Source organism: Arthrobacter sp. Y3223166, from assembly GCF_059090935.1.
Map to the genome: position 1 here is coordinate 1 of NZ_JBNHGE010000004.1, position 115,343 is coordinate 115,343.

General features: G+C 64.4%; 90 protein-coding genes, 1 tRNA gene and 1 pseudogene (1 of these 92 running past the window's edge). 54 read left to right on the forward strand and 38 right to left on the reverse strand.

All coding sequences use genetic code 11. The features are described 5' to 3' along the window. The 3 genes from AC5RUH_RS03730 to AC5RUH_RS03740 all read right to left on the reverse strand — a co-directional run. The coding region (locus AC5RUH_RS03730; protein WP_494127917.1) for a transglutaminase TgpA family protein at nucleotides 1–1,975 on the reverse strand (1,975 nt) is incomplete at its 3' end. After that, nucleotides 1,972–3,345 carry a DUF58 domain-containing protein gene (locus AC5RUH_RS03735; RefSeq protein ID WP_494127918.1) on the reverse strand — a complete coding sequence of 458 codons (1,374 nt, stop codon included), beginning with the start codon at nucleotides 3,343–3,345 and terminating at the stop codon, nucleotides 1,972–1,974. The genes AC5RUH_RS03735 and AC5RUH_RS03730, both read right to left, overlap by 4 nt. A 5-nt stretch (nucleotides 3,346–3,350) precedes the next feature. Beyond that, entirely contained in the window at nucleotides 3,351–4,388 is a 1,038-nt protein-coding gene (locus tag AC5RUH_RS03740) for an AAA family ATPase (protein WP_494014345.1), read from the reverse strand. Between the two features lie 148 nt (nucleotides 4,389–4,536). Here AC5RUH_RS03740 and AC5RUH_RS03745 point away from each other — a divergent pair, with 148 nt between their 5' ends. The 5 genes from AC5RUH_RS03745 to AC5RUH_RS03765 all read left to right on the forward strand — a co-directional run bounded on the left by AC5RUH_RS03745 (nucleotide 4,537) and on the right by AC5RUH_RS03765 (nucleotide 10,824). Further along, nucleotides 4,537–5,490 (forward strand): TatD family hydrolase, encoded by a 954-nt coding sequence (locus AC5RUH_RS03745; protein WP_494076237.1) that lies wholly within the window; start codon nucleotides 4,537–4,539, stop codon nucleotides 5,488–5,490. Between the two features lie 329 nt (nucleotides 5,491–5,819). Beyond that, nucleotides 5,820–6,935 (forward strand): resuscitation-promoting factor, encoded by a 1,116-nt coding sequence (locus AC5RUH_RS03750; protein ID WP_494023670.1) that lies wholly within the window; start codon nucleotides 5,820–5,822, stop codon nucleotides 6,933–6,935. Nucleotides 6,936–7,042: 107 nt separating this feature from the next. Continuing rightward, nucleotides 7,043–7,963, forward strand: coding sequence for a 16S rRNA (adenine(1518)-N(6)/adenine(1519)-N(6))-dimethyltransferase RsmA (gene rsmA / locus AC5RUH_RS03755; RefSeq protein WP_494073599.1), 921 nt, complete (start codon nucleotides 7,043–7,045; stop codon nucleotides 7,961–7,963). An 18-nt stretch (nucleotides 7,964–7,981) separates the two neighbouring features. Then, entirely contained in the window at nucleotides 7,982–8,917 is a 936-nt protein-coding gene (locus AC5RUH_RS03760) for a 4-(cytidine 5'-diphospho)-2-C-methyl-D-erythritol kinase (protein WP_494073600.1), read from the forward strand. A gap of 71 nt (nucleotides 8,918–8,988) precedes the next feature. Then, the gene (locus AC5RUH_RS03765; protein ID WP_494076236.1) at nucleotides 8,989–10,824 is read left to right on the forward strand and encodes an ABC-F family ATP-binding cassette domain-containing protein; all 1,836 of its coding nucleotides are present in this window, start codon (nucleotides 8,989–8,991) and stop codon (nucleotides 10,822–10,824) included. A gap of 9 nt (nucleotides 10,825–10,833) precedes the next feature. Here the strand turns inward: AC5RUH_RS03765 and AC5RUH_RS03770 are convergent, their stop codons facing one another. Further along, nucleotides 10,834–11,334: a MarR family winged helix-turn-helix transcriptional regulator gene (locus AC5RUH_RS03770; protein WP_494001422.1), complete on the reverse strand. Its 501-nt coding sequence runs from the start codon at nucleotides 11,332–11,334 to the stop codon at nucleotides 10,834–10,836. Nucleotides 11,335–11,449: 115 nt separating this feature from the next. On the opposite strand from AC5RUH_RS03770, the gene AC5RUH_RS03775 reads away from it, so the two are divergent. Both AC5RUH_RS03775 and zapE read left to right on the forward strand, forming a co-directional pair. Beyond that, the gene (locus AC5RUH_RS03775; RefSeq protein ID WP_494001421.1) at nucleotides 11,450–12,025 is read left to right on the forward strand and encodes an NADPH-dependent FMN reductase; all 576 of its coding nucleotides are present in this window, start codon (nucleotides 11,450–11,452) and stop codon (nucleotides 12,023–12,025) included. A 167-nt stretch (nucleotides 12,026–12,192) separates the two neighbouring features. After that, complete coding sequence (zapE, locus tag AC5RUH_RS03780) at nucleotides 12,193–13,341, forward strand: cell division protein ZapE (protein ID WP_494127919.1); 1,149 nt, start codon at nucleotides 12,193–12,195, stop codon at nucleotides 13,339–13,341. Here the strand turns inward: zapE and AC5RUH_RS03785 are convergent. Beyond that, nucleotides 13,261–14,235: a DMT family transporter gene (locus tag AC5RUH_RS03785; RefSeq protein WP_494001419.1), complete on the reverse strand. Its 975-nt coding sequence runs from the start codon at nucleotides 14,233–14,235 to the stop codon at nucleotides 13,261–13,263. The two genes, zapE and AC5RUH_RS03785, sit on opposite strands and share 81 nt — an antisense overlap. Before the next feature lie 224 nt (nucleotides 14,236–14,459). Here AC5RUH_RS03785 and AC5RUH_RS03790 point away from each other — a divergent pair, with 224 nt between their 5' ends. Then, a complete protein-coding gene (locus AC5RUH_RS03790) occupies nucleotides 14,460–16,181 on the forward strand; it encodes an ATP-binding response regulator (protein ID WP_494076234.1) in 1,722 nt (573 codons plus the stop codon). A gap of 80 nt (nucleotides 16,182–16,261) precedes the next feature. On the opposite strand, the gene AC5RUH_RS03795 is transcribed toward AC5RUH_RS03790, so the two are convergent. Further along, nucleotides 16,262–16,417: a hypothetical protein gene (locus AC5RUH_RS03795; protein ID WP_494076233.1), complete on the reverse strand. Its 156-nt coding sequence runs from the start codon at nucleotides 16,415–16,417 to the stop codon at nucleotides 16,262–16,264. Nucleotides 16,418–16,623: 206 nt separating this feature from the next. Here AC5RUH_RS03795 and AC5RUH_RS03800 point away from each other — a divergent pair, with 206 nt between their 5' ends. The 15 genes from AC5RUH_RS03800 (at nucleotide 16,624) to pth (ending at nucleotide 40,999) form a co-directional block, all read left to right on the forward strand. Further along, a complete protein-coding gene (locus AC5RUH_RS03800) occupies nucleotides 16,624–17,661 on the forward strand; it encodes a hypothetical protein (protein ID WP_494076232.1) in 1,038 nt (345 codons plus the stop codon). 205 nt (nucleotides 17,662–17,866) lie between these two features. After that, nucleotides 17,867–18,253 (forward strand): SpoIIAA family protein, encoded by a 387-nt coding sequence (locus AC5RUH_RS03805; protein ID WP_494076231.1) that lies wholly within the window; start codon nucleotides 17,867–17,869, stop codon nucleotides 18,251–18,253. Further along, nucleotides 18,243–19,826 (forward strand): putative bifunctional diguanylate cyclase/phosphodiesterase, encoded by a 1,584-nt coding sequence (locus AC5RUH_RS03810; protein WP_494001414.1) that lies wholly within the window; start codon nucleotides 18,243–18,245, stop codon nucleotides 19,824–19,826. The genes AC5RUH_RS03805 and AC5RUH_RS03810 overlap by 11 nt, the downstream gene beginning before the upstream one ends. Nucleotides 19,827–19,936: 110 nt before the next feature. After that, nucleotides 19,937–20,008, forward strand: a tRNA-Gln gene (locus tag AC5RUH_RS03815). Between the two features lie 56 nt (nucleotides 20,009–20,064). Beyond that, complete coding sequence (gene glmU / locus AC5RUH_RS03820; RefSeq protein ID WP_494076230.1) at nucleotides 20,065–21,603, forward strand: bifunctional UDP-N-acetylglucosamine diphosphorylase/glucosamine-1-phosphate N-acetyltransferase GlmU; 1,539 nt, start codon at nucleotides 20,065–20,067, stop codon at nucleotides 21,601–21,603. Beyond that, nucleotides 21,600–22,580: a ribose-phosphate diphosphokinase gene (locus AC5RUH_RS03825; protein WP_494001412.1), complete on the forward strand. Its 981-nt coding sequence runs from the start codon at nucleotides 21,600–21,602 to the stop codon at nucleotides 22,578–22,580. The genes glmU and AC5RUH_RS03825 overlap by 4 nt, the downstream gene beginning before the upstream one ends. A gap of 153 nt (nucleotides 22,581–22,733) precedes the next feature. Then, nucleotides 22,734–25,136: a helix-turn-helix transcriptional regulator gene (locus AC5RUH_RS03830; protein WP_494127979.1), complete on the forward strand. Its 2,403-nt coding sequence runs from the start codon at nucleotides 22,734–22,736 to the stop codon at nucleotides 25,134–25,136. Continuing rightward, nucleotides 25,133–27,832: a helix-turn-helix transcriptional regulator gene (locus tag AC5RUH_RS03835; protein ID WP_494127920.1), complete on the forward strand. Its 2,700-nt coding sequence runs from the start codon at nucleotides 25,133–25,135 to the stop codon at nucleotides 27,830–27,832. Before AC5RUH_RS03830 ends, AC5RUH_RS03835 begins: the two co-directional genes overlap by 4 nt. A 598-nt stretch (nucleotides 27,833–28,430) precedes the next feature. Continuing rightward, a complete protein-coding gene (gene ectB / locus AC5RUH_RS03840) occupies nucleotides 28,431–29,789 on the forward strand; it encodes a diaminobutyrate--2-oxoglutarate transaminase (protein WP_494127980.1) in 1,359 nt (452 codons plus the stop codon). A gap of 152 nt (nucleotides 29,790–29,941) precedes the next feature. Continuing rightward, nucleotides 29,942–31,411 (forward strand): aspartate kinase, encoded by a 1,470-nt coding sequence (locus AC5RUH_RS03845; protein WP_494001865.1) that lies wholly within the window; start codon nucleotides 29,942–29,944, stop codon nucleotides 31,409–31,411. A gap of 365 nt (nucleotides 31,412–31,776) precedes the next feature. Further along, the gene (locus tag AC5RUH_RS03850; RefSeq protein WP_494127921.1) at nucleotides 31,777–37,008 is read left to right on the forward strand and encodes a Pls/PosA family non-ribosomal peptide synthetase; all 5,232 of its coding nucleotides are present in this window, start codon (nucleotides 31,777–31,779) and stop codon (nucleotides 37,006–37,008) included. 97 nt (nucleotides 37,009–37,105) lie between these two features. Then, entirely contained in the window at nucleotides 37,106–38,281 is a 1,176-nt protein-coding gene (locus AC5RUH_RS03855; protein WP_494014851.1) for a heparan-alpha-glucosaminide N-acetyltransferase domain-containing protein, read from the forward strand. A 203-nt stretch (nucleotides 38,282–38,484) separates the two neighbouring features. Beyond that, a complete protein-coding gene (locus tag AC5RUH_RS03860) occupies nucleotides 38,485–39,504 on the forward strand; it encodes a M28 family peptidase (RefSeq protein WP_494127922.1) in 1,020 nt (339 codons plus the stop codon). A 187-nt stretch (nucleotides 39,505–39,691) separates the two neighbouring features. Next, entirely contained in the window at nucleotides 39,692–40,291 is a 600-nt protein-coding gene (locus AC5RUH_RS03865; RefSeq protein ID WP_494001406.1) for a 50S ribosomal protein L25/general stress protein Ctc, read from the forward strand. Between the two features lie 114 nt (nucleotides 40,292–40,405). Then, nucleotides 40,406–40,999, forward strand: a complete 594-nt coding sequence (pth, locus tag AC5RUH_RS03870) for an aminoacyl-tRNA hydrolase (protein ID WP_494127923.1) — start codon at nucleotides 40,406–40,408, stop codon at nucleotides 40,997–40,999. A 704-nt stretch (nucleotides 41,000–41,703) separates the two neighbouring features. Here pth and AC5RUH_RS03875 read toward each other — a convergent pair. Further along, nucleotides 41,704–42,330 (reverse strand): glycosyltransferase, encoded by a 627-nt coding sequence (locus AC5RUH_RS03875; RefSeq protein ID WP_494127924.1) that lies wholly within the window; start codon nucleotides 42,328–42,330, stop codon nucleotides 41,704–41,706. Continuing rightward, entirely contained in the window at nucleotides 42,327–42,776 is a 450-nt protein-coding gene (pssD, locus tag AC5RUH_RS03880) for a PssD/Cps14F family polysaccharide biosynthesis glycosyltransferase (protein ID WP_494127925.1), read from the reverse strand. The genes AC5RUH_RS03875 and pssD overlap by 4 nt, the downstream gene beginning before the upstream one ends. Before the next feature lie 459 nt (nucleotides 42,777–43,235). Here pssD and AC5RUH_RS03885 point away from each other — a divergent pair, with 459 nt between their 5' ends. The 7 genes from AC5RUH_RS03885 (at nucleotide 43,236) to cysN (ending at nucleotide 54,511) form a co-directional block, all read left to right on the forward strand. Beyond that, nucleotides 43,236–45,953 carry a helix-turn-helix transcriptional regulator gene (locus AC5RUH_RS03885; protein ID WP_494127926.1) on the forward strand — a complete coding sequence of 906 codons (2,718 nt, stop codon included), beginning with the start codon at nucleotides 43,236–43,238 and terminating at the stop codon, nucleotides 45,951–45,953. Beyond that, entirely contained in the window at nucleotides 45,950–48,577 is a 2,628-nt protein-coding gene (locus AC5RUH_RS03890; protein ID WP_494127927.1) for a LuxR C-terminal-related transcriptional regulator, read from the forward strand. The genes AC5RUH_RS03885 and AC5RUH_RS03890 overlap by 4 nt, the downstream gene beginning before the upstream one ends. 364 nt (nucleotides 48,578–48,941) lie before the next feature. After that, nucleotides 48,942–49,727, forward strand: a complete 786-nt coding sequence (locus tag AC5RUH_RS03895) for a PglD-related sugar-binding protein (protein ID WP_494127928.1) — start codon at nucleotides 48,942–48,944, stop codon at nucleotides 49,725–49,727. 124 nt (nucleotides 49,728–49,851) lie between these two features. Further along, entirely contained in the window at nucleotides 49,852–51,414 is a 1,563-nt protein-coding gene (locus AC5RUH_RS03900) for a sugar transferase (RefSeq protein ID WP_494127929.1), read from the forward strand. Between the two features lie 73 nt (nucleotides 51,415–51,487). Continuing rightward, nucleotides 51,488–52,297 (forward strand): 3'(2'),5'-bisphosphate nucleotidase CysQ, encoded by an 810-nt coding sequence (locus AC5RUH_RS03905; RefSeq protein WP_494127930.1) that lies wholly within the window; start codon nucleotides 51,488–51,490, stop codon nucleotides 52,295–52,297. A 43-nt stretch (nucleotides 52,298–52,340) separates the two neighbouring features. Beyond that, nucleotides 52,341–53,261, forward strand: a complete 921-nt coding sequence (cysD, locus tag AC5RUH_RS03910) for a sulfate adenylyltransferase subunit CysD (protein WP_494001397.1) — start codon at nucleotides 52,341–52,343, stop codon at nucleotides 53,259–53,261. Then, nucleotides 53,261–54,511, forward strand: coding sequence for a sulfate adenylyltransferase subunit CysN (gene cysN / locus AC5RUH_RS03915; protein ID WP_494001396.1), 1,251 nt, complete (start codon nucleotides 53,261–53,263; stop codon nucleotides 54,509–54,511). Before cysD ends, cysN begins: the two co-directional genes overlap by 1 nt. Before the next feature lie 102 nt (nucleotides 54,512–54,613). Here cysN and cysC read toward each other — a convergent pair whose 3' ends face one another. From cysC to AC5RUH_RS03940, 5 genes are all read right to left on the reverse strand, one after another. Beyond that, a complete protein-coding gene (gene cysC / locus AC5RUH_RS03920; protein WP_494127931.1) occupies nucleotides 54,614–55,900 on the reverse strand; it encodes an adenylyl-sulfate kinase in 1,287 nt (428 codons plus the stop codon). Nucleotides 55,901–55,929: 29 nt separating this feature from the next. After that, nucleotides 55,930–56,892 (reverse strand): sulfite exporter TauE/SafE family protein, encoded by a 963-nt coding sequence (locus AC5RUH_RS03925; protein WP_494014317.1) that lies wholly within the window; start codon nucleotides 56,890–56,892, stop codon nucleotides 55,930–55,932. 151 nt (nucleotides 56,893–57,043) lie between these two features. Continuing rightward, on the reverse strand, nucleotides 57,044–57,955 hold the full coding sequence (locus AC5RUH_RS03930; RefSeq protein ID WP_494127932.1) for a glycoside hydrolase family 26 protein: 912 nt from the start codon (nucleotides 57,953–57,955) through the stop codon (nucleotides 57,044–57,046). A 145-nt stretch (nucleotides 57,956–58,100) separates the two neighbouring features. Next, complete coding sequence (locus AC5RUH_RS03935) at nucleotides 58,101–59,744, reverse strand: lipopolysaccharide biosynthesis protein (RefSeq protein ID WP_494127933.1); 1,644 nt, start codon at nucleotides 59,742–59,744, stop codon at nucleotides 58,101–58,103. A 15-nt stretch (nucleotides 59,745–59,759) separates the two neighbouring features. Beyond that, nucleotides 59,760–61,418 (reverse strand): P-loop NTPase family protein, encoded by a 1,659-nt coding sequence (locus AC5RUH_RS03940; RefSeq protein WP_494127934.1) that lies wholly within the window; start codon nucleotides 61,416–61,418, stop codon nucleotides 59,760–59,762. A 380-nt stretch (nucleotides 61,419–61,798) separates the two neighbouring features. Between AC5RUH_RS03940 and AC5RUH_RS03945 the strand changes: the two genes are divergently transcribed. After that, nucleotides 61,799–62,809, forward strand: coding sequence for a sulfotransferase domain-containing protein (locus AC5RUH_RS03945; protein ID WP_494127935.1), 1,011 nt, complete (start codon nucleotides 61,799–61,801; stop codon nucleotides 62,807–62,809). On the opposite strand, the gene AC5RUH_RS03950 is transcribed toward AC5RUH_RS03945, so the two are convergent. The 6 genes from AC5RUH_RS03950 to AC5RUH_RS03975 form a co-directional block, all read right to left on the reverse strand. After that, the gene (locus tag AC5RUH_RS03950) at nucleotides 62,784–63,719 is read right to left on the reverse strand and encodes a glycosyltransferase family 2 protein (protein ID WP_494127936.1); all 936 of its coding nucleotides are present in this window, start codon (nucleotides 63,717–63,719) and stop codon (nucleotides 62,784–62,786) included. The genes AC5RUH_RS03945 and AC5RUH_RS03950 overlap by 26 nt on opposite strands. Further along, nucleotides 63,716–64,459 carry a hypothetical protein gene (locus AC5RUH_RS03955; protein WP_494127937.1) on the reverse strand — a complete coding sequence of 248 codons (744 nt, stop codon included), beginning with the start codon at nucleotides 64,457–64,459 and terminating at the stop codon, nucleotides 63,716–63,718. The genes AC5RUH_RS03950 and AC5RUH_RS03955 overlap by 4 nt, the downstream gene beginning before the upstream one ends. A gap of 95 nt (nucleotides 64,460–64,554) precedes the next feature. Continuing rightward, nucleotides 64,555–65,406 carry a sulfotransferase gene (locus tag AC5RUH_RS03960; protein ID WP_494127938.1) on the reverse strand — a complete coding sequence of 284 codons (852 nt, stop codon included), beginning with the start codon at nucleotides 65,404–65,406 and terminating at the stop codon, nucleotides 64,555–64,557. A 7-nt stretch (nucleotides 65,407–65,413) separates the two neighbouring features. After that, a complete protein-coding gene (locus tag AC5RUH_RS03965; RefSeq protein ID WP_494127939.1) occupies nucleotides 65,414–66,652 on the reverse strand; it encodes a hypothetical protein in 1,239 nt (412 codons plus the stop codon). Continuing rightward, nucleotides 66,649–68,001 (reverse strand): O-antigen ligase family protein, encoded by a 1,353-nt coding sequence (locus AC5RUH_RS03970; protein WP_494127940.1) that lies wholly within the window; start codon nucleotides 67,999–68,001, stop codon nucleotides 66,649–66,651. Before AC5RUH_RS03970 ends, AC5RUH_RS03965 begins: the two co-directional genes overlap by 4 nt. Before the next feature lie 44 nt (nucleotides 68,002–68,045). Then, a complete protein-coding gene (locus AC5RUH_RS03975; RefSeq protein WP_494100710.1) occupies nucleotides 68,046–68,918 on the reverse strand; it encodes a hypothetical protein in 873 nt (290 codons plus the stop codon). Nucleotides 68,919–69,163: 245 nt separating this feature from the next. Between AC5RUH_RS03975 and AC5RUH_RS03980 the strand changes: the two genes are divergently transcribed. After that, a complete protein-coding gene (locus tag AC5RUH_RS03980) occupies nucleotides 69,164–72,073 on the forward strand; it encodes a PKD domain-containing protein (RefSeq protein WP_494100709.1) in 2,910 nt (969 codons plus the stop codon). 52 nt (nucleotides 72,074–72,125) lie between these two features. Here AC5RUH_RS03980 and AC5RUH_RS03985 read toward each other — a convergent pair whose 3' ends face one another. Then, the gene (locus AC5RUH_RS03985) at nucleotides 72,126–73,769 is read right to left on the reverse strand and encodes a RecQ family ATP-dependent DNA helicase (protein ID WP_494100708.1); all 1,644 of its coding nucleotides are present in this window, start codon (nucleotides 73,767–73,769) and stop codon (nucleotides 72,126–72,128) included. Nucleotides 73,770–74,017: 248 nt separating this feature from the next. Between AC5RUH_RS03985 and AC5RUH_RS03990 the strand changes: the two genes are divergently transcribed. Together AC5RUH_RS03990 and AC5RUH_RS03995 are read left to right on the forward strand one after the other, a co-directional pair. Beyond that, nucleotides 74,018–74,611, forward strand: coding sequence for an arsenate reductase/protein-tyrosine-phosphatase family protein (locus tag AC5RUH_RS03990; protein ID WP_494100707.1), 594 nt, complete (start codon nucleotides 74,018–74,020; stop codon nucleotides 74,609–74,611). Between the two features lie 207 nt (nucleotides 74,612–74,818). Continuing rightward, complete coding sequence (locus AC5RUH_RS03995; RefSeq protein ID WP_494100706.1) at nucleotides 74,819–76,204, forward strand: sugar transferase; 1,386 nt, start codon at nucleotides 74,819–74,821, stop codon at nucleotides 76,202–76,204. Between the two features lie 54 nt (nucleotides 76,205–76,258). Here the strand turns inward: AC5RUH_RS03995 and AC5RUH_RS04000 are convergent, their stop codons facing one another. Further along, nucleotides 76,259–77,818, reverse strand: coding sequence for a tyrosine-protein kinase domain-containing protein (locus AC5RUH_RS04000; RefSeq protein WP_494100705.1), 1,560 nt, complete (start codon nucleotides 77,816–77,818; stop codon nucleotides 76,259–76,261). 321 nt (nucleotides 77,819–78,139) lie between these two features. On the opposite strand from AC5RUH_RS04000, the gene AC5RUH_RS04005 reads away from it, so the two are divergent. Together AC5RUH_RS04005 and sufU are read left to right on the forward strand one after the other, a co-directional pair. After that, entirely contained in the window at nucleotides 78,140–79,456 is a 1,317-nt protein-coding gene (locus AC5RUH_RS04005) for a cysteine desulfurase (protein ID WP_494127941.1), read from the forward strand. Between the two features lies 1 nt (nucleotide 79,457). After that, on the forward strand, nucleotides 79,458–79,919 hold the full coding sequence (sufU, locus tag AC5RUH_RS04010) for a Fe-S cluster assembly sulfur transfer protein SufU (RefSeq protein ID WP_494127942.1): 462 nt from the start codon (nucleotides 79,458–79,460) through the stop codon (nucleotides 79,917–79,919). 55 nt (nucleotides 79,920–79,974) lie between these two features. Here the strand turns inward: sufU and AC5RUH_RS04015 are convergent, their stop codons facing one another. The 3 genes from AC5RUH_RS04015 to AC5RUH_RS04025 all read right to left on the reverse strand — a co-directional run bounded on the left by AC5RUH_RS04015 (nucleotide 79,975) and on the right by AC5RUH_RS04025 (nucleotide 82,528). Next, entirely contained in the window at nucleotides 79,975–80,913 is a 939-nt protein-coding gene (locus AC5RUH_RS04015; protein WP_494127943.1) for a hypothetical protein, read from the reverse strand. A gap of 876 nt (nucleotides 80,914–81,789) precedes the next feature. After that, on the reverse strand, nucleotides 81,790–82,011 hold the full coding sequence (locus AC5RUH_RS04020; RefSeq protein WP_494001375.1) for an SCO4848 family membrane protein: 222 nt from the start codon (nucleotides 82,009–82,011) through the stop codon (nucleotides 81,790–81,792). Nucleotides 82,012–82,027: 16 nt separating this feature from the next. Further along, nucleotides 82,028–82,528, reverse strand: coding sequence for a DUF2505 domain-containing protein (locus AC5RUH_RS04025; protein WP_494127944.1), 501 nt, complete (start codon nucleotides 82,526–82,528; stop codon nucleotides 82,028–82,030). 435 nt (nucleotides 82,529–82,963) lie between these two features. Between AC5RUH_RS04025 and mfd the strand changes: the two genes are divergently transcribed. Next, nucleotides 82,964–86,578: a transcription-repair coupling factor gene (mfd, locus tag AC5RUH_RS04030; protein WP_494127945.1), complete on the forward strand. Its 3,615-nt coding sequence runs from the start codon at nucleotides 82,964–82,966 to the stop codon at nucleotides 86,576–86,578. 342 nt (nucleotides 86,579–86,920) lie between these two features. Here the strand turns inward: mfd and AC5RUH_RS04035 are convergent, their stop codons facing one another. Further along, nucleotides 86,921–87,091, reverse strand: a complete 171-nt coding sequence (locus AC5RUH_RS04035; RefSeq protein ID WP_494127946.1) for a hypothetical protein — start codon at nucleotides 87,089–87,091, stop codon at nucleotides 86,921–86,923. A 388-nt stretch (nucleotides 87,092–87,479) separates the two neighbouring features. Here AC5RUH_RS04035 and AC5RUH_RS04040 point away from each other — a divergent pair, with 388 nt between their 5' ends. The 4 genes from AC5RUH_RS04040 to AC5RUH_RS04055 all read left to right on the forward strand — a co-directional run bounded on the left by AC5RUH_RS04040 (nucleotide 87,480) and on the right by AC5RUH_RS04055 (nucleotide 92,650). Continuing rightward, nucleotides 87,480–88,619: a DUF1972 domain-containing protein gene (locus tag AC5RUH_RS04040; protein WP_494127947.1), complete on the forward strand. Its 1,140-nt coding sequence runs from the start codon at nucleotides 87,480–87,482 to the stop codon at nucleotides 88,617–88,619. A gap of 65 nt (nucleotides 88,620–88,684) precedes the next feature. Then, nucleotides 88,685–89,782 (forward strand): glycosyltransferase, encoded by a 1,098-nt coding sequence (locus tag AC5RUH_RS04045; RefSeq protein WP_494127948.1) that lies wholly within the window; start codon nucleotides 88,685–88,687, stop codon nucleotides 89,780–89,782. Between the two features lie 32 nt (nucleotides 89,783–89,814). Further along, on the forward strand, nucleotides 89,815–91,701 hold the full coding sequence (locus AC5RUH_RS04050) for a glycosyltransferase (RefSeq protein ID WP_494127949.1): 1,887 nt from the start codon (nucleotides 89,815–89,817) through the stop codon (nucleotides 91,699–91,701). Nucleotides 91,702–92,011: 310 nt separating this feature from the next. Beyond that, nucleotides 92,012–92,650: a hypothetical protein gene (locus tag AC5RUH_RS04055; RefSeq protein WP_494127950.1), complete on the forward strand. Its 639-nt coding sequence runs from the start codon at nucleotides 92,012–92,014 to the stop codon at nucleotides 92,648–92,650. A 95-nt stretch (nucleotides 92,651–92,745) separates the two neighbouring features. Here the strand turns inward: AC5RUH_RS04055 and AC5RUH_RS04060 are convergent. Next, nucleotides 92,746–93,103, reverse strand: a pseudogene (locus AC5RUH_RS04060) (transposase); the annotation flags it as partial. A gap of 765 nt (nucleotides 93,104–93,868) precedes the next feature. Here AC5RUH_RS04060 and AC5RUH_RS04065 point away from each other — a divergent pair. Both AC5RUH_RS04065 and AC5RUH_RS04070 read left to right on the forward strand, forming a co-directional pair. Next, a complete protein-coding gene (locus AC5RUH_RS04065; RefSeq protein WP_494127951.1) occupies nucleotides 93,869–94,744 on the forward strand; it encodes a hypothetical protein in 876 nt (291 codons plus the stop codon). 350 nt (nucleotides 94,745–95,094) lie between these two features. Beyond that, nucleotides 95,095–96,138, forward strand: a complete 1,044-nt coding sequence (locus AC5RUH_RS04070) for an acyltransferase family protein (RefSeq protein WP_494127952.1) — start codon at nucleotides 95,095–95,097, stop codon at nucleotides 96,136–96,138. A gap of 530 nt (nucleotides 96,139–96,668) precedes the next feature. Here AC5RUH_RS04070 and AC5RUH_RS04075 read toward each other — a convergent pair. Continuing rightward, on the reverse strand, nucleotides 96,669–96,839 hold the full coding sequence (locus AC5RUH_RS04075; protein ID WP_494127953.1) for a hypothetical protein: 171 nt from the start codon (nucleotides 96,837–96,839) through the stop codon (nucleotides 96,669–96,671). A gap of 207 nt (nucleotides 96,840–97,046) precedes the next feature. Next, nucleotides 97,047–97,493, reverse strand: coding sequence for a hypothetical protein (locus AC5RUH_RS04080; protein WP_494127954.1), 447 nt, complete (start codon nucleotides 97,491–97,493; stop codon nucleotides 97,047–97,049). 172 nt (nucleotides 97,494–97,665) lie between these two features. Between AC5RUH_RS04080 and AC5RUH_RS04085 the strand changes: the two genes are divergently transcribed. Then, entirely contained in the window at nucleotides 97,666–98,313 is a 648-nt protein-coding gene (locus tag AC5RUH_RS04085; RefSeq protein ID WP_494127955.1) for a CatB-related O-acetyltransferase, read from the forward strand. Between the two features lie 42 nt (nucleotides 98,314–98,355). On the opposite strand, the gene AC5RUH_RS04090 is transcribed toward AC5RUH_RS04085, so the two are convergent. After that, entirely contained in the window at nucleotides 98,356–99,624 is a 1,269-nt protein-coding gene (locus AC5RUH_RS04090; RefSeq protein WP_494127956.1) for an O-antigen ligase family protein, read from the reverse strand. A gap of 52 nt (nucleotides 99,625–99,676) precedes the next feature. Between AC5RUH_RS04090 and AC5RUH_RS04095 the strand changes: the two genes are divergently transcribed. Together AC5RUH_RS04095 and AC5RUH_RS04100 are read left to right on the forward strand one after the other, a co-directional pair. Then, a complete protein-coding gene (locus AC5RUH_RS04095; RefSeq protein WP_494127957.1) occupies nucleotides 99,677–99,856 on the forward strand; it encodes a hypothetical protein in 180 nt (59 codons plus the stop codon). A 167-nt stretch (nucleotides 99,857–100,023) separates the two neighbouring features. Beyond that, complete coding sequence (locus tag AC5RUH_RS04100) at nucleotides 100,024–100,158, forward strand: hypothetical protein (protein WP_494127958.1); 135 nt, start codon at nucleotides 100,024–100,026, stop codon at nucleotides 100,156–100,158. Between the two features lie 347 nt (nucleotides 100,159–100,505). Here the strand turns inward: AC5RUH_RS04100 and AC5RUH_RS04105 are convergent, their stop codons facing one another. Together AC5RUH_RS04105 and AC5RUH_RS04110 are read right to left on the reverse strand one after the other, a co-directional pair. Beyond that, the gene (locus AC5RUH_RS04105; protein ID WP_494127959.1) at nucleotides 100,506–100,994 is read right to left on the reverse strand and encodes a hypothetical protein; all 489 of its coding nucleotides are present in this window, start codon (nucleotides 100,992–100,994) and stop codon (nucleotides 100,506–100,508) included. Nucleotides 100,995–101,063: 69 nt separating this feature from the next. Continuing rightward, on the reverse strand, nucleotides 101,064–101,474 hold the full coding sequence (locus AC5RUH_RS04110; protein ID WP_494127960.1) for a hypothetical protein: 411 nt from the start codon (nucleotides 101,472–101,474) through the stop codon (nucleotides 101,064–101,066). A 345-nt stretch (nucleotides 101,475–101,819) separates the two neighbouring features. Between AC5RUH_RS04110 and rfbA the strand changes: the two genes are divergently transcribed. Further along, the gene (gene rfbA / locus AC5RUH_RS04115; RefSeq protein ID WP_494127961.1) at nucleotides 101,820–102,698 is read left to right on the forward strand and encodes a glucose-1-phosphate thymidylyltransferase RfbA; all 879 of its coding nucleotides are present in this window, start codon (nucleotides 101,820–101,822) and stop codon (nucleotides 102,696–102,698) included. Here rfbA and AC5RUH_RS04120 read toward each other — a convergent pair whose 3' ends face one another. From AC5RUH_RS04120 to AC5RUH_RS04135, 4 genes are all read right to left on the reverse strand, one after another. Next, nucleotides 102,699–104,108: a sugar nucleotide-binding protein gene (locus AC5RUH_RS04120; protein ID WP_494127962.1), complete on the reverse strand. Its 1,410-nt coding sequence runs from the start codon at nucleotides 104,106–104,108 to the stop codon at nucleotides 102,699–102,701. It lies immediately after the preceding gene. Nucleotides 104,109–104,110: 2 nt separating this feature from the next. Beyond that, a complete protein-coding gene (rfbB, locus tag AC5RUH_RS04125; protein ID WP_494127963.1) occupies nucleotides 104,111–105,109 on the reverse strand; it encodes a dTDP-glucose 4,6-dehydratase in 999 nt (332 codons plus the stop codon). 776 nt (nucleotides 105,110–105,885) lie between these two features. Then, nucleotides 105,886–106,896, reverse strand: a complete 1,011-nt coding sequence (locus tag AC5RUH_RS04130) for an LCP family protein (RefSeq protein WP_494127964.1) — start codon at nucleotides 106,894–106,896, stop codon at nucleotides 105,886–105,888. 55 nt (nucleotides 106,897–106,951) lie between these two features. Then, entirely contained in the window at nucleotides 106,952–108,796 is a 1,845-nt protein-coding gene (locus AC5RUH_RS04135) for an ABC transporter ATP-binding protein (protein WP_494127965.1), read from the reverse strand. 127 nt (nucleotides 108,797–108,923) lie between these two features. On the opposite strand from AC5RUH_RS04135, the gene AC5RUH_RS04140 reads away from it, so the two are divergent. Beyond that, nucleotides 108,924–109,268 carry a MarR family winged helix-turn-helix transcriptional regulator gene (locus tag AC5RUH_RS04140; RefSeq protein ID WP_494100689.1) on the forward strand — a complete coding sequence of 115 codons (345 nt, stop codon included), beginning with the start codon at nucleotides 108,924–108,926 and terminating at the stop codon, nucleotides 109,266–109,268. Nucleotides 109,269–109,275: 7 nt separating this feature from the next. Here AC5RUH_RS04140 and AC5RUH_RS04145 read toward each other — a convergent pair whose 3' ends face one another. Beyond that, nucleotides 109,276–109,542 carry a hypothetical protein gene (locus tag AC5RUH_RS04145; protein ID WP_494100688.1) on the reverse strand — a complete coding sequence of 89 codons (267 nt, stop codon included), beginning with the start codon at nucleotides 109,540–109,542 and terminating at the stop codon, nucleotides 109,276–109,278. Between the two features lie 316 nt (nucleotides 109,543–109,858). Between AC5RUH_RS04145 and AC5RUH_RS04150 the strand changes: the two genes are divergently transcribed. After that, the gene (locus AC5RUH_RS04150) at nucleotides 109,859–110,323 is read left to right on the forward strand and encodes a hypothetical protein (protein WP_494100687.1); all 465 of its coding nucleotides are present in this window, start codon (nucleotides 109,859–109,861) and stop codon (nucleotides 110,321–110,323) included. Here the strand turns inward: AC5RUH_RS04150 and AC5RUH_RS04155 are convergent. Beyond that, the gene (locus tag AC5RUH_RS04155) at nucleotides 110,290–111,174 is read right to left on the reverse strand and encodes a response regulator transcription factor (RefSeq protein WP_494127966.1); all 885 of its coding nucleotides are present in this window, start codon (nucleotides 111,172–111,174) and stop codon (nucleotides 110,290–110,292) included. The two genes, AC5RUH_RS04150 and AC5RUH_RS04155, sit on opposite strands and share 34 nt — an antisense overlap. Nucleotides 111,175–111,549: 375 nt before the next feature. On the opposite strand from AC5RUH_RS04155, the gene AC5RUH_RS04160 reads away from it, so the two are divergent. From AC5RUH_RS04160 to AC5RUH_RS04180, 5 genes are all read left to right on the forward strand, one after another. After that, entirely contained in the window at nucleotides 111,550–112,095 is a 546-nt protein-coding gene (locus AC5RUH_RS04160) for an alternate-type signal peptide domain-containing protein (protein ID WP_494127967.1), read from the forward strand. A 77-nt stretch (nucleotides 112,096–112,172) separates the two neighbouring features. Beyond that, nucleotides 112,173–112,754: a hypothetical protein gene (locus AC5RUH_RS04165; protein WP_494127968.1), complete on the forward strand. Its 582-nt coding sequence runs from the start codon at nucleotides 112,173–112,175 to the stop codon at nucleotides 112,752–112,754. 11 nt (nucleotides 112,755–112,765) lie between these two features. After that, entirely contained in the window at nucleotides 112,766–113,365 is a 600-nt protein-coding gene (locus tag AC5RUH_RS04170; protein WP_494127969.1) for a signal peptidase I, read from the forward strand. Nucleotides 113,366–113,429: 64 nt separating this feature from the next. Then, nucleotides 113,430–114,179, forward strand: a complete 750-nt coding sequence (locus AC5RUH_RS04175; protein WP_494127970.1) for a hypothetical protein — start codon at nucleotides 113,430–113,432, stop codon at nucleotides 114,177–114,179. 158 nt (nucleotides 114,180–114,337) lie between these two features. After that, the gene (locus tag AC5RUH_RS04180) at nucleotides 114,338–115,144 is read left to right on the forward strand and encodes a hypothetical protein (protein WP_494127971.1); all 807 of its coding nucleotides are present in this window, start codon (nucleotides 114,338–114,340) and stop codon (nucleotides 115,142–115,144) included. 96 nt (nucleotides 115,145–115,240) lie between these two features. Here the strand turns inward: AC5RUH_RS04180 and AC5RUH_RS04185 are convergent, their stop codons facing one another. Continuing rightward, nucleotides 115,241–115,343 carry the end of an acyltransferase family protein gene (locus tag AC5RUH_RS04185; protein ID WP_494127972.1) on the reverse strand. 2,066 nt of this gene lie beyond the right edge of the window, so 103 of the gene's 2,169 nt are visible here — the last part of the coding sequence; its start codon lies off the right edge, out of view; it ends in the stop codon at nucleotides 115,241–115,243.

Below are 115,343 nucleotides of genomic sequence, written 5' to 3' on the forward strand. Positions count from 1 at the left end.
GCCAGCCGGTCCGGCGCCGGCGCAGCACCAGCGGCAACAGGAGGACGGCCAGCACCAGGGCCGCGGCCGCCGCCGACCACAGCCGTTGCGAGAGCATGTCTTCCTCCGCCAGGCCGGAGGAGCCGGAGGCAGTGGAATCCCGGGGAGTGTCGGTGGCGGCCGGCGGCGGCCCCGCGGGCCTGAGCGGGTCGTCGTTGGGAAGCACCGGGCCGCCGGCGGGTCCGGTCTGGGCGTAGGCCGGCAACACTCCCCGCGACGGCGTGGGCTCGAAGGCGACCCAGCCGATTCCATTGAAAAAGAGTTCCGGCCAGGAATGCGCGTCCCGGGAATCGATCTCGAACTCCTCCAGTGCCCTGCCGGTATCGTCTTCAAGGACCGCACCGGTGGGACGCCCGGGCGCATAGCCGACCGCCATCCGGCTGGGAATGCCCGCGATCCGGGCCATGATCGCCATCGTGGCGGCGTAGTGAATGCAGTAGCCGGACTTTTCCTCCAGGAATGAGGCCACGACCTCGAAACCGCTCTGGTCGTAGCCGCCGTCGACCGGAGCCTGTTCCGAGTACACGAATCCGGACGTCCGCAGATACGTCTGGATGGCCATGGCCTGTTCGTACGGATTCTCCAAACCCGCCAGCACGGTCGCCGTGGTGTCTGCAATGATGCCCGGCATGTTCTCCGGAAGCTCGGAGAAGACAGGATCGACGACGGGGTTGTTCGACGGTTCCGATGCCCGCAGCGCTTCCCTGGTCAGCGCCGGCCTGACGCTGCGCACCTCGTACTCCTGGTTGGCGGTGGTGGTGCCGGACTCGCCGCGGATGTTGAGGGTGCGGGGATCCCAGCTCCACGTGCCGCGGACGCCCGTGACCCGCGCCGGAGCGTAGGGGGCCAGCAGCCAGGGGCTGGTGAAGGATGCCGTACTGATCCTCGTGGTGGTCACCTCGCCGTCTGCCAGCAGGTTCCGCACGCTGGGCACCTCGAGTTCATCGATGCCGGTGCGGCGGTGGCCGTCGAAGTCGCTCGGGCTCCAGCGGGCGCCGGTCAGGTTTTCCAGCGTGACCGAGCGCAGATAGAGCGGTTCCCCGGCATCCGTGGCGTAGGTCATCCTCCCGAAGGCCCCGGGCCGCCGGAGGTTGTCGCCCAGGCTCACCACCGGGTTGAGGCCCGTCGGCGCGCCCCAATTGAGCCTCGAGCCCTCCGGGAACAATCCGGACGTGAAGCCCGGGATGGCCAGCGGGAGCACCAGCGAAACCGCGAGACCGGCCGCCGCTATGCTCACGGCGCGGCGGATCTGCTCAACGGAGGCCAGTCGACCCCTGCCGCTGCCGCCGGCGGCAAGCCACTGCGCGCAGCCCAGCACCAGCAGGTAACCCGCCGCGGCGGCCAGGAAACCCGCCGCTCCGATACTGTTCGGCTTGATGATGGCTGGAACGATGGCCAGGCCCAGCAGGCCCAGGCCGCTGATGGCCGGCATCTGCAGCGGAACGGCCAGCGTATCCACGAGCAGGGCGATCAGCCCCACACCAACGCAGGCCGCCAGCGCGATGCCGTCGTTGACCAGCACCGGAGCGACCTGCGACACAACGGTGTCCCGGGCTTCCTCCAACATGGGATCAAGGGCAGCGAACGTGCCGGGCCCGGGGATCACGCCCAGGAGACCGGTCGGCGCCAGGAACATCGCCGTGACCGACATGACCAGGCCTGCCAGTCCCAGCAGCGCCCCGGCCAGCGGCGACCAGTCCAGCCGGCGGGCCAGCCCCGTGCCCGCCTCGGTGCAACAGACAGTCACGGCGGCTTGGAACAGCCAACTCCAGCCCTCCAGGACCCCGTGCAGGCTGGCGGCCGTGAGCAGGACGGCGAGTGCGACGGCGGCGCTCATCAACCATGGCGCGACGCCGGGGGAGGGCGGCCGCCCGCCGCTCCGGCCGGGTGTGTCCGGGCCGCGGAGTTCCGCCTGCTTGTCGACCGTGAGGGTCACGTGACCGCTCCTGTTCCCACCGGATCGATCCGGCCGACCAGGTCGAAGTGCGCCCAGGCCGCCGGCAGCGAGGCCTTGGGGCTGACCGCCACAGTCCGCCAGCCGCCCGCACGCAACACGTCCATCGTCGCCCGGGCCTGTTGCGGCCGGTCGGTGACGATCAGGGCGAAGGCGTGGGAGCCGAATTCGGCGGCCGGGGCCAGCAGGCGCGCTTCGCCGGCGCTGATCTGGCCCAGGACCGCGACCAACGGCCCCTTGTACTTATGTGCCGCAAGTTTGTCCATCAGCCGGTCCCCGAACGCCGGTTCTCCCGGATGCCGGTCGGACTTCCGGTGGTCTTCGGCCAGCCCCAGCGCGGCCAGCCCCTCGGCGAGGTCCTGGTAGCCCGCGGGCCCGTCGAATTGCTCTTGGCCGGGCGACGGGGCCGAGGGGGACTCCAGGACTGCCGCCCGGGCATGGACGTCCAGGAACCGGACGGTGTAGTTGCGCTGCAGGAAGTCGTTGGCGGCCGAGGCCACGGCAGCCACGGCCCACTCGAAGGAGGGCGAGGTGTGCAGCAGGTCCCCGTGCGGGTCGGTGCCATCGCCGAAGGAGGGCAGCAGTCCCGTGCCGTAGGCCGCGGCCCGGCGGTCCAGCACGATGGTCGCCTGCGGCGTGGTCACCGATTCCTCCTGGCGGACCATGAGCTCGCCGTGACGGGCCGTCGCCGCCCAGTGGACCCGGCGCATCGGATCGCCGTAGCGGTATTCGCGGGTCATCACGTCGTCGTCGCTGGGATTGGCCTGCCGCCGGGTGCTCGCCGTGCCGTCCGAACCCCGGGCGCCGGTCAGCGAGGTGGCCGGCAGTTCCACGGGGGACGGGGTCACCACCAACGCGCTGGTTTCGCCCAACTGGTGCCGGTGGTTGGCCAGCCCGAACGGGTCGGAAAAATCCGCGGTCACCGGCCCGATGGCGAACATCCCGCGCTTGCTGGATCGAAGCTTGTACTCATACACGCTCGCCCCGGAGCGGGACGGGTGCCGCGCCGGGAACCGGAAGGACGGGGCCTTGCCGAAGCGCAGCGGCAGCTGCTCTTCCATGTACACCAGCCCCGTCAGGCCCCCGTTGCGGCGCACCGACAACCGGACCTGGACCACGAGGCCGGTTTCGACGGCCGCGGGCCGGAACTTCCGCTCCACCGTGAATTGCGGCTTGAGGAGCACCATCGCCGCCGCGGCCAGCAGCGGCAGGCCAATCAGGAACACCGCCAGGGTCAGCAGGTCCCGGCGGCCCAGGATCTGCGCCAGCAGCAGCGCCAGCACGCCGGCCGCCAGCACGCCCCACCCGCGCAGGGTGACATACCTGGTGGGGAGCCAGCCGAACGCGTCCATGGCCGTCAGGAAGAGGCGCGGCGGGATTCGCCGCCCACGGGAACCTTGGCCAGCACGGACGCCACCACGCTGGAGGCGTCTTCGCCGGCCGTCATCGCCTTGCGGTCAAGGATCAAACGATGCGCCAGCACGGCCTCGGCAACGGAGGCCACATCGTCGGGCAGGACGAAGTCGCGGCCGTCCAGGGCCGCCGTCGCCTTCGCCGCGCGCAGCAGCTGGAGCATGGCCCGCGGGCTGGCTCCCAGCCGCAGGTGCGGGTGTTCGCGGGTGCCCCGCCCGATGTTGACCGTGTATTCCTTCACCGCCGGCGAAACGTAGACATCACGGACCATGGCCATCATGCTGCGTACCTCGCCCACCGTGACGACCGGGCGGACGCCCTCCAGCGGCGAGACGGACTGGTGGGTCTCCAGCATTTCCATCTCGGCGCGGGGATCCGGGTAGCCCATCGAGATCCGGGCCATGAAACGGTCGCGCTGGGCCTCCGGCAGCGGGTAGGTGCCCTCCATCTCGATCGGATTCTGGGTGGCGATCACCATGAAAGGCGTATCCAGCGGATAGGTGTTCCCGTCCACCGTGACCTGGTGTTCCTCCATGCACTCGAGCAACGCCGACTGGGTCTTGGCCGAGGCACGGTTGATCTCGTCGCCGATGACGATGTTCGCGAACACCGGTCCGGGGCGGAATTCGAACCGGTGCATGTCTTGGTTGTAGATCGAAACACCGGTGACGTCGGAGGGCAACAGGTCCGGCGTGAATTGGATCCGGTGCACGCTGCAGTCGATGGTCTTGGCCAGCGTCTTCGCCAGCATGGTCTTGCCGACGCCGGGCACATCCTCCAGCAGCAGGTGCCCCTGGGCCAACAGCACCGTCAGCGCCAGCCGTGCCGCCTCCGACTTGCCGTCGATGACGGTCTCGATCACGGCCCTGATCCGGCCGCAGGCGTCGTGGAACTCGGTCAGCGCGAGGCCCTCACCCGGCCCCGAACCCGTTGGATCGGAGTGGACGGTCCCGGCCTCTGCCATGTGCTGCTGCGTGTCCATGAAGTACCTTCCGGTGTGCCTTCCCCGAGGGCCGGTTGATCCAACCCTACTTGCTGGCTGTGTGATGCGGTAGACACGCGGACCCCGCCTGGCGGGCCCGCCTCCCTTCACGGCGGAACCGGACCCGGCGCTTCAGTAGGCTGGAAACATGTCCCATCCTGTAGCCGCCGTTGCCGGCGAAACTCCTCCCGCCTACACCGCTGACAGCACCGCAGCCCGGACGACGGCGGTGCGGAGCCCCACCGAGGGGGACGGTCGGCGTCGTAATCTCAGCTATCCGCCGGCACCCGAGCCGCTGCCCGTGCCGGTGATGGACAACCACACGCACCTGGACTTCCGCGACGGACCGGTGGCGGTCACGGTCCGGCAGGCGATGGACGCCGCCGAGGCGGTCGGCGTTGCCGGTGCCGTCCAGGTGGGCTGCGACCTGGAATCGGCCCGCTTCACGCTGCAGGCCGTCGAGGCCGAGCCGAGGCTGCTGGGAGCGGTGGCCATCCACCCCAACGACGCACCCCCGCTGGCGGACGCGGGGACGCTGGAGGAGGCCCTGGCGGAGATCGAGGCGATAGCCGCGCACCCGAGGATCCGGGCGATCGGGGAGACCGGACTGGACTACTACCGGACCGGCGGCGGAGGCCGGGGCGCCCAGCAGGAATCGTTCCGCCGCCACATCGACATCGCCAAGCGGTTGGGCCTCGCCCTGCAGATCCATGACCGGGACGCACACGACGACGTGGTCCGCGTCCTGCTCGAGGAGGGAGCCCCCGAAAAAGTTGTCTTCCACTGCTTTTCCGGGGACGCGGCGCTGGCCGGTACCTGCAACGACAACGGCTGGCACATGTCCTTCGCCGGAACCGTCACCTTCAGGACCGCCGACGGCCTGCGTGAGGCCCTGGCGGTTGCGGAACCGGCCCTGGTGCTGGCCGAGACCGACGCGCCCTTCCTGACCCCGCATCCCTACCGGGGCCGGCCGAACGCCAGCTACCTGGTGCCCTACACCATGCGCGCGATGGCCGAGGTCCTCGGGAAGGACCTGGCGGAGTTATGCACGGAGGTGGCGGAAAACACGGAGCGCGTTTACGGCTCCTGGCAGCAGGAATAACACGCGCGTAACTTCCCCCGGCCGGACCGAAAACGAGCATGCAGGGCTGCCCGAACGGGGAAGCGACGCGCAGTGCCCGGTGCCGCCTGCAGCAGGCGCCGCTTGTCGGCATGTCACGTTTCGATTACGGTAGGTAGCTAATGGCCGGGGTCGGGGAAGGCAACCGGACATTGTGACACCTGTGGCGGTAGCCGTTGGACGTTCCGTTCGTACGCCCAAACAGCCGCCGCGGGTGCAGCCTGCACTCGCACCGTGCCGTGAAAACCGGCACGTCCCACGCGCGTGTCTTAATGTCCCCGTGCCCGGAAACTGCAACAGATTCGGGAACCGTGACAAACGCGCTGAAGAACCGCTGGGTGAAGATCGCCGGCCAGGTCGTCGTCATGACCGCCTTGGTCCTCGGGCTGGTGGCTTTTGTGGGCAACAACAAGTCGGTCACGCTGACCGTGGACGGGCAGGCCAGCACCGTCACCACGTTCGGTTCCACCGTTGCAGACGTTCTGGCCGAATCCGAGGTGCAGGTCGGCGAGCTCGACGACGTCACTCCTGCGGTGGGCGAAGAGATCGCCGACGGTGCCAGCATCGAAGTGGTCACCGCCAAACCCGTAGACGTGAACGTGGACGGCAAGGCCTCCACCGTGCACACCACCGCCGCCACCGTCGAGGAACTGCTGGACGAACTGGAAGTCAACGAAAAGTCGGCCCTGTCCGCCCCGTTGACTGCCGAGCTGGCCTCGGTGGGCGGCGCGGTGACGATCTCGACGCCGAAGAACGTCACCATCGCTGTCGACGGCAAGACCCGCAAGGAAGTCACCACCGCGACCACCATCGGCGACCTGCTCCAGGAACAGAAGATCAAGCTGGGCAAGGAAGACAAGCTCTCCGTTGCCGAGGCCGAGCCGGTGACCGAAGGCACCAAGGTCAAAGTGACCCGGATCGACCGCGAACGCGTGGAGGAGGCCGAGTCCGTCCCGTTCGAGACGGCCACCACGACCAACTCCGCCATGTACGAGGACGAAGAGAAGGTCACCCGGGCCGGGGAGCCCGGCGAACGCGTCAAGGTCTACGAGGTCGTCCTCACCGACGGCAAGGAAACCGACCGGAAACTCGTCAGCGAAAAGGTCACCCGCGAACCGGTCAGCCAGAAGATCACCGTGGGCACCAAGAAGCGTCCGGCCAAGGTCAACAACGCCAACGTCGGCGGGACCTGGCAGGCGCTCGCCGAATGCGAGTCCGGCGGCAACTGGTCCATCAACACCGGCAACGGCTACTCCGGCGGACTGCAGTTCAGCGCTAGCTCCTGGCTCGGCGCCGGCGGCGGCAAGTACGCGCCCTACGCCTACATGGCCACGCCCAGCGAGCAGATCGCTACCGCCGAAGTGCTGCGCAGCAACGGCGGCTGGGGCCACTGGCCGGCCTGTGCCGCCAAGCTGGGACTGCTGTAAGGCTTCCGCTTCCTGCCACCGGGCCCGGGCTTCGCTGCCCGGGCCCGGTGTGCGTTAACCGGGCGGCGCCGCCACGGCCGCCGCCGGCGGCCCGATACGATGGCACAGTGACAGAACCCCAATCCGCCTCCGGTACCGACTCACGGCACGACGCCGGGGGAGCCGCGCCCGCCCCCACCCGGCCCCTGCTCGGAGCGGCCGACGTCCGCCGGCTCGCAGCCGAACTGGACGTGCGTCCCACCAAGACCCTCGGGCAAAACTTCGTGATCGACGGCAACACCATCCGTCGGATCGTGGCTGCCGCCCATGTTGTCCCCGGCGAGACAGTCTTGGAGGTCGGGCCCGGCCTGGGGTCGCTCACGCTCGGGCTGCTGGACGTGGCCGGGCACGTGGTCGCCGTCGAAATCGATCCCAAACTCGCCGCCCGCTTGGAACGCACAGCGGCCGAATGGCGTCCCGATGCCGCCGGGCACCTGGACGTGGTGCTGGCGGACGCGCTGCGGGTCAGGGAACTGCCCAAGGCCCCGGATGCGCTGGTCGCCAACCTGCCCTATAACGTGGCGGTGCCGGTGGTGCTGCACCTGCTGGAGCACTTCCCGTCGCTGCGGCACGGACTCGTCATGGTGCAGGACGAGGTGGCCGACCGGCTCGCGGCCAAGCCCGGCTCCAAGATCTACGGTGTGCCCAGCGTCAAGGCCGCGTGGTACGGCACCATGCGCAAGGCAGGGGTGATCGGCATGAACGTGTTCTGGCCCGCACCCAAGATCGCTTCCGGGCTGGTGGAGTTCACCCGCGGGCAGCCGCCCGTGACCCGGGCCCCGCGCCATGAAGTGTTTGCCGTCATCGACGCGGCGTTCGCGCAACGCCGCAAGACGCTGCGCGCCGCGCTGGCCGGCTGGGCCGGCAGCGCCGCCCGGGCCGAGGAAGCGCTGCGGCTGGCAAACGTGGACCCCGGCGCCCGCGGAGAGGTGCTGGACATTGCCGCCTTTGCCCGCATCGCCGAGTTCAACCATCCGCTTGTCGGCTAGGAAGGTGGCGGCATCGATATGACCAGAACACGTCCCGTCCGCGTCATGGCGCCCGGAAAGATCAACGTCTCCTTCCGCGTCGGCGGCCCGCGACCGGATGGCTACCACTCGGTGGCCAGCGTCTATCTGGCGCTCTCGTTGTATGAGGAGGTCACCGCCACCGCGCGTGAGGACGATGCCATCACGGTCAGCGTGCGCAATGGGCCCGGGCTGGACTTCGATCTGGACGGCATCCCGCTGGATGCTTCCAACCTGGCGGTGCAGGCCGCCGACCTGATCCGCGAAACCTCCGGACACGCGCAGGGCGTGCACCTGGACATCACCAAGCGGGTGCCGATTGCCGGCGGCATGGGCGGCGGCTCCGCCGACGCGGCCGCCGCCCTGGTTGCGTGCAGTGCGCTTTGGAACACCGGCTACTCCCGCGACGAGCTGATCGGCCTGGCCGCCGGGCTCGGCGCAGACGTGCCGTTTGCGCTGCACGGCGGAGTGGCCGTCGGCCTGGGCGTCGGCGACCGGCTGACGCCGGCGCTGGCGCGCAGCGAAATGCACTGGGTCCTGGTGCCCGCCTCGTTCGGTTTGTCCACGCCCAAGGTCTACGCGGTGGCCGACGACCTGCGCGCCCGCCGCGGCCACGTCCCGGTCGAACCCGAGCAGGTGGACCCGGCGATCCTGCAGGCAATGCAGTCCGGCGACGTCCACCAGTTGGCCGGCTGCCTGCATAACGACCTGCAGGAGGCCGCCATCGAGCTGGCCCCCGAACTGGCCGATATCCTTGAACTGGGCGAGGCCGAAGGCGCGCTGGCGGGCTTGGTATCCGGGTCCGGGCCGACGGTAGCTTTCCTGACCGCCGGACGGCGCGAGGCGGCCGAGCTGGGGCAGCGGCTCGCGGATGTCGCCGGCGTGGTTGCCCTGCCGGTCCGCGGACCGGTGCACGGCGCCCGCATCATGGCCTGACCGCCCGGCCCCGCCCCTGGAACGCGGCGGCGGCGCGTCCGCCTCCACCAACGCAACAGAAAGCAGCATCCTTGGTCCACCTGCTCGGCGCAGAAAACGTCAGCGTCTCCTTTGCCACCCGCACCATCCTGGACTCGGTGTCCCTCGGCCTGAACGAAGGGGACCGGATCGGCATGGTGGGGCGCAATGGCGACGGCAAGTCCACCCTGATGCGGCTGCTGGCGCACCGCGCCACGCCCGACGACGGCCGGGTCACCAAGCGCGGCGACGTCAACGTGGGCTACCTGGACCAGCAGGACGTGCTGGACGGAGACCTGCCGGTCGGCGTGGCGATCGTCGGCGAAGCGGCCGAGTACGAGTGGGCCTCCAACCCGCAGATCCGCGAAATCATGAACGGCCTCGTCGGCGACGTCGACTGGCACGCGACGGTGTCGTCCTTGTCCGGCGGGCAGCGCCGCCGGGTCGCCCTCGCCAAGCTGCTGATCGAGCCCCATGACGTGATCATGCTCGACGAGCCGACCAACCACCTCGACGTCGAGGGGGTCGCCTGGCTGGCCCGCCACCTGCAGACGCGGTGGCGCCCCACCGAGGGGGCCTTCCTGGTGGTCACCCACGACCGCTGGTTCCTGGACGAAGTGTGTACCCGGACCTGGGAGGTCCACGACGGCACCGTCGACCCGTTCGACGGCGGGTACGCCGCCTACGTGCTGGCCCGTGCGGAACGCGACCGGACGGCTGCCGTCGTCGAAGGCAAGCGGCAGCAGCTGGTGAAAAAGGAGCTTGCCTGGCTGCGCCGCGGTGCTCCCGCCAGGACCGCGAAGCCGAAGTTCCGGATTGAAGCGGCCAACGAGCTGATCGCCGACGTGCCCGAGCCCCGGGACGCGGTGGCCCTGAACAAGATGGCCACCGCCCGGCTCGGCAAGGACGTGCTGGACCTGGAGCAGGTTTCCTACACCCCGCCGGCCCGGCCCACGGACGGCGACGGCGGGCCCGCCGCGCTGTTCGACAACATCACGCTGCGGCTGGCACCGGGGGAACGGCTCGGCCTGGTCGGCGTCAACGGGGCGGGCAAGACCACCCTGCTGCGGTTGCTGAACGGCGAGATCCAGCCCACGGCCGGCAAGGTCAAGCGCGGCAAGACGGTGCAGACGGCCATGCTCACGCAGGAAGTCCGCGAACTCGACGATGTCATGGACCTCCGAGTGGTGGAGGTGATTCAGCGCGAACGCCAGGTCTTCAACATCGGCGGACGCGAGGTTTCCGCCAGCCAGCTGGTGGAACAGCTCGGCTTTTCCAAGGAGAAGCAGTGGACGCCGGTGCGCGACCTGTCCGGCGGGGAGCGGCGGCGGCTGCAGCTGCTGCGGCTGCTGGTCGGGGAACCGAACGTGCTGATGCTGGACGAGCCCACCAACGACCTGGATACGGACACGCTGGCGGCCGTGGAGGATGTGCTCGACGGCTGGCCGGGCACGCTCGTGGTCGTCTCGCACGACCGCTACCTACTGGAACGGGTGACCGACCATCAGGTGGCGCTGCTGGGCGACGGCAAGCTCCGCGGGCTGCCCGGGGGAGTGGACCAGTACCTTGAGCTCCGCGAAGCGGCGCTCGCCGGCCGGCCCGCGCCGTCCCCGGCCGGCGCAAGCGCCAGCGCCGCACCATCCTCCGGCGCCGTGCACAGCGAAGCGGACAAGCGCCAGGCTAAGAAGGACCTCAACCGGATCGAGCGCCAACTGGGCAAACTGGGCCAGCAGGAGGACAAGCTCAAGGAGCAGATGCACGCGGCAGGTGCCAAGTCCGACGTCGACTTCGCCGGGCTGGCGGAGATGAACCGCAAGCTGCAGGAAATCGCCGAGGAGAAGGAAGGCCTGGAGATGGAGTGGCTGGAGGTCTCCGAAATCCTGGAGTGATCCCTCGGCTCAGGACGACCTGCCGCTGTTCCCCCAGAGGCCCGCGTCGCGGATGGACCGCTGGATCTTGGCGGTTGCCGAGAGCAGCGCCTCGCGCTCCGCGGCCGAGAGCGGATCGAAGACGTTCTCGCGGACGAAGCTGACGTGGCCGGGGGCGGCCTGCCGGATGGCATCCCAGCCGGCGTCGGTCATCGAGATGTTGAAACCCCGCGCATCCGTGGCACACGCCACCCGCTCCACCAGCCCGCGGGCTTCCATCCGCTTGAGCAGGTGGGACAGCCGGCTGCGCTCCCAGTCCAGCTGCTGCGCGATGTCCCGGGCCCGCATGACGCCCTCGTCCGCCTCCGACAGGGACGCCAGGACCGAATACTCCACGCCGGACAGGTCGGAGTCGCGCAGCAGCTGGCGGTCCATGGCGGACTCGAAGCCCCACAGCAATTCCCGGAAGGCGCGCCAGATCTCTTGCTCGTGATCGTCCAGCCAGCGGGTGTCGGAGTTCACGACTGTCACTTCCTCGCCTTTGGTTGACAATTCAAGTTTCCGCCCTGCATAATTGACGTGTCAACAAAACCATGACGCGTCGACAATGTTGGCACGTCGGGACCAGACCTCGAAGGGGTTATTTATGACCAAGATCGCTATCGTTACCGGCAGCACCCGTCCGGGTCGTGTCAACAAGCAGGTTGCCGATTGGGTTCTCGCCCAGGCCGCCGGCCGCACCGACGCCGAGTTCGAGGTCGTCGACATCGCCGACTTCAACCTGCCCCTGCTGGACGAAGCTTACCCGGCCATGTACCAGAACTACCAGAACGACCACACCAAGGCGTTCTCGGCCAAGATCAGCGAGTTCGACGGCTTCATCTTCGTCACCGGCGAGTACAACCACACCGTCACGCCTGCCCTGACCAACGCCCTGTCCTACCTGAACGTCGAGTTCAACAACAAGGCCGCCGGCATCGTTTCCTACGGTTCCATGGGTGGCGCCCGTGCCGCTGAGCACCTGCGCAACATCCTGTCTGAACTGCAGATCGCCCACGTGCGCAACCAGGTCATGTTCTCGCTGTTCACCGATTTCGAGAACTTCGCCGACTTCAAGCCGACCGAGCAGAACGCCGGCACCCTGGCTCCGATGATCGACCAGCTCATCCCGTGGACCAAGGCCATGGAGTCCGTCCGGGCCGCAGCTGTCGCCGCCAACTAACCTGCGGCCCCCGGCGGCTTCGCGCCGCTTAACGCTCCGCATCGCAGGGCGCTCCGTACCTCCCGTCAGGGAAGCCGGGGCGCCCCGCGCCGTTAAGGCGGGGACGGCCGGAACGATGGCACCGGCGGGTCGGGTTTCGTTGGTACCGGGAGAAGGAGGGACGCGTCGTGGACGCAGGAAACGCTGCGGCCGGCCTGCGGGAGCGGACCCCCAGCCGCCGCCGGATGCTCGACCATCTTGAGCAGGCCGCCTCGGCAGCTGGCTTCCGCCTCGACGAAGACCAGCACAGGGCCGCCCGCCTGCTCGCCGAAGCCGCCGCGCCGCTCCGCGCCGGACTGCCCGCTTTGCCGGGGATGCGCCGCGGGCTGTATCTTTGGGGTCCCGTCGGACGGGGCAAAAGCTGGCTGGCCCGGGCATTCTTCGATGCCGTCGACGTGCCGGACAAACAGCGCTGGCACTTCCACGACCTGTTCCGACAACTGCACGCCCTCCGCCGCGACGCGCAGGACCCGGAGGCCCGGCCGCCGGGTACCAGCGCCATCGACGTGGCCATCGACGGCTTGCTGCGCGGCTGCGCCCTGCTGGTCCTGGATGAATTCCACGTCCACGATCCGGGGGACGGCCAGTTGCTGGCCCGGCTGCTGCGTGAAATCCACCGCCGCGGCATAGTGCTGGTCACCACCTCGAACTATCCGCCCGAGCAGTTGATGCCCGGCGAGGTCTTCCATGAGCTGTTCGAGCCCACCATCGCCCTGATCCGCCGCACCATGCACGTTGCCCCCGTCGCCGGCCCGGTCGACTACCGCACGCAGCCCGCCGGTCGCGCCGACGGCCGGTTGGACGACGGCGGTGCCCGCCCCGGCCGGTTCGGCGACGGCGCCATGGTCGTTGCCCCGGACGGTCCCGGCGACCCGCGGGTTGCCGAGGCGGGCCTACACTGGCCGTCCGCGGCAGAGGCGCGCGAACTGCGGCCGGGGAGCTGGCCGCTGCCGGTCCTTCGGAGCACGCCGGCCGAATTGTGGTTTGATTTCCGCGACCTGTGCGAAGGGCCCACCGCCGCCTCCGACTATTTGGGCCTGCTGGCGCATGCCGCCCACTGGATCATCTGCGGTGTGCCGCCCCGGGAAGCGATCAGCATGAACGGCTGGCAGCGCTTCAGCAATATTGTGGACATCCTCTATGACGCCGACGTGCCGTTGACGGTCATCAGCGCGGAGCCGCTTGACCTGGCCTCGTCAGCCAGCCCGTCCGCCGTCGACATCTCCCGCATTGCCAGCCGGTTGGGCACCCTCGGCCGGGTGGGTGCCGCGCCCTGACTGCCGTTCCCGCCGGTCGCGCCGGCGGGACAGCGCAACGCCCAGCAGGCACACCCCGCCGCCGATGACGGCCAGCACGGTGGGCGTCTCGCTCAGGAACAGCCACCCCAACACGATGGTGACCGGAGGAACAAGGTAGGACGAAACGCTCAGTTGCCCGGCCGGCATCCGGGCCAGGGCATAGGCCCAGGTGCTGAAAGCCAGGGCCGTGGGCACCAACCCCAGATACACCACGCCCAAGGTCGCCGCGGCCGGGGCGGTGCGCAGTTCCGCCAAAAGGTCACCGGCAAACGGCAGCGATGAGAGTGCACCGATGCTGCAGGCCAACCAGGTGACCTGCCCGGCCGGCACGCTGCCCAGGGCCGGCTTCTGGAGCAGCACCCCGGCGGAGTACGTCAACGCCGCTGCCAGCGCCCAGAGCAGCCCGACGCCGCCGGCGGCGCCGCCACCGGTGCCGAAGCCGATCATGACGACTCCCGAGAAAGCGACTCCGGCGCCGATGGCCAGCCACCTGGGGATGCCTTCGCCCAGGAACAGCCCGGCGCCCAAGGCCGTGAGCACGGGTGCGAGATTGACGATCATGGCGGTGGTGCCGCCGTCGAGCGTTTGCTCCGCGGTGTTGAGGGCGAAGTTGTAGACGCCGAACCACGACAGGCCGCAGCCGGCGATCAGCAACCACGCCCGGCGGCCCGGCCTGACCCACGGCCGCCCGACCAACAGCAGTGCCAGTGCGGCCGAGCCGATGGCGAGCCGCATCAGGCTGAGCGGACCGGGCCCGAAATGCGGCAGCACGCCGCGGATCACGACGAAGGCACTGGCCCACGCCAGGACCGTCACGATGATGGCCGCAAGGACCGAAAGCGGGACGGCGGCGATCCGCGGGACGTGTGTCATGGTGGCAACGCTAACCCAAGCGGCAGTGCACCGGCCGGGGCCGGACCGGAATGTCTGCTTCCCGCGTCAGGTGTCGGGGCCTGCACCGGTCCTGATGGGGGACGGGTGCGCGCCGGAGGCAGGACGGAACCTCGCGTCGTACCGGTGAGAGCACTGCTACTCTTCATTCATAACGTCGGGGGGCCGGGACGACACCGGGCCGCGTTCAATGCAGGAGGAATGCAGTGCGGACCGTTGCAGGTGAGCCCGGGGCGGCAGCGCGCCCAACCGTCCTGGTCGGCGCCGTGGACCCTGCGACCCGCGGGTTCCTGCGCAGCGTCCTGAGCGATGCCGGCATATCGGTCGCTGCGTTGACTTCCGCGGCCGAGGTGTTGGCCGAGGTGCAGCGCAACCCGCCCGACATCCTTTTGGTGGACGCCGCCGATATGTCCCTGGCCGGGATGGAAGCCGTGCGACGGCTGTCGGACAGCCAGCCGGGCGCGCAGTGGCGGGTGATGCTCATGGCCACCGAGGACGAGCTGCACTTGGTGGAACGCGGCTACGAGCTGGGCGTCTCCGACTACCTGATCAAGCCGCTGACGGCCGCCAGTGTGGTGAACCGTGTCCGCGTGACCCTCGCGAGATCGGAACACCGGCGACGGGAACGCAACGGGGTGGCCGTCCTGCGGGAGCGGATCCGGAATGTGTCCGACGGTATTCGCAGTACGAATGACCCGGACGAAATGATCAACCTCGCGTTGCGTGGCATCGGCGAGGCCTTCGAAGCCGACCACGTCTGGGTGCGTACCCTGGCGGACGAACGAGTGCCGCATACCACCGCTCAATGGATCAGCGAATCCACCCAGGGCTCCATGCCCTACCGCAGCGACGAACAGGTGCTGGAGCTGTCCTCGGCGCTCTGGGCCAAGCACAGCGTGCTCACGTCGGCCGACGACGGCGGCATCGATATCGCCGCATATCCCCATGTGGCCGAATGGCTCGCCACCCCCCGGGGCAAATTGTCCCTGCTCGCGCCCTTGGGGCAGGGCCCGCAGGCTTTCGGCTTGCTGTGCCTGATCCGCACGGGGCAGCCGCGGCCATGGTCGCCGGCCGAGATTTCACTGCTTCAGCATGTAGCCGGCAACCTGGCCCACGGTCTGATTCAGGGGCACCTGATTACAGTTCAACAACAGGTCGTGGAAAAGCTTCGCGAGCTGGACCAAGCCAAGTCGAACTTCGTGGCCACGGTCAACCATGAGCTCCGGACTCCGTTGACCTCTATCGCCGGGTACCTGGAGCTGGTGCTGGATGGAGACGCCGGTGAGGTCCCGGAATCAGTGGCGCGGATGCTGAAGATCGTGGGTCGCAATGCCGCGCGGCTCCGCGAGTTGATCGAAGACATGCTCACCTTGTCCAGGATGGATTTCCAGAGCAGCGGGTTGAAGACGGAACCGGTGGACCTGCCACGCCTCCTGCGCACGGTTTCCACCGCGCTGGAACCGGTGGCGCAGGCCAAGAACGTACAGCTGGTCGGTGAGGGGCTGGACACCCGGCTCGCCGCCGACGGCGATACAAAGATGTTGGAGCAAGTCTTCACCAACATCCTGTCCAATGCCGTCAAGTTCACGCCGCAGGACGGGGAGGTGCGGGTCACGGTCGGCCTCGGCGGCAAGAACGACGACGGCGTTCCCTGCGCCGTGGTCAAGGTCGCCGACAGCGGGATCGGCATCCCGGAAGAAGACCTGCCCCAGCTCTTCTCGCGTTTCTACCGGGCATCCAACGCCCATGCCATCCAGGGCACTGGCCTGGGCCTGGCCATCGTCAAGGGGATGGTCGACCAGCACCGCGGCGATATTTCCGTGGAGTCGAGGGTCGGCATCGGCACGACCTTCACGATTACACTGCCGCTGGATTCCGGACCGAAACAGCAACCCGCCAACGCGTCGGACGCCGTCGCTGTCTCTTAAACCACAAAGGCCGTGGCACGCGTCCGAAGATGGATGCCACGGCCTCAGCCGGCGAGCGGGAATCCCGCTCTATTTACTTATTAGTGCGGCCAGTTGCCACTCTGAATGGAGAAGCCGCCATCGACAGACTTGACGGTCGTGATGGTGGTGTAGCTGCCGTCGGCGGCTGAGGCAGCCGTGGCGCCGGTAACAGCCAGAACTGCGGCAATAAGTACTGATGCCGAAAATTTCTTCATCGGGCTCCCTCTTGGTTATGCACAGTTTTGCAAATCTATGCAGCGGTGGTGACATCCACAAGTGTACATTCAGGAGTACCTAATCAGCTAGACGTTAAACGACACATCAGGGACCCTTCCCCGCCGCTGCGCGGGACACGGAATATGATCGGATGCGGGTGGGAGTACGGACTATCACCCCGGCCATTGGCGTTTGGAGGATTCGCATGGTGTCGGTCAATTCTGAGGGAAGCGGTGTTTTCGCTGAACTGCGGGCTCGTGAGGCTTTCGGTCGTAGAGAATATGCGCAGGCGCTGGACCTCGCGAAGCAAGTATCTTCTAGGGCATTGGCTGCCGGCGATGATTCAACGTGGTGGCAGATGACAATGTTCCAAGCCGATTGTCAGCGCGCGATGGGTCTCAACCGGGACTGCATTCATACAGCCTTGCTTCTGCTGGAACATCCACTAACGGTCGGGTCCTCCGAACTTCAGTGCCGCGCATTGAACCTCTTGTCTGACGTTAGCCAGGCGGCAGGTGAACTTGAACAAGCAGTCGCATATGGTGTTAGGGCCGTCGGCATCGCTCATGACGGTGAGGTCCCGCAGGATCTGCGTATTGGGTCCTTGCTTGCACTTATTGCAGCATTGGCAGAGAGCGACCAGTTGGAGCGCGCCTGGCAGGAAAGTCAGCAACTCATCCGACTGATTGACACCAATACTGACGCTCAAACGGCGGGAAAGTGCTACTGGGTCGCCGGAAACGTCGCTTTTCTAAGACAACAGGCCAGCGATGGGGTGAAGTATCACAAGTTGGCGGCTGAGCATTTGTCGCCTTCGAATGATCTCGCTCTATGGGCGTGGTTCAATCGAGCCTCGGCGGCTATGAGGTTAACGGCCGGTATCGCCGACACAGAAACAGCCGATTGCATGGAGCGTGCCGAACTCGCAGCGACCATTATTGGTACGGATGACGGAGATGTCTTTAAGAACATGCTCAATCGTGCGCACTGGCACTTTCTGAACGGTGAAGCAAGCAGCGCAATCGAGATGCTCACGTCGATTTGTGCAGAGTCCTCAGCGATGGCACACCACACTGCGGGTGAAGCGAATATGTTGCTTGCGAAAGCCCTGCGGGAACAAGGCGATTGTGCATCGGCCCTACGCCACTTGAAGAACAGCCAAGCGTATTTCAGCCAAGCCGGTGCCAAGGACAGGGCGGCCCAAGTGGCTGCAGAAATCGCCGAGTTTCCGCGGGCTTCGTAACATGCATTCTTCATCGTGTCATTGAGCGTGTCGTGAACACCGTTCGTTTACGCTGTGAACGATTGGCAGTTCTAAAGCAGTATGTTCTGGATTTGTTGGACGGGAGCGAAAGCTTCCATCGAATCGTTGGGGAGCGGATGCACGTGCTAGGTCATGGCTGGCCCGAGAGGGTTGCAGGAGCGGTATCCAATAACGACGCGGCCGCATGAGGCGCGTAGCTGGCGCGGCCGATGCCGTTGCAGCCGACGTGATCAGTGCCGGCGACGGCATCATCAGCGTCGATCTTCCGCGCGGAGCAGCCTTCACCGACGAAGTCGCGGCCCACACGTCAACACAGCTTCGCGTGCTTTCCGGCGGTCACCCTTGCCGTGTCTTGATGCGGATGACGGGCGTTACATCGATTTCCCGCCTGGCCCGGTCGATGCTGGGTCGGCAGACGAATGCGTCCGCCATCGCCCTCGTGGGCGAGTCTCCGGTGGACCGGGTGATAGCCAACTTCGTGCTGGGAGCCGAACCGTCCGAATGCCCTGTCCGCTACTTTGACTCCGAACCACAGGCCCTCGCGTGGCTGGAACGGGACAATGCCGCATAATGCCGATCCTCGGCTCCAGCAGTTGGTCGACGGGATGGTCCGCCTGGCCGGAGGCGATCTGTCCACCAGGATCGACCCCTCGCCGGCACGCGACGATATTGACGCCGTCATCACGGGCGTCAACCTCTTGGCCGAGGAGCTGCAGCTTAGCTACATGGAACTGGAACAGCGCGTCGAGCAACGGACGGCTGAACTGCGCCAGGCACATCGGGACATGAGCCGGATGGCCCTCACAGATGCCTTGACCGGGCTGGCGAACCGCACGGCTTTGGCCAAGGACATGGACGCCGCGCTCGACGATGCGCGGTCCGGCCAGCGGGCCCCGGCATTGCTCCTGCTGGACATGGATTCCTTCAAGCAGGTCAACGACAGTTTTGGCCACGACGCCGGCGACCGCGTACTCACGGTCGTGGCGAACAGGCTGAGGTCCGTCGTGCGCGACGGCGACACGGTGGCACGGCTGGGCGGCGACGAATTTGCGGTCCTGCTTCCGCGCGCGACGACGGACCTCGCGCTCCAGGTGGCCCAGCGGATTCTGGGCGTGCTCAATGACGAAATCCAACTGGACGAAGTAACCGTCTGGCCCCAGGCCAGCATTGGCGTCCGGGTGGCAGATGCGGGACAGACCGCGCAGAGCCTGCTGCTGGACGCCGACACGGCAATGTACGAGGCGAAAAAAGACCCCCAGAACCGCACCAAGGTCTTCCAGTCCCATATGCTTCAGGCGCGCCAACTGCACAACCAGATGGCGTCCGAACTCCGCGGTGCCATCGCGACCGGAGGCTTCGAGCTCGAGTACCAACCGGTGGTGGATCTGTGCACGGGCCTGCCGATCGGGGTGGAAGCGTTGATCCGGTGGAATCACCCGGTGCGGGGACGTGTCATGCCGGCCGACTTCATACCCATGGCGGAACAGACCGGCCTGATTGTTGACCTGGGGCGGTGGACCTTGTGGGCGGCCGCGCACCAGTTCGCCCAGTGGTCCGCCGAACTGAACCTGGATCCGGCGTTCCAGATCCGCGTTAATCTCTCGGTAGCCGAGCTCCAACGCATCGACCTGGTAGAGCACGTTCGGGGCGTCTTGAGGGATTCCGGAATGCCGGCCGAGTCGCTGGTGCTGGAGATCACGGAGACCGGTCTGGTTACCGGGGGAGAAGTGGAGACCTACTCCTTGCTGGCCCTGCGCAAGCTCGGGATCGGCATCGAAATCGATGACTTCGGAACCGGCTACTCATCGATCAGTTACCTGCGCCGGTTGCCTGTTGACATGGTCAAAGTGGACCGGTCCATCATTGCTACGCATTCTGCCGACGGTTCCCAGCAGGACTTCATCGGTGCCGTCCTTCAGCTCATTCGTGCTGCGGGGCTGGACGCGATCTTCGAGGGCATCGAGACGCGGGAACAGGCGGAACAATTGCGCGATCTTGGCTGTAGCGGTGGCCAAGGGTTCTATTTCAGCAAGCCGGTGTCGGCAGCAGTCATGGCCCGGCTGTTGCGCAGCGGTGCCAGCCTGCCGGCGGCCGTCGAGCCATCCTTTGAGGACGCACCCAGCCTGGCGACCGCGGTGGAGTGACCGGCACGGATGCCATGTGTCGGCGGCCCGTGCCGCCGAGTCGCATAGGGGTTGGCAAACGTGGCAAAATGGACACTTGTGCCACCGGGTCAGTGTTCTTGGCGGCACGGTCCGCCCTGGTGTAATGGCAGCACCCCGGCCTTTGGAGCCGTGGAGTATAGGTTCGAATCCTATGGGCGGAACGACCACCGGCCGGTAAACCGGAGGTGCTGCGGCAGGTAAGATGCCGTTAACCCAAATGCACCGGCCACACCGGAATCAGCGCAGCGAGGAGTGCCACTTAGTGAGCCCCCAGGACGTCCCTGAACAAAACGTCAAAAACGCTTCAACACCGGCAGCGGTCATCGTCCTGGCCGCGGGGGCGGGCACCCGGATGAAGTCCAAAAAGCCCAAGATCCTGCATGAGATCGGCGGCGTCTCCATGGTGGGCCACGCGCTCGCCGCGGCACGCGGCCTAGCACCCACGGTGCTTGCCGCCGTCGTACGCCATGAGCGTGACCGGGTGGCGGAGCATATCACTTCGCTGGATCCGGATGTACTGATCGTCGACCAGGACGAGATCCCCGGCACCGGGCGCGCAGTGGAGGTGGCGCTGGATGCCCTTCCCGCCCAGCCGGACGGCCCCGTGGTGGTCACCTACGGCGACGTTCCGCTGCTGACCACGGCGCTGCTGAAGGAACTCGTGGCCGAGCATGCCTCCAGCGGGAATGCCGTTACCGTACTGACCGCAGTCCTCGATGACGCCGGCGGATACGGGCGGATCATCCGCGCCGAGGACGGCAGTGTCCAGGGCATCGTCGAGCACAAGGACGCCACGGACGAACAGCGCGCGATCCGTGAGGTCAACTCCGGAATCTATGCCTTCGATGCCGGAGTCCTTCGCGCCGCCCTGTCCAGGATCACCACGGACAACGCCCAGGGCGAGAAGTACCTGACCGACGTGCTGTCGCTGGCCCGGGCCGACGGCGGCCGGGTGGCCGCCGTGGTCACCACCGACCGCTGGCAGGTGGAGGGGGCCAACGACCGGGTCCAGTTGGCTGCCCTGGGGGCGGAGCACAACCGGCGGGTCTTGGACGCTGCCATGCGCGCCGGCGTCAGCATCGTGGACCCGTCATCCACCTGGATCGACTCGACGGTGACGTTCGGCACCGACGTGACGCTGCTGCCCGGCACCCAGCTGCACGGCGCCACGCATGTCGCCTCCGATGCCGTTGTGGGGCCGGAGACGACCCTGACGAACGTGACCGTGGGCGAGGGCGCCTCGGTCATCAGGACGCACGGCACCGATTCCGAGATCGGGCCCGGCGCCACCGTCGGCCCGTTCACCTACCTTCGCCCCGGCACGGTGCTGGGCGAGAAGGGGAAGATCGGCGCGTTCTACGAAACCAAGAACGTGACCATCGGCAAGGGCGCCAAGCTGTCCCATCTGGGCTATGCCGGGGATGCGGAGATCGGTGAGTATGCCAACATTGGCTGTGGCAACATCACCGCCAATTACGACGGCGAAAAGAAGCACCGTACCGTCATCGGCTCGAATGTGCGCACCGGCTCGAACACCGTCTTTGTGGCTCCCGTGCACGTGGGCGACGGTGCCTACTCCGGCGCAGGCGCGGTGATCCGCAAGGATGTGCCGCCCGGAGCGCTCGCGGTCAGCGTCGCGCCGCAGCGGAACCTTGACGGCTGGGTGCAGAAGAACCGCCCCGGCAGCTCATCTGCAGAAGCTGCCACCCGAACTTCCTCCACGCAATCCCCAACTGCAGAAAGTGATCCTTCATGAGCGGAATCAAGGCACAGGGCGAAAAGAGGCTGGTGCTGGCCTCCGGACGCGCCCATCCGGAACTGGCGCGGGAGATCGCCAAAGAGTTGGAGATCGACCTCCTGCCGACGTCCGCCTACGACTTCGCAAACGGCGAGATCTACGTCCGGTTCGAGGAAAGCGTGCGCGGTACCGACGCCTTCGTGATCCAGGCGCACCCGGCTCCCATCAACGAATGGCTGATGGAGCACCTGATCATGGTGGACACGCTGAAGCGGGCCTCGGCCAAGCGCATCACCGTGGTCGCTCCGTTCTACCCGTATGCCCGGCAGGACAAGAAGCACCGCGGCCGGGAACCGATCTCGGCCCGCCTGGTGGCCGACATGTACAAGACGGCCGGCGCAGACCGGTTGATGTCCGTCGACCTGCACACGGCGCAGATCCAGGGTTTCTTCGACGGTCCGGTCGACCACCTCATGGCTATTCCGCTCCTGGCCGAGTACGTCCGCACACGGGTCGACCTGGACAACGTGACCGTGGTGTCCCCGGATACCGGCCGCGTCCGCGTTGCCGAACAGTGGGCCGAGCGGCTGGGCGGGGCTCCGCTGGCCTTCGTACACAAGTCCCGCGACGTGAACGCGCCGAACCAGGCCGTGTCGAAGCAGGTCGTCGGCTTGGTTGAGGGCCGCACCTGCGTGCTGATCGACGACATGATCGACACCGGCGGAACGATCTCCGGCGCCGTTCAGGTCCTGAAGAACGCCGGCGCCAAGGACGTCATCATCGCAGCAACGCACGCCGTGTTCTCGGATCCCGCCGCCCGCCGGCTTTCCGAGAGCGGTGCCCGGGAAGTGGTGGTCACCAACACGCTGCCGATCCCGCCGGAGAAAAACTTCAAGGAATTGACCGTCCTGTCGATTGCTCCGCTGGTCGCCCGCGCGGTCCGTGAAGTCTTCGAAGACGGCTCGGTCACGAGCCTCTTCGACGGCAAGGCCTGACAGCGGGGCCTGACACAGTTTCAACCAGTCTCTAGCGGTTCCTGAGCGGAGCCGGCGACGGGTGACGGCCTGACGATGTGGCCGCCCCCTCGCCGGCTCCGTTTCCGTCTCCGGAGGCTTCCCGTCTCGGACCGGGACTGTACCTTGGCCGGCGTGGATCATCTGCCGCAGCCGTTCCAGGCCCACCCGCCTGCTACTCGTGTACAAGGCCGGACTCGCTGGCTATGGTTAATCCCACGTCCGATGGGGGTCGGGCGTTGGGGGCAGGGGAAGAAAGACGGTCTCGCCATGAAGGCTGAGAGTTTATTCAGTCATGCGCTTGTGCCCGGCCCGGACACGGTTCTGATCGGCCGGGTGGAGGTCGCAGGAGCGGTTCTTAAAGCGCTGACGGACAGGGGATCCGCGGGCGCGGTCGTCATCGCGCCCTCTGGATACGGGAAGACGCTGCTGGCACGGCATGTGGTTAAACATCTTGGGGAACACGTCCTGGTCGTCCAACTGCGCGGCACCGCGTACGCGCGCAGCCGCTCCTACGGGGCGCTGACATACTTGCTGGCCGAGTTGGATGACTCGCAGCTGGCGCACCCGATGCTGGTTCTGGACGGATTGTCACAACAACTGAGCCAGGCAGCCGGCGGCAGAGACATCGTCCTGCTGATCGACAACGCGGAGCATATCGACGGCGACTCCGCGACACTGCTCGGCCAACTGGTCACGAGGGGAGATGTACGAAGCATTATTCTCGCCCGGGATTTTTCGGCGGTTCCGCCGGCGTTCCTGAGCCTGGGCCACGACCCGCGAATGCGGCGGATCGACCTGCCTCCCCTGAACCAGTCGGAAGTTGGCGAGCTGGCTGCGACCGGGCTGGACGGACGGCTTTCACGCGAAGCGGCGCGGGTGCTGCAGGCACATTCCGGCGGGAATCCAAGGTTGGTTCCGTTGCTGGTCAGGGACTACGTATCCTCAGGTACTCTCCGGGAACGGAACGGCGTATGGGTCCACACCGGAAAACCGGTCCGGCTGGGGCCGCCCACGGTGAGCACTGTGTGCGCGACCCTGAGCGGTTTGGACGACGACGTTCTGGAGCTCGCCCGCCAACTCGCGGAGTCCGGCGGTCTTCCCCTGTCCGATCTGCAGGCGACCGGGCGCGGTGGTGCCTTGGACCAGCTTCAGTATCGCGGGATAGCCGGCATCGGCTACCATCCGGCCCCAGTGGTCAAAATCGCTGACCGGCTCATGGCAGAGGCCCTCCGCGCAACCTCGCCCGACGGCCACTATCGGTCCCGGCCACCGGCCGTGCCCCGGACGACCCGCCGCAGCCACCCGGAACCGGTCCGGAACAGCTTGGTGCCGCCGCTGGACACGGCCCGGTCCATGGTCTTTCAGGGTGAGTACGCTGGCTCGCTAGACCTGCTTCGGCGCTGTGCAGAGGATCCCTTTGTCCCGACGTGGCAGAGACTGCTCAGCCGGGCCCTGCTCTGCGAGTCCTTGGCAGTCACCGGGCGCAGTGATGATGCGCTGGCGGTTGCCGACGAGCCGTGGCCCGACCTTGCAACGCTGCCTGAAGAACGCCGTAGGGAGATCCAACAGCACCGGGCCGCAGCCTACTTGCTGTCCGGCTCCTGGTTGGACGGCGCCGGGCGTCTCCGCCAGTGCGGCCGCCGTGGTGATCCCGGCGGTACGTGGGAGGAACTCGTTGACGGCATCGTACTGGCCTCAACCGGTGATCTGCACCGTGCAGCGGGCCTGCTGCGCTCTGCCCGCGCCCAGTCGTCGGAAGCGGATCCCGACGGATTGGCACCATTGGCCGAAGCGGCCTCGGCTTACTGCCGGGCCATGCTCAATGAAACCGGCGGAGAGGCAGGAACAGAACCCCCCCGCGGCGGGGCAAGCCCCTGGCTCATCACCCGCCTGGAACGGCACTTTCGTGCCATGGCACGGGCGGCCAGCGGCGACGTCGATGGTGCGCTGCGACTGCTGCGGCAGCAGGCGGCTGCGGACCGGTCGGCGGCGGTCGGCGCCATGGAGATGATGGCGCTGGCGGCCATGGCGCGTCTGTCCGGGGTGGACGAGGATGGCCGACTGCTGGAACTTGCCACCCGGTGCCAAGGACCTTTCGCCGATGTCTGCGAAACGTACGCGAGGGGCCTCGCTTCCGGAAACGCCAGCCTGCTTCTCCAAGCGGCCGAGCAAGCGGCTAGAGCCGGTCAACTGACCTTTGCCCGCGACGTAGCCGGCCAGGCCGAGGCGGCCGCAGACAGATCGGGACGGGCCGATGTACTCCGCAGGGTCAGGCGCAAGGTTCGCACACTCCTTGAGGCCGGGACGGAATCAGGCTACGAGGCCGCCTGGCGCGGGCGCCTCACGGCGCGTGAACAGGCTGTTGCCAGGTCTGTTGCCGAGGGCCGCAGCAATCACGCTGTTGCCCGGGAACTTGGTGTCTCGACCAGAACGGTCGAAGGCCACTTGTACCAGGTGTTTTCCAAACTGCTCATTCGCAGCCGTCAAGAGTTGGCCGAGATGCTGGCTCCGGAGTCCCCTGGCCCAACCGCATGAACGTTTCCGGCTCCGGGGGCGGGCGCCGGGACCTCGTCGATGCGGTGACCGCTTGCCTCGCCGGCCAGGCAACCGGCGGAGCGGTGCTTTACGGGGACGCCGGCATAGGGAAGTCCACCGTCGCGGATGAGGTTGTCCGGAACCTTGGGGACGCGGTGCGGGTGCAGCGGGTACGAGCCGAACCAACCCTGGCACACGTGCCCTACGGTGCGCTCTTTCCTTATCTGAGGGGAGTGACCCCCGCGGAGTTGGAATCTCCGCTGGCGGTCCTGCGGACGGTGCGCTCCTCCCTTGCCAAGGGCCCCGCGGGCGAGGCCCGTCCCCTGTTGCTGATCGTCGACGATGTCCATGATCTGGACGACGCGAGCAGCCATCTGCTGGCGCAACTGGTCATGGCGCGTTCGCTCAAGATCCTTGCGCTCTGTAGAAGCTGGAGCGCGCAGCCGCGGGAGCTCCTGGAATTGTGCCAGGACGGGATCCTGGAAGCCTTCGAAGTGCGGCCGCTCACGACGGCGGAAGTCCGCAACACCCTTGAACAGATGTTCGGAGGGACGGTAGCCGGCGGGACGGTGCAGATGCTGCAGCACAAGTCTTTGGGAAATCCGCACCTCCTGAAGGCCCTGGCCGCGCACGCTGCTGCAGCGGGCAATGTGGTGCAGCACCACGGAGTGTGGCGGATGATCCAGGAACCCACTGGCCTGGATCCGGCCGCCGCTGATCTGTTCAAGGGACTGGTCACTGGGCTGGAGGCACCTCAGCGGCGTGTGGTGGACATCGCCGCCCTGGCCGGCTCCGTGCCGGCTGCAGCGGCCGGTGCCCTCTTCGACAGTATGGCGGTCCGATCCTTGGAGGAGATGGGGCTGTTGGCGGACATGCGCAGCGGAAACCTCGCCGTGCGGCTTCGGTTCCCGCCGTACGCGGACGTTATCCGATCCATGGTGCCCGCAGGATGCAGCGCGGAACTTCTCAACCAATTCCTGCACGTCATGAACCGCCTGGAACCTGCACCTGAGAGAGCCAGGGTGGAACTGGTGCGCTGGCAAGTTGACGCCGGCCGGCCGCCGTCACCCATAGAATCACTACGTGCCGCGTGTGCCGCCAATGACGAGTGTGACCATCCGTTGGCTTTGAGGCTTGCCGATGCCGGCGCAAACGGCCAGCCTGCAGCTCTGGTGGAACGAGCCCGCGCCCATTGGGGGCTGGGCGACAGATCGGAGGCCAAAGCGGCACTGGACCTGATCCATGAGAACGTGGACCGTCGGACAATCGCGGCCGCCGCGCTGCTCCGGGCGTCCCTGGTGGAGCCGGAAGCCGGGTACCGGGCCCAGCTTGAAAAGATTTCCTCCGGTTGGATGGAAGCAGCGGCGACGCAACCCTCGACGGTCCCGGGCGACGCTCCGGTCGCAGCGGCGTGCCTGGATGCAGCAACCGGTGCTTGGTTGCTGCAGGCTTATGCCGACATGTTGGAAGGAAACTTCGGAACGGCCCTCGATCGGCTGGAGAACGCCCCTGCCCCTGGATCTGAGGATGCTGAAGTTACCCGACTGCTTGCCGGTACCGTCAAGGCGCTTTGCCTGGCGGAAACCGGCCGTTTCAGGCAGGCGGCGGAAGCCGGGACAGAGGCCCTGAAGCTGGTCGCGGCAACTCCCTCGCTACGGTCCTTCTATCCCTTTGTCTTTTCCCGGAACGTGGAGTCCTTGTTGATCGCCGGCCGCTACCAGGAGGCAGAACGCGCCCTGGATGAATACAGCAGGACCGCGCCGTGCCGGCACCGTTGGTTTTCAGGTAACGAATCCGCTCTGCGAGGACTGCTTCTCTTTCGAAGGGGCCGGGTGAAGCCCGCGGTCCAGTCGTTGGCGGAAGGTATCGGCCCGCTGCGCCACGAGGATCAAGGGATGCTGCTTCCATCCGTGCTCGGAGCCGCAGCAGCCGGAGCGGCTCTGTTGGGCAACGCCGGGCAAGCCACAGACTTCCGGGTTGGCCTGCAGAAAGAAGCGGGCACCGGGAGCCGCCCGCGCCTGCTTGTAGCCTCTGCCTACGCTGCGGCAGCTGCATCAAGCCGCGCGGGCCCGCCGGGAACAGCACGCGCAAATACGGTTCTTCTACTGGACGAACTTGAAGCCTTCGCGGCAACGGCCCGTGCCGCGGGATGGGTCAGCGCAGAGAAAGAGATCCTGGAGCATCAGCTCCTGCTCGGGGACGATAGCGGGGCGGCACGTCTCGCGGAACTGTGTGCCCCGTTGGATGGGCCCGAAACCCAGGCTTTGGCGGCTGTCGCGTCCAGCAGGGCCTCATCGGATCCGGGGGGTTTGATGGCAGCAGCCGATATGGCAACGCGTGCGGGCAAAGATTTGCTCGCGGCCACGGCAACGTCCTGGGCATCGGACATCTACCAGCGGCAGGGACTTCAACGCCAGCACAACGGTGCACTGCACCAATTGCGGGTAACCCTGCGCCGACTCGACGGTGTCACGACTCCTGCAACCGAACGTGCCCGGGGGAGTGCACCGGCCCTGACCGCTCGGGAGCAACAAATTGTCCACTTGGTGCGCCGGGGCGCCAGCAACAAGCAGATCGCGGAGTCCCTGACGCTCTCTCCCCGGACCGCTGAGGGCCATCTGTACCGGATATACCGAAAACTCGGGGTCGAGAACCGCCAGCAGCTGATCCGGTACGCCGAAGTACTGGATCAGTGAGGGCCAACAGCAAGTATCTGACGCGCAGATCCAAGTACCCGCCGCGAAGCAGCAAGTAGACCATCGGTCATGCCGCGGCAGGAAACAGCCGAATTGTCGGTCCAAGTCGAGTGTCGGCTACTTGGGCATACATCGTGGCCGCTTCCTAGGCTGAAACTGTCGAAAGCTTCGGTAGAAACCAAGGGGGCGTGAGGCTCTCGACGACTATCGGTTCCGGGACAGTCCGCGGGCATGCGTCGGCGGGCTGTGACATCCATCCCGGCAACCGAATTTGGGGCACGGGCCTCGCCTGGGACACGGGCAGCATCGCGCATCCCCTTAGGAGCACTGCGCGCGCTGGTCGATCGCAGAATCCGTCTGGTGGAACGGATTGGGGACCCGGTTGAACAGATTGGGGAATCGACATGATCGCAGAACTCGACAAGGTCTCGAGGGCCTGCCACACGCATGTTCACATATGCGGCGGTCCTGCACGGTCCGGCGCAGCAGGACGGGGCACCGGAGTTGTCCAGGCCTGCAGCCCGGGACTCGGACGCTCCCCCCGCCCGGAGGAAACGTGCCCGGGGCGGCAGCCAGCGACAGCTAAGGCAGGTAAATGATGGATATCTTTACATCTCTCGAGTCGGAGGTCCGCAGTTACTGCCGGACCTGGGATACCGTTTTCGACTACGCCGCCGGGGACACGCTGCATAGCGAGGACGGCAGGGAGTATCTGGATTTCTTTTCGGGCGCAGGAGCACTCAATTACGGGCACAATAATCCGCTTCTCCTGGAGCCGCTGATTGCTTACTTGCGCTCCGGGTCGGTCATCCATTCACTCGATATGAAGACGACGGCGAAGCGGCGATTCCTGGAGACGTTCCTGGAACTAATCCTGATCCCTCGCGGTCTCGACTATAAGGTCATGTTCACCGGCCCCACCGGGACGAACAGCGTCGAAGCGGCGCTGAAGCTGGCGCGCAAGGTTACCGGCCGGCACCAAGTGCTGAGCTTCACCAATGCGTTTCACGGGATGACCCTTGGCGCACTGGCGGTAACGGGCAATTCACTAAAACGCCAAGGCGCAGGAGTTCCGCTCAATAACGCCTCCAGCTTCCCTTATGACGGCTACTTCGACCAGCCGGCGGAAGATTTCCTGTGGCTGCAGCATGCGTTGGAGGACAGCGGGTCCGGACTGGACAAACCCGCCGCGGTCATAGTGGAGACGGTTCAGGGCGAGGGAGGGCTCAGAGCGGCCAGTGGAAGTTGGCTGCGGCGACTCTCCGATATCTGTCACCAGCACGGCATGCTTCTTATCGTCGATGATGTCCAGGCCGGGTGTGGACGTACGGGCACGTTCTTCAGCTTTGAGGAAGCAGGTGTCCAACCCGATATTGTCTGCCTGTCGAAATCACTGTCCGGTTTCGGACTGCCGCTTGCCGTCATGTTGTTAAAACCCGAACTGGACATCTGGAAGCCGGGGGAGCACAACGGTACCTTCCGCGGCCATAACCCGGCCTTCGTGACCGGGACCGCGGCCCTGGAACACTTCTGGAACGGTCGGGGATTCGAACGAGACATCGCGGCACGGTCCGCACAGCTGCATGCAGCTCTGGCAACGATGGCGGCCGGCATTGAAGGCGCCCTTGTCCGCGGTCGGGGGCTCTTGGCCGGCGTGTATTTCCCGGACCGGACAATGGCACGAAAAGTTGCCGCCGAATCCTTCGCCCGTGGCTTGCTGGTAGAAACCTCCGGGCCGGAGGGAGAAGTACTCAAAGCCATGCCTGCATTGACTATCAGCGCGGAAAACTTGACCCGCGGGCTTGACCTGCTTGCAGAGGCTGTCCGATCGGTTGCCGGTGAATGGCTTGACGAAACGCCGGGCAGCCGCGGTGGGGACGTCCTCAGGCCGCGGGCGTCCAGTTCGGGGCTGCTGCGCGCAGTGAGCACGCCGAGCCGAGCACACATTGGCAAATAGGCGGTTAGCTCTGGACGGGCGCAGCAGGGCAATCCGGAGTGTTGGCGGGGCAGCGACCGCACCCGAGGTGCAGCGGCAGCCCAGCAAGTTTGGGGGTCAGGGTGAAAAACTTTAAGCGCATAGATGAGGCCATGGATGAAGCTGCTGTCCGCATGGCACAGGACTCATTCGAGCTGCCGCGCAGCGCCTCGAGGCTCGGCGAGCCACTGCCGTGGGGCGAACGAGCGGAGGCGGCGGGCACGGCTGGACGCTCAACGAACATCATCGTGCAGAAGTTCGGTGGCTCGTCGGTGGCGAATGCCGACGGCATTCGTCGCGCCGCTCACCGAGTGGCTGAGACACAGGCGTCTGGATATCAAGTCGTTGCGGTGGTTTCCGCCATGGGCGACACCACCGACGAGTTGTTGGATCTCGCGGCTAGTGTTTCGCCGCATCCCCCTGCCCGCGAACTCGACACCCTGCTGACGACCGGCGAACTCGTTTCGGCGGCCTTGCTGGCGATCGCCTTGGCCGATCTGGGCGTCGATGTCCGGACCTTCACAGGCAGCGAGGCGGGCCTCATCACCGACGACTGCCACGGCAAAGCTCACATTATCGATGTCGATCCGCGCCAAGTCCGTGCCTGCTTGAAGAACGGTCAGGTCGCCGTCGTGGCAGGGTTTCAGGGCAAAAGCCTTAAAGGGAAGACGGTCACCACTCTGGGGAGGGGTGGTTCGGACTTGACCGCCGTCGCACTCGCCGCAGCACTCGGCGCAGGCGTCTGCGAGATCTATACGGATGTCGACGGTATTTATACGGCAGATCCGCGGATCGTTCCCAACGCGCGCAAGATCGATGTACTCGCCAGCGAGGAAATGCTCGAGTTCGCAGCCGCGGGGGCAAAAGTTCTCCACCTCCGATGCATCGAATACGCTCGCCGCTTCGGTATTCCGATCCATGTCCGTTCTTCGTTCGTGCAAAAGCGGGGCACCATGATCCTGCCCAGTCTCGATCAACCCCGTTCGGATGCGCACGCAGGCGAAAAGACTCTGGTTTCGGGCGTGGCAAGCGTCAACTCCGCCGCACAAGTCACCATCGCCGGAATCCCGGCCTGCTCGAGGACTGCCGCGCGACTCCTTCAGGAGCTCGCCGCATCGGGGCTGAACATCGAAATGATCGCGCAGAATTCGCGGGACCCGGGGACCGGAATCGCCGACATCACCTTCACCCTCCCATCTACGGAGGCGTCGGCAGCCATAGCGGCCCTGGACGCGGCCCGGAGCCGCATCGGATTTGAAGCCCTGTATCACAAGGGAGAAGTGGGCAAGGTCTTGCTCACCGGACTGGGGATGCGCTCTTCGCCCACCACCCTCAGCACTTTCTTCAGAGCACTTTCGGACGCCGGGATCAGTCCGGAGATGATCTCGATTTCCGAGCTGTGCATTGCGGCCGTGGCACGGGCCGATGAGCTTGCCGATGCTGTCCGCGCTCTGCAGGACGCCTTTGGTCTCACGCCGCCGGACAAGGAAGCGGCGGACGACCGTACGCCGGACACGGAAGCGGCGGGCGACCAAACGCCGGACACGCTTCCGCAGTTCGAGGTTCAAGCGCTCGCCGCTAGCCGGCCGGGATCTTCCGCATGACGTCTGACTGGGGAGGAAGGAGCAGCTTAGGCAATGTGCCGAGCCGGCACAAGGACATCAGCTTTCTGCGCCACGCGAGCAGGGACTGACCCCAGTGACCCATACACCCAAATGCAGTGCAGAAACGGGAGGTACCAATGGCGCCAGCCGAGAACTCGTACCTTGGATCAGAGGACACCACCATGCTGGTCAGGCAGTCCCACGCGCGGACGCCGGCCGGCGCTCATAAAGCGGCGTCCAAAGAATTAGTCGCGCTGGCGGCGCCAACGGACCCCGCCCCGTCAGGAGCCAGCGAACGCACCGGCAGCACAATCCCTCCCGCCTCCGGCGTGTACTCAGGGGGGCCTGCACCGATTCCTCGCACGTTGCTGGACATCCTCTTTCGCTCCGTGGACGAGTACCCGGACGCGCTGGCGTTGGATGACGGCACCACCTCATTGAATTACCTGGCGCTGCTGGAGCGGATCGAGTCCCTGGCCCTGAACCTGCGCGAACGCGGGATCGGTGCCGGAGACCGGGTCGGCATCCTGATGGCCCTTGGTACGGTCGACCTCTACATCGCAGTGCTGGCCGTACTCGTTCGCGGAGCGGCATGCGTCCCTGTCGATCCTGACGAGCTCGGTGACCGAGCCGCTTTGGTATGGGAAGCGGCCGAAGTATGCGCGGTAGTCGGACCCGGGCTTCGGGTCCGTCCCGTCATCGGAGCGCCCGCCCACGGAGAGGCTCGCCCGCCCACCGCCGACGACGATGCATGGATCATCGTCAGCTCAGGCTCGACCGGCCAATACAAGTCAATCGCAGTGTCGCACCGGTCGGCGGCCGCCTTTGTGGACGCTGAAGCGTCGGTCTTCTGCGCCGAGGACCCGCTCGGGCCCCGCGATCGTGTGCTGACCGGTCTCTTCGGCAGGTCCGGCCTGTGCCACGAAATGTGGCTGGCGTGGCGGCACGGCGCCTGCTTGGTGCCGGCACCTCCCGAGGTCATCCGCTCAGGCGAAAACCTGGGCCCGTGGCTGGTGCAACGGGGTATCACCGTGGTCCCAACGGCGTCTGCCCTCGCTGCACTATGGCAGGCGGAATCGCTGCAAGACGTCCGGTTGCTGATCTTCGGCGAGGAATGCCCACCGCATCTTGCGCCGCGGCTGGCCGCCCCCGGCAGGGAAGTATGGCACACGTACCGTCCCATCGAGGCCATCGTCGCCTGTGCTCCAGCCCATGAGTCGACTCCGGCGGGCATCGGCCGGCCGCTGCCCGGCTGGCAACTGGCCGTAGTGGACAGGAACGACCAGCCTGTCGCCTGGGGCGAAGAAGGAGAACTGGTCATCGGCGGGGTTGGCTTAGGCCGCTGCCTCGATCCAGGCGAAGACGTCGAGAAATATGCTCCCCTGGGCGCCCTCGGCTGGCCCCGAGCCTACCGCACTGGGGATTTTGTTCGCGCCGATCCTGAAGGCCCGGTGTTTGTCGGTCGGGCCGGCGGGCAGGCAGAACCCGCAGGGCGAAGAGTCGAATTGAGCGAGACGGAGCTCATCGCAGCACCGTACGAGGTGCGCTCGGGCGGTCCGGCAACCGCAACCGACGTAGTTCACGAGCCGATGACGATCGCGGTAGACCTGCTGCTGCAGTCCCCGCACCGCCAAGAGGTGCGGTGGTCTCCGGGCGAGCGCCTGGAGGAGCTCTTCGAGAGCCGATGCGACTTGTTGCGCCGCGAAGGCCGGGCAGGCCAGTTGGCGGTCGACTCCGCGGACTCGAGGTTGACCTACGATCAGCTCGACGCGCGGGCCAATCAGCTGGCCCGGCATTTGCTCGACGACGGAGCCCAGGCCGGCGATCGCATTGCGCTGTTGTTCGACCACGCCGTGTGGGCCTATGTCTCAATACTGGCGGTGCTGAAGATCCGGGCGGCGTATGTGCCGCTGGACGCGGGATTTCCGCCGGACCGGATGGGTTACATCATGGAGGACTCCGGGGCCAGCCGCGTGCTGACCTTGAGCCACCTGGCCAGTCTGTTGCCGGAGGACTGCCCGCGCGCCCTGAGTTTGGACACGGCCGCCGCGGACATTGCAGCCATGTCCGGCTCCCGGCTCGCAGACAGCGAGAAGCCCGCCCCTGTCGAGAACCTGGCCTACGTCATCTACACTTCGGGCTCCACGGGCCGTCCCAAAGGGGTGGCCATCGAACACTCCAGCATTTGCAACTTCGTCCGGGTCGCCGCCGAGGTCTACGGATATCAGGGCGACGACCGCGTCTATCAGGGACTGACGATCGCCTTCGACTTTTCTGTCGAGGAGATGTGGGTGCCGTGGATGGTCGGGGCGACGTTGGTGCCCAAGCCGAGTTCGAAGAGCGTGCTCGGGGTCGACCTGGAACGGTTTCTGCTCGACAACCGTATTACCGCGATGTGTTGTGTACCCACCCTGTTGGCCACACTGGAGCACGAACTCCCTGACCTGCGTTTTCTGCTGGTCTCGGGTGAGGCGTGCCCGCGCGATCTGGCCGAGCGTTGGTACCGGCCCGGCCGCAGATTCCTCAATGTCTACGGGCCCACCGAAGCGACCGTGACCGCCACGTGGGACGTTCTGCATCCCGACAAGCCGATCACCCTCGGCCAGCCGCTGCCGACCTACACGATCATGATCCTGGATCCCGACGAGCCGCGTGCCCTGCCACGGGGAGAGACAGGCGAGATCGGCATCGCCGGGATCGGGCTTGCGGTGGGTTATGTGAATCATCCCGAGAAGACTAATGCGGTCTTTATCCCCGACTTCATGGGCATTTCGAATAACCCATCGGGACGCATCTACCGCAGCGGCGACCTTGGGCGGATCAACGACGACGGGCTGATCGAGTACTACGGCCGAATCGATACCCAGGTCAAAATCCGCGGGTACCGGATCGAGCTGTCAGAGATTGAATCGGTGCTTCTGCAAATCCCCGGGATCGCGCAGGCAGTCGTCGAGACCCATGAGTCGGCACCGGGGATGACAGAGCTTGCCGCGTTCTATACGTTGCGCCAAGGGGTCTCCGAACTCGCGCCCGAGGAGATCAGGGAAGAGCTCCGCGACCGGCTGCCGGGCTACATGATCCCGGCCTTCTATGAGCAGCTTGAGACCATGCCGATGCTGCCCAGCGACAAGGCCGACCGGAAAAACCTGCCGACACCCAGCAACCGGGTGAGCGCTTCAGCCGAGGGCGAGTACTGCGAACCGGCGACGGACGCCGAGGCGGCTCTCGCCGAGCAGCTTGCTGCCGTGTTGGGATTGGAGCGCGTCTCCGTCGAGGCTCACATGTTCGAGAATCTCGGGGCCAACTCCCTGATAGTTGCGCGATTCTCCGCCGCGCTGCGCACGAACACCGACCTGCCGCCGGTTGATCTGCAGGTCATCTACGAGCATCCGACGATCCGAGAGCTCGCCGCTGCACTTACTTCCCCGACAGCCCCCCACGCTTGGGCAGCACAGGAACCGCACCCCAGGCCCAAACGAGGGCGGGCCGGCACTTTCGACGTCGTGCTCTGCGGTGCCCTGCAAGCCGCACTCGCCATCGGCTACTCCTACACCTTCCTCACGGCGATCACGGCCGGCTTCACCTGGGTCATTGCAGGGGAGGGCGTCCTGGAGACCTGGGGGCGATCGGTCGTCGTCGGATTCAGCTTCTTTCTGGCCCTCAGCATCGTGCCGATCCTGCTGAAATGGCTGCTCCTCGGACGATGGAAAGAGCAGAACATCCGCATCTGGTCCCTGGCCTACGTCAAGTTCTGGTTTGTCCGGGCGCTGGTCAGACTCAACCCGTTGGCCTTCTTCGTCGGGACCCCCATCCTTCCCTTCTACCTGCGGTTGCTGGGAGCCAAGATCGGATCCAACGTCACCATCCTCACCCCCATCACTCCGGTATGCACCGACCTCTTGACGATCGGCAGCGGGACGGTGATCAACAGGGATGCGTTTTACCTGTGCTACCGGGCCCACGACGGGTGGATCCAGACCGGCCGGGTCACGCTTGGCCAGGACGTCCTGGTGAGCGAGAGGTGCGTGCTGGACATCAACTCCACGATGGGCGACGGAGCTCAATTGGGTCACTCGTCGTCCTTGCAGCGGCTGCAATCCGTACCCGCCGGCGAAAGCTGGCACGGGTCCCCTGCGGTGCCGACCAACGTGAACTACCGGTTCGTCGAGCCGCTGCCGTGCAGCCGGCGGCGGCGGGTCACCTTCAGCGTGCTCCTCCTGCTCAACAACACTGTCCTGTTCGGCCCGTTGCTTCTACTGGCCATTGCGCTGCTCCTGCCGGCCTACGGGGAAACCGGCCATATGGACCACACAAACCCGGGCTTCTACGCGGATCTGGTATTCGCTTCATTCGTCGTGCTGTTTGGTGGCATGTTCCTCGGTCTGGCCGCAATGTTCACGGTTCCCCGGCTGCTCAACCTCCTCATTAAACCGGGGCAGGTTTATCCGATGTACGGGCTGCGCTACGCCGCCCACCGGCTCATCTTCCGGCTGACCAACGTCTTCCAGTTCATGCACATCACCGGGGACAGCTCCCTGGCTGTGCACTACCTTCGTCTGCTGGGTTACAAGCAGCCAAATGTTGAGCAGACAGGATCGAATTTCGGGACGGAACTCGACCATGACAACCCTTACCTGACTACCGTCGGATCCGGAACGATGATCTCCGACGGCGTGTCGATCAGTAACGCCAACTACTCAGGTACGTCCTTCAGCGTCTCCGAGGTGAAAATCGGGGCGAAGAACTTCTTCGGCAACGACATTCCGTATCCGTCCCGCGCCCGTGTCGGCGACAACGTTCTCTTCGGCAGTAAAGTCATGATTCCCATCCATGGCGAGGTTCGGGAAAACGTCGGCCTGCTCGGATCACCGGCGTTCGAGATTCCCCGGTCGGTCAATCGCGACCTCAAAACGGACCGGCGGGAAGAAATGATCCGTCGGCTGCCGGCCAAGAACCGGCACAATGCCGTCTCCCTTGGGCTGTACCTGGCGAGCCGGTGGGTCCTCATCCTCGCCGGCATGCTGGCCTTTTCACTCGCCCTCATACTCTTCCCGGGCGTTCCGGGACTCGGGCTGTACCTGGGCACCGTCAGCTTCGGCGCCTTCATGATCGCCTTCTTCATCGTGCTCGAGCGTGCCGCCCAAGGATTCAAAGCCATGGTCCCGACCGTTTGCTCCATCTACGACGTCAGATTCTGGCGGCACGAACGGTTCTGGAAGTTCATCACGTATCCGCTGTATTTCTTTGACGGCACCCCGTTCAAGCCCCTGTTCTGGCGCCTGCAGGGCGTGCGGATGGGTAAGCGTGTCTTTGACGACGGCTGCGTCATCCCGGAGAAGACGCTGGTGACCATCGGTGACGACGCGACTCTCAATAACTCCAGCGTCGTCCAGTGCCACTCCATGGAGGACGGCGTCTTCAAACTCGACGCGATCGCCCTCGGCCGGGGAGTCACCTTGGGCGTCGGGTCCTACCTGCTCTACGACGTCGTCATGGGCGACGGCTCGGTCCTGGAGGCCGATTCCCTCCTGATGAAGGGTAGCCAAGTGCCGGAGGGCGCGCGGTACGGCGGCAACCCCGCACGAGAGATCGTTTAGACAGCGAAAGAGAAGGACGAACATGAGCCGTATTCCGGACAGGCAGGGACGCGACCCCGGCCCCGCAGACGCTAAATCGATGCAGAAGCGGAGCCGATTGGTCGGCATCGACGCGGCCCGTGGCCTCGCCCTCATCGGGATGATCGCCATTCACATTTTGCCGGACGCGAACCAGGACACCGGCGAGCCCACTTTGGCGTGGATCTTGTTCGCCGGTGACTCCGCTGCGCTGTTCGCCCTCCTTGCCGGAGTGGGTTTGGCCCTGTCCTCCGGGGGGAACAGACCGCACACGGGGCCGAGGATGGCCGGGGACCGACTGGGACTGGCCGTTCGGGCCGTCCTGATCGGAGCCATAGCCCTGGCGATCGCGCCCTTCTTGCAGCAGGAGGATCCTCCTGCCAACGGCATCTTGATCTACTATTCGGTATTCTTCTTGCTCGCCATTCCTTTCTTGCATCTGCGGCCCAGAACCTTGTTCATCAGCGCGGCCGTCTTCGGCATCGTCTCGCCGATCCTCCTGCAGAAGCTGGATCCATTCCTCCCGACATCGTCGACGTTCAACCCCGCCGTCGGGCATTTCTTCTTCGAACCCGCCGGCGTGGTCTCGGATTTACTGCTGACCGGCTCATATCCGGCGCTGGCCTACATGTGTTACATCCTGACCGGCCTTGGCATCGGACGGCTGGACCTGCGAAGGCCCAGGGTGCAGGGATATATCGCCGGTATCGGTGCAGGCCTGGCGATCTTGTCCAACGCGGCCTCCGCCATCCTGCTGTACGCCATGGGAGGCTTCGAGCAATTGGTGGCCACCAGCGGGATGACGGGGGAAGAGTTGGACAACGGCCTTATCTTCGGGCCAGGGATCATTCCGGACACCTCCGCGTGGTGGCTGGCGATCGCGACGCCGCACTCGAACATGCCCCTGGCCATCGCCAGCAGTCTGGGGCTCGGTCTGTTGGCGGTCGGTGTGTTCCTCCTGATCGAAGGGGCGGCCGCACGCTTGCTGACGCCGCTTGCCGCAATGGGCTCGATGACCCTGACCCTTTACTCCGCACACCTGCTCGCGCTGAGCCCTGAGCTGCACTACGAGGCACCCTTCCTGTGGTTCATCGTGCATTTGACGGTCGCCCTCGCCTTCGCCCTGATCTGGAGACGGTGGATGGGACAAGGCCCATTGGAGAGACCGGTCGCCGCGGGCGCCAAGAACTTCCGGCAAATCGTGGACGACGGATCATCGTCCCCCACGGCTGCTTCAGGAACGGCTTCCCGCTGATTCGGGACCTCCTGGCCCCCGGGGGGGAATGCTTTGGGCTGCACCGACCATTAGGTAGCCGATTGCTTTTCGGGCCCCGGTTCACTCTGGGGCCCCGTTCATCCCCGCTCATTCTGCCGACTCTAAACCTGCCGTCGGACATTGCCCGGCCCCCGGAGCCGGCAGCTAGAATGCTGTGGTGATGTTGCACTCATGAGGACGACATGAAACTCCACTGGCCCAGGCGCCGGAGATCCCTTGTCCTCGTCGCGGCGCTCGGGCTGGTTGCTCTCCTGGCCGCGCTTGTCCTGGCTTCTGTGCGGGCGGAGCGACCCGGGCCGCAGGCGCAGGCTTCCACAGCGTACGAGCACCTAAAAGAGTTTCAAGCACTCGCCGATGATCACGGCGATCGAGCTATTGGCACCGACGGATATGAGGCAGCGGCTCAGTACGTAGAACGGGAACTCGAGAGTGCGGGTTATCAAAGCACGCGCCAGTACTTTACGTTCGAAACACGTGGCGAAAGCTACGAGTCTTTCAACATCATTGCCGAGACGGCCGGCGGCAGTGACGACAACGTGATAATGCTGGGCGCCCACCTCGACGGGGTGCGGAACAGTCCGGCGATCAATGACAACGCCTCCGGTGCGGCGGCCCTGCTGGAGGCCGCGCAAGAACTCAGCCAACGGGGTGAACCAAATAATAAGGTGCGCTTCGCATGGTGGGGGGCGGAAGAGTTTCCGGAGGCGTTCGGCTCCAAGCATTATGTCGAAGATCTGGCAGAGCACGACAGCGGCGAACTTGACCACATCGCCGCCTATCTGAACATCGACATGGTAGCCTCGCCCAACTACGTCATCGCGGTCTACGACCCACAGAAATCCGACGACGACTCCGAGTGGGAGGTGCCCGACGGGTCGGAGGAGATCATGCAGTTCTTCACCGACTACTTCGACTCCCGTGCCCAGCCCTGGGTACCAACGGAATGGAACTTCTATTCCGATCAAGTGGCGTTTATCGAGGAAAATATTGCTGTGGGCGGCCTCTTCACCGGCAGCGACGAGAGAAAAACCGCCCGGGAGAGCATCCTTTTCGGTGGCGCACCAGGGCAGCCACGAGACCCGAACTACCACAAATCGGGCGATGACATTGGCAACGTCGATCTGGAGGCGCTGGGCATTATGACCGACGCGATCACCCATGCCGCCACCAGCCTGGCTGAAGACAGCAGCGCGCTGGAGTAAGCGCGTGCAGGATTCGGGCCAGCGCCTCGACCCTGATAAACTTCTGGCATTGCCTAGGCGAGGGAGAGCCGGAACCGGTTCTCCGTTATCGACGGTGGCTAGCAGCTTCGTTCTCTGCACTGGTATCGGTGCGGCGGGTCGGTCTCTAGGCACCCGCCTCAAAACCACCCAGCACAAGGAGAACATTATGTCCGACCAGAAGCTTGCAGCTGAAGTCCGCAGCGAATTCGGCAAGGGCGCCGCGCGCCGGGCCCGCCGCAACGCCCAGATCCCCGCCGTTATTTACGGTCACGGGGCAGAGCCGCTGCACGTGCTGCTTCCGCAGAAGGCCACGACGCTGGCGCTGCGTACCTCCAACGCGCTGCTGACCCTGGACATTGACGGGGACGAGCACCTGGCCCTGGCCAAGGACATCCAGCGCGATCCGATCGCCCAGATCATCGAGCACGTTGACCTGCTCACCGTGCGCAAGGGCGAGAAGGTTCACGTCGACGTCAACATCCATGTCGAGGGCGAAGTTGCCCCGGGCGCCATCTTGGATCTGGAAGAGTTCACCGTTCTGGTCGAGGCCGATGCGACCGCTCTGCCGGAAGCGCTGACCATCAACGTTGAGGGCCGTGAGGTTGGCGAGCACGTTCACGCCACCGACATTCAGCTGCCTGCCGGCGTCAGCCTGCTGATCCCCGAGGACACCGTCATCGCCGCGGTTTCCGCTCCGACCGTGGCCGAGCCTGAAGCCGCTGAAGGCGAAGCCGCCGAGCCGGCTGCCGAGACCCCGGCCGAGTAACAACACGGCCTCAAAGCCCCCGGCGACGCGCGTGCGCATTCGCCGGGGGCTTTGGTCTATCCCTAGGATGATCTTGAATCCTTCGCATCTACCGTCCGAGGAGCACCCGTCTACGTGAGCACCGACACCTGGCTGATAATCGGTTTGGGGAACCCGGGCCCCGGCTACAGCGGCAATCGGCACAACGTCGGCCAGATGGCCCTCGACGAGCTGGCCGGCAGGGTCGGCGGTTCGTTCAAGTCGCACAAGGCGCACGCACAGGTTTTGGAAGGGCGCCTGGGAATTGGCGGGCCCAGGGTTGTGCTCGCCAAGCCACTGACGTTCATGAATCTGTCCGGGGGACCGACGTCGGCGCTGTGCCGGTTTTTCTCAATCGAACCGGACCACGTGGTCGCCTTGCACGACGAGATCGACATCCCCTTCAATACGATCAAACTCAAGATCGGCGGGGGAGAGGGCGGGCACAACGGACTCCGCGACATGTCCAAGGCGCTGGCGACCAAGGATTACTACAGGATTCGCATAGGCGTTGGCCGCCCGCCGGGCCGGATGGATACGGCGGACTACGTGCTGCGCGATTTCTCGACGGCGGAAAAGAAAGACCTTCCCTTCCTTTTGGACGATGCAGCAGACGCGGTGGAACTGCTCCTGTCCGAAGGGCTTCTCGCCGCGCAGCAAAAGTATCACGCCAACGCCAAGCAGGGGTGAGTGTCAGGAAGACCGCAGGGGTATCCCGCGGGTCATGGGCGCGGCGACCTAACGCAAGAACGAGTGGTGACTACTCGTGTCAGGTCCCCCTCGGCTCTTTACGCTGAGAAGGTGTTGTTGCGCCGTCAAGGCGGAGTCGCAATACCGTGCGCGTGGAGCTGAAGGGCCCGGGCGCATCCAGCCGACCGGCGGGGTTGGCGAAAGCCAGAGGAACCGCGAAGGCGGAACCTTCCCCCCAGGCCCCGTCGGTCTCTGCTGGATAACGAAGAAATTCGGGCTCGGGAAGAAAGACGGTCCAATGCGGAAGCAACAGGGATCGTCGTAGCGGACGGTCAACTGAGTCGCCGCCTAACGCAGGTCCGCGATATAGGGCTGGGCGCCGGCGCAAGGCGTCACACAACCGTGGATTGGCACGCCCGCACCAACCGTGCATAAAATCGTTTCAGCCTGAGTGGCTCCCTGAGCGGGGCCGACGATGGGCGGCCTGAAGAGACCGGGCCACCCCCATCCCATCGTCGGCCCCTTTTTCATGGCCATTCCGATGCAGGCGTGCCGCGGGCAAACCTCGGGTTGCGCTGCGTCGGGGGCATTTAACGCAGCGCAACCCTTCGGTCAGGGATTCTGCCCGCCTGCGCAGGGCGGGCTCGTCCCCGTCTAGCGGGACTACGGCGGTTCCGGCTCGATCGATCCGGACTGCCGCAGGCCTAGTTTCGAACGACGCGGGGAGCTTTTAACCCCGCGTGCGTGTGGACTTCCCTCTGCCGCAGCGCCAGAAGCTGCCGGATACGGCGAAGCGCAATAGGCCCGGTGGGTGTCTGTTCCAGTTGTTCGACTGCCGCGCCGAGCCGTTCGGCAGCCTCGGCTGCCAAAGAAACGCGCGGCGGCGTACGAACAGACGAGGGGTCGAGCAGCGCCCTCTCGAGTTCGGCGGCCAATGACTGCTGGTCCTGCACGAGGATCGCGTCCCCGTGCTGCGCCATCGTCTCGGTAAACGCAATCTGGTGCCCGTCGACGACCTCCCGCAGTTCCGGCCGCCGGGGCACCGCGATCGGCAGATGGCCGGCCTCACGGGCATCGAGGATGGAGCCTGGCCCACCCTGGACGACGACGACGGTGGCAGTTCGATACAGTGCCAGCAAGTCCTCGCGCGGCATCCTGGTGACCCCGTCGGCGTGCCGGGGGGCACGGCTGGCACCGTGCTGCACCAGGCACGACGGTGGGTCGGGCATACCGGCCAGCCACTCGTCGATCCAGTCGACCAAGCGGTCGAACGTGTGATGGTCGGTCCCCAAAGACACCACGACCCGCGGAGCGGGATGCGCGTTGTTCACAGTACCGGTCCGATATTCACGGCTTCGGGGTAGAAGCGCCGCTGTTCTTCCCACTGGATGCAGAAGACCTCGGATAACGGGTAGCACAGGCGGCCGCTCAGGGTCGGCATGGTAATCCGATCGAAGCACTCTATATACACCGTGTGGATGCCGAGCAGGCGGGCGACCAGAAAGAACGGGACACTCACGCCGGCGCCAACGGAAACCACGACATCCGGACGCTCCCGGCGGAGCGTCGGCCAGGCCAAAAGCAGGTTCCTGATGGCATTACGGACATTCCGAGTGGTCGGATAAAAGCACCACGTAACCTTTTCGTCCCGCAGCGCAGCCTCGACCTCGGGCCGCTGAAATGTCACCCAACTCCGGGTGTGCTGGCTCCACCACTTATCCAACGGCAGCAGTTGGGCCAAGTGCCCGCCGGCCGACGTGACGAACATGATTTTCATGCGTGATCCTCCCCCTACCGCGATGCGCCCCAAGGCACCCCGGATCACCGACCTCTCCGGTGATGGAAGCGAGCCTATTGACACGTGCCGGCGGTTTCACGAGTGGTGCTTACCGGGATCCCGGGGCTGCACCGGTCGTGACCCCTGCCGCTACCGGGCTTGCCGGAGAATGCGCGCGAAGATCCAGAATGCTTTCCCGGAGCAGAACAGGAGAACACTCGGCTTTGCGGTGACGGGTACGGGCATTACCTGACCATGGCGCACAATTGCTACCTGCATGTTGCGCACTAGGAGACACCCCCTCCATAGACGCGGCGCGGAATCGGCTTTAGACTGTGGACCTCACCGGTTGGGGACCGGGCCTTGCGGACCTTGGGGGAACGCAGCCCGTGGCCGGTGCGAACGCGTGGCCGATGCCAATGCACGGCCGCGTCTGAGCGACTTTGGGGGGAGACGCTGATGACTGCTGTTTTTAATGGGCCGTTTAATGGTCCGCTTGCCGACTCTATTTCACCCGGCCGCCGCCGTCTGGCAGAGGACATCTTCGCGGCACTGCAACAAGGCCAGCAGGGGGTGCTGGTGATTGGTGCCGCCGGCATGGGGAAGTCCACCATCGCCCAGCAGGTGCTGAAGTGGTTCGGCCCGGAAACACACGTCGAATTTGTCCGGGGAAGCCAAGCCTCGTCCCGCATCAGCTACGCCCCGTTGGGAATCCTGCTCGGGGGAGTGGGCGACGACGGACTGGAGCACCCGGCGCTCGTCCTCGAGGGAATCGCTGCTACGCTGCTGAACCGTGCCAAGGGCAAACGGATTGTCCTGTTCGTGGACAACGCCGAGAATCTCGACGCGTTCACCTCCGCTGCCTTGGCCCAATTGGCGCGCGCCGGAGTCGTTACACTTTTTGTGGCCAGCCAGGACGTTGCGGCCGGCGACCGCGCCTTTATGCAGCTGTGGATCGAGGGAGACCTCCGCCGGTTCGACGTGGCTCCGCTGGATCCGGCAGACAGTGAGGCGCTGCTGACCGAAATTCTCGGGGGCAACATATCTTCCGTCGCTGCACGGTCGCTGTGGCGGAACACCGGTGGAAATCCGCGCTACCTGCGGGTTCTGGCCCGAGACCAGGTGGCAGCACGGACTTTGGTTGAGCAGGGCGGGACGTGGGTGTTGGCGCAGCCGCTCGTCTTCACGGGAGACATTGCAGAGGTGATGCGGCCGCGGTTGCTGCAACTGCCTCCCGGGCATCGGCGCCTCGTCGAGCAACTGGCGCTGGCGGGCGGCGTCACGCTCTCGGCTCTTCAGCGGTTGGCCGACCCGCTGACTCTGGAACACTTGGAGGCCCGCGGTACCATCACGGTCGACCTGGGCGCCGACCCGCTGGTGCGGGTGGGCGGTCACTTCCTGGGCGGAGTCGTCAAGAGCATGCTCACGCCCGGCCGGACGCGTGCACTGTGGGATGAGGTCGCGCACGTGCTGCACCCCGCGGAAGTGCCGGAGCGCTACCTGCCGGATCTCGGCATCTGGGCGTTGGAGGGGGGCGCCGCGCTGAACCCGGAAGAGACCCTGCGGGCTGCTGCCGCCGCCAACGACCAGCTGGAGCCGGGACGCGCGCTGCAGTTGGTCCGGGCGCTGGGCCGGCAACACCGCTGCGCGGCCGGCCTCCGGGAAGAAGCCCGGGCACTGCTGTTGCTGGGAAAGCCGAGCCAGGCCGCAGACCTGCTGGCGGCCCACCTCCCGGAGGACGGCAAGGACCCCATGGCTGCCCTGGTCGCGCTGGCCGGCGAGCGTCTCGCCGTTTCGCGGGCCACGGGCGGAACCATCGACCCCTGCTTGGAGGAGCTGAGAAACCTGCGCGCAAGGCTCGCCGCAGAACTGCAAGCGGTGACGGAGACCAATGAAGGGCACGTTCTCGGTGATGCAGCCCGTGCGAAGGACATACTGGAAACCACGATCGATGAAACCCTGCTGATCGAAGCAGACCAGGCCGCTTTCGACGGCCGGTACGGGCAAGTCTCCAAGCTGGTCAAGCTGCTGCGCGACGACTGGGACAAACCGCCGCAGACCAGGCTCCGCGCCGGAGCCCTTCTCTGCGAAGCATGGGCGGTCATGGGCCGGCAAACGGAAGCGCATAACCTGGGAAACATGCTGCTCGCGGAGCTGGCGGATCGGCGCCTGCCCAAGGTGCTGCGTGACTTCGTGGAAACCCGGATTTTCACGTCCCTCATCGTGGCAGGGCGGCTTGATTCATGCCTTGGCTATTGCGAAACCTTCGCGGCGCAGGCGGGGACATTCCTGTGCAGCGACGGGAGCGAGCTGGCCTTGGGACTCGTCCACGCACGCGCCGGTCGGGCGGAAAAGGCCCTTGCTGCCTTGCTACCGGCCATCAGCCAGCTGAGAGTGGCCGGCAACAGCGGCGGCGTCGGCCTTGCCAACGCGGCGGCCGCCTACTCCTACTCCCTGCTGTCGGATGAGAAGAATGCCCGCCGCCACCTGGCCGCAGCCGCTTCTTCACCGGGACGTCCCCGCCGGGTGACGGCCCGGGCCACGGAATACTTCAGCATCCTTGCGTCCCAGCGGCTGCGGCGGGATGACGACGCAGCAGCGGCGCTGGATCAGACGGGCGCCGAAGAACTGGCCGCCGGCAATTCCGGTGCGGCCATGATTTTTCATGCTGCCGCAGCGCGGGTGGGCGGCAGGTCCTATGCCCGCCAGCTGCAGGCATCGGCTGCCGCCTGCGACGGCGAAACCGCACGGCTCTGCCATGAGTACAGCCAGGGTCTGATGTCCCAAGACCCCGTGATCCTGCTTGAAGCAGCCGAAAGTGCAGCGGCGCTGGGCGACGTCCTGTTCAGCTACGACGCTGCGCGAGCCGCCCAGAGCGCTGCGGTCACAGGAGGCGACCGCGCAGCGGCCCGTAAGGCGCGCGCCTTGGAAAACGCGGGCTATCGCATGCTCCGGGACAACAGCACCATCGTTGCCATGCTGGAGTCTCTGAGTCCCTTCGAACTGACCTTGGCGCAACTGGCCGCGCAAGGCAGCAGCAGCGCAGCGCTGGGCCGGAGGCTGCATCTGTCGCCACGGACCGTTGATTGGCACTTGGGCAAGATGTTCGCCCGGCTCCATGTCTCGGGCCGCGCCGATTTGCGCGAACTGCTGGGAGCGGCGGGGTCGGCGTCATGACTGATACAGGTCAAGGACGCAGGCTGGTGGGGCGGGACGCCGATGTCATGGCTGCCACCGAGAACATCCGCAATGGCAACGGGGCATGGATCGTCGCTGAATCCGGGCTGGGCAAAAGCGCCTTGGCGGCCGCCGTGCTGCAGGAACTGTCGGACGATGTGCGGCCGTTTCGAGTACATGCGAGCCGCACCTTCTCCTCGGTCCCGTACGGCGCCTTGGCCCCGCTACTCACGAATCTGACCGCACAGCAACTGGGCTCGCATTTTTCCACCATGCGCACGCTGACGGAGCGGCTGCAGGCAGACGCAACCGGCCTGCAGCCGGCCCTGCTCGTGGTCGACGATGCCCACGACCTGGACGCGGGAAGCGCGGAAATTCTTGGCCAACTGGTCGCCTCGATGCAGGTCAAGGCGCTGCTGCTCAGTCGACCCAGCCTGGCCGAACCGCCCACGATCCTGGGAGAGGCGGTCGAGGGGCTGCTGCACCGCCGGTCGCTGGACCCGTTGACCGACAGGCAGGTACACCAACTGTGCAACCAGGTACTCGGTGGGGAAACGGCGGCCAGTGCCAGTGCCGCGCTTGCCCGGGCAAGCGGCGGTAACCCGCTCTTCCTGCTAAGCCTGCTGGAGCAGGCCCGGCAGGCCGGGCGCTTGGTCCAGACCCGCGGCGTATGGCTCATGCGCGATGCGCTGCCGGAGGCGGACGCCCGCCTCTCCGAGCTGATCGAGCGGGAGCTCAGCGAACTCAGCGCCGACGAGCGCGAAGTATTGGATTTCGTGGCTTTGCTCGGGGCAGTCCCCCTGACGGTGATGTTCGAATGCGGGAACGTGCAGGCCATCGACCGGCTGATGGAAAACGGACTCATCGAGATTTCGCCGCCGCCCGAACCGCGTATCTGGTTGCGGAACCCGGTTCACGCACAGGCCCTGCCGACTCTGGTGCCGGTGTTCCGAAGGCTGAGGTTGTACCGGAAATTGGAGGAAGTCCTGCCGGTCAGCGGATCGGGCGAGATGCTGTTCCGGCGTGCAAAATGGGCGCTCGATAGCGGCGTGCAACTGCCGGATGATGAGCTGGTGAAGGCCGCCGCGGCGGCCAACAACGCGGGAGAAACAAGGCTCGCCGTACGGTCAGCCGGCGCCGTTACGACAGGTGGGTTCCGTTGGGCGGCCCAGCTGCAGCGGGCCAGGGCAATTTGCCCTTCCGATCCCACGTCCGGGCCCCTCATCGAGGGGTTGGTCGCGGCGGCCGGTAATGCGGAACAGGCCCGGGACGCAGCACTGCTGGCAGTACAACGGCCGTATCCCGCCGATATTTGGACGCACCGCAGCCTGGAGGACTGGGCCGCCGAAGCAAAGGGCTTGCCGACGTATTCCGAGTCAAAGCCCGGTATGGACCAGGCTTTGGACCGGAGCCTCCGGCTGCTTGAATTGCGCCATCTTGTTGCCGGCGGCGGACACGCGGCGGCGAGCGGGCCCCTGACGGTGCTCGTCGCGGAGGCATCATCTGCCCAGGACCTGGATTGCCTGGTGCTGGCGCGCGCGCTGTTGGCACAGGTCTATACGGTCACCGGGCGAGCGGATCACGCGGCAGCGGAAACGGCCAAGGCCCTGCAGGCGCTGGAAGTGCACGAGCCGCAGGTAGCAAGCCGGACGTTTGTCGTTGCCCGCCATATCGCGGCGCTGCTGACGGCGGGGCGCTGGGGCGACGCCGCGGAAGCAGTGGATGGATTCCGGGCCGCAAGGCCGAACGAGCTGGTCCATTACGGCGGAGCAGTCGATGTGGCGGCCGGGATCATCCTCGGGCGCCGGGGCGATTATGCCGAGGCTCACCGTATGCTGGCCGGAGCAGCCGGGGAACTGGAGCACCACGACCCGTTGGGCCTGCGCCCGGTGGCGCTCGCTGTCGGTGCGTATGTGGCGATGTTGAACGGGCAGGATGAGCCGGCCGGGCAGTACCTGTCCGATTACGCAATGGCCGGGACCGGAAACGCTACTCCATCCGGCCTTTTCAGCGACGGTTTGGCTGCTGCCGCCCGGCTTCTCCAGTTTCCCGGCACCAAGGCGCTGTCCGAACTGCAATCCCTGGCAGACACCGCGGGGAGTCGGGGGTGGAGCTCCCTCGAACTCGCCTTGAGGTTTCTGGCCATTCAGCTGGGTGACATGGGCAGGATCGGCCAGGTCGGTTCGTTGGCCGCTTCCATTGAGGGAAGGGAGGCCGCGTTGGCAGCCCAATACTGCGAGGCTGCCAATATAGGCGGAATCGAGCAATTAGTGCACACGGCCGAGGAAGTGCACTCATCAGGGCTGGTTTCCCTTGGGCTCCACACCTTGTTTGAGGCGCTCCGGATTGCCAAGGCGGAACGCAACAGGACTGCGCAAAGACGCATTAGCGCACTGCTCGGGCAGTGGCAGGAGGCGGCACCCGTCGCCCGGGAGATCCCGTCCTCGATGTCGCTGACACGCCGGGAACGCGACATCGCGGCGTTGGTCATCGCGGGCAAGCGCAATGCGGAGATCGCGGACGCGCTCTCGTTGTCGGTCCGGACCGTCGAAGGCCACATCTACCGCATGTTCGAGAAGCTGGGCATCAACCGCCGGGAGCAGTTGGGGCGCGAACACCTGTAGGAGCGGCCCGGGGGGACGACCACTGCCAGAGGCGAGTATGCCGCCGGTAGTGGTCGTTCCATGTCCGGGTATCAGGCGTCCCGGAACCGGCAAAGCCCTCGTCTTCGCACCCCGCTGGTGCCCCCTGCGCCGAAAAATTGGAAGCAGAAACCTGAGTAGCGCGCCGGACAGTCCGGTAGCCGGTACGCGCACGCACTCCGGCGCGCCCCCGTAGGCTTCTGAGGGTACGGAAAACACCGGTCCTGCAAGGACGCAGGGAGTCTACGGATCGCTGGGGGCAAGTAACCCGTACATGTATAAAGGACGGCTGCGGCATCCGCTGCCGGACAATAGCGGGAAGTGCATTTCTGGGGGGAGATGTGCAATGGGGGATTCTGTAACTCGTGTGCTGCTGCTGGGGGCAGGGGGACTGGCCAGGGAAGTTTTGGCAGCGATGCGCGCGGCAGGTGGGTGGGACGTAGTCGGCGTGCTCGATGAGGACCCGGATGTCCATGGACGTTACGTAGATGGTGTGCAAGTCCTTGGGCCCGTCGAGGCGGTTTACCGGTACCCGGATTGCAGGCTCTTGGTGTGCCACGAATCCCCGGCCATCCGGCGGCAGTTGGTGGACCGGTTGGCAGAGTACGGAGCCGGGCCGGAACGCTACGCGACATTCGTCGGCCTCCGCGCACCGCTTTCGGCAAGTGTCCGGGTCGGTGCCGGCAGCCTTGTCCTGGCGGAAAGTGTCCTGGCCGCGGGAGTAACCCTGGGGGAACACGTCGTCATCATGCCGCGGGTGTCACTGTCGCACGATGTGGCAGTATCCGCATTTGCCACCGTGGGCGCAGGGGCGGCCCTTGCCGACCACGTGCAGGTGGGGCGTGGAGCTTGGCTACAGATGTGTTGCAGCGTCGCCTCCGGTGTTGGCATCGGACGGGACGCGACGGTGGGCATGGGCTCGGCCGTCCTGGGACACGTGCCGCCGGAAGAATGCTGGGCAGGCGTGCCGGCACGGCCCGTAGCCGGCTCTGCAGACCAACAGGCACCCAATCAACTTTCTGTTGGCGAGGGATCGCAGGAGTTAACGTCCAGCCGGAGCGCGCCGGGAAGCGTCGGCCGCTCGGCTTTCGAGCGACTGGCTGCAGCGGCAGCCCTGCTGAAGACGCCATGAAGGCGGCGAAGACCGCGCGTGTCTCCGGGGCCGCCGGCGCAGCCGATGCCAGCCGCCGGGTCTTTTCGCACAGGTCGACGATCACTACGCCGGACTTTCCGGTTCTTGAAGGGAAGCGCTAGCCATGCATGATGCCCAGGTGTCCACGGACAGCTACCTGCAACGCACGGTCGCCCCGCTGGTGGGTGTCGCCGCGGAAACGTTCGGGTTCGAGACGCCGGCTGCGCCGAAACTTTCCATACCGACGCTCCTGAAACCCGCTGTTCCACGTCCGGGAACGCGCGGCCGCACGTCCAAGCCGTGGGCCCGCCGCTACCAGGCCAAATTGCTCGCTACGGACACTGCCATCCTCGTGCTCTCGGTAGCTGTGGCACTGCTGCTCGTTGGTGATCGGGTAACCGGGGCCGGTGCGACCCTTGCGCTGGTCACGGGCGCTGTCATGGCCTGCGCCCTCGCGGTCGGGAGGACCCGGGACCTGCGGGTGATCGGTGTAGGGGCCGCCGAGTACAAGAAGGTGATCAGGGCAAGCTCCGGCGCCTACGGGATGCTCGCCGTCGTCCTCTTGGCCCTGCAGGCGGAGGAGTTGGCACCTCCATTCGTGGCGGAAGTGCCGGTCGGCATCGTCGCGCTGCTGGCGGGACGCTGGGGCTGGCGGCGGTGGCTGACGAAGCAGCGGGAGAACGGACACTACCTCTCGAAGGTCGTCGTCCTCGGTGCCTATGAAGACGTCGTTTACGTGATAGACCAGATCGCCAAGAAATCCGGCGCCGTGTACCAAGTGGTGGGGGCAGCGCTGGATGGCGTCCCGGCCGACAGCGACGCCCTCGCCGCACGGCAGGTCCCCGTGGTGGCCGGGCTGGACGACGTTGAGCGGGCCGTGGACATCCTTGGCGCAGACGCCGTCATCGTTGCGGGACAGGTGGGGCAGCGCAGCGGCTACCTTCGGGAACTCGGCTGGCGGCTGGAGGAGAGCGCCACCGAGCTGGTGGTCGCGCTTTCGCTGACCAACGTTGCAGGTCCCCGGATCCAGATGCGCCCGGTGGAGGGCTTGCCGCTGATGCATGTCGAAAGGCCGCAGTTCTCCGGTTACCGGTACTTGCTCAAGCGGTTCGTCGATGTCGTCGTCTCCGCTGCCGCCCTGCTCGCCCTGCTGCCGGCCTTCGCCGTCTTCGCCGGCCTGATCCGCTGGGACTCGCCCGGCAAGGTCATTTTCAAGCAACGCCGGGTGTGCCGCAACGGACAGACGTTCGAGATGTTCAAGTTCCGGTCCATGACCGCCAACGCTGAGGCCGAACTTGAGGCCCTCAAGGCTATGAACGAAGGCAGCGGGCCGCTGTTCAAACTGCGGGCCGACCCTCGTGTCACCAGGGTGGGCGCCTGGATGCGCAAGTACTCGCTGGACGAACTCCCGCAGTTCCTCAATGTCCTGCGGGGTGAAATGTCCCTGGTCGGGCCCCGGCCGCCGCTGCCCTCGGAAGTGGCCGGCTACGAGGGGCACGTGGGCCGTCGGTTGTACATCAAGCCGGGGCTGACCGGACTGTGGCAAATCAACGGGCGGTCCGACCTGAGTTGGGACGAAAGCGTCAGGCTCGACCTCTACTACGTGGAGAACTGGTCGCTGACCGGGGACCTCATGATCATGTGGCGCACGTTGAAGGTGATGGTGAATCCAACCGGCGCTTATTGAGGGTCAGCCGTTCACGCGACGGGCGCCCGGTACCGGCAGCAACAAGGGGATTGAGCAGGGAAAGGGGAAGTTGATGGGGGCGGATATACAGGCGGTCAACCGCCTGGACTTGGGACGGTACGTCCCGGACACCGCGCTGGCGCCGGAGCTCGCCGGCAGGGCCGGGGCCATGCTGCGGCAGTTGCAGTGGGACGCCGCGGTCGCGGGATGGACAGCCGACCGGCTGAAAACAGAAGGTGATGCGCGCTCGCATGAACTGCTGGTCGCAGCGCTGCGGTGGTCTCGGCCGGAGGACCTGGTGCTGTCGGAAGAGGGCGAGGATGATCCGGCGCGCCCAGGGGCCGAACGGGTCTGGATTATCGACCCGCTGGACGGCACCCGCGAATTCTCCGAAGGGCGCCGGGATTGGGCGGTCCACGTGGCGCTGTGGTGCAGGGGCAGCCTGCGGGCTGGGGCTGTCGCGCTGCCGGGACTTTCCACGACCCTGGATACATCCGACCCCGCGGTCCGGTTGCAACCGTCCCGCTTCCCGCCGGGTCGGCGGTTGCGGATCGCGGTATCGCGGACCAGGCCTCCCGCCGTCATTGGCGCACTGGCCGAAGAAACGGGCGCGGCAGTCCTGCCGATGGGCTCTGCCGGCTACAAGATCGCCGCCGTGATCCGCGGCGAGGTAGATGCCTACCTGCACAGCGGCGGTCAGTACGAATGGGATTCAGCGGCTCCGGTCGCCGTGGCCCGCAGCCGTGGCCTGCATGCCAGCAGGCTGGACGGTTCGCCACTGGTCTACAACCAACCGAGTGCGTACTTGCCCGATTTGCTGGTCTGCCGGCAGGAACTGGCAGGCGACCTGTTGCAGCGGCTCAGCCGGTTGCCCCGGGAATAGGCCGTTACGTGCTGGCTGGCACAAACAAAGGGGGAAGAAAGAGATGAATGAAACAACCAGTGGGCCGCGCTATCACGTGAGCCACCTTAAGCTCCTTGAGTCGGAGGCGATCTACATCATCCGTGAAGTCGCCGCCGAACTGGAGAAACCGGGGCTCATGTTCTCCGGCGGCAAGGACTCGATCGTCATGCTGCATCTCGCGGCGAGGGCCTTCGCACCTGCGCCCATACCGTTTCCGGTGGTACACGTCGATACCGGCCACAATTTCGACGAGGTCTTGCAGTTTCGCGACTCCTTGGTCAAAGAACTCGGGGTGAACCTGGTGGTCGGCTCGGTGCAGGATGCCATCGACCGCGGGCTGGTGCAGGAGGAACCCAACGGGTCCCGCAACCGCATCCAGACGGCGGTGCTGCTGGAGACTGCCGAAAAATACGGCTTCAACGCCCTCATGGGCGGGGCGCGCCGCGACGAGGAAAAGGCCCGGGCCAAGGAACGGGTTTTTTCCTTCCGTGACGAGTTCGGCCAGTGGGATCCCAAGAACCAGCGTCCGGAATTGTGGGGCCTGTACAACCCCCGCATCCACCTGGGCGAGAGCATCCGCGTGTTCCCCATATCGAACTGGACCGAACTCGATATTTGGAGCTACATCGCGCACGAGCAGATCACCGTTCCGTCGATCTACTACGCCCACGAGCGGGAAGTCTTCGAACGCAACGGCATGCTCTTCGGGGTGCACCGCTTCTGTCAGCCGCGAGGCAACGAGCGCACCTTCAGGGAAACGGTGCGGTACCGCACCGTCGGCGACGCCACCCTCACCGCCGCCGTCCGTTCCACGGCGACGACGGCCGCGGACGTGATCGCCGAGGTGGCGGCGACCCGCGTCACGGAGCGCGGCGCCACCCGTGGGGACGACCAAGTAAGCGAAGCGGCCATGGAAGACCGCAAGAAAGAGGGGTATTTCTGATGGATCTGTTGCGTTTCGCCACCGCAGGTTCGGTCGACGACGGCAAGAGCACGCTGATCGGACGCCTGCTCTACGACTCAAAATCGATCTTCAGCGACCAGATGGAAGCCATCGAACGCACCAGCCGGGAACGAGGCGACGAGTACACAGACCTGGCGCTGCTGACCGATGGGCTGCGCGCCGAACGGGAACAAGGGATAACCATTGACGTCGCCTACCGGTATTTCGCGACGCCAAAGCGCAAGTTCATCATCGCCGACACCCCGGGCCATCTGCAGTACACCCGCAACATGGTTACCGGCGCCTCCACGGCGGACGTTGCGATCGTCCTCGTGGACGCCCGGAAGGGCTTGGTGGAACAAAGCCGGCGCCACGCCTTCCTCGTGTCGCTGCTGCAGGTGCCGCACCTGGTGCTGGCGGTCAACAAGATGGACCTGGTCGACTGGTCGCAGGACGTGTTTGACCAGATCCGCGAGGAGTTCAGCGGATTTGCCAGCAAACTGGAAATCACCGACCTTTCGATCATCCCGGTGTCCGCGCTGCAGGGCGACAACGTGGTCTCGCGGTCCCAGAACATGCCGTGGTACGAGGGGCCGTCGCTGCTGCACCATCTTGAGAACGTACACATTGCGAGCGACCGCAACCTCGTGGACGTGCGCTTTCCCGTGCAGTACGTGATCCGGCCGCACCAGAACCGCAACCACGACTATCGCGGCTATGCCGGCCAAGTCTCCGGGGGCGTCATGAAGGTCGGCGACGAGGTGATCGTCCTGCCCAGCGGCCTGCCTTCGCGGATCTCCGCCATCGATACCCCGGACGGACCGGTAGACGAGGCCTTCGCTCCGATGTCGGTCACCGTGCGGCTCGAAGACGACCTGGACATCTCCCGCGGTGACATGATCTGCAGGCCGAACAACAAGCCGATGGTGGCCCAGGATATCGACGCGATGGTGTGCTGGATGAGCGACAAGCCGCTGCAGCGGGGGCAGAAGCTTGCGGTCAAACACACCACGCGCAGCGCGCGGGCCTTGGTTAAGGACCTGCAGTACGGGCTGGACATCAACAGCCTGCATCGCCGGCCCGACCCGGACTCGCTCAGCCTCAACGAGATCGGCCGGATCAGGATGCGCACCACGTCGCCGTTGCTCGCCGACGAGTACAGGAGGAACAGGCAGACCGGCGGTTTCATCTTGATAGACGAGGCTACAAATGCGACGGTGGGGGCCGGAATGATCGTCGCCACGGCCTGATACTGCCTCTGCGTAACAGCCCTGCCCGTGGATCCACGCCACGGGCAGGGCTGTTATGCAGGGTGGTTGGAACGTGAGGGACAGCCGGTTCCCCTGGCTCGCCTAGCGGTTGGCCGCGGCAGTAAGCGGCTTCTGCGCCGCTCTCACCAGGCTGAGGAGCTCCGCGACAGCCTCCTCGATGTCCACCCGGGAAGTGTCGACCACGCAATCGGCGTCCTGCGGCGTTTCGTAGGGTGAACCGATGCCGGTGAAGTCTGGAATGAGGCCCGCCCTAGCCTTCGCGTACAGGCCCTTCCGATCGCGGGCCTCGCAGACCTCCAAGGGGGTCGAGACGTGCACCAGAACGTAACCGCCCGCCTCCCGGGCCATTGCCGCAACCTCCCGGCGTGTGGCTTCGAAGGGTGCAATCGGTGCGCAGACCGCTATGCCCCCGGCCCGTGAAATCTGTGCCGCCACCCAACCGATTCGACGGACGTTCAGCTCACGATCGGCCGGCGAGAAGCCCAGCCCCGCCGACAGCATGCGGCGCATTTCGTCGCCGTCCAGCAGGATGGCCTCGCGGTCATCCAAACCCTGCAAGCGTTCCGTGAACCGGCGGGCCAAGGTCGACTTGCCGGAGCCGGAAAGCCCCGTAAACAGCACGACCAGGCCCTCCGGCCGCGCTCCGGCGGCGGGGGCGGCGGGTGGCGAAGGGGAGGCGCCGGACGCATCAGCCGCCGTGAAATCCAGGACAGCCGCGGCGCCAAGCCGCTCCAGCGCATGGCTTCGCAGCAGGGAATGGTCCTGGGCATCCGGTATGACCAGCAGACGCACCAAGGCGCCGGAAACCCGATGGGCGCAGCGGTCCAGGGCGTCCAGCAGCCTCCCGAGGTCCCGCGTGGCGGAGGCGGAACTGCTCACGACGGCGGTCAGCAACAGGCGGCAACCGGCTTCGGAGGCGGCGGCCACCGCCTCGGCGATCTGTGCCGGCTCCGGCGGTACGGCGAAGGCTGCGACAAGGCACGGGCCGTCCGCCTCCGACAGGGGAGCGGTCAGGCGAAGTCTCCGCGCCGGCGGGTGCTCTGCCGGTTGTAACGGCTTCAGGGTGCCGCTCACATAAACGGCACCGTTGCCGCCCGTGCCTGCCGCTGCCTCCGGGTTCTCTGGCTCTCCGTGGTCGCCGAGTTCAGCAACCGCGAGCCGGGCAAGCGGCGTGCCTTCCGGGTCAGACAGGAGGAGGGCACTTTGGGCGGCGCCTTGCCGTGCGACATCGGGCGGCACGGGCAGCGTGAACTCGTGTGGCCAGCCGTCCGGTTTATTGCCCGGCCGGCAGTAGCCGTCCGCTGGCGCGTACAGGCCGCCCGTGAGCAGCTCCAGCTCGTCAAGCCTGGCGCCGGACAGCGCGAACACCGGCTCGTGCAAGGAAGCGGACCAGTCACTCATTGCGCCACCTCCGACGCCGGTTGGCCAGCCGCTGCGCGGACCCGTTCGTGCTTCTCGGTCCAGGCCAGGGCGGGGAAGCCCCGGCGCCGGCGGATGTACATCCAGACCAGCGGTGCCACCAGCAGCACCACGACCAGGATTATCCCCGTCGTGGTGTTGTCGACACCCAGCATTTTCAGCGAGGAGGCCAGGAGGACGAAAGCCAGCGCCCGCCTGACGAAACCACCGCTGAGCCGGGACGACATCTGGGCTCCGACCCAGACGCCCGGAATACTGCCCAGAATCAGTGGCAGGGCAATTCCCAGGTCCAGCGACCCGAACAGCATATGACCGATGGCAGCGGCCACGACAAGCGGCACGGCTTGCACCAGATCCGTGCCCACCAGCTGGGAAGCCTTGAGTCCCGGATAGATCATCATGAGACCGATGATGATGATCGAACCTGACCCGACGGATGTCAGGCCGACGATCATGCCGCCGACGACGCCGAGCAGCACCGTCGGCAGGATCCGGGCGGCTACTTCCGGTCTATCCAGCGGCAGCTTCGCGCCCAGCCCGTCGCGTGACTTCGCGCGTTCGACCAACCGGATGTAGGCACGGACGACCAAGAGCACGGCGGTGAGCATCAGGGCGCAGCCCAAGGCGAGTTTGATTCCGTCTTGGACCCGGGCGTCGTCGCCGAGCGCCTTGAGTATCAGGACCCCGCAGAAAGCCGATGGCACGGCCCCGATAGCCAACCACTTAACCAGCTGCAGGTTCACGGTCTTCCGGCGCAGGTGAACCGCCGATCCGACCGGTTTCATGACTGCGCTGGCCAGGAGGTCACTGGAGACGGCCGTCAGCGGCGGGACGTTGAAGAAGAGCACCAGCATCGGTGTCATCAAAGCGCCGCCGCCCATGCCGGTCAGCCCGACGACGATGCCGATGCCGAACGCGGCGAAGCCGATAGTCATGTCCATGAAACGATATTCTGGCAGCCCTGCCGCCGGGGAAATAGAGTATTTTTCCGTGCTGCTACTGGAATAAGTGACCCGGCCCCGCGCGCAGGAGAATTCTTTCTGGAATGCGGGTGCGTCCCATTGTTTTCGCCGGCGAGGCGCACCCGCTGGCTCATTGTTCGTGCGCCAGTCGGCATGCAGAAGGGGAATTCAGTGCGCCGTCTTCGATGAATTCGCGGAAAGCGGCCAAGTCCCCCGGACGCGAATCGATGGAGGTGTCACCCACCGCCAGATGGTCTTCCTGGTCAGGGCCGGAATGGTTCCAATACACCAACGCGCGCAGCTGTGGCAGGGCAGCGAGGTCGTCGGCGGCGGTTTTGAAGAAGTCCGCCTTGGCGCCGGCTGGTGGAAGTTCCGCCGCAACACCCCATTCGGCGAGCATCTGGGGCTTGTCCGGGTAGTTTGCCACCGCCCAATCATAGAAACCGGGCCAGGCCCCGCCACTCGTGCGGTTGACGAGCCCCGCCAAGTCCGTGGTGCCGGATTCGGGGTAGGCATAGGGATCCTGCGCAATCCAATCAACGACGTCGTCACCTGGGTACAGGTCGCCGAACCAGTCTTTCATGGCCCACTTTTCGGCACCGGTGTAGTTCATCACCGTCACCACGTTGTCCACACCGTTGGACCGCAGTGTCGCCACGACGTGGCGAAAAAACAGGCGGAAATCATCGGCAGTCTGACCGGAATCCGGGTCCGTGTTGACCTCGTCTTCCATCTCCGCGTTCAGCGACAGGAAAAACGGCTGCTTGGCATGCGCGGCCAGCTGGCGGGCCAACCGGTTAAGGTACTGATCGGCGGCGCCGTCGGCGACCTGACGCCAGGTCAGCCCGTCCGGTTTCCAGTTGTAGAAAAGAATCCTGTTTTGACCCGATTCGTTGCTGCGTGTGCGTTCGATCTCATCGGGGAACAATTTCTCCTGGCCTCGCTTGTAATAGCGGACCACGTCCACGTTCCGTCCGGCCGCCGCCTCAAAATCGGTCAGGGCGGCATCCCAGTCCTGGCCCGGCAGCGGGTTGGCGGCCACGCCCAGCAGGACGTTGCAGGCCGGCTGCGCCCGCCCATCGGCCTGCGGGAATGGCAGCGAGCACGAGGGGAGGGACACCGCGGCGGCAACTGATGCAACAAGCAGCACACGACGTCTCATCCGCATCCTCCTCCGGCGTGTGCCTTCACACCCGGTGGGTGGTTGCATTAGTCGGGCTGACAGCGTGCGTCCGGCTGCCCTCTCGGGTGCCTGTCGGTTCGGCGGCGGCCTCCGGAGCTTCCCGCGCCCGCGTCCCGCGCAGCAGCGACGCCCGGCGCCGCCACACCGCCGCCGCATAGAGCACCGCGGCTGCCGCCGGCACCGCCGCCTGGACAGCCGGCGGCCACACCAGCACATGTGCGGCCAGCCACGGCGCCGCACCGAAGACCAGCAACAGGAAGGCGGCCATCGCCACAACTTCCCGCGAGGTCGGCACAATATGCAGTGTCCGGTGCACCTGGATCAGGCACAGGACATTTTTGAGTACAATCGCCGAGGCCCACGCTGCCGCCGCCCCGAAGATGCCAAGCACCGGGACCAGCAACAGGCAGAGCACCACATCGGCGGCCAGTGCCAGCGCGACGTTGATCAGCGACAGGCTGCTGCGTCCGGCCATCAACAGCAACACGTCCAGCGGTCCCATGGCCGCGCCAATCAGCATGGCGCAGGCCAGCAGTTGCAGGCTTCCGGCAGCGAGGGCGAAGGAGGAACCGAACAACAGTTCCAGGAGCCATTCGGCATAGGCAGCGATCAAGAGGTACACCGGCCAGGTCAGCATGACCGCCCACAGCGTCATCTTCCGTGCCACCATCTTGGCCTGGTCCGGCTGCCCGCGCGCGAGGAGCCGCGCAAGTTGCGGTTCGCTGACCTGTTGCATCGCGCTGGTGGCCATCTGGCCCACCACCAGGAATCGCGTGACGGCGGTGTACAGCGCGGCGGCCGACGGCCCGGCGAGCACCGTGACCAGCGCGATGTCCGCCCGCTGCAGCCCGACCTGCGCCAGCCGGGCCAAGCCGCGGGGGATCGTGAAGTTCCAAAATGCGGCGCGCGCAGCGTTGGCGCTGCTGGGACAGTCGATGACGGCTGCCGGCGAGGTGCCGGTGAGCGAGCCCGGATTCGCCCGCAGGATCCGCAGCAGCCCCGCGGCCGCGAGAACCAGCCCCAGCAGGTAGGGCGCCGTCCAGGCCAGGGCCAGCCCTACGGCGTCGGCACCTGATAAGCCTGCCAGCAGGACGCAGGCAAGCTGCAGGCAGGGGCGCAGCAGACGCTCGACGACGATCGTCGGCCGCATGTGCGCAAGTCCCCGCGAGACGGCCAGCAGAAGCTCGTACGTTGCGCCAATGGGCAGCGCGGCGGCGAAGACCACGATCACGTCCCGTGTCGCCGGCGCGCCTCCGAGCAGCTGTCCGAGCGGCCCGGCCAGCAGCATTCCGGCGGCCATCACGACCAGGCTGGCGGTCAGGGCGGCCAGCAGGCCTTCCACAACCAGCCGGCGGTTGTGCCTGCTCTCGGAGCGAGCGTTGTTCCATGCAATGGACCGGATGAGTCCCTGGTCCACGCCGAGTTGGCACAGTGCCAAGGCAATCAAAAACAGCGACGTCACGGCGAACAGGGAACCGGCGGTCTCCAAGTCCCAGAGCCGGGAGACCAGGACAATGAGCACGAAGTTTGCCCCGGCAGAGATCCCGCTCCCCAGGATGTTCACACTGCCGGAGCGTGCTATCCGGCGGACTGCGGCTTGGCCGTCGTCGTCATCCTGCCGGACGCGCCCGTTACCCTTGGCGAACACGGAAGACGCCACCGGTCAGCTGCGGGAGAGCGGCCGGGTGCGCTCGTCGACCCCCGTTGAGCCTGGCCCGTCGGCGGTGCTCCCGCCATCGACGGGTCCCCCTACCGGGACCGGTTCAAGGCTGGCCGCTTCCTGGCGTTGGGTCGCGGGCGGCGGCGGCGTGGCCCTGCGCCGCCTGGAACTCCGGCGGAGGAGCACCGATCCAAGCATGGCGGCACCACCATTGCCCAGCAGTTCGCGGGCCGCCGACGCTTCCATGGCTGTAGACCGGCCCTGTGCCGCGACCAACACCGCCTCACGGCAAGCGCGCATCAGCGAGCCGCCAGTGGCCGAGTCGGCGGTAGGTCCAACAACGAGCACTAAATCCGAGGCGTTCTGCAGGGTGGCCAGCACGGTGTCCAGGCCGCGGTGCTGGACCAGCGCCGACAGGCGTTGCGGCTCCCGCCCCGTTTCCAGCACCGCTACGTGCTCGGAAACCGGAACCAGGAGCGTCCGGGCTTCCGACGGCGGACGTTGGCCGTTCAAAAGCTCGCTCAAGCCATCCCTGGCCGCTGCACCGTCCTGCCCGGGGGCGGACGCCTTGCGATCAAGCGGCGCCGTGCCGTCCGCCATCACCACCACGGTGCGGAGACCGGCTTCCTCGAACGCCTGCGCCAGCCCTTCGGACACCTGCCGTGCCGCCGTTCCTTGCGAGAGACCGGCAAGCAGGACAGTGTTGTTCGGCAGGAACGTCACGCGCTGCAACGCGTTGCTCAGCCGGCGATAGTCGTCCAAGGCGGTCTCCGCGTTCCCCCCTGCCGCGAGCGCTTCCACCGTGCCGAGCACCGGACCTGTTCCTGCGGCAACAAGATCCGGTCCGTCAAGGATCCGCTGATGCAGATGCTCGCGCAAGAGGGCCAGCCCGACGCCCACTGCCACGGCCACAAGGACTATCCCCCCGGCAATCAGCAGCGGGTCCACGCCGTCAGGGACGGTGGGGAGGCTGGCCGGATCGATGATGTCTCCGGGATCCAAGGATCCTGCCTCCGCGTCCGAAGCCTCCAGCCTTATTTCCGCAAGCTGGTTGGCGTACAGGGAGACCTGCTGCTCGAGGTCCAGTACGGCCGCCTGGTCTGGTTTTTCCGCGGCCCGCGCCTCGTTTAGCGCGGCGGACGCCTGGTCCAGCAGCTGCGTCGCGGACGCGATCTGCTCATCGTGCATCGCCGATCGGGCCTCCAGTACGTCGGCGGCCCGGTCGCTGCGGTACTGCAGGTAGGCCTCGGCCAGCGCCCCGGCCACGGACTGGGCCTGGGCCGGTGAGTCAGCGGTGTAGGTGATGTGCACTACCTGGGAGTTGGACGGCACCTCCGTGGCGATGAGCTGCCCGGCATCTTCGCCGAGCGCATCTCCGACAGATTCCCTGGCGAGTCCGATCACGGCCTGCGTGTGGACCAGCCCGGCCTCGGTGGTTAACGCGGCGAGCTGCTCGTTTCGCGTCGGCGGCGTCGCCGGCGAGAAGGGATTGCCCGACAACGGTTCCAAGAAGACAACGCTGGTCGACGAATACTTGGGCACGCTGCCCGCAACATAGGCTCCGGCGCCAAGTACCCCCAGCAGCACCACGGCCAGCAGCAACAGCCAATGCCGGCGCATGGCACGGCCAAAGAATGCTGGGCGCGCCGATGAATCGTCCATGATTAAACCCCCAACTTTTGCCGGCCGGCTTCCGCCTCCGGCGTCCCCCAAAAGTTTTCCCCAAAAACGCCCGCCTCATGCCCCAAGCGGTGCGTCGTGCCCAGTCTTGCACAGAACCACAACGTGTGGAATAGCCTGCTGGGGCAAAAATTAACGCTTTCATCAATAGCGCCGATGCTTTCCCCGAAATCCTTGACAGGAATCAATGCCGCCGTGATTATTGGCAAATCTGGGGGCGAACGGCCGGCACAATTGCCGTGCCGCGGGGAACGGCTTCCAGCCATGGGGGAGTCGTGATGGGTATCAACATGTCAAGCGCTCGGCCGGCTGTAAAGCCGCGGGTGGATGCGGCAAAGCGGGAGGACAGCGGCGTGCGCCGCATGGCGCCACTCACCAAGCGGGGGGAGCACGGCGGCGCGCTGCAAGGGCGGCAACATCCGGCGGTCCTGATGCTCGGCGGATTCGGCCGCAGCGGGTCCACCCTGTTGGAACGTTGCCTGGCAGAATGCCCCGACGCCGTCGGCGTGGGCGAAGTGCTTCATCTGTGGGAACGGGGGCTGCGCGACGACGAGCTCTGTGGTTGCGGCCTGCCGTTCAGCCAGTGTGGTTTCTGGCAGCAGGTTGGCGAAGCTGCTTACGGCGGCTGGCCACGGGTGGATTCCATGCAGGCGATTCAGGACCGCTTCGCGGTCGTGCGGAACCGCTTCCTGCCGGAGCTGGCGTCCGGGCTGCCGCTGCCGGGACGCAGGAAGCCCCGGGAACGCCTCCTGCACCGGCTCGACTCCCTGTACGGGGCGATTGCCCAGGTCAGCGGTGCCGGTCTCATCATCGACTCCAGCAAACATCCCGCGTACGCATACTTGCTTCGTGCGGCCAAGGTGCGGCTTCGATGCGTGCTGGTGGTCCGGGACCCTCGCGGGGTGGCGTATTCATGGGCCAAGGTCGTGAGGCGTCCCGAGAGCACGGGCGCGGAGGCGCTGATGCCCCGGTACTCGACGGCTGCCGCGGTCACCCGCTGGACCCTGTATGGAGTCCTCTTCCACGCCCTGACGCTGCTGCGCGTACCGGTCATGACCGTGCACTATGAGGATTTCATGGCCAGGCCACGCGAAACAGTCCACGATGTCCTCCGATTCGCCGGCGTGAACGCCGGTGCGGCGATGGAACACATCAGCCCCGCGGAAGTGCAACTCGCTGCCCATCACACCGTGGCCGGCAACCCGATGCGGTTCCGCACCGGCGCGCTGCCCATCCGTTTGGATGAGGCTTGGCGGCGGCAGATGCCGGTGAGGGACCGGCGGATCGCCGCCGTGCTCAGCGCCCCGCTGCGCGCCGCCTATGCCGCGGCGCGCAGCGGAGCGAAGCTCAGATTCCGCGGCCGCGGGCGTTGAGTGCCCGGACCACCACCGGCGCCTTGACCAGCTTCAGCACCAGCGCCAGCGCAAGGTAGGCCCGCGGCTCCAGCAGGCTGCCGGCCAACGACCCGGCCGCCGTGCGCACGGCCTCCCTGCTGTTCCCCTGGGCGGCCAACGCGAACGCCCTCTGGCCCTGCATCCACGCCCGGCCGCGGCGGTCTGCCGCGATCGCCGGATGCTTGGCCATCAGATACTCCAGGCCGTCTGCCATCGCGTCCCAGCGTCGGGAAAAGTACGAACCGTCGGGGTGCCACAGCACGTCGGCCCCCACCTGCCCGAGTACTGCCACTTTCCCGTGCTGGGCTGCGCGCAGCAGCAAGTCATAGTCCTCGCCGTAGCCGTAGGGCAGATCCTCGTCCACCAACCCGACTCTCTCGAGCAGGTGCTCGCGCAGCAGGAGATAGGTCGACGGGTGCGCCCCGGTCAACCTGCTGCCGGTGAGCTGCCCGGCCGTGATCTCCCGGACGTTGGGGATGCGGACCAACCGCTTTTCTCCGTAGTGGACTTCGATGCCCGTGACACAGGCGGTGGCGGCCCGGTCGACCATGGTCTGCACCTGCCGCCTCAGTTTGTCCGGACGCCAGGCATCGTCGTCGTCGCAAAACGCCACCAGCGGTGCGTCGGCGGCGAGCAGGCCGGTGTTGCGCGAGCCGGCCAAGCCGGGAGTGCGCCGGTTTGACATCACCCGGACTTGGCGACGGGGTTCGGTTCTGGCCAGGGCCGGGTCCTCGGCGCACCGGTCGTGGACCACGGTCACACGGATGGCGCCTGGATAATCCTGGGCCATGACGCTGCCGATCGCCTGGCGGAGCAGTTCGGGCCGGTTGTGCGTGGCTATGACGACGTCGACGGCTGCATCGAGCTCCAGCCCGGTAGGTGTGTTCATGACGTCCTTCCCTCGTGTGAAAACCTTTGTTCGTGCCTGCGCTGGCTGCGTGCAGCCACGGCCGCGGCCAAGGCCAGTCCGGCCGCCAGGCTGGACCCGATCGCGGTGGGGAGCCCGGCGCGCTTGCTGCGGTCGGGCAGCACGGCCGGCCGGGAGATGTAGCCCGGTTCCGGGTCGTGGACGCTTAGCGCCGTCAGTTCTGCCTCAAGCTGCGCGTGTTGGCGGCTGAGCGTATTGACTCCCACGGCAGTGTTCGCAGGGGCCGTGCTCGACCGGTCGTGCATGCTGCGCTCGATGACCCGTTTCTGGGCGGCGATCGTTTCCGCCCGGTCCCGGGTGGTCGCCGCGAGCGATTCGCTGCGGACCTCAAGAAAGTTTTCGGCCAGGGCGGCGACGGCCCTGTACGCCGTCCGCGCCTCGGGCGCTGAGACGTAGAGCTGCAGGATCCGCGAGTTGACGACGGGCAAGATTGTGACGTCGTCCAACAGCCCGGCAGTACCTCCCGGGTAGTCCAAGCCGCGCGCAGTCTGCCCCAAGACCCGGTCAGAGAGCAACAACTGGACGGCGGAGTCGATGGAAACATCCACGACCAGGGCGTCGCTGAGGGCCAGGTCCGAGACCGCCACGACCACCACGTCGGTACGGGCGGTGTATTCGGGTTCCTTGGCGACATGTAGTCCCAGCCCGGCGGCCAGCATGGCGGCAATAACGGCGCAGCCGGTGCGCCAGTTGTCGCGCATCAGGCCGCGATACCTCAGTCCATGTCCGCGGTCCGGGGGCCGGGGCTGTGACTGCCGGTGCGGGTGTCGGTCGTGAATCTTCATGTTGGCCACCGCTATCTGCGCCAGCTCGGAGTGACGCCCAGCAGCCGGGCGAGTCGTTCGTCGTCGTCAACGAAATCGTCGCGGAGTTGCCTGCGCAATCGCTCCGGCATCGGCCGGCTGGGACGGGAATTGGAATGCACGGCCGCGGGTGGGCGCCAATCCGGCAGCCCGAGGTGCTCCAGCAACCTGTCCCACTGCGGCAGCCCCGGCTGGAAAAAGTCGTCGGCGTCCAGCACCAGTACGTGCTCCCGCCCTACGGCGTCGAACATGCGCTCCAGTTGTGCCGCGTACCGGCCACGGGCACGGTAGGCGTGATGCTGGTGCGCGAACGACTGATAGCCCGGGTCGGCGACGATCCGTTCTTCTTCACCGGCCAGGCGCCCCGGTTCGGCTGCCAGCGCTTCGGCGAAGCCAAGGGTCTCGAATCCCCGGCCGTGCTCCTGCTTGTGAGCGGAGAACGCCCGCTCGGCCGGGTCGCGCAGCAGCACGATAATTTTCACCGGCCCCAGCACTTGTGCGATCCGTCCGGGTGCCAGCGGGTGGAAGAGGTAGTACGGGCTGGCTTCGCCGGTGATCTCCTGCCCACGCGCGCGGCGCAGGGGAAAATGTGCGGCATAGAACCGCGGCCCCCGCCGGAACCGGTCCGCGGTGTCGAAGAAGTGAATGCCCTTGTTGAGGAGCGGCGGGCGCACGCCGGGGTGCTGGGTTAACATGCGGAACAGGCTGGTGGTGGCGCAGCGTTGGGCGCCGGCGATCAGGAATGACGGACGCATCCGGAATTCGGCGCTGAGCCGGCCCACCGACGTGGCCGCGGTACGTGCAGCAGAGCGGGCGGAACCGTTGAGCCGTTCGGTCAGGGTCATCGGTCTCTCATTTCTTGCCGAGGGTGGTGAGGGCGGGATGCTCCAGCCGGTCTGCCAGCACCCGCTGGTGCCAGCGTGCCAACGGGCGGACCGCAGCCCCGTCAGGAGTCATACTGTCGAGAGTGAACCGGGCCGTGATGGTCAGCAGGTAGCCCAGTACCAGCGCGTCCAGTACCGCGGGGTCGCGGGCGGGGTCCGGCCCGGCGCTGCGGGCGACTGCCTGTGCCAGCGCCGGACGGCAGTCGACGCCGAGAGAGCTGCGCGCGGCGGCCATCTGGTCGACCGCCCGCAACACCGGGTGGACCAGGTAATGAACGACGTCGCTGCCCAGCGGGACGTCGTGAGCGTACCGTTCCCAGTCCCAGACCAGGGGCGCTCCGGCGGTGGCAGCCAGATTCCAGGCGCCGAAGTCGCCGTGCCACGCTCCGAGGGGCACGTCCAGGCCTGCAAAGCGCTCGCCGTAGGCATCGGCCAGCTCCGGCAGCACGCTCTCGCTCGTGCCGTGCAGCGTCGTCAGCTCCCGCCGCAGCCCGGTGAACCAAGGGCCCGACTCGGCGGGGCAGGATCCGATGGTACCGGTTGCAGCGATAGCGGCCGCCGCCGCAACCGGGACCCCGTTCTGTACCCGCCGCCTGTCGGCGCGCAGGGCGGTCATCAGCAAGACCGCGTTGCCGCGCCAGTTGCCGTGGTGAATCACCTCGGGCACCGCGAAAGAGGCCGACCGGTGACTGGCCAAAGCGCGCAGCGCGCTGTGCTCATGGTCCACGAGGGCGTTCGTCAAGCCGTTGAGTCCCACCTTGGCGAATCCAATCTCCCGCCCGTCTGCCGTGTGGACGTTCAAGACCGGTTTCCGGTTCGCCCTCGCGGAGCCTACGGAGAGGGACAGCATCACCGGGGCGCCGACGACGTCGGCCAAGTAGTCGCTGATGGATCCGGACCCGGGGGAGACGTTCAGCCCGTAGGGCATCAGTGCCCCGCCGACCGATGACGCCAGCAGCTTGGCGAGCAGCCACCGCTGCGCCGAACGGCTGAACGAGTCATTGGCGCTGGGGCGGTTTACCGCGTCTGCTGCCGCCGCCCTGGAGTGGGCCGGCACCAGCAGGCGCGGCCGTCGCGGGCCGGGCACCAGGCGAAAGGCGTGCCGTCCGGGCCCGACGGGGCCGACGCTGACGCTCGAATCCGGGAACAACTGCTCCACGGTGGACATCAGGTCCTCCAGCGCCGGGCTGTTGCGGATTGTTTTCATGAAACCGGCTCTTTCGTTGGCTGCTTCCGGCGGGTGGCCAAAGGGGGATGGGGCGGAGGCTGCTGCTCCAGTTCCCGCCGCCACAGCAGGCCGATGCCGATCATCAGGGTCATCAGCGGGGCGGCGATGGTGTCGTAGAACGGCAGCACGCAGAGGAAAAAGAGGAAGACGTAGAGCATGGCGGCCGAGTCCCGGTCACGTGTCCGCAGCGAGGGCAAATACCTCCGGAAGATGAACCAGAGGAACAGGAACGCACCGAGTACCCCCGTGCAGAAGATGAGGTACCAGAGCGCACCTTGGGTGCCCAGCTGCGGCGGCGAACACTGGCTGCAATCCGCGGTTGCGCCGGCCGCGATGGAGTAAAAGTTGTTCTGTTGGGTCCGCGGGGCGCCGAAGCCGATGACGGGCGAATGTTCCAGCATGGTGGAGATGCTTCGCTTGGCCAGATTGAACCTGCCCTGGTTGCTGTGTGGATTTTCCAGGCGTGCCTGCACCAGGTAGCCCAAAGGAGTCAGCAGCACCGCCATCAAAGCGGCCACGAAGGCGGCGGCCATCGCAATGAGAACCACCACTTTGCCGCGCACCGCCATCCGTATCCCGGCCGCCAGGGCCAGGACGGCGAGACCGAGCCACAGCGCGCGGTTGAGCGAAAAGACAACCGGCGGCACCGAAGCCACCAATACCGCGGCCCAGAGCGCGCGCTGCCACCAATTCCGCACGTACGCGTAGGAGAGCATAAAGAACGGCAGGAACATGCCGAAGTTTGCGCCCCAGGAATTCGCATACTCGAACGGTGCCTTCGGCCGCGGGTTGTCGAATCCCAGAATGCCCTGCACTTGGGCCAGGCCGGGGTGGATCAGGCCGTTCAGGAACGCGTTCGAGGCCAGCTGGGCCGGCAGTACCGCCTCCAGGAGTGACGGAAAGTCCAGCCGCGACAGGAACTGTCCGGCATATCCGCCGAGGACGGTGATGACGAACATCCATGCCATCAGCAGCACGATGCGCCTGCGGGGAAGTTCCCGCTCGGAGGTGTTGCCGATGTAAAGCATGACGATGGTTACCGCCACAAACCACGCCATGCGGTAGGCCCACGGCAGGAGGCGCACGGGTCCTTCTTCGGGCAGCAGCCCGGGGACGGGAATCCAGAGCACGACGACGCCGATGGCAGCCACCGCCAGGAACAACCACCAGATCCCGAAACCGTGCGGGAGCAGCACTGCGCGCCGTCGCAGCAGGTGATAGCCCAGGGGAGCTGCCATCAGCAGGAAACCCAGCACCCCGAATCCCAGGAGCCACCACACGGGAAAACCGGCAAAGAACAGCACGAAGGGCCACGCATGCAGCGCCACCCGATTTTTTGCCCCCAACATCAAGATGCCCCCTGTGCCGTTATTTACCAGGACCATTCCCAGCCGTAAGCGCCCTCGAAACCGCCCATCCGGAACGAAGCCGAGCCGTTGCCCTCCGGGACATCCAGGATGATCAGCCCCTCGGCGTCACCGCCGGGATTCACCGGGTTGGGCAGCAGATCGGCCTCGGGCACGCAGCCCGCGCTGTTGCCGACTGGATCCACCACCTGTTCGCCGTCGCCGTCCCAGGCACGGAAGTCGTGCACCGACATGGCGAAATAGGGCCAGCCGGATTCCGGCAGCTCGGGGTGGGCCTTCACCGAGAAATGGATGGCAACGAATTGCCCGTTGATGCTCGGCAGGGCGGTGTCCGCCGTGCAGGTGAAATCGGCTTGGATTTCACTGGCCTCCATCTCGGCGAACTTCTTGCCGGTTGGTTCGCCGAGCACTCCCGCCTCGCCGACTTCCGCCGGCAGGTTGCCGTGGTCGTTAAGGTCGAGTTCAGCCAGTGGATCCTTTGAGGCGGCAGCGTCAGGCTTGTCCTTCTTGGCGGCTGGGTCAGGCGTTTTTTTCTTGGCGGCATCTGCCGTGGCCGAGGGCGACGGTTTCGCCGTCGCCTCCTTCTTGTTGCCGCTGCCGGGCTGTGTTGCCTTGGCCGGAGTCCCGCTTGCCCTGCCGCCCACAGTGGGCAGGTCGGCCGCCGCTGGATCGGCACCACCGCTGCACGCGGATAAGGCCACAACCAGGCCGAGCGCGGCACAGCCACGGGCCATCGTTCGTTTCATTCTTCCCCCCAGATGAACCTCAAGAACGAGGCTGGCGTACCCCAGAGCGAACGCGCCGGGGAACGAAGCTGACCCGATCGTATGGCCTTCATGTGGGAAGAAAAAGGTTTCAAATACCCGACTCTTCCCCACACCGTTACCGGGGTGGGAAAGACCGGGTATTCGACCCGTAGCGGACAAGGGGAATTCGAGTAGTGCGAAAGAAGAACTGGTAGCCGCAGGCCCCCGCCGAGTGTTTCCCGTTTGTTTGATCCCCGGCAATATTGGTGCAGCCTAGGGTCTTTTCTTTGATCCCGATTTGCATGTCCGGGATACCGAATGAGGGGCCGCAGCTATTCCGCCGCGAAAGCGGAAACGGGGGAGAACAGGAATAAACAATGCGAAGACTCTTATCCATATTTACGGGACTACTGCTGGTCGCCGGCATGGGATTGGCAACGCCCGGGGCGGCCGTGGCCGCCGACGTTAGCCACACCCAGGTGGTGCGGGCGAACCCGGTCAACTACACGCCGCACGTGCTCGACGGCATCGTGTTCTCCATCGCGGAAGCGGGGGACATGATCATCCTTGGCGGCTCGTTCACGCGGGTGCAGGCGAGCACGGGAGGCCCGGAACTGGTCCGCAACCGCATCGTCGCGTTCAACAAGAACACCGGCGCGATCAGCAACTCGTTCGCACCGGACTTCAACAGCACGGTCCGCAGCGTGGTGGCATCCGCGGACGGGCAGTCCGTGTACGTCGGCGGGCAGTTCGGAACCTTGAACGGGGCCAGCGTGCAGAAGGTCACCAGGCTCTCGGTGAGCAACGGGGCCCGCGTCACCGGCTTCAATCCGGGGCAGATCAACTCGGTCGTGCACGACATGAAGTTGGTGGGGAACCGGCTGTTCATCGGGGGTGAGTTCGACAGCATTGGCGGGCAGCAACGCAGCAAGCTAGCCGAGCTGGATGCATCGTCCGGCGCGCTGCGTCCCACCGTGAACTTCGAATTCGTCGGCGGCGCGACAGGCACCGGCGACGCCGGGATCAACGTCTTCGTGCACAAGTTCGACACCACCCCGGACGGGAACACCATGTTCATCACCGGGCACTTCGCCACCGTCAACGGGGCGGATCGAAACCAGATCGCGAAAATCAATCTCGCCGGTGCGACTGCTACGGTGGACCAAAACTGGCACACGGACCGCTACGATGCCCGCTGCAACTTCCAGCGGGCTTACTATGTGAACGATCTGGACTTCGCCCCGGACGGGTCAAACCTGGCAGTCTCGACATTTGGCGGCTATGGCTCCGGTCCGCCCAGCCTCTGCGACAGCATCGCGCGCTGGGACACCGCCGCCTCCGGCCAGCAGCTCGACCCGACCTGGATCAACTGGGTCGGCGGCGACAGCATCTATGCCCTGGAGCATGTCGGCGCGCACATCTACTTCGGCGGGCACAACCGCTGGACGAACAATCCGTTCGTGGGTGACGCGGCGGGACCCGGTGCGGAAGTCCGCGAAGGCATTGGCGTCATCAGTTCCGCCAACGGCATGGCCTTGGCGTGGAATCCCGGACGTGACCGCGGTCGTGGAGTCTTCGACCTGCTGGCCACGGCCACCGGCCTGTGGGTCGGGTCCGACACCGATCGCATCGCCAACTCCCAGTACCGGGCCAGAATCGCGCATTTCCCGCTGGCAGGCGGCTATGCGGCGGCTACGGCAAGCGCACCGCGGCTTCCCGTGGATGTCCTGAAGTCGGGATCCGGCGCTGTCCAGCAGGTCTACTTCGACGGCCGCAGGGCCACTCCGGTCACCGGGGTGCCCTCCGGCAACGTGGACTGGGCCAATGTCCGCGGCGGCTTCGTGGCCGGCGGTTCGCTCTACCTGGCCATGGCCAACGGGACCATGGAAAAGCGGTCCTTCAACGGAACGCAGATGGGCGCGGCCGAGCAGGTCAACCTGCGGAACCTGGACAGGACCGACCTGGCCACGTTCGGCCGGCAGACCTCCAGCTACAAACTGGCCAACCTGGGCCAGGAGCTGCAGGGCATGACCGGCCTGTTCTACTCCAACGGACGGATGTACTACACCGTCCAGGGCCAGCCCAACCTGTACATGCGGTATTTCGAACTGGACACCGGCACCATCGGCGCCCAGCAGCACGTCATCACCGGCGCAGCCGCCGGCGTGGACTGGCGCAACGTGAGCGGCATGTTCCTGGCCGGAAACACCCTGTACTGGGCCTCCGCCAACGGCAACCTCAATGCGGTGAACTGGACCGAACCCGTCGGCCGCGATGGCCGGGTGTCCGGCACCACCGCGGCGGTCAGCGGCCCGGGCCTGGACGGCGCCAACTGGGCCGCCCGGTCGCTGATCGCACGAACCAGCACGTCCGCTCCGCCGCAGAACCAGGCGCCGGTCGCGTCGTTCACGGCGGAGTGCAACGGGTTGAGCTGCGTCTTTGACGGCTCGGGGTCATCCGATCCTGACGGTACGATCGCATCTCATGCCTGGCGGGTCGCGGGCGGACCTTCGGCCACGGGCGAGGTGTTCTCGCACACCTTCACCGCGGCTGGCAGTTACGGGGTGACCCTGACGGTGACGGATGCCGCCGGTGCAACCGCGTCGGTGACCCGGACGGTGACCGTATCGGGTTCCTCGCAGCCGCCTCCCTCTGCCAGGGTTGCGTTCGTGGGTTCGGTGGCAAGCTCCAACACCGGATCGGCCATGAACCACAGCGTCCAGTTGCCGGCGCAGGTAGCGGCCGGCGACGTGCTGGTCGCGGCGTTCTCGGCGAACTCGGCCACGGTCGGCCTGACGCCGCCGGCCGGGTGGACCCTGGCTGCGGAGGTAGGGACGACGTCCATGCGCTCGGTGCTGTACTCGAAGGTTGCCACGGCGCAGGATGCCGGGGCGACGGTGACGGTACGCACCGCCGACTGGGCGCGTGGTTCGCTGGCGGTCTCGGCCTACCGCGGGGCACAGATCAGTGCCGCGTCCTTCGGGTTCGAGCGGGAAACCGTGAGCCGGGCAACCCACACCACTCCGGTGATGACTGCCGCGGCCGGTGACTGGGTTCTGTCGTACTGGGCGGATAAGACCGCTTCGACGACGTCCTGGACGGCACCTGCCGGTGTGACGGTCCGCCAGACCGGCGCCGGGACGGGCACCGGACACCTGAGCTGGCTGGTCGCCGACAGCAACGGCCCGGTGTCCGGTACCAGGGCCGGTGGCCTGACCGCTACCGCTGACAGCGCCACCGCCAACGCCGTCATGGGCACCATCGTCATCCGCCCGGCGACGCCGTAGCAACAACTGGCAGCAAACAGACCCCGCCGGCTCACCAGCCGGCGGGGTCTGCCTATGTCAATAGGCCGTCGTCCGCCTCGATGGCCGAAAGGGCGATGTCCTTGTAGCCGACCGATTCGAACAGGATCGTGATGCGGTCCGGCTGGGTGCCCATGACGATGCCGGGCCCCCACTCGCGGTGCTTCACCGGACGCTGGATCTCGTAGCCCTCCGGCATCTCCGCTTCCCGCGCTTCAACCTCCGTTTCGGACGTAGCCTCGCAGTTGTCGCAATTGCCGCAGTAGCCGTCCGTCTCCTCGCCGAAGTAGTTCAGCAACCAGTCGCGGCGGCAATGATCCGTCTCGGCGTAGCCGCGGGCCATTTCAATCCGCGACTCGTCGATCCGGTGCCGCGCGTCGGCTTCTGCCAGTGCCTTTTCCGCGGCGGAAGCGGGGTCCGCGCCGCCGACCGCCCGGTAGCCCTTGCGGTTCACGGTGATGCTGCCGCTGTGCTCCAGGAAGTTGAGCAGGCGGGATTGTTTCCGCTGCGACAGGCCGGTGTGTTCGCGCAGCGCCGCGGGCCGGAGGGGGCCGTGGTCCCGGACGGCGTTGAAGACACCCGCGAGCTCATCGGGGTCGGGGGCGCCGCCGGCGAAGAACCGCTGCAGGCCCAGGTCCTCGGACCGATAGTGCAAGATGGTCCGCGCCGGTTCGCCGTCCCGGCCTGCGCGGCCGATCTCCTGGTAGTAACTGTCCAGCGAATCCGGGATGTCGGCGTGAACCACGAACCGCACATCCGGCTTGTCGATACCCATGCCGAAGGCGGAGGTAGCCACGACCACGTCCACCCCGTTCGCCTGGAAACGCTCATGGATCGCCTCCCGGTCCGCGGCCGTCCGGCCCGCGTGGTAGGCGTCGGTCCGCAGGCCGCGCTCGGCCAGCTCGGCGGCGTATCTCTCGGTGTCCCTGCGGGTGGCCGTGTACAGCAGGCCGGGCCCGCCGAGTTCTGCCACCTGGTCCACCACGGCCCGCCGCTTGCCGCCGTCCTCGTGATGCCGCAGGACCTGAAGGTGCAGGTTCGGCCGGTCGAAACTCTGCACGTTGATGAACGGGTCGCGCATGCCCAGCCGGTCGACGATCTCCGTCCGCGTGTGCGGTGATGCGGTGGCGGTCAGCGCGACGACCGGCGGGTGCCCCAGCCGCTTCACCACCGAGGTCAGCATCAGGTAGTCGGGCCGGAAATCGTGTCCCCAGGACGAGATGCAGTGTGCCTCGTCCACCACCAACAGCGAGATGTCCTGTTCGGCCAACCGCCGCAGGGTCTCTTCGCGGGCCAGTTGTTCGGGCGCCAGGAACAGGAACTTCGCCTCCCCGCCGGCCACCGCGTCCCACGCCGCCCGTTCCGCGGAGGACCTCACGTGCGAATTCACCGCGAAGGCCCGCTGCGCGCCCAGATCGCCGTTGATGGCATCCACCTGGTCGTGCTGCAGCGCAATCAGCGGAGAAATCACGACGGCGGTGCCCGGCAACGCCACGGCAGGAACCTGATAGATGGCGGACTTTCCGTGCCCGGAGGGCATCACGGCCAGGACGTCCTCACCGCGGGCGGCCGCCGCCATGGCGTCCAACTGCCCCTCGCGGAGCAGGTCCCAGCCGAAGGATTCTTCGGCCACCCTGCGCAATTCGTCGTGGTCGGGCGTCTGGGAATGTTCGGGCATCAGGCTCCTAGTGACTCGGGCCGGCTGGCGGCCTGGCGTCTTTCCTTTGTACAGAGAGAGAGACCGGCTGCCAAGAGGGCACTCGGAGCAGACGAGGGGATGCCCGGTGTCGGGATTGGTTGCGATCGCGGAAGGTTTCCGTCAAATATGACGCAGGAACGGCTTAAGATTCACCAAAAAATCCTCGTCGCCGCCCAGGGGAGCGTTGCGTGAGCTTTGGCTCAGCCGTACCGGGTTAGAGTTCGAATATGATCCGGATCCTGACTGTCTGCACCGGCAACGTCTGCCGGTCGCCTCTGGCGGAGCGCCTGCTCCAAACCCGTCTCGACGCCGTCCGGCCCGGGATGTTTGAGGTCAGCAGTGCCGGCATCCAGGCGCTGGCGGGAGCTCCCATGGACGCCCGCGCCGCCGGGCTGCTGCACGTTTTCGGCGGCACCTCCCACGGCTTTGTTGCCCGACACCTGACGGAGCGTCATCTGGCCGATCCGGCGCTGGTGCTCGCTATGTCCACGGAACATCGTGACCGCGTACTCAAACTGGCTCCCCGTCTCCTGAAGCGCACCTTCACTCTACGGGAGCTGGCACGTATGCTCGATGCTGTCGATGCGGATCCCGAGCTGGAGATTCCGGGCGGCAGCAGCGTCGAGGACGTCCAGGCGCGCTGGAAACGGCTGCCGCACCTCGCGGCGCTGAAGCGTTTTGAGACCCGGCCCGAGGACCCCAGCGACGACGATATCGTGGATCCCTACCGCCGCGAAGACAGTATCTACCAGCAGATGGCCCGCGAACTCGTTCCGGCCGTCGACCGGCTGGTCGCGGTGGAGCAGTCGGAACTTTCCTAGGCGGCGATACGGCACTGGATCAGTCTGAGTAATACGAATTTGCGGGACAGTTTGCTGAACATGAAAGGCAATGGGGGTATGGCGATCGGCTTGCGCATCAAGGAGTTAATCGATCCACCAGACGCGCAACCCGGGGACCGGGCCGAGCCTGCCGGAGGCTCACCTCGCTTGCGGTCGTGGGGGCGGATAGTTCAGCGCCGCCTCGTCGTGACCGACCTTTTGGTGGTGGCCGGGGCCCTGCTTGCCGCCCAGATCATCCGCTTCGGTGTCACCGAAGCCGACCTGAATTTCAGCGGCGTGGCCGGCGCTTACTGGGGTGTTTCGTTTGTACTGGGCGCGTTGTGGATTTCCGCGCTGGCCATGACGCGCAGCCGGGCGCTTCCCGCTCTGGGGATCGGCAACGACGAGTATCGTCGCGTCATCAGCGCCACCATCGGAACCTTCGGGGTGTTTGCCATCGGCACCATGCTGGTCGATTTCCCCATCGCACGGGGATATCTGGCCATCGCCCTGCCCTTGGGCCTGGTCCTGCTGTTGCTCACCCGTCGCCTGTGGCGGCAGGAATTGCTCCGGCAACGCGGACGCGGCGAATACATGGAGCGGACCCTCATTGTCGGCGAGATGGCGGACGTCCGGTATGTAGCGCGGAAAGTTCTTAAGACTCCGGAGTCCGGCTACCTCCTGGCCGGTGCAGCGGTGAGGTCTGCTGTGGAGCGGGCAGTCGACCTGCCGGAGGGAGTGACCGTTCCCATCGTCGGTAGACCGGAGGACGTGGTTGCGCTCGTTAAGGAGCAGGATTTTGACACAGTGATCGTTGCCGGCGCCCCGGTCGAAAGCCAACGGTACGTTAAGGAACTCAGTTGGCAGCTCGAGGGCACGCAAGCCTCGCTGGTAGTGGCCAGCAAGCTGGTGGACGTGGCTGGTCCCCGGATTCATTGGCGGCCGGTGGAAGGCCTGCCGCTGATGAGCGTCGAGCTGCCCCACTATGAAGGGTCGAAGTTTGCCTGGAAGCGCCTGTTGGACGTGGTGGCCAGCGCACTCGCTCTGGTGTTCCTATCGCCGCTGATGCTGCTCATTGCGCTGGCCGTCCGTATGGACAGCAGCGGCCCGGTATTCTTCCACCAGGAGCGCGTCGGCGTCAGGGGCAGCCGGTTCCTGATGCATAAGTTCCGCTCCATGGTTCCCAACGCCGAAGAATGCCTGCACGAGCTCTCGGCCCGGAACGAGCACGACGGCGTGCTGTTCAAGATGAAGAGCGACCCCCGCATCACCAGGGTCGGGGCCTTTATCCGCCGCTATTCACTCGATGAGCTGCCCCAGCTGTGGAACGTGCTCGTCGGCGATATGTCCTTGGTAGGCCCCCGCCCGCCCCTCCCCAGCGAGGTGGAAGGCTACGAGCAGTACACGCACCGCAGGCTCCTCGTGCGGCCGGGCCTTACCGGTCTGTGGCAGGTCAGCGGCAGGTCCGACCTCTCGTGGGAAGACAGCGTCAGGCTGGACCTCTACTACGTGGAAAACTGGTCCTTTGCAGGGGACCTGACCATCATGATGAAGACAGTCAAGGCCGTCATCGGCAAGGATGGCGCCTACTAGCCGAAATGAGAGAAGCCCCTCGCACCGATTGGGTACGAGGGGCTTCCTATGCAATCAGCGCAGTCGAGAGGGCGACCGCTCGTCGCCGCTGAGCACGGCTTGGAAATCATCCGTCGCGCGGGCGTGCCGGACCGGACCGGCCTTTGCCCTGGAGCCGCGGCGTTTTTTGGCGGGCCGGCGTCCCGGAGCCGCCTCTTCCTGCTGGTAGTACTGGCCGTAGTAGCCGTACTGGGCGGCATCCGCGCCCTGCGTGGGAACACGGTTCAGAATGACGCCGAGAACGTGGGCCTCCACGCGGCGCAGGTTGCCCAGGGCCTTTCCTACTTCGTCCTCGGTGGTCTTGCCGGCGCTGATGACCACCAGCGAGCCATCGGCAATCTTGGACAGTACGGCAGCATCCGTGACCGGCAGCAGTGGCGGCGCGTCGATGAGCACAATGGCATGCTCGGCAAGGCGCTGGAGCAGCTCGTTCATGGCTTGGGACCCCAGCAGCTCGCTGGGATTGGGCGGCACGCGTCCCGAACCGAGGACGGCGAGGTTCGGTGCCGGGCCCCACAGCTGGAGCACGTCCTCGAGCTCCGCGCTGCCGGTGAGCACATCCGTGACACCGGCTCCCGGTACCAGGCCGAACATGTCCACGACCACCGGCCGGCGGAGGTCACCGTCCACTACCACCACACGGTGGCCCGAGGCGGCGATGGTGACCGCCAGGTTGGCAGTAACGCTCGATTTGCCTTCCGCCGGCACCGAGCTCGTGACCACGATGATCCGCGGCGGATTGTCCACATCCACGAAGGTGAGGTTGGTGCGCAGCTCGCGGAGCGCCTCGGACATCGCATGGGCGGCCCGGTCCCCGTTGGTCTCCAGCGAGCCCGTCTCTACCACCTTCCGGGACGAGGCCAGCCGCTTGTCTTCGGGAAGCGTGCCGATCACGGAAACGCCGAATTCGCGTTCCAGCCGTTCCGCCGACCGGATCCGGCGGTCCAGGTGGTTGCGGATCAAGGCGTACGCGAGCCCGAGCATGAGACCCAGGACCACGCCAATAGCCAGGGTGAGCTTGACGTTGGGGGAGGCCGGCGCCGTCGGCAAGCCCGCCTCAGCCAACGGTGCGACCCGGACCCCGGCCTCGGCCCCCGCATCCCCACCGGTTTCAATCTCCTCCACCTGCTCCGCCAGGGCCGAAACCCAGGCATCCGCCAGCTCCCGGGCTTCCACCGCATTCGGGGCGGCCGCCGTGATCCGCAGCTCCGCGGTATCCAACGGGGTCTCCACGGTGATTTCCTCGATGAGGTCCTCTGCGGTCACATTCAGCCCGAGTTGCTGAATGACGTTCTCGGCCACCGGACGGGACTCGGCCACGCTGGCATAGCTTTTGACCTTGGATTTGGCCAGATTGTCAGCGGCAAGTGCATCGATATCGGCGTCCGCCGCCGCAATGACCATACCGGTGGACTGCGCCTCGTAAACGGGCTTTTGCAGCAGGGTCCAGCCAAACGCCATCAGCGTGACCAGCATGGTGATCACAGATATTCCGCGCCAGTGCGTATGGAGGATGTGCAAGTAATCCCGGAGTTGCAGTCCTTGAGGCTGTTCCTCGGTGTAGTTGTGTTCCACGAGCCTGGTGTGGTCCTTCCCCTAGCCAACAAGCCTCAAACCCTGCAAGTCTAGCCGAGGACAGGGTTATATAGACCCCGTCGAGGGGCAAATGGTGAATCGTTCATTCAAAAAGGGTGGAACTTAGCTAAAAATGCGTTGTAAGCCTTTCCACCGGAGCCCTGAAAGCCGTTCCACGAGTCAGCGGTAAGGCTTGGCTCAGGTGACCGACGCCTGGTGAAGTGGGATGATTAGCGCAGACTTGTCTTGCGTATTGTCGGCCCGGCCGAGTAGCCGACGGGACAAGCTGGTTTCAGCCATCAATTCAAGGAGCACCCCCAGGTGTCTGTGGTTTCCACTCCCGCAACGCTCAAACATGCCGCCGGCATGATCGACAATGCCGAAGCGTGGCGCATCCGCAACGACTTCCCCATCCTTAACCAGCAGGTGAACGGCTCGCCGCTGGTCTACCTGGATTCGGGCGCCACGTCGCAGAATCCGCTCACCGTGCTGGAAGCGGAGCAGGAGTATTACGAACAGCGCAACGCCGCCGTCCACCGCGGCGCGCACATGCTGGCCGTCTCAGCCACCGATGCTTTCGAGAACGCGCGGGAAACGGTCGCCGGGTTCATCAATGCCGGGATCGACGAAGTGGTCTGGACGTCCAACGCCACCGAAGCCATCAACCTGGTCGCCTACGCCTTTTCCAACGCCAGCGCCGGCCGCGGCGGGGAGGCCGCATCGCGGTTTGCGCTGGGGCCCGGCGACGAGCTGGTGGTAACCGAGATGGAGCACCACGCGAACCTGATCCCCTGGCAGGAGCTCGCCTTCCGCACCGGCGCCACGTTGCGCTACATCCCGGTGGACGACGCCGGTGCGCTGCGCCTCGACGAGGCGGCGCAGGTCATTGGTCCGCGCACCAAGGTCGTGGCGTTTACCCATGCCTCCAATGTGCTGGGGACCATCAACCCGGTGGAGGAGTTGGTGCGGCTCGCCCGGGAGGCGGGGGCCGTCGTCGTGCTCGACGCCTGCCAATCGGTGCCGCACATGGCCGTGGACGTGAAATCGCTGGACGTGGACTTTGCCGCCTTCTCCGGCCACAAGATGCTGGGCCCCACCGGCATCGGCGCGCTGTACGGGAAGGCGGAGCTGCTCAACGCCATGCCGCCGTTCCTGACCGGTGGGTCCATGATCACCACCGTGACCATGGAGCAGGCTGAGTATCTGCCGCCCCCGCAACGATTCGAAGCCGGCACCCAACGCATCTCGCAGGCGGTGGCGCTGGCCGCGGCGGTCGACTACCTCCAGGAGACCGGGATGGACCGTATCCATGCCTGGGAGGCGGAACTGGGGCAGCGGCTGGTGGAAGGGCTCGCCGCGATCGACGGTGTCCGGGTGCTCGGCCCCGCCGCTGGTGCCGAACGGATCGGGCTGGCCGCCTTTGATGTCGAGGGCGTCCATGCCCACGATGTCGGCCAGTTTTTGGACGACAAGGGTATCGCCGTGCGTGTCGGCCACCACTGCGCGCAGCCGCTGCACCGGCGCCTTGGCCTGGTGGCGACCACCCGCGTCAGCACCTACCTGTACAACACCACGGACGACGTCGACGCCTTCCTGGCGGCTGTCGCCGGGGTCCGCCCGTTCTTTGGAGTTAACTGACGTGAGTGCTGAACTGCAGCAGCTGTACCAGCAGATCATCCTGGAGCACGCCAAGAAACGGCACGGCGCGCCCCTGGCCTATCCGCCGCCGGGAGACAAGTCGGGCGAGTCGCACATGCTCAATCCCACCTGTGGAGACGAAATCACGCTCCGGGCCGCCGTGCACAAGGACGGCGCCGCAACCGTGCTCTCCGGCGTCAGCTGGGACGGCCAGGGTTGCTCCATCTCGATGGCCTCCGCATCGGTGCTGAGCGACCTGGCGCAAGGCATGGAGCGGGAGGAACTGCTGAAGGTGGTGGACAACTTTCGCGAACTGATGCGCTCACGGGGCAGTGTCGAGGCCGACGAAGAAATCCTCGGAGATGCGGCCGCCTTCTCCGGCGTCTCCCGGTACCCCGCGCGGGTCAAGTGCGCCATGCTCGCCTGGGTGGCGCTGGAGGAAGCCTTGCTGGCGGCGAACTGAGCGGATCAAAAAGGGGTGACGGGCAGGCGCGAAGCGCGGACTCCTTGAGAGAGAATTAGTTCCGCACAGTTATGGCCGCGGAGGCTGAGGACTTAGCCTGGTAGTTCTTCTTGGTCCCGGTAACTTTCACCGCGATCTTGCGGCCCTTGTCGGCTACGGTGACGTTGTAGGTGGCTTTGGTGGCACCCTTGATCGCCTTTCCGTTCCGGTACCACTGGTAGGAGTATTTGCTGGGCGATCCGCCCCACTTGGCAAATTTCGCGGTCAACGTTCTCCCGGACGCGGCGGTGCCGGAAATCTGAATCTTGTGCGCCTTGAACCCGTATTGCCCCTTAGCGGTGGCCGTGAGCGTGACCGAGTATGGTGCGATTTTGATCCAAGGGTGGCTGGCTCGATCCGTGCGGTCAGTGGCCTTGACCGTAATTTTCTTGCCCAGGTCTGCCGTGGTCAACTTGTAGGTTTTCTTGCTCGCACCCTTGATGGCGACGCCGTTGCGGTACCACTGGTAGGCGTCAATGTAGGACTTGGACTTGTCGTTGAGACGTGCGGTGACCGTGTTGCCGATGAATGGGGCACCGGTGAGCTGTAATTTTGCCTTCTTGTCCCTGGCCCATTCGGAAAGACCTGAAACAATCAGATTGCGGTCGAACTCGATGCGGACTTCTTTCAGCTTTGGCTGAGCCGCGGTTGGTTTTGTGAAATGCAGATAGGAATTGAAGTCCCGTTCCTGGCCCATGTTGAAACGTATTCGTGACGTCTTGGCATCATAGTCGAATTCACGCTTCTGGAGATATTTCCCCAGCTTGTCATGTGCGCGGCCGTTGGGAGGCAGAATGGTCTGGCCGTTCAAACCTTTGGGGAAGGTGATCGAAGTCCACACCGATTCGGTAGCCCGGACATCGGGAAACGTGCCGGTGAGCATCAATAGTTCCAGGTGTTTTAGCTTTTCCAGCGGGGACGCATCAACGGCAGTTGTGTAGGGGGAGATGAGCAATGTCTTCAGCTTGGGGTTGCCGGCGGCGATGTTCGCGAACTTCAGCCCCTTCGTGGGGGAATTGATGCTGAGTCAGTCCAAGTTTTTGGCGCTGCCCAAGGCCGAGTAATCGGTCATCTTGGGTGCATTGAGCATGAGTGTTTTGAGTGATGCCGGGAGCATCGGCAGTTTGGTCATCGCACCGTTCGGCGGCCTGTCAGGCTCGACGCTGCCAATGTCGAGCCTGTCCAGCTTAATGAACTGCGTGAAGTTCGCACCATTGGCCGTCGTCCTGCATTCGAGGTGAGAGACTTCCTCTAGGGACGCTGAGGACAAAGCTGGCCCTCCTGCATACTCCACGGAAATGCAGCCTGCCGGGAGTGAGACGGCAGCGTGCGCCGGCGTCGCTGTGATAGCACCTGCCGCCAAAGTAAAAGCGGCAGCAACCGGCATCATTGCTCTTGCTAATTTCAAGGATCCCCCCGGCCGAAGCGTGTTCAAGACATACGCTTGAGCACGGTGATGTGCGGCATATCAGCCGCCGAGAATCAACCTAGCAGATTAGTAAGCCGTTCTTCAGGCTTTTCCCACATAAAGCAGGATTGTCACGTGCCAAGCGCTTTGTTTGGTCCAATGCCGGCGTTGCCTGCTGCAGTTAAGTGTTCGTGCTGCCGGCTTGGCTGCCTTGGCCAGTACCGATATCGATCGGTAGTTCTTGGCGTTGCAGTGCCCGGTCGACTCGTTTTCTGGCCTCAATACTGACGATGACTGATTCGGCCGTGACCGCCGTTGTTCCCGTGACAATGGGAACCTCGATCGATTGACTGGGCGCAGCACAAGGGGGCCGGGCGGCGCACTCGCGCGGCCCGGCCCCTTCTCTGGCCTGCTGGCGGCAGACTAGCCCGCGAGGCCGCGGGCGCCGATCACCAGCGTGGCGATGCCCAGGATCATGGAGGTGGTCGCCTTCATGAACTCCATGGTGAAGTAGCGGGTCATGGCGCCCTTCTCGTCTTTGGAGCGGGGGTCCTTTGACACCCGGACGAGATGCGGGGCCCAGACAAGCAAAGCCCAGACGCCGGCAAGGATCAGCACCCAGGCCAGGGCAGCCGGAATATTCACTGCAGTGGCTCCCGGGTCAGGCGCGGCCGGACAGCCAGGCCTCGGCCTGCTGCGCCTGGATGTTCAGGGCCTTGCCGAGCATCGGCTCGGCGGCGGCGGCGATCTTGCCGCCCAGGAACGGAATGGAAGACTTCACGTCTCCGCTGAGGTCCACCCGGGTGGAGTCTCCGTCGGCAACGAGCTGCTGTACGGCGTTGACGTCCACCGGCGCGCCCGCCACCTTCATGCTGACGTCGGCAGTGCGGGAACCATCGGCCGCCGGCGCCTGCCACCGTTCCGTCTGGGTGACGGTGAGCGAGTCGCCCAGCATTTTCTTCGCAATCTCCGGCAGCCGCGCGCTGGGAACCTTGCGGACCACGGTGATCGTGAAGGCGCCCGATACATCGCCGTCGCGCTGCACCGACTCCAAGGTGCCGCCGACCAACTCGCTGATGTGGCGCAGGAACGCCTCGTCGGTGAAGGCTTCGGTGACCTTGGCTGTTGGGTAGGGGAGGGTGGTGGAAGCGCTGAGCGCCATGAAGACTCCAGACGGTGGTTGGGAACAGAGACCAGCACTCATCTTACGCGGCTGCCACGCACAACGGCTGTATAACTTTTCACCTGTCCACGACCGTTTTGTAGAAAGGCCTTGTAGGTTCTTCACATTGGGTAAAGCCCGCCGCCTCGGGAAAGGCGGCGGCCGAACAGTGGGGGCTGTATGGCTTTGAATCGACTCACCCGCAGCTGGCGCCGGATGCCGGCCGAGAGGCAGCACCGGGTCGGCAACACGGTTGTTGCCATACTCGCCATTTGCGTAGTTGCGGTGCTCGTCTACGCTCTGGTCCGGTAGGAGGGCTGCATCCTTCCGGCGAAGGAACAGAGAGAGCTTTCGCGGTAAAGTTGAACGGTCGCCCCGGGGTTCTGAAGAACTTCGGGTGTTTGTGTTGCACGTCGACCGGGAGAATTTACCACCATGAGCCTGAACGGACTGCTGGCTGCCCTTGCCGAGGACCAATCGTTCGCGCGGGTACGGGTGCAAGCCGCCCGGCCGGTGAGCGAGCGCAGCGAGGACCTGCAGATCGGCGCACCGCCCGGGCTGCGGGCAGCGTTGCTGGCCGAAATGGTGCAGGGGCTCGAATCGGGCGCCAGGGAGGGAACCTCGGGCGGCGACGATTTCGGCGTCGGCGTGGTGCTGGCGGTGACGGCGACCGGGCGGGAGACCGAAGACTTGGCGGCGGCGCTGCGCAGCTATCTGCCGGATGAGTCGATCGAGGAGTTCCCCAGCTGGGAGACCTTGCCGCACGAGCGGCTCTCGCCGCGCTCGGACACGGTGGGGCGCAGGCTATCGGTGCTGCGCCGGCTGAAGCACGACGACGGGGCTGCGCCGCTGCGGGTGGTGGTGGCGCCGGTGCGCGCGGTGCTCCAGCCGTTGGTGCAGGGGTTGGGGGAGCTGCAACCGGTGTCGCTGACCGTGGGCGACGAGGTCGCTTTCACCGACGTGGTCCGGCGGCTGTCCGAAGCCGCCTATGCCCGCGTGGACATGGTGAGCCGACGCGGCGAGTTCGCCGTGCGCGGCGGAATCCTGGACGTCTTTTCGCCCACCGACGACCACCCCGTCCGGATCGAGTTCTTCGGTGACGAGGTTGAATCGATGCGCTGGTTTGCCGTCGCCGACCAGCGGTCCCTTGCCGGCGAGAACGTCAAGCACCCGTCCCGGCTGTTCGCTCCGCCGTGCCGGGAGCTGCTGATCACCCCCTCGGTCATGAGCCGCGCCGCAAAGCTGAAGGACCAGATGCCGGCGGCGGCCGACATGCTGGAGAAGATCGCCGGGGGCGTCGCCGTCGAAGGCATGGAATCGCTGTCGCCGGTGCTGGTGGACGCCATGGTGCCGTTCATCGGGGAGCTTCCGCCCGGTTCCATCGCCGTCGTCATTGAGCCGGAGAAGGTGCGCGGCCGCGCCCATGACCTCGAGACGACGAACGACGAGTTCCTGGCCGCCGCGTGGGCGACGGCCTCCGAGGGCGGGGACGCGCCGCTGGACCTGGCGCTGCAGGGGGATCTGGAGCAGGCCGGCTTCCGGTCGCTGGGGGACACCCGAGCCAAGGCCGCGGAACAGCAGGTGTCGTGGTGGTCCATCACCTCGTTCAATCCGGACGACGAAACCGTGCTGGACATCGACACGTTGACCATCGCGGCCAGGGAACCCAGGGGCTACCAGGGCGATGTGGCCGAAATGATGGAGTTCATCGGTTCCCGCGTGCGCGACCAATGGCGCGTAGTGGTGGCCACCGAAGGTCCCGGCCCCGCCGCCCGCATGGCCGAACTCTTCCACGATGCCCAAATCCCCGCCTCCCGCGTCGAATCGCTGGAGAACGAGCCGCAGCCCGGGATCATCGAAATCACCACGGCCAGCACGGGCAAGGGATTCGTCTTCGACGGGCTGAAGCTCGGCCTGCTGACCGAAGCCGACCTGCTGGGCCGGGCCACCGCACGCTCTACCAAGGACATGCGGAAGATGCCGTCGCGGCGGCGCAACGCCGTGGATCCGCTGCAGCTGACCGAGGGCGACTACGTGGTGCACGAGCAGCACGGCGTGGGCAAGTTCATTGAACTGGTGCAGCGCTCCACCGGCGCCGGACCCGCCAAGGCCATGCGCGAATACCTAGTGCTGGAATACGCCTCGTCCAAGCGCGGCGCCCCCGGGGACCGGCTGTTCGTGCCGACGGACCAGTTGGACCAGGTCACCCGGTACGTGGGTGGCGAGACCCCCGTCCTGTCCAAGATGGGCGGATCCGACTGGGCAAAGACCAAGAGCCAGGCCCGCAAGGCCGTCAAGGAGATCGCCGGGGAGCTGATCCGGCTGTACTCGGCCCGGATGGCCTCCCGGGGGCACGCCTTCGGACCGGACACCCCGTGGCAGCGCGAGTTGGAAGAAGCCTTCCCCTACATCGAAACGCCGGACCAGCTGACCACCATCAACGAGGTCAAGGCAGACATGGAGCGGGAAGTCCCGATGGACCGGCTGATCTCGGGCGACGTGGGCTACGGCAAGACCGAGATCGCGGTGCGGGCCGCGTTCAAGGCGGTCCAGGACGGCAAGCAGGTTGCCGTCTTGGTTCCCACCACCTTGCTGTCCCAGCAGCACTTCGAGACGTTCAGCGAACGCTTCTCCGGGTTCCCCGTCAGGGTCAAGGCGTTGTCCCGCTTCCAGACCCCCAAGGAAGCCAAAGACACGATGGAAGGCATCAAGAACGGCAGCATCGACGTCGTCATCGGAACGCACCGGCTGTTGTCCAAGGAGGTCCAGTTCAAGGACGTGGGCCTGGTCATCGTGGACGAGGAGCAGCGCTTCGGCGTCGAGCACAAGGAAGCGTTGAAGAAGATGCGCACCAACGTGGACGTCCTGGCCATGTCCGCGACGCCAATCCCGCGCACCCTGGAGATGTCCCTGACCGGCATCCGCGAGACCTCCACGCTGGCCACCCCGCCGGAAGAGCGCCATCCGGTGCTGACCTATGTCGGCCCGTACACCGACAAGCAGACGACCGCGGCCATCCGGCGCGAGCTGATGCGCGAGGGTCAGGTCTTCTTCGTGCACAATCGAGTGTCGTCCATCGAGCGCCAGGCGGCGCGGATCCGGGAGCTGGTGCCCGAGGCGCGGGTGGAAGTGGCGCACGGGCAGATGAGCGAGTCACGGCTGGAGCAGATCATTGTTGACTTCTGGGAGAAGCGCTTCGACGTCCTGGTCTGCACCACGATCATCGAGACCGGGCTGGACATTTCCAACGCGAACACCCTGATCGTTGACCGGGCGGACCGGTACGGCCTCTCCCAGCTGCACCAGCTGCGCGGGCGGGTGGGCCGCGGCCGGGAACGGGCCTACGCCTATTTCCTGTTCGACGCAGAGAAACCACTGGGCGAAGTTGCCCTCGAGCGGCTGAAAGCCGTGGCCGCGCACAACGAGCTGGGCGCCGGCATGCAGTTGGCCCTGAAGGATTTGGAGATCCGCGGCGCGGGCAACCTGCTGGGCGGAGAACAGTCCGGACATATTGCCGGCGTCGGCTTTGATCTGTACATCCGGCTGGTCGGCGAGGCGGTGGCCGACTTCCGCGGCGACGCCGAGCAAAAGGTCGCCGAGATGAAGATCGAGCTCCCGGTGAACGCGCACCTGCCGCACGATTACGTGCCGGGGGAGCGGCTGCGGCTGGAGGCGTATCGGAAGCTGGCGCAGGCGACCACCGGCGAAGCCATCGACGAAGTGGTGGCCGAGCTCACGGACCGCTACGGCGAGTTGCCGGAACCCGTGCAAAATTTGGTAGCCGTGGCACGCTTCCGGGTGCAGGCCCGTGCAGCCGGACTGACCGACGTGGCCGTGCAGGGCAACTTCATCAAGTTCGCGCCGGCATCGCTGCGGGAGTCCAAGGTGATGCGGCTGAACCGGATGTACCCGGGTTCCCAGGTGAAACCGGCGCTGGACTTTATCCTCATTCCTAAGCCCAAAACCGCCCGGATCGGCGGCAAGGACCTGGCCGACCTGGCCATCCTTGAGTGGGCGCAGGGCGTGATCGACGCGGTGTTCAAGGATTAGGAGCGTATGACCCCGTGCAGCGACTCTCCAGACCGTCACCGTACCTAGGCTCTACTAGATGGGTCTTGGGCTGGACTAAAGCGCCACGGTCGGTGAACCGCACCCTGTTCCGTTGGCTCCCGACATATGACGACTCATTCATTGCAGCAGGATGTTCCTCGCTCGAGCCCTACTACCCGCCGAGTTTGGCCGCAATTTCAGCGTAGCGCGGAAACATGAAGCCCCGCTGGCGCAGGTATCAAGGAGTTCGGCATCTCCCAGGTGGCCCTGCATTTCTGGCTAAAGAAGTGCGTCATCGAAGACGGCGTCCGGCCCTAGCCTAACGGAGAAGGGAAGCCTGAGCTACGCGACGAGAAGAAACGGATACGGCTGCTGCAGCAGGAAAACGATGCGCCGGGCCGCGGTGTTCTTCGCCCAGGAGTTGCTCCCAGAATTGAATTTACGTTGATCCTCGACCTTACCGTCGGACTGAGTCCCCCGTCGCGGCGGTCTGCCGGTGCTGGCTTGCTCCAAGGAGGCCTTCTACAAATGGAAGGCCAATCCGGTCCCCGATAGGGGATTGGGATGATCCACATCAAGCATCGCAGCACTGGACATTAATGTCGACGATCCGGCCTTCGTGTACCGGTTCATGGCCGACGATCGCGCCCTTGTGCATCAGCGCGGTGAGATTCGGGCGCAGCGATGTTCAGTTGGCGCACCTGGTCCATCTTCGTCAAGAAGAGGGGAATCAGCGGCAAGGCAGACAACTTGCAGATCGCGCGTGCATCATCGAATTTTTGCAGTCTTTCCCTTCTGTAGAATCTGGGAGGAGGCCAGCTGCGCCTAGGTCTCCGCTCGGGTGGGTCACAGGCATTGGTGTGCAAGCCGTGAACAAGAACTTTATGAAAAGGCTGGCTGAATGACGAAATCTGTCGCTATCATCGGAACGCGAGGCTATCCCAGCTACTATGGGGGCTTTGAAACCGCAGTGCGAAAGCTAGCGCCCTATTTGGCTGCACGTGGCTGGGACGTCACCGTTTATGGTCGAAACGGATCAACGTTGGAAGATGATCCCGACCGCGACCCAGCGGTGCGGACTGTTATAACTCGGGGTATCGAGAATAAATCCCTCAGCACTTTGTCTTTTGGTCTAACTTCTGTCATGCATGCCCTGATAGAAAAGCCCGATGTAGCACTGGTTATGAACGTTGCGAACGGTTTTTGGGTTCCATTGCTCACTATGCGCGGCATCCCAGTGGCCGTCATCGTGGACGGAATTGAATGGGAGCGGGCTAAGTGGGGTAAGTTAGCGAGGATGGTCTTCAAGCTTGGCGCTAAATTCACCGCCCGCTTCGCCAAGCAACTCATCACAGATTCCAAGGAGATACAGAGGGTCTGGCAGGCGGCGTTCAATAGAGAAAGCGTCTTTATACCATACGGCGCAGAATTCCCGGAGGACCTGCCTGTCGAAGACGGACTTGAACACAGGGGATACATACTCGCGGTAGCTAGATTTGTTCCAGAAAACACCATTCCTCAGTTTTTTGACGCAGTGCAAGATATGGCGCACGACTATAAGATTGTGATTGTCGGGTCGTCTGGATATGGTGGCGAACTGGATGAAAGAGCTCAGCAGCTACATGATGCTAACGAGAATGTCGTTTGGCTGGGGCACCTAAGCGACGACCGCCGCTTACTCTCGCTATGGCAGCATGCCGGTGCTTACTTCCATGGACACAGTGTGGGCGGAACAAATCCTGCTTTGGTTCAAGCCATGGCGTGTGGAGCTCCGATTGTGGCCCGGGACACGGTGTACAACCGTGAGGTTCTCGGTGCCGTTGCCGTGTACGTGCCACCGTTCTCGGACGCAATCCGAAGCGCCCTCCAGCGGACTATGATTGGAGCGGCGGAAGCCAGCAGTGAAGCATCGATTGAACGTGCACTGGAACAATATTCATGGGATGGCGTTTGTCAGAAATACGATCGCATCCTGGCGGACTTGGCTCGATGCGAAGCACGCAAAGAGGCAAGAACCTACGCGGATATCAAGCAACGGTGAAAGCTATCAGAAAGATTGGTCTTCGGGCAAACCGTGGAAAAGAAGAGCCGGACCCAACGATTTCCGTGCCAGTAATCGATGCCGAACATAGTATCCGCGTAATTCCCGAGCTTCGAGCAGCACACGTTGAGCACAATAGTCATTTCGCTGCTCCAGGCGAGTTATACTTCTTCGGCACAAAATTCGACCTCGCAGGAACGACCGTACCCAGCTGGGCAACGAGAGTGAGTCTAGTTGAGTGCCTCAGCATGCTCGCTAAATCTGATGCTGCGATTCTCGAACTGCCGGAGCCCCTGTGGGTGCGGTTCCTTCCGAGATCGATTTTGATGGCAATAGTGTGGAAGCTGAGCGCAGTCATGAGCTTCAAGCGCCGCCGCATTGTCTCCTTTGCTATTGAAAACAACAACCTCGAAACGCTTGTTTGCCCCAACCGCCGAATTGGTCAGCTACTGACCCGGCCATTTGGGTTGTTTCTCGGGGTCTACATCAGAGTATTCTTTGACCGTATCGCTTATGGCAGCAATGGTTCCATCGAGACTTACCATCGTATCCCGTTCGTCAGAAGCGTGCCTTGGCGCCTCATTCCGAGACTGCCAATATCAAAATATACTGGCGATCCAGAGGTTGGCGGGACTGATCTTCGCTTTTTGTTCGTTGGTCAACTGGAAGAGCGAAAAGGATTACGCGAATTAATGACAGCCTGGCCATCGGTAGAAATACAAATGCCGACGGCTAAATTGTCAATAGTCGGTTCCGGCTATCTTGAGCAGGAAGTTAAGCAGTGGGTGAGTGAGAACCCCTTGGCTCGCGATTACAGAGGTTTTTTGCCTCATGCCGAAACGGAGCATGTGATGCGCCGGTCTCACGTCCTAATTGCCCCTTCGAAACGCTACGGGCGGTGGCGTGAGCAAATCGGCCTTCCTATCACTGAAGCCCTTTCGCACGGACTGACAGTGGTGACAACAGACGAGACGGGATTAAGTCATTGGTTAAGCGACAACGGCCACGTTGTGGTTCCATCTTCCGCCACGGCGACTCAACTGGCCACAGCCATTGTGCTGGCTGGAAGGTCGGTAAGACCCAAATCTGAGGTCGTAGCTGTGTTACCCGATGTACCGGGAAGGATACAAGCCGACTTGTGGTTGCATGGGGTAGCCGAGTGAACCTGAATCACTGTTGAACGAGGGCAGGACGAATGACGTTGGAAAACACTGCAGCGGTTATTGTTCATTATCGCAACTATGCTGCCATTGCTAATACTGTGCAACGTTTGATAGAAGAAGGTATTGGTGCTGATAGGATTCTTGTCGTTGACAACAGCGAACAGCCTGAGCGGCGCACCGAATTCATTGAATCATTGCCAAACGGGGTGCTGATCGAGTTTAGCGAGAATATTGGGTACGGAGCAGCGGCGAACAAAGGATTTCAGTTCTGGAATAGAGCCATCGACTCTCCAGAATTCATTCTCGTCAGCACACACGAGTCTGTCCCGGAGATGGGAGCGATTCGGGAACTTCTCATGCATATGGAAAGTAGTCCCCGAGCCGCAGTAGCGGGACCAATGCTGGTAACGGGCGCAAGTTCCCAATGTGTTTGGTCTATGGGCGGTTACTTGACCCGACAATTAGGTTTACCACGTCATAAAATGCATATGTCGGACCGACGATTCGTAATGAAAGAGTCGCCGCGGCGCGCTGATTGGCTAGACGGTGCCTTTCTTCTTTTTCGGTCGTCTGTGGTATTCCGGAATGCTTTCGACGAAGACTTTTTCATGTACATGGAAGAAACATTCTTTCAAATGAAACTCGCCCGCTCCGGGTGGGAGTGCTGGCTTGTCCCCACTGCAGTTGTTTGGCAAAGTTCAAATGGCGTCCCACCGTATTTTCTGACCAGAAACCTTCTGATACTGAATCGAAAGCTGGGGCGCCCGATCCGGGGGCTCGCTGCATCGAGTTACTCCCTCCTTCGTGCGCTTCTTGCTGACACTTTGCACCGGCGTCCCAGGGACGGATGGGCGGACCTCTTTAAGGGATTCTGTGACGGGTTGCGGTTCAAGGAGGCTGAAGCGAGCCTCCCGAAAAGTGTAGTCTTAATCAATCCCCTGGGGGGTGCTCTCAAACATTATGCCGAGGCCTTGAGAGAAACCTTCATGGCACAAGGAACTGATGTTCGAGTCATATCCATGTATGAGCCATCTGTGTCGAAAGGTTCCCGCCTCCGATGGGTCATTGACTACTTTAGGAGCCTCCTTGAGGCTCGGGAAGAGGTAGCGCGCGGTCAGCCTACGGCCACGCTCATCACGTGGCCCGTATTGGGATTTATCGACCTTTTGCTCGTCAAGATGATTGTTCGCGGGCGAATAAGCGTAGTTATGCACGATCCTAAACCGTTAGTGCGTTCGCTCGGCTATGGGAAGAAGTGTGCATCGGCTGTTCGCCGTTTCAATCGGCGGGCCGGCATGATTGTTCACAGTGCAGCGGCCGCTGAGGAATTGAAACGCTCGGGCTGGGATGATTCCAGTTTTCACATTCTTCCTCATCCCGTTATGATGCCACTCGCATCAAAACTTGGGGATGGCCAGAAAAAAGCACGCCCCCTCATACGAGTGCTTGGCCAATACAAAGCGGATCGGGACCTGGATGCACTGCACGGAATCGCTGAAGCCTTCCGGAATAAAGCAGATCTCGAAATTTGGGGACGCGGATGGCCTCAACTGCCAGGATGGTTTGTGCAGTCTCGATTCGTTTCCGAGCATGAACTGGACAGGCTGATAGACACTAGCAGCGCGGTGGTAATTCCATATAGCCGCTTTTATCAAAGCGGAATTGCGTTCAGGTGTTTGGAGCGAGGAACTCCTTTCGTAGGACCTGCTGGAACCAATCTCGCGGAGATACTTGGAATCGGGTCTCGGCTGCTCGTCACGTCACCGCAAGCGGAAGATGAGGGATCATGGGTCGGGGCGCTGAGATTTGCCTGTTCAGGAGGAACCGAAGAGATTTTGAAAGCAGCCAAAATATGGCGTCTCGGCGCAGAAGATGCGTGGTCTGCATGGGTTGGTGGTAATCCCCGTGCAGGACACTAGGTATGTAATGTTGGTCCTAGGGGAGACCACCGCTGAAAGCGATGAAGCCTGGCTAAAGAGCTCGAAAGTTAGCCGAGTGGTTCGCCTCAATCATGTCAGCCAGGGTGGACGCAGATGCGGAAGCCGCATGCTCGGAATAGGCCTTGACGCCTTAAGGCTTGCCCTACGCGTCCGGTTGTCATGCATCCAAGGGCCCTTTTTAGCTACTAACCCCTGGATAGCGGCCGCACTGAAAGTGCTCGGTGAGTCCCGGTTTGTTGTTACTGGGATCTATTCCCACCGGGGAAGCCGAAGTTGGCAGTTGCTGCGCATGTTAATTGCAGATGCCCCTGTTATAACTCTATCTGCGGTTGAATCTAGTTTCTGGAACGAAGCCGGTGGAAACGCCCAATTTATGCGTTACGGAAATACTTTCGCTTATGATTATCCTGCAGTCAGAACCAGCGACCTTAGAATCTTTGTCGGCGGGTCTTCGGACCGCGACCTTGATATGGTTGCTGCTTTGGAAGATGAGATCAAACAAGCGTCAGAGCCCGTAAGTCTCGTTGTGTCGGCAGGGACCGAGAAACGTTCATGGCGCGCCGGTACGCGATCCATTGACCATAGCGGTCCGATAAGTCAGAGTGAGTTCGGGCAGCTAATGGGAGAAAGTTCTGTAGTGTTCTTGCCTCTTAGGGAGAATTATCGAGCTGCGGGGCACATGGTTCTAATTGGCGCACTTCAACTTGGCATTCCTGTAGTCACGACGCACACGACGGGCATGGCAGAGTATTGGGCCTGCACTGGCGTTAGGTTACTTGATCCCGAAGCGCCGCTCATCCCACAATTAAGGCAAGCGTCCGAAGCTGCATCACCGAATCATGAGGAGATTCGGAGGTATTGGAGTAGCGAATTGAGTCGTGAGTCCTATATCAAGCGGGTTAAAGCAGTTCTTGACTCTATTCAATAAGCAAAGCGTCAGAGGTTGTGCGCATATCGTGTGCCAGCAGCGGCGTGATCGGGTGCGGGAATTGGTAACGTGTCCCTATGTTCTTCGTCAAGGGGTCAGGCTGCCTTGATCGGGCGTGCTACGTAGAGGGTCATATCGCGGAGCATTGCGAAGAGGACATCGCACCGCTCTCGGGAGAGAGGTGAGCGAAGGCGGAGGGGAACAGGGCGCGTTTGAGGACTTTGTTGCCCTTCTTCGACGGATGGTCGCCGCGGATAGAGGTGCCCGATCTCCAGGTCACGGGGCGAAACCGGAGTAGGAGGTCAGATGTCCTGCGGAGGCGAGGTCTTTGCCGACGATCTCGGTGATGATTCGTGCTTCCGTCCTGACGCCGGCCGCCGGCATAAATGACAGGACGAGGTTAAGGGGGTGGGCCTTCACGAGTTCTTCCGTCCGGGCCAGCGCCTGGGCACGCTTGGCCGGCTGCGGGGGTTGCGGTCATTGGGAAAACGTCGACCGATGCTGGTATCGTCACCTTCAACTCTGATTTTTTCCAGCTCTGCGAAAAGACTGCATCGCGCTGAGTGAACTCGATCGGCTGGTTTTCTTGACAGAAATATTCAGAAACTTGAACTCATTAAGAACCTCGTGTATGAATTTCTGGGCCTCCACTTCCAGCGGAACGAGGGTACCGCGAAAGCACTGAATTAGGTATGGTATTGATGCACAGAGCCATTGTGATCGCAGTCTTAGAAGAGGACCGTCGCCGAGGGGTGGCTTCAATCGCTAAGGGCACTGCTTCACGTGCCCGCGCTCTCCGACATGTCATTTAGCGCGACAATCGATCGTGCCCGCGCAAAGTTTGTGCGCGGCGGCAGGCATCTAGGTGCACCCGCGCTGTCGTTGGCCTCTCAACTTTCCGGCCTCGTTCAGTTGGCAGCGCTTCTCTGGAGACATGGCCCGAGCAACGCAACGGATGCTTACTTTTATCTCTTCAACCTGGGTAATTTACCGACCCAGATTCTGATTGTTGGCGTTCTCTATCCTATGATGCTCAGCGCAAACCGCGTGACGCGAAGGGGGGCGGTTCGCTTCGGATGGTGCGTCCCGCTAGCAGCCTTGATTGCGGTGGCAGGCGGCGCCGGATGGTTATGGGCACAGGGCCGGGTAAGTGACGCGCTCCTACCCATACTAGTTCTCGCTGCGGTCAACGCCATCCTTCAGGCAAGGCTGTGGTACATGGCAGTAGCTGCAGAAGCAGAGGGAGATCCTCGGTGGGTGGCAGCCGTCGCCCTCCCGGCCAATGCGCTGGCCACGCTCGTTCTCCTAGTGCCCTGGTCCTCATCGGATGACACAGTGACCGCGATGATGGGGGCCCTTTGCTCAGCCAATGCGCTCTTTTTGGTCGTGATGACTAGGAAAAAAGTCGGACACACGGCACTAAACCGTTTGCCGGCCCAATCAGTACGTAGGCACACGGCGCACTGGTGGTTCCTCACGAAGTCATTCGTGGGCTACGGGGGCCTGATGATAGTGCAGTCGATCGCACTCGTGCTTCCACCAGCGGTACTTACTCTTCTGTCGTTGCCGATGAAGATCGTGGGGTCAGTCGCCGCTACCTTCGTAAACGCGGTGATGCCGCTGTTGGTTCATCAAGGCACTGAGTCCCCACAGGCTGCTCGGAGCTTCCTACGACAGTTGGGCGTGTTGCTTGGGACCGTTGCTCTGGTCGGCTCCGCGGGAGCTTACATCCTGTTCCCGCAATACTTCGTGATAGCGGCAATCGTAGCCCTCTGGCTCGTAGTTTCCGCAGCGTCCTCGGTGGCACAACGCATGACATTCAGGTTCCTCTCGCCGAGTGCTTCAAAGGTTACTATTATCGTCGTCCCCGTCATCGTGGTGGCCGTAGCACTTTCCGCACAGGCAGACAGGTTCGGCCTGGTGGCACTACTCTCCGCATACGCTCTTGTAGATGCTGCCTCGTCCTTTCTCCTCCTGCTGTTCCTTCGAGATCGGTTGATGGCTTTCGTAACTGGGCTAATCGCAGCCGTCCTGTCCCTCATTTGGGTAGCTAGCCTTCTCTTGCCAGTCACTGCATATGGGGTGGTGCAATAAGAACGCATGCCTCGAGTACTTGCTTGAGGAGCAGTTGGCACGTCGAAATGGGGATAGCCTGACTGGGTCCCGTCTCAGCCATCGCATCTGGACTGACTGATGGAGTTCGGTAGGAAAGGGCCTTCGCACGACGCCAGAGGCTTCTGGGCGAGTATCCCAGCTGTTTCGGGGCGAGCACCGGAGTATTTTGGCGGCGAGCATCTTTTCGCCCCTACGGTACATCCGCGACCACTTCCAAGAACTGGAACCCCGCCCTGTCGCGGCCATCCAACCGAGTGTCCTATTCCGTCGTTCGGTGAAACGTTGCCGCTAAACTGTGAGCTGTCCCAAATTCAGGCTCAGGGGGAATCATGGAAACCATCAACCAGCGGTTAAATACGCGCCATAATTCGCTGAACCTGCTTCGGCTTGCGTTTGCCACGGTGGTCATAGTTTCCCATGCATCATCTATCGGCGGATTCGATGCTGAACTGCAGGTTGGCGGGTTATCGATTGGCAGTCTTGCCGTGGGCGGATTCTTCGCCATCAGTGGCTACCTGATAACCAGAAGCCGTTTCAGGACGGACTTCGTTTCGTACATGTGGCGGCGGCTGCTGAGGATCATGCCCGGTTATTGGGGCTGCCTGTTTGCCGTGGGTTTTGGGTTCGCTGCCGTCTCGGGCTTGTTCCGTGGCGGGTGGACCCCGGAAATGGGCTTTTTCTATGTGGCGGGCAACGCCAGCATGGTCTTTGGCATGAACCCACTGGGGCCGACGCTGGCAGACGCACCGTTTCCCGACAACTGGAACGGCTCACTGTGGACCCTGCGCTACGAGTTGTTCTGCTATGTGGCGGTTGGGTTGGCACTTTTCATCCCGGCGCTGCGCAAGGTGAAGTCTTTAGCGTTGGCAGCCTTCGTATTCATGACTGTCGGCAGTTTCGTCGTTGACCTCTGCGACTTTGAAGGGATTCCAGGTGACTTGGCATTCCTTGTTCCATACTTCGCGGCTGGCGCGGTTATCTACCTTTATGCCGACCGCATACCCGTGAGTTGGCCGCTGGCAGGCACTTCGGTGGTCCTGTTGACCTGCGCCCTTGTTTTCGGGTTCGGACGCAGCCTCACTGCATTGCCCGTCGCCTACCTATGCCTATGGCTGGGCATCATGCTTCCTGCTTGGTGCCGCAAGGTCGGGGCTACAAACGATATTTCCTACGGCATGTACCTCTATGGCTTCCCGGTTCAGCAGACGCTCGTCCTTGCGAGCGCGCACCATCTGGGTCTGTTCGCATACACGGTGCTGGGCGTGCTGCTAACCATCCCAGTGGCGGCTGCTAGTTGGTTTATTATAGAGCGCCCGGCGTTGTCTCTGAAGGGCCTTCGCTGGGGGCGCCAGCCTGTTCCCGTTGGGCCGTGAGCAGATCTTCCCTGCTGTTAGACTCTGTGGTTGTGGGGATGATTCTTGATGCCGCACGCCGCATCTGAGCGGAGTCAAACTCGACCCGGCGTGCTGCGCCTGTGTTAGCGTCCCTTGTGTGTTGACTGCCAGTCCCACACTGCTCGCACCTTCCTACTAAGGCCACCAGTACGCCCGCGGAATATGACTAGCCAAATCGAGCTGACTCAGCGGTTGTTACATGCCCTGTTCGCCGCTGTGACCCTCCGTAACCGGCCTCGAACGGCACTGGCAAGCTGGCTCATGACCCTGTGCCTTCTACCGGTTTGGATCAGCCTCACCTTCATCACGAGCTGGTCCCCTGCAAGGTCTCGCGTTCTTCGTTATCCTCCCAGCCATCCTCCAGACGAAAAAGTCTCCGCAACGAAGTTGATTGGCTGCTGCTGGTAGTAATCTTTGCGGCGACCTGCGCAACAATGCTTCTTGGATACACCCGAGTATGCATATGCCGCCATCTTTAGGACATAGGGAGACGAGCTGCCTGCGGGCCCCTAACCATTGACATGGGTGATGACGCCTTCGAAGGTCGGCTTCTTTTTCGGGACGTCCCACCAATGGATGATGTCTTCCAGCACCTCGCGGGTGTGACCAAACAATGCTGGGACGTTCGCGGCCGTCGTGCAGGCCGGGAAGTTGTACTTGGCATTGTATTCGTATCCCATGGTGTTGCCTCCTCAGGCGGTGGTTTCGGGGCAGGAAAAATGCGCCCCGGTGAGGCGATAACGGTTTCCGGTGTAACCGGTCGTGGAGCGGGTGGTTTGACCCCGGGCAGGTGTTCCTCGATCACGCGAGCGCCTTAAACGCGGCCACAATGGCGGTGACGCGACAGCCGTCTAGCAGGGTGGAAGCGAGCGCGACTGCGATTTCGTTCATGCGCCGGGTTCATCCTTCCGCGGTGCTTCCCGCAACGCCTGCAACTGGGCGCGGGCGTCAATAGCGAGGTCCCGGGCTCTAACCCCGCATCCCAATCCGAAGAAGAGCAGCAGGATGATGACGAGCGTTGCCCGAGGGTTAGTCCCGGCGATCAGCGCGGTGACCCCGTACGGGGTGAAGGCCATGCTGGCGAGCCACATGCCGGATTGCTCCATGGAGGACGCCCAACGGTGGGACCAGCGGAGCAAGCCGCCAAGGATCAGTAGGCCGGCGGCCAGGAGCATGATGCGGTATCCGAGGCCGAGCAGTTCGGGCAGGTCTTGGATGCTCGACGGCATAGCATCGGGCTCGAACAGGATGATGCACGCCGCGGCCGCGACAAAGTCGAAGGGGTAGGCGTAGAGGACGGCTGGGAGGCGACGCCCCTGATACCTGATGGGCATGGGAGCCACCCTATGTAGTTGTGAGCGGTTGGCTCGCCAACGGCCCTCGTTGGCGGGTGCCGCTGCCATGGCTCCGTTAAACATCAAAATTCCTGGCGCGACGGACTGGCCTACTGATCGAAGCCGCGTAATCGACGCAGTTGAAGTCGGTCAATACGGTTAGGCTGCATTTATGAATGAGGAAGCGAAGTTCAAGGCCCGGTTGCTGGCGCGAAAAGTGTTGGCGAAAACACCGAAATTCATGACTCGGGCGCTTCCACTCCCCGGACGCCCGCCGACAGTGGCTGAGCTCATGCGTCAGGGGGTTATCACCGTTGGACGCCACACTTATCCGGCCACCCCGCCTGTTGCCTACTACAAGGGCGACACTGCTCGAGTAACTATTGGTTCGTTTACGAGCATCGCTGCTGGTGCAGAGATTCTTGCCGGCGGTGAGCATAACCCTGATTGGGTCACCACGTTCCCGATGCGCATCCGCATGGACCTGCCTGGCAAGCTGACGGACGGGCAACCCGGATCCAAGGGTGACATCACGATTGGCAACGATGTCTGGCTTGGCCGTCACAGCAGGATCATGAGCGGGGTGACCGTTGGCGACGGCGCGATTGTTGCCGCGGGTGCCGTCGTGACACGCGACGTTCCGCCATATGCCGTTGTCGGTGGCGTCGCCGCCAAGGTCCTCCGCTACCGGTTTACAGAGGAGCAAATCCGCGGATTGCTAGGCATGCGCTGGTGGGATTGGTCGGACGAGACTATCAGAGCAAGAGTCAATGACCTGTCGTCGCCGGACATCGATGCTTTTATAGCCAGGTACAGCTAGGGCAAGGCGCCAGCCGCCCTACACGAGGTGTGACGGGCCACTCTAATAAGCCCGCTCTAAAGTGCTGTCAATTCGGCAGGAGCCCTTCCTATGAAAGGCTCCTCTTGTCACGATTGTTTGAGTTGCAACAAGTGCCAAACCAAGTGCCAGCCACGTCACGGGGAAGTACAAGGCGTTGGAAAATAGGCTGTTGACCAAGATGAATAAGAGGGCCTTGCCGGGAATAGTGCGTATCATGCGAAATGCGAAATAAAGCAGGAATAAGGCGAGTGGCAAGGCGAGTAGCCCGCCATCGACCCACAACCCAAGTAGCCAATTGCTTGCCACATTGTTCTGAGAACTGTTGTGGCGGTCCACTTCACCCCACACACTGACTCGCCCTGCGGCACTTAGCCCGTGGCCGTAGAGGGGTGATGTTTGGGCTAACTCAAGGAGCCCGTTGATTTGTCGGATTCGCGCTTCACCGGAGATGTCGTCAGCTTCGGATTCGCCTACGAGTGTGAGCATGCGGTTGGTTAGGTCCTGCCGCAAATCAGGTATGGCAGCTAAGGCCACACCACCGATGGTTGCGGTAGCAACTACAGCTGCCTTGATGCCTCTTTGAGTGCGCGCCTTGCTACGCATAGTCACCTTGACAACCGTCGCCACAATAATGACAACGGCCAGAGCGACCCACGCCGCCCGAGCAAACGCCAGAACAAACACTGCCGCGTGGAGCGGAATGAGTATTGTCTTGACTTTGGGTTTCAGCTTCATTTGCCAGGCCACGAGCAGCCCGATCCCGGCGTATAGTCCAAGCCAGTCCGGCTCCGGGTAAATTCCAGTAGGGCGGCCAATCGAACTAACGCTGGCGTGCCACAGGTCAGAGGGGATTAGGCCGACGAGTTGCATCAGGGCAACGCTCGCGCCAACAGTTGTTGACGCTAGCAGTCCCGCTAGCATGGCGTAAGCATCTGCCAAGCTGGCCCGGAATGCGATGACTAAAGCTGAAGTCGATAACGCCAGGAGTTGTAGCGCCAAGGTTGGGCTATTTACTAGATCCCCGATCAAGGCGGTCATGGCCAGTAGGAGAGTGGCTGCACCCAGGTATAGGAGCTTTGGCACTAGGGCCGTCCTCTTTTCCCCTCCCGACCATATAGCCCATACGAGCGCCACTGCGGTGAAGATGTGCATGTTCCCGATCTGGATGCCCGTGAGCCCTCCGGCAACACCGACAAGGAAACTGAGGATGCGTCTACTATCCTTCGCTGTTCCTATGAGTGCTAGGAGGAGGAGCGCAGCCCCCGCGACCGCGACCATGATCAAATCCATGTGCCTCAGTCTAATGGCCGCGCATATATCGTTTCGCCCGTAGGCTTGCCCCATGTCTACTCTTCAAGCCAAGCGCACCACTATTTGCGAGAGCGCGATTCTCGGTGGCGTATTGGCGTTTTTTGGCTGCCTCACATTTGAAGCGAAACCGGTGACCACGGCGGTGACAATGACTGCCGCCGCCGTGGCTGGCGGCTTTGTCAATCGTGTGGACGCCAGATTCAAAGAGTGATGCTATTTGGCGTCCGCCGCTGACTGACCCCTTCTGGGAAAGTGCTTCTCTGAGCCTCCCGTTTTCTTCGGTGAGTGCGACGATTTGCCCGTACAGGTCGCTGTGTAGGGCGAGGATTGCTGAGGGGCTCGTTAGACGATCGCTCCTGATGCTAGGTTTTCCAGTTTGTGCCATCTGAAAAGATCATTTTATTGAGGGTGGAGTCGTGGCAGATGGCTCCCGCCATGGCGCTGGCCGCTGACATTCTGGTGGCGGTGGTGGTTGTCGGAACACCGAAAGCTTTGGCATTTTCGCACCGCTAATAGCGGGTCGGATGTGCGGGCGATGTCCGGGCCTGTGGACGCGAATTGGATGCCGGCGTAGCCGTTGGCCATCTGACCAAGTTTGACGCTGTTGGTTCCTTCCCGGGCGGTGAAGTCGGCGGACGATATGACAGCGCCGTCGTTGCCGACCCGGAACCGCCGATTGACGCCTACATAGTCGTACAGGGCGATGGGAGAATGCGGCCCCCGCCGTGTCCAGGGGTGCCCACACTTGTAGCGCGTTCTCCGCTTTGTTGCCGCTGATGATCTGCAGGTTGTCCGTCTTGGACTGTCCCGTCTTGACGAACAGGGCGTAGGATTCCCCGGCGTTCGGGGTGGGATCGCCCTCAATGTGCATCCCGTAGGACTTGCCTACTGTCGCCCCGGAGCGGTTGACATTGGCTTTGACGTGGTGGCCCATGACTACCCCAACGGTCGCACCAGTTGCGGACGCCTCCACCGCCACTTCTGAACTGCTGGCCCTTGATGGTGTTGAGCGTTGCACCCGGCGTGTAAAGTTGCACTTCCATCAGGCGCCCGAAGATGTTGTCTATGCCGTCAACGTCGCCGCTTGCCTTGCCCGTGGTCAAGAAGTCGTTAGCGCCGAACAGGAAGTTGTGGTCAGCAGCAAGAGTGCCAATGACCTGGGCGCCGGTTACGGTTGTGGAAGCAGGAACGCTCAGTGTCGCCTTCGTGTTGCTTTCGATGGAAACAATCTGTGCTTTGAGGTCTCCGCCGCCAGATGCTGCACCTTTGACCCAAACGGTGTATCCGACCTTCACCGGCAGGGTAAATGTTCCTGCGCTCAGGGTCAGTGCCGTTGACCCGCTGATCATGGCCGCGGTAAGGATGGATTTCAGGCCGGCGAAGCCGCCTTGAAAGGTGACGTTGATCTGGTGGCCTACCTAGTCGTCCCCGCCGCCGGAAGGTAGGTCGTTTGTGAGGTTCGAGCCGTTAATGATGCTGTTCTGGTAGAACGGCATTCGGTCGGCACCCTTGCCCGCGCCCAGCCCGAACCAGGTGGTCGAGCGGAGGCCTTCGGGGCTGGTGAAAGTTTCTGCGACATCAATGCTTTCGGTTGCGTTCTTCCCGCCTCCATATGTGTCTTTCAGTGCAGCTGCGGTGAGGCTGTCCGGGTCCTCGATGAGGTTCTTGTTCATCTGGTCGGTGGGGGCTTCGGCACGGTAGCCGCTGCCTTCGTCTCCGTCGCCTTCTGCATGGCGGTGTCGGCCCAGTTCTGCATCATCGGCGCCGTGGTTTCCGGCGGTGAACCGGGGGAGCTGCGTGTACGGGACCGCTCCCGTCCCGGCGGGCACGCCGATCAGTTCCGACTATCCCCGGCCGGACTGGTGATCACGGATGGTCACCTTGAAGCCCACGCCGGCTCCGCCCGTCCGGTAAGGTGCCGAGTGGAGCGATGCTTTGAACCGTTGGCGATACCGATCTTCGACGGCGTTCACTGAGCATTAAGTTTAGGTTTAGTCGTTGCTGCCGCTTTGGTTTCATTGATATGCCCGTAGTAATTTGGTGAAGAGGTTTTAGCTGACGCGTTCTCAGCGCTTGAGATATGCACAGTGAACCGCATAAGTGGAGCGTAGGCTCCGGTTATGCCCAGGGGCCACCGGTGGGAACCGATCCAGTTAACTAGGAGTCTTTGTCGCATGCGCGGAATCATTTTGGCCGGAGGCACGGGATCCCGTTTGCATCCGATTACCCAGGGCGTGAGCAAGCAGCTGATGCCGGTGTATGACAAGCCGATGATCTACTATCCGCTGTCCACGCTGATCCTGGCGGGCATCCGGGACATCCTGGTCATCACCACGCCGCATGATGCCGAGCACTTCAAGGCTCTGCTCGGTGACGGCTCCCGGTTCGGCATTTCGCTGTCCTACTCGACCCAGCCGAGCCCGGATGGGCTGGCGCAGGCGTTTCTGCTGGGCGAGGAGCATATTGGCTCTGAGCCGGCGGCGCTTATCCTGGGGGACAACATTTTCTACGGCCCCGGCCTGGGCACCCGGCTGCAGCGCTTCGCGCAGATCGACGGCGCGGCGGTGTTCGGGTATCAGGTCGCGGATCCTACCGCCTACGGTGTGGTGGAGTTCGACGAGTTTGGCAGGGCGCTGAGTTTGGAGGAGAAACCGACAGCGCCGAGAAGCAACTACGCCGTTCCGGGCCTCTATTTCTACGACAACGAGGTGGTGGAAATTGCGAAGGGCCTGAAGCCCTCGGCGCGCGGGGAGCTGGAAATCACGGACCTGAACCGGGTGTACCTGGACGCCGGCAAGCTCTCCGTGGACATCCTGCCGCGCGGGACGGCCTGGCTGGACACTGGAACATTCGAGTCGCTGTACGAGGCCTCGGGGTTTATCCGGGCGCTGGAGCACCGGCAGGGGCTGAAGGTCGGCTCACCGGAGGAAGTCGCCTGGCGCCAGGGGTTCCTCACGGACGAGGAGCTGCGCGAGCGGGCGGAGGCCCTAATCAAAAGCGGCTACGGGAGCTACCTGCTCGGCCTGCTGCAGCAGCCCGTCCTTCAGCGCTAGTTACTCCGCCAGATAGGCTTTGAGCCGATCCGACGATAGTGCCGGGTGGAACCCCAGGGCCTGGATCTTGGTCAGGTCAAAGTTGGAGTTCAGCGGCCTCGGTGCGGCCTTCTTGCCGGCGAAGTACTGGGCCGTCGTTACTCCCGTGACGTCCCCGGGGTCGTGACCGGTCTGCGCGTAGATGCGCCGCGCCACGGTCGCCCAGGATTCGAGTTCGCCGTCGTTGCTGAGGTTGTACGTGCCGTAGGGCGCGCCGGTCTCGAGCAGGTGCCGGATACCGGCGGCCAAATCCGCGGTGAAGGTGAGCCGGCCGACTTGGTCATCCACCACCGAGGGAGCGATGCCGCGTTCGGCCAAGGACGCCATGGTGCGCACGAAGTTGTTCCCATCGCCGACCACCCAGCTAGTCCGCACGATATAGTGTCGCGGCACCACGGAGACCACGGCGTCCCCGGCGGCCTTGGTCGCCCCGTAGACGCCGAGCGGGCTGAACGGCTCGTCCTCGGGGTGAACCCTTTCGATGCCGTCGAAGACGTAGTCGCTGGAGACATGGACCAGCGTGATGCCCTGCCCCGCGGCGACCTTGGCCAGTCCGGTCACGGCTCCGACGTTGACCGCCCATGCAGCGCGGCGCCCCTCAGCTGTCTCCGCCTGATCAACGTCAGTGTAGGCGGCGGCATTGATAATGGCCGAGTAGCCGCGCCAGTTCCGGCTTGCCCAGGAGGCCGGCGCAGTGAGGTCGAAGTCGGCGCGGGAGGCGAATTCTACATGGGCGGCATCGGCGTACTCGCCGCGCAATGCCCTGCCCAATTGACCGTTGGCCCCGAGGACTAGGATCTTCTTCGACGGCATCGGAGTCACCCCGGCCAGCCGGGGGTGGGCTCTATCCTTCTCTGACAGCTCCGCCTCGTCCAGAGGTATGGGCCAGGCGATGGCGGCGGTTTCGTCCGCCAGGTTCAGGAAGGTGTACTCATCCTGCGCATCCGCGCTCCAGTGATCGTTGACCAGGTAAGTGTACGCGGTGCCGTCCTGAAGGGTTTGGAAGGCGTTGCCGACGCCGCGCGGGACAAAGATGGCCTTGGAAGGATCCAGTTCGGCGGTGAACACCGTGCCGAAGCTCTGGCCCTCCCGCAGGTCCACCCAGGCGCCGAAGATCTTGCCGGTGGCCACGGATATGAACTTGTCCCACGGCTCGGCGTGGATGCCGCGGGTGGTTCCTGCTTTTTCGTTGAAGGAAATATTGTTCTGGACCGGGGAGAAGTCGGGCAGCCCCTGGGCAAGCATTTTCTCCCGCTGCCAGTTTTCCTTAAACCAGCCGCGGTTGTCCCCGTGCACAGGCAGGTCGAACAGCAGCATTCCGGGGATCGGGGTGTCCCTGGGACGCAGTGCCTTGGAGAATTCGATCGCCACGGTTATCGGCCCTGCTCCTGGTACCTGGCCTCCGTGGCGGACTTCTGCGGTCGCCACCAAGGCTCGTTGTCCAGATACCACTTGATGGTGTTCGCCAGGCCTTCCTCGAAGTTGGAATATAGCGGGGTCCAGCCCAGTTCGTTGCGCAGCTTAGTTGAGTCGATGGCGTAGCGCAGGTCGTGGCCGGGCCGGTCCACCACGTGCTCGTAAGCGTCGCGCGGCTGGCCCATGGCCTCGAGGATCAACTCCACCACGTCTCTGTTGTTCTTCTCGCTGTCGGCGCCGATCAGGTAGGTTTCGCCGATCCGACCCGTCTCCAAGATGGTTAGGACGGCGGAGGAATGGTCGTCGGCGTGGATCCAGTCCCGCACGTTTTCGCCCCGGCCGTAGAGTTTGGGCTTCACGCCGTCGATCACGTTGGTGACCTGCCGCGGGATGAACTTTTCCACGTGCTGGTAGGGACCGTAGTTGTTGGAGCAGTTACTGATGGTTGCCTGCACGCCGAAGGACCGCACCCAGGCGCGGACCAGCAGGTCCGAGCCGGCCTTGGTGGAGGAGTAGGGGCTCGAGGGGTTGTACGGCGTCGTCTCGGTGAACCGGTTAGGGTCATCCAGTTCCAGGTCTCCGTACACCTCGTCGGTGGAGATGTGGTGGAACCGCTTGCCGTAACGGCGGACGGCCTCCAGCAGTGTGTACGTTCCGATGATGTTGGTGTCCAGGAACGGGCGTGCGTCGTGCAGCGAGTTGTCGTTGTGTGACTCGGCCGCATAGTGGACTACGGCATCGGCTTCGGCCACCAGCGGATTGACAGCGTCGGCGTCCGCAATGTCCCCGCGCACCAGCCGGAACCGGTTCTCCGGCAGCCCTGCCAGCGACGCCTCATTGCCGGCGTAGGTCAGCTTGTCCAGGACCGTGACGCTCGCGTCTGTCTTCTCCAGCACATAGTGAACAAAGTTGGAACCGATAAAGCCGGCTCCGCCGGTCACCAAAAGTTTCTGCATGCAACCCACCCTACCGAGGTAGCTGTCGAATGCATGTAATCGTTTCATCCGAAAAGGCGCACTTATTTATGGACCGTCCACCCCGTGCGCGACGTCTATCAGTTGCACTGCAACTTGACGTACTTCGGCAACCAACGCAGGAATCTGCACATGGTACCGAGGCCGGGCGTGACGTCCTTGTCTAGACCGGCTGCTTCCCATCATTCTGATTATGTATCCCAAGAGGCAGCGGTGGTCGACTTACCTTTGCACGCGAAACTTCCCATTTGTCTAGGATGTGCGCTGTGCATTCTAGATACAGTCAGCAACGTAGTAGTCTTCACACTCTGCTGAGCACCATGGTCGCACTTTGCGGTCGGCAATAACCCGGCGGCATTGGATGCACTTGTTTCTGAACTTGCGCCACTTCTTCGTAAACATCTGACTCCTCCTCCGCGACAGACGTGAGACCGCTACTGCTCCTACCCCTCCTTGCGCTTTCATGGTGGTGTAGAGGCTAGTAAAGGTGACCTCTCTGCCCTAGGGCTTTAGGAAAGTCCAGTAGCACGATTCACAAGTCGAGTAGCCGGCACCGGGCGAGATGGGGACGACGGGCCCTCGTCAGGGGCACCGCAGGGTCACCGGGTGGGTGGAGATTTTCGAAAGCGGCCGGGCTGCGCTGCAGCCCGAGACGGGCAAGGCCTGCTTTTAATCGGGCGTTGGCGTAAGGGAGTCAACCCTGGCGCTGAGTGATGGAGCGGTAATTCGAGGACGCCCCTGGTCATCCGTTGTTGGGCTCAGTTGTCTGCGGGCAGTGCCTGCCAGTATTCGTCGATATTGCCGCTGCCTAGAGCCGCTGCGATCTCCTCAGCGGCCTGTTCGTCCTTGAGCACGATGGACTGGCCGTCGGCCGACGTTCCTGTGCCCTTGGTGGGCAGCGTGAACATGTGGATATCCTCCTTGCGAACGCTGTTGAGACTCAGGCCCAGCGATCCGATGGTTCCCGCATTCAGGCCCTCATCCACCGTGACGTAAGGGGCGAATTCATTGACTGTGGAGCCGATACGCGCCGGGTTGGTCAAGGTGCCCGCGGAAAGGAATTTGGAGATGACGGCACCGACGAAGGCGCGTTGGTTGCGGACGCGCTGGTAGTCGCCATCGGAGTAGGCGTAGCGTTCGCGGACGAAAGCAAGGGCTTCCTCGCCGTTCATGAGGGTGGGGCCAGCGGCGAAATGTTTGCCGCCCAGATGGGATGAGTTGAAGGCTGGATTGACATTGATTTCCACACCGCCGAGCGCGTCGGTCAGGCCACGGAAGCCTTCGAAGTCGATGATGGCCACGTGGTCGATCCTGGTGTCGAAGAGTCCCTCGACCGTCTGGACCGTCAAAGGGACCCCGCCCAGCGCGTAGGCCGCGTTAATTTTGCGCTCGCCGTGGCCCGGAATTTCCGTCCAGACGTCGCGCATGATGGACATGACGTAGACGCCGGAGCGGTCCGAGGGCACATGCAGCAGCATCAGCGCATCAGTGCGGGCGTCTGCCGAAACGCCTGCCAACGCGTCGGTGCCACCGTTGCCGGCGCGGGTGTCCGAGCCCATCAGCAAGATGTTGACGGAATCCATGGCTTCCGGCTTCTTTGTGGGGCGGGTTGCCTCGTCGGGAAACGCCGCGGCGATCTTCTCGCTCTTGGAATCAAACGAGCTCGCCAAGCTCCAGAGGTACCCTCCGGCCGTCAGGCCGGCCACGATGAGTAGGCCGACGAGGACGCAAACGGTGATCAGGGCGGGACGTTTCTTTAGACCGGACACCGCAACAGTCTATGGGCGCCCGGGCCCTAAGCCGTCCGACGTCACCTGGCTGTCCTCAGGCCGCCAGCGCCGCATACCGGCCGTCGGCATCGAGCAGGGACTCGTGCGTCCCTCGCTCCACAATTCGCCCGGCCTCGAGGACAGCGATTTGGTCGGCATTCCGGACTGTCGAGAGCCGGTGGGCGATGGTGATGGTGGTGCGGCCGGCGGCCAACCGGTCGAAGGCCTGCTGGACCGCGTGTTCGGTCTGGGTATCCAGCGCACTGGTGGCCTCGTCCAGCACCAGCACCGGGGGATTGCGCAGCAGGGTCCGGGCGATGGCAATCCGTTGCTTCTCGCCGCCCGAGAACCGGTGCCCGCGGGACCCGACGACGGTTTCGTAACCATCCGGCAGTGCCGCGATGTGGTCGTGGATTTGGGCGTCCCATGCGGCCTGTTCGATTTCGGCATCGCTGGCATCCGGCTTCGCATAGCGCAGGTTCTCGCGCACCGTGGTGTGCAGCAAATAGGTGTCCTGGCTGACCACTCCCACGATGGCCGCCAGGTCGGCCAGGCGCAGCGAGCGGAGGTCGACGCCGTCGATGGTGACGCGACCTTCCGTCGGATCCTGCAGGCGGGCCACCAGGGCGGCCAAGCTGCTCTTTCCGGATCCGGTCGGGCCGACCAGGGCCAGGCTGGAACCGGCAGGGACGGTCAGGTCCACATGCTCGATGGCCGGTGTCCCGCTGTCGGGATAGCTGAAGCTGACGTTCTCGAAGCGCACATGCCCGGCGACCTTGGACGGATCCACGGGGGCGGGGGAGGCCGGCTCCGCGATTTCCACCGGCAGGTCCAGATACTCGAAAATCCGGGCGAAGAGCGCCAACGAGCTGGTGACGGTGATCGTCACGTTCAACAGCCCGAGCAACGGCCGGAAGAGGCCGCCCTGCAGCGCCGTGAAGGCCACCACCGTGCCGATGCTGATGTTACCTGCGGCCCCCGGCAGGCCGGCGGCGAAGTAGATGACGGCGGGTACGGCGGCAAAGATGATGCTCATGGTGGCCATCCGCCAGCGCCCGGCCAATTCGGACCGAAGTTCCAGGTCGGTCAGCCGCTCCGACGACGCGGAGAACCGGGCGGCCAGGTCGTCGCCGGTGCCCAGGGTCTTGCTCAACTGGATCCCGCTGACCGAGAGCGATTCTTCGATCGTCACGTTCATGTCGGCCAGTTCCCGCTGGCGGCGGGCGGTCAGCTCCCGCCGCACTTTCGCCACCTTGCGGGTTAGCACGACGGCCGGCGGCATGACCAGCAGCGAGATCAGCGACAGCTGCCAGGACAGCGCGGCCATGGCCACCGCCGTGGCGACGACGGTGGTGAGGTTGGTGGCGATGCCTGTTGCGGTCGAGGTGACCACCGACTGCATGCCGCCGATATCGTGTGTGATGCGCGACTGGATTTCCCCGCTGCGTGTCCGTGTGAAGAATCCGACGGACTGGCGCTGCAGGTGCGCGAAGACCTCGGTCCGCAGGCTGTGCATTACCCGTTGGCCCACCTTGGTGGCGATCCAGGTCTGCAAGACCCCGAACAGGGCGGTGACGGCAGCGACAAACAGCATTCCTGCGGTCAGCCAGGCCAGCAGCGGGAGTTGCTGGCTGGGCAGGGCCGTGTCGATCACGGCCCGCAGGAGGAACGGCGAGGCCATCGCGACGGCCGAGGACGCGACGATGATGCCGGTAACGAGGGCCAGTTGTCCCCGGTACGGGCGGAAGAGGGCGGCGATGCGCTTCAGCGGTACGTGCCGGGCTTGTTCTTTTTCTACGGCCGTCGGTTCCCTTACGGGACCGCGGCCGGGGGTTATTCCGAAGGTTTCCGTCGGAACCACCTCGATCCGTGATGAAGGGGCAACGTGCGCCGCCCGCATTGCTGAGGTTGCCTCAATATGAGGTTACAACAGGAAAACTTGGTAGCCTATTCCCGTGACAGATGAAAGTTTACTTGACGCGTTCTGGGCCGTTACGCGTCAACTCAGGAGGGGCGCCCGGGAGGGAATGGCCCCGCTCGGCGTCGCCCCGTCACAAGCGAGGGCGCTGCGCATGCTCCGCCAGCACGGCCCGCTGCGGTTGGGTGAACTTTCCGAGCGGCTTCGGATAGCGCCGCGATCGGCGACCGACATCGTCGATGGCTTGCAGGAGAGGGGTTGGTGCTCGCGGGAGCCTGATCCCGCGGACCGCAGGGCCACGGTGGTCGTCCTGAGCGAGGCGGGGCAGGAGATAGGACCGGCCATCCGGGAGGTCCAGGTGAGGCATGCGGAGAAGTATTTTGGCGCCCTGTCTGCAGCCGAGCGTTCCGAACTGGCTGCGCTCCTGGCCAAGCTCACCTCGGGGGAGGACTAAGGCGGGCCTACCGCAGGAACGCGAACCACACGGCAGCGACGGCAGCAAGCACGACGACGGTGCTCACCACCCAGGCGGTCGTGGCCGTCTTTCGGGGCGCTGTGGCACGCTGCGCGGCGCGGGAGGAGCCGGACTGCGGCTTTTCGATGCGAACATACTGGGTTGGCCCCGCAGCTTGACCGGCCGCGGGTGCCACTACTTGAATGAGGCCCGTGCGCAACTCCCGCCGGGCCGGGTACGGATCGCCGGACGGCTTAGCCACGAGAGGGGTCACCGGAATCATGCCCGTTGGCGGCGCGGGGTCGGCTGCCCCCGTGCGAACGTCGCGCCGGCTCGGCAGTGTGTTGTCTTGGGCAGGATGGGGCATTAACTGGCCTTTCAGCCAACAGGAACGGGTGTCGCACGCACAGACGTGGCATAGCCATCTTAGGTAGACGGCGCGGAAATCCAGTGATCTTCCCTTGTCGTGTCGCGAAGTCCGGCGGTTCGCCCGCGGTGTGAACGGTCTTCCGCCGCGTTCAGCTTTCCTTTGGCCGATCTTCGGGCTGCGCAGCCAGGCTTCCTGAGCCGCCGGGGCCAGACTGGCACCTATGAGTTTCCCTGACCAGTCCTGCCTGCGGGAGACAGACCCGGGCACTCGCGCAGTGTCCCTCGTCCTGGCCGCCTGCGACCTGCCTGTGGTCTCGCTGCCGGTGCTGCATACCCTGGCGATGGACCTGAGGGATGACCTTGCCTGCCGAAGGTTCGTGGCCGACTACATCGACATGTGGGATGTTCGAAGGACTCGGCTAATCCAGGCGGTTCACGAGCAGGATGTGGACAAGGTCATGGATGTTTCCCTGAGCCTTAAGACCGCCAGCAGCGTGGCCGGGGCGCTGCGGCTGTCGTTTTATGGACGGCAGGTTCAAAGCCTGACCACCGAAGTTGCGGAGGGGCACCCGCATGCCATGGCGACCGTCCAGGATCTGCTTATCCCGATCGGAAGCTGCGGCGACGAGACCATGCGGCGCCTTGCCACCGATTACCTGGCTGCGGTCGATGGAGCCATTCGATAACCGAAACCACGAACGGTCTCCAGCCACCGGGGCGCACGCGGATTGTCTCCGAGTTTGCGGCGCAGATTGGCCATGTGGACCTCGACGGCGCGTTCGTCCGCCTCCGACACGAAGGAGCCGGTATCAAATTCCTCAAACCGCAGGCGCCGCACCAGGTCCTGCTTGCTGCGCACGGTCCGGCCGCCGTCCAAGAGGGTCAGCAGCAATTCGAATTCCGTCCGGGTCAAGTGCTTTTGGGCACCGTCTGCCGTCACAGTCCTGGTGGGGTAGTCCAGGCACAGGCCGTTGTGGATATAGGTGGCCTCTGGTTCCTTCGGGGCAAGGGTAGAAAGCTGGCCATTTTCGGGGGCCTCGCTTACGACCGCTACCGGGAAGGTTGTGGTGGGAGAACCGGAGAAGTTATCGGACCCCGCTGTCGACCCGGGAGAGGTGCGTTGCGCCACCCCGAGCGGCGCCCCGCCGTCGTGAATCGATTCACTAACTCGGGAACGACGCAGCATTGCCGCCACCCGCGCCCGCAGTTCGAAGGTACGGAACGGCTTGATGATGTAGTCGTCGGCGCCGGACTTGAAGCCCAGCACGGCGTCGATTTCCTCGGCTCGAGCGGTCAGCATGAGGATGTAGGCATCGCTGAAGAGCCGGATCTGGCGGGCGGTCTCAAACCCGTCGATGTCAGGGAGTCCCACGTCCAGGGTAACGATTGAGGGACGGTGCTCTCGAACGGCGGCGACTCCGGCTTTTCCATTCCGGGCTGAATGGACCTCAAATCCGGACTGTCTTAAGACGTTTCCGACCAGCGCACAGATGTCTTCGTCATCTTCAATGACCACCGCTACCCGCGAAGGATCCACAAATGCCTCACCTTTCTGCCGGCGGCTTTGAAGAACGGTCACGTCCGAACCCAAATTATAGTGCGCTTGCTTCACATTTGACGGAACTTGAGCTTGGCGATCGGCGGAGGAGTCGCGGGAAGGCAAGCAGGAGAGAACATTTGCCCGTTATCGATGCTAACCGTTGGGTGTAATGGGCGTGTTGAAGGTTGTCTACGCCAATCTGTTTCGGCCGGTCTTTGGTTTCTCTAGAGGTTGAAGTTTGGCGCAGTTCCCCACTGGCCATTTCTTCCGGAACGTTTGGGAAATAGAACCGTTCATCTTCAGGTGGGTTGGCGAGATTGGATATATCGGCGAGAACGAGGTGCCGAGTCAGCCAAAAACAAAGGGTCAAAGATGAACAACATGCTCAAGGGAACTCTGGCAATCGGTGTCGGCGCGGCGCTGCTGCTCGGCGGCGGCGGATCGCTGGCCATCTGGAATGCCGAGAAGAATGCCAGTATGGGCACCGTGGCCGCCGGAAACCTGGACCTGAAGGTCAAGCCTGGCGACTGGTCCAGCAACCTCACCCCGGGCACCATCAATATCAAAAGCCACAAGATTGTCCCTGGCGAGTCCCTGACCTACACACAGAAAGTGGATGTCATCCTCGATGGCGCCAACATCAAGGCCGTCCTGAAGGCCACCGACGCCACGGATCCCAACAGCTCGTTCAATCCTGCCAACATCACTGTGTCCCCCGTGGAGTTGAAGAGCGACGGCAAGGTTCTGGCTGAACCGCTCACCACGACGGTCAAGGACATCACGGCCACGGTGACCTTCGAGTTCAGAGCCGATACCGCAGGCCGTGACAGCGCCAGCGCCAAGTACGACTTCAGCAATGTAGCATTCAAGCTTGAGCAGCAGACTCCGGAGCCCGTCAACGCTGCATCGGGCAGCTGACAGCTGTCCACATTCTCAAGACCAGTGGTGCGCGCCTGACCCCGACGCGCACCACTGCAGCCAGGCGGAGGCCCACGATGCGAACCCGGCAAGCGCTCAAAGCCGCTGCTTTGCTGGCTGCTGCCGTGGTGCTGGGGATGCTGACCGTCCAGGGGTCATATGCCCTGTGGAAGGCGACCTCCCCGCTGGGCGCCGGCACCGTCCAAGCCGCGGACTTCCGAGTGAGCCTCGGCTCTGGCGACACCAGCGTGGACATGACGATGGAAGACGGCACGCCGGCAACTCTGGCCCTCGAAACGGCGCCGGCCGGAAAGCTCGTGCCGGGCAGCGCGGTGCGGGCCGGAGTCAAGCTCACCAACCTTACCGACGCCGGTGGGGAGTTCACCATCAGGGCGCACATAACGTCGGCGCCCACCATCGCGTCCGCGAGTCTCGCCGAGTACCTAAACATCGCGGCAACCGGAGCCGGGAGCCTTGAGGAGTGCGAGAATCCCGCCCTTTTCACCGCGGCCGCAACAGGCACCCTGCCTTCAATTGATCTGGCCAAGGGTGAATCGGGCGTCATCTGCCTCCAGGCGACCCTTTCCCAGCACACGCCCCCCTCTCTGCATGACACCACGACGACCATTTCCATTCCGCTCGCCGCTGAGCAGATCTGAGAGGAATGTTGGTGAACGTTTTGCGCCTTGTCGGCCGCGGGATCGCCTACCTGGCCTTTCTCACTGTCACGCTGGCGGCCTTGGTCCTGGTGGTTGTACCCCTCGTTACCGGTTCCCAGACGTACACCGTTCTGACTAGTTCAATGGCACCGAAATACGCGCCGGGCACCTTCCTGGTGGTCAAACCGACCCCCTTCGAGGAACTGCGTACCGGGGACATCATCACTTACCAAGCCGCGTCCAACAGCCCGGTGGTGATTACTCACCGGATCACCTCGATCATTGCTTCGCAACAGGGGGAGCGGCTGCTGGTGACCCAAGGGGATAACAACAGCGTGGCAGACGAGCTTCCTGTCCGGGAGCTGCAGGTCCGCGGGAAGCTTTTCTACGCGGTCCCGAGCGTGGGATTCCTGGCTAATGCGCTGGGGCAGGGGGACCGCGGTTTGGTCCTCAAGGTCGCGGCTATTGCGCTCATCGGATACGGCGCTTACTCCCTCGTCAAGGGTGCACGCCAGCGGAAGGCGAAGAAGGGAAACCCAGCCTCGGAGACGCGCACGGATTCGGCCGAGTTTCCGACCCGGCGGTCGCTGCGGCAGCGGTCAGAGCGGTGATCCGGCCATGACCGGTCATCATCAACAGTCATCCGCGGGAATGATCTGCCGCGTAGGCGCCTTATTGTTGCTGCTGCTGGTTTTGTGGGTGCCTGCCCAACCGGCCCAGGCCTCCGACGATCGATTGCAGCTGAGCATGGACGGGCACCACTATGCGGCCGAGCTGCCACGGCCATTGTTTGGCCGGTCCGGCCCACTGGTCCCCGGCGGATCCATCGCAACCGAGTTGTGGGTGCGCAACAACAGCAGCGACAGGGCTGCACTTTCGGTGGCCGGGGTGGTGGGGGAAGCCGACGTCGAAATTTCGGGGAACCTCGTGCTGAGCGTTGCGCAAGCCGGTGGTGTCAGCGAAACCGTGCCTTTAAGCGGTCCCTGGTCCTGCTCAGCTCTAGCGCAAACGTGGACGTTGTCACCCGGGGAAGCAATCCTTCTCAACCTCAAGCTGCGGTTGGCGCCCGGCGCGGCAAACGAGACCAGGCGTCAACGGGCCGAGGTTGACGTCGCGTTCATGTTGCAGACTGCAGCCGAGGGACTCGCCGTCGCCGGCGCTTGTCCAAAGGACAGCGAGGTTAGCATGCCCGCGGGGACGGACAGCCCGCCCGCTGACGGTGAAGCCCGGAACCCGGTTTTCCTGCCGGAGCAGCCCGCGCCGGGTGACGCCACCGCGCCTGAGGGCAGCGGAGGAGCACCGAAGCAGGCAGGCTGGATCGAGGGCAACGTCTTCGCCGACAACCGTACGTGGCTGGCCGTTCCCTTTTCGGTCCTTGGCATTATCTTCCTGGCTCTGACCAAACGACGAAAGAAAAATCAGTGATGAACGACGTTGGGAGGACGGCGCGACCCGGGATGTGGAGGCGCTTCCGGTCCCTGCCGGGGTTTATGGGGGCCGCCATTGCCTTTTTCCTGGTGGTGTTGATGGGAGTGGGCACGCCTGTTGCTGTGGCGAAGTGGCGCCAAAGTGCTACAGCAACCATGAGCGTCACGGTCGGGTCCCCGGCGACACCGCCCTCCGGCTCCGCCGATGCACGGCTTATCGCCGGTGCCCAGCTGAAGACGCGTCCGGAAGGACCAAGAAAGGATTCCGCCCAGTGCAGGGTGGCCAAGTCAACCGCCCAGCTGGAGAATCTAGACAAGCTGGACGTCAGCTTTACGTGGGCCCCCGCACAGAATGTCACGCATTACGTTGTGACACTTTCCTCCGGCGACCCGCGGTACGCCCACGCGGCCGACGCGAAGGGCGAACAAGTTACCTTCACCATGCCCCGGACTCCTTCGGACCGCCTGGGCAATCCGCTCAAAGGCGCCGGCACCGACGCGGCGTACTACGCGAAATACAGCCTGAGGGTTCAGCCGATGAACGGTGCCACCGCCGGCGACGCCATCTATCTGGTGTACAAATACGAGCACTATTCGGTGGCCAACTGCTTCCGCGACGCGAAGGCATACCCGCCGCTGGGGCTGGTGACGACGGTCAATTACAACGTCAGCACACCGGTCGACGACAAGAAGCACGTGGCGTTTTCCTGGAAGGCGTCCTCCGGAGCTACTTCCTACGAAGTGTCTTTGGCCAGTTCCGCCGGTTGGGGCGCCGAGGCGACGGTCAAGCAGCCTTCCGCCGTATTCGAATTGCCGTTCTCCACGTCAGGCGGCGCGTTCTTCACCGATTACCGCCTCCGAATCCAACCCATGAACGGAACCGTTGCCGGCGACCCCGTCTACAAGACTTTCCAGTACGGCCGCTGGAACACCGACCTCTACTACGCGGCACCCCCGCCATAGCACACTCCGCGGAGGCGGCTGCTTCCACGCCGAGCATCCATGCCGCGGCTGCCCGAATGACGGAATGCGACTGTCCAGGAACGCCTCAGCGCCACGTCAAGGTGCAGAGGGAACTGTCCTGATACCCAGGGACGTCAGCTCACCGCGCGCCACCAGGGCCAGGCTTTCCGCGAAGGCATTGGTGAGGTGTCCGGTGTCT

Excerpts from the sequence above, each read along its gene's own strand:
- rfbA (WP_494127961.1), top strand. The coding sequence starts at position 101,820 with ATGCGCGGAATCATTTTGGCCGGAGGCACGGGATCCCGTTTGCATCCG.
- AC5RUH_RS03865 (WP_494001406.1), top strand. The coding sequence starts at position 39,692 with ATGTCCGACCAGAAGCTTGCAGCTGAAGTCCGCAGCGAATTCGGCAAG.
- AC5RUH_RS04160 (WP_494127967.1), top strand. The coding sequence starts at position 111,550 with ATGAACAACATGCTCAAGGGAACTCTGGCAATCGGTGTCGGCGCGGCG.
- mfd (WP_494127945.1), top strand. The coding sequence starts at position 82,964 with ATGAGCCTGAACGGACTGCTGGCTGCCCTTGCCGAGGACCAATCGTTC.
- AC5RUH_RS04135 (WP_494127965.1), bottom strand. The coding sequence starts at position 108,796 with ATGCGGGCGGCGCACGTTGCCCCTTCATCACGGATCGAGGTGGTTCCG.
- AC5RUH_RS03775 (WP_494001421.1), top strand. The coding sequence starts at position 11,450 with ATGACCAAGATCGCTATCGTTACCGGCAGCACCCGTCCGGGTCGTGTC.
- AC5RUH_RS03940 (WP_494127934.1), bottom strand. The coding sequence starts at position 61,418 with ATGGACGATTCATCGGCGCGCCCAGCATTCTTTGGCCGTGCCATGCGC.
- AC5RUH_RS04080 (WP_494127954.1), bottom strand. The coding sequence starts at position 97,493 with ATGCCCATCAGGTATCAGGGGCGTCGCCTCCCAGCCGTCCTCTACGCC.
- AC5RUH_RS04050 (WP_494127949.1), top strand. The coding sequence starts at position 89,815 with ATGACGTTGGAAAACACTGCAGCGGTTATTGTTCATTATCGCAACTAT.
- AC5RUH_RS03835 (WP_494127920.1), top strand. The coding sequence starts at position 25,133 with ATGAACGTTTCCGGCTCCGGGGGCGGGCGCCGGGACCTCGTCGATGCG.
- AC5RUH_RS03965 (WP_494127939.1), bottom strand. The coding sequence starts at position 66,652 with ATGAAAACAATCCGCAACAGCCCGGCGCTGGAGGACCTGATGTCCACC.
- AC5RUH_RS03925 (WP_494014317.1), bottom strand. The coding sequence starts at position 56,892 with ATGGACATGACTATCGGCTTCGCCGCGTTCGGCATCGGCATCGTCGTC.
- AC5RUH_RS04105 (WP_494127959.1), bottom strand. The coding sequence starts at position 100,994 with ATGATCAGCGGGTCAACGGCACTGACCCTGAGCGCAGGAACATTTACC.
- AC5RUH_RS04075 (WP_494127953.1), bottom strand. The coding sequence starts at position 96,839 with ATGGGATACGAATACAATGCCAAGTACAACTTCCCGGCCTGCACGACG.
- AC5RUH_RS03740 (WP_494014345.1), bottom strand. The coding sequence starts at position 4,388 with ATGGACACGCAGCAGCACATGGCAGAGGCCGGGACCGTCCACTCCGAT.
- pssD (WP_494127925.1), bottom strand. The coding sequence starts at position 42,776 with ATGAAAATCATGTTCGTCACGTCGGCCGGCGGGCACTTGGCCCAACTG.
- AC5RUH_RS04180 (WP_494127971.1), top strand. The coding sequence starts at position 114,338 with ATGAGCGTCACGGTCGGGTCCCCGGCGACACCGCCCTCCGGCTCCGCC.
- AC5RUH_RS03985 (WP_494100708.1), bottom strand. The coding sequence starts at position 73,769 with ATGCCCGAACATTCCCAGACGCCCGACCACGACGAATTGCGCAGGGTG.
- AC5RUH_RS03950 (WP_494127936.1), bottom strand. The coding sequence starts at position 63,719 with ATGAACACACCTACCGGGCTGGAGCTCGATGCAGCCGTCGACGTCGTC.
- AC5RUH_RS04040 (WP_494127947.1), top strand. The coding sequence starts at position 87,480 with ATGACGAAATCTGTCGCTATCATCGGAACGCGAGGCTATCCCAGCTAC.
- AC5RUH_RS03895 (WP_494127928.1), top strand. The coding sequence starts at position 48,942 with ATGGGGGATTCTGTAACTCGTGTGCTGCTGCTGGGGGCAGGGGGACTG.
- AC5RUH_RS03810 (WP_494001414.1), top strand. The coding sequence starts at position 18,243 with ATGCCGCATAATGCCGATCCTCGGCTCCAGCAGTTGGTCGACGGGATG.
- AC5RUH_RS03825 (WP_494001412.1), top strand. The coding sequence starts at position 21,600 with ATGAGCGGAATCAAGGCACAGGGCGAAAAGAGGCTGGTGCTGGCCTCC.
- AC5RUH_RS03805 (WP_494076231.1), top strand. The coding sequence starts at position 17,867 with ATGAGGCGCGTAGCTGGCGCGGCCGATGCCGTTGCAGCCGACGTGATC.
- cysN (WP_494001396.1), top strand. The coding sequence starts at position 53,261 with ATGGATCTGTTGCGTTTCGCCACCGCAGGTTCGGTCGACGACGGCAAG.
- AC5RUH_RS03905 (WP_494127930.1), top strand. The coding sequence starts at position 51,488 with ATGGGGGCGGATATACAGGCGGTCAACCGCCTGGACTTGGGACGGTAC.
- ectB (WP_494127980.1), top strand. The coding sequence starts at position 28,431 with ATGGATATCTTTACATCTCTCGAGTCGGAGGTCCGCAGTTACTGCCGG.
- AC5RUH_RS04070 (WP_494127952.1), top strand. The coding sequence starts at position 95,095 with ATGGAAACCATCAACCAGCGGTTAAATACGCGCCATAATTCGCTGAAC.
- AC5RUH_RS03900 (WP_494127929.1), top strand. The coding sequence starts at position 49,852 with ATGCATGATGCCCAGGTGTCCACGGACAGCTACCTGCAACGCACGGTC.
- AC5RUH_RS03980 (WP_494100709.1), top strand. The coding sequence starts at position 69,164 with ATGCGAAGACTCTTATCCATATTTACGGGACTACTGCTGGTCGCCGGC.
- AC5RUH_RS04055 (WP_494127950.1), top strand. The coding sequence starts at position 92,012 with ATGTTAATTGCAGATGCCCCTGTTATAACTCTATCTGCGGTTGAATCT.
- AC5RUH_RS03885 (WP_494127926.1), top strand. The coding sequence starts at position 43,236 with ATGACTGCTGTTTTTAATGGGCCGTTTAATGGTCCGCTTGCCGACTCT.
- AC5RUH_RS04085 (WP_494127955.1), top strand. The coding sequence starts at position 97,666 with ATGAATGAGGAAGCGAAGTTCAAGGCCCGGTTGCTGGCGCGAAAAGTG.
- AC5RUH_RS04150 (WP_494100687.1), top strand. The coding sequence starts at position 109,859 with ATGAGTTTCCCTGACCAGTCCTGCCTGCGGGAGACAGACCCGGGCACT.
- AC5RUH_RS03955 (WP_494127937.1), bottom strand. The coding sequence starts at position 64,459 with ATGCGCGACAACTGGCGCACCGGCTGCGCCGTTATTGCCGCCATGCTG.
- AC5RUH_RS04065 (WP_494127951.1), top strand. The coding sequence starts at position 93,869 with ATGGCAGTAGCTGCAGAAGCAGAGGGAGATCCTCGGTGGGTGGCAGCC.
- AC5RUH_RS03800 (WP_494076232.1), top strand. The coding sequence starts at position 16,624 with ATGGTGTCGGTCAATTCTGAGGGAAGCGGTGTTTTCGCTGAACTGCGG.
- AC5RUH_RS03990 (WP_494100707.1), top strand. The coding sequence starts at position 74,018 with ATGATCCGGATCCTGACTGTCTGCACCGGCAACGTCTGCCGGTCGCCT.
- AC5RUH_RS04090 (WP_494127956.1), bottom strand. The coding sequence starts at position 99,624 with ATGGATTTGATCATGGTCGCGGTCGCGGGGGCTGCGCTCCTCCTCCTA.
- AC5RUH_RS03745 (WP_494076237.1), top strand. The coding sequence starts at position 4,537 with ATGTCCCATCCTGTAGCCGCCGTTGCCGGCGAAACTCCTCCCGCCTAC.
- AC5RUH_RS03860 (WP_494127922.1), top strand. The coding sequence starts at position 38,485 with ATGAAACTCCACTGGCCCAGGCGCCGGAGATCCCTTGTCCTCGTCGCG.
- AC5RUH_RS03890 (WP_494127927.1), top strand. The coding sequence starts at position 45,950 with ATGACTGATACAGGTCAAGGACGCAGGCTGGTGGGGCGGGACGCCGAT.
- AC5RUH_RS03795 (WP_494076233.1), bottom strand. The coding sequence starts at position 16,417 with ATGAAGAAATTTTCGGCATCAGTACTTATTGCCGCAGTTCTGGCTGTT.
- AC5RUH_RS04165 (WP_494127968.1), top strand. The coding sequence starts at position 112,173 with ATGCGAACCCGGCAAGCGCTCAAAGCCGCTGCTTTGCTGGCTGCTGCC.
- AC5RUH_RS03845 (WP_494001865.1), top strand. The coding sequence starts at position 29,942 with ATGGCACAGGACTCATTCGAGCTGCCGCGCAGCGCCTCGAGGCTCGGC.
- glmU (WP_494076230.1), top strand. The coding sequence starts at position 20,065 with ATGCACCGGCCACACCGGAATCAGCGCAGCGAGGAGTGCCACTTAGTG.
- AC5RUH_RS04140 (WP_494100689.1), top strand. The coding sequence starts at position 108,924 with ATGGCCCCGCTCGGCGTCGCCCCGTCACAAGCGAGGGCGCTGCGCATG.
- AC5RUH_RS03760 (WP_494073600.1), top strand. The coding sequence starts at position 7,982 with ATGACCAGAACACGTCCCGTCCGCGTCATGGCGCCCGGAAAGATCAAC.
- cysD (WP_494001397.1), top strand. The coding sequence starts at position 52,341 with ATGAATGAAACAACCAGTGGGCCGCGCTATCACGTGAGCCACCTTAAG.
- rfbB (WP_494127963.1), bottom strand. The coding sequence starts at position 105,109 with ATGCAGAAACTTTTGGTGACCGGCGGAGCCGGCTTTATCGGTTCCAAC.
- AC5RUH_RS03960 (WP_494127938.1), bottom strand. The coding sequence starts at position 65,406 with ATGACCCTGACCGAACGGCTCAACGGTTCCGCCCGCTCTGCTGCACGT.
- AC5RUH_RS03735 (WP_494127918.1), bottom strand. The coding sequence starts at position 3,345 with ATGGACGCGTTCGGCTGGCTCCCCACCAGGTATGTCACCCTGCGCGGG.
- AC5RUH_RS03785 (WP_494001419.1), bottom strand. The coding sequence starts at position 14,235 with ATGACACACGTCCCGCGGATCGCCGCCGTCCCGCTTTCGGTCCTTGCG.
- AC5RUH_RS04025 (WP_494127944.1), bottom strand. The coding sequence starts at position 82,528 with ATGGCGCTCAGCGCTTCCACCACCCTCCCCTACCCAACAGCCAAGGTC.
- AC5RUH_RS04095 (WP_494127957.1), top strand. The coding sequence starts at position 99,677 with ATGTCTACTCTTCAAGCCAAGCGCACCACTATTTGCGAGAGCGCGATT.
- AC5RUH_RS03945 (WP_494127935.1), top strand. The coding sequence starts at position 61,799 with ATGGCGCCACTCACCAAGCGGGGGGAGCACGGCGGCGCGCTGCAAGGG.